Below are 112060 nucleotides of genomic sequence, written 5' to 3'. Positions count from 1 at the left end.
GGCGACTCGAATGTACCGTGCTTCTGCGGCAAGACGGGCTGCCTGTCGACGATCGCGGGAGGTGTGGCATTGACCGAGATGGCTCGCAGTCACGCGGGCGGCAGCGAATCGGCAATTCTCGGCGAGGTGGTTCGGCGAGCCGGCCGGCTCACCCTCCACGAGGTGGCGGATGCCGTGGCCCTGGGTGATCCGTTCTGCATCGGCATCGTCGCTGAGGCCGGCCGCCAGATCGGGCGCGTCATCTCGTTGATGGTGGGCGTACTGAACCCCTCGCTGGTCATCCTCGCCGGGGAACTGTGCGTCGACAGCGACGTGCTTCTCACCGCAGTTCGCACCTCGGTGATCGCCCATGCGCCGACCATCGCCTCACGAGCGCTCGAGATTCGAAATTCCCGGCTGGGCACGTGGTCCGGGGCCATCGGGGCGGCGCAGATGTGCATCGACGAGCTTCTGACGGCCGACCGCATCCGCTCTTGGGTGGAATCCGGGGGCCGCGCGTTCGCCGAGGCGCCCGCGGTTGTCGCCCCGGCCGTGTCAGCGCGGCCGGTTCACTGAGACGCACATCAGCGGTATTCGGAATGTCGGGGATCGAAATCACCTGAGGTGATATCCTCACGGCATGAATCTGAGGAACCTCGACCTCAATCTGCTGCCCTCGTTGCAAGCTCTTCTCGATGAGAAGAGCGTGTCGCGCGCAGCAGTGCGCATGAGAATGAGCCAGCCCGCGCTGTCTGCAGCGCTCGCTCGGCTGCGCCGGCACTTCAATGACGAATTGCTCGTTCGGCACGGCAACAGCTACGAACTCAGCCCGCTCGCCGTGCACCTGCGCGAAAAGACCTGGGCTGCAGTCTCGTCAGTGGAGCGCGTCTTCTCTTCCCAGCCCGAGTTCGACGCCGCCTCCAGCAATCGCGAGTTCACCATCCGCGGGTTGGACTACTCGTTCGCCGTGTTCGGGTCAGCGCTGTCCATGGTGATCTCCAAGGTCGCGCCCGACGTTCGGCTGCGATTCGAGAATGCCGGTCGCGAGACGGTCGACAACGCGCCGGAGTCGCTTCGGGAGTGTGACGGAATCATCATCCCGCACGGATTCCTGCGCCTCGACACCCATTTGGACCTCTACCAGGATCGGTGGGTCTGCATCGTCGACTCCGAGAACGACCGTATCGGCGACCAACTCACGATGCACGACCTGGCAGAACTGCCCTGGGTGTTCACGCTCATGGAGTCGAGTGCATTCACGCCCGCCGCTCGGCAGATGCAGATGCAGGGCATCGAGCCACGCGTCGAGGCGGTGACGCCGAACTTCATGGCGCTTCCCGAACTCATCGAATTCACGCCTCGCATCGGGCTGATCCAGGAGCGGCTCGCCCGACGGATCACGCAAGGACGCCATCTGCGGCTGGTCGATCCGCCGTTCGAGACGGTGCCGGTCAAAGAGGCCTTCTGGTGGAACGAGATCTACACGAAAGATCCCGAGCACCAGTGGCTGCGCAGCATGATGTCTGAGACCGGACGCCAGCTGGCGGTCGACTCTCCAAGCTGAATCGTCTCTCGCCACTATCGATGCGGCGAATAACCAGGTATCAGCAGAATGGTCTTCCGTGTCATCCCCCGCTTCGTCAGGATGAAGGAGGCTCGGCAAAGACTGCCGAGATCTTGACCACGGCGATGGTGCCTGTGATTCGGCCCCGCCCTCAGTACACCGAAGGAGCGCAGCCATGGATATCGGACTCGTGATGGGGCCGCGGAATCATCCCGCCCACCCCTACCCGCTGGCAGACGTCTACCAGGACTACATCGACGACGTGGTGCGCGCTGAACGGCTTGGGTTCGACAATGCCTGGGTCGGCGAACACCGTATGACGACCGACCAGTGGACGCCGTCGCCGCTCACCGTGCTCGCCAACATGGCCGCTCGCACGTCGGAGATCCGCCTGGGAACGTCGGTCATGTGCCTGCCCTTCCACAACCCGCTGCGTCTGGCCGAAGACGTCGTGGCCGTCGACATCCTCTCCCGCGGCCGATTCAACTTCGGCTTCGGTGTCGGTTCGCAGTTCGAAGAATTCCGGACGTTCGAAATCAACTCGAAAGAGCGTCTCGGTCGCACCTACGAATCTGCCGCCTTCATTCAGAAGGCCCTCGGCACCGACGAAGAATTCGACTGGGAAGGTAAGTACTACACCTTCCCGAAAGTGCGCTTCACCACTCGGCCCGTTCAAGAGGAGATCCCCTTCTACGCGTCGGCCATGGGGCCGCAGAGCGTCGGAATCGCAGCCAGCCGCGGGTACAACCTGATCGCCGAAGCGAAGGATTCCTGGGTCGAGGGGCTGCAGAATGCCGGATTCGACCCCGCCACCAAGAAGGCACAGACCCTTCTTCCGATTGTGGTCGCCAACACGACGGAAGAGGCGTGGGATGTCGGCCTCGAGGGCCTCCTGTTCCACCTGAACTTCTACACTCTGCGAAAGCGACTCGACGGTTCGACACCCGACCCCGCCGAAGCCACTCTCACCAAGCAAGACATCATCGACGGCAGGATGGCAGCCGTCGGCACCCCCGATGAAGTGCTGGAGTGGATCTCGGAATTCTACGCTGGCCTCTCGCCCAATCAGACGGGGGTGGCGTTCCAGATGCGCAGCGCCGGAATGACGACACCTGCGGTCACCACGTCGATGGAGCTCTTCGCCGAACACGTCGTACCGGAGCTCCGTAAACTCTGAGTGCAGCAGCACAACACCCGAAAAGAAGTGGAGTCATCATGACCAGTCCTGTTCGTTTCGGGTACAAAGCCTCGGCCGAGCAGTTCGCTCCGTCGCAGCTGCTCGAATACGGAGTGCTCGCCGAGCAGGCAGGCTTCGACTCGATCTTCGTCTCCGACCACTTTCAACCGTGGAATCACGAGGGCGGCCACGCCCCCGCCGCGATTCCGTGGCTGGGCGCGCTCGGCGCGCGAACGAGCAGCATCGTGATGGGCACCTCTGTGCTCACTCCGACGTTCCGGTATCACCCGGGCGTCGTCGCGCAGGCGTTCGGCACACTGGGCGCGATGTTCCCCGGGCGCGTCGTGCTCGGTGTGGGAACCGGCGAGGCGCTGAACGAGGTCGCCCTCGGCATCCCCTGGCCCGAGGTGAAAGAGCGGTTCGCGCGGCTCAAAGAGGCTCTCATTCTCATCGAGAAACTCTGGAGCGAAGAACGCGTGACGTTCGACGGGCAGTTCTTCAGCACCGAGAACGCCACAATCTACGATCGGCCCGAAACACCGGTGCCGATTTACATCGGCGCATCCGGCCCAGCGGCTACGCGCCTGGCCGGTCGCATGGCGTCGGGATTCATTACGACGTCGGGCAAGGCCCGCGAACTCTACACCGACACCCTGCTGCCCGCCCTCGAGGCAGGCATCACGGCAGCCGAGCGCGCTCCGGGCGATGTCGACACCCTGATGGAGATGAAGGTGTCGTTCGACCACGATCGCGAGCGGGCGCTCCAGGACACGCGCTTCTGGGCTCCTCTCGCGCTGACGCCGGAAGAGAAGATGAGTGTGGAAGACCCGCGGGAGATGCAGCGTCTCGCAGATGCTCTGCCCATCGAGCGCGCGGCGTCGAGGTGGATCGTCTCGTCAGATCCCGACGAACACGTCGAGCGCATCGAGGAGTACCTCGCGCTCGGTTTTCGCCACCTGGTCTTTCACGGCCCGGGCGCCGATCAGGCCCGATTCATCGAGCTGTACGGCTCGGAGATCCTGCCGCGACTGCGCGCTCGGCACGCGTAGGCGCTGCGTCCTGGCGCTGCGCTCACCGAAGAGAGACGCAGCGCCGGATGCTCGCTAGGCCTTCAGTCCGCCTGAGAAGCCCTGGATGAATTTCTTCTGCGCGAACAAGTAGAACGCGAGGATCGGAATCATCGAGACGATCACGACGGCGAAGATGAGGTTCCACTGGGACACCAGCGAACCGACGTAGTTGTACATGATCACCGGCAAGGTGGCATTTCCCGAACCGTTCAGGAAGATCAACGAGGTGAAGAAGTCGTTCCACACGATGAGGCCGATGAAGATCGCGACGGTGCCCGTGGCCGGGCTCATCAGCGGAAACACCACCCGCGTGAAAACCTGGATGCGTGACGCTCCGTCGATGATCGCAGCCTCTTCGTACTCGATCGGAACGGTACGGAAGAACCCGGCGTAGAGGAACACCGACAGCGGGCAGAGCGTGCCCGTGTAGATGATGATCATGCCGATAATCGACCCGGTGAGCCCGAGATTCTTCGCACCGATATAAAGAGGTACGACACCCAGCTGCGCCGGCAGAGTGATCGCGATGAGAAAGATGTAGTAGGCCGTTCGCGACCAGCGCGCAGTTCGCCTGGCGATCACGTACGCGCAGAGTGACCCGACGATGATCAGCAGAACGATCGACCCTGCGGTGATGAGAACGCTGTTCAGCAGTCCGACCAGAATGGTGGCGCCGCCGCTGTTCGCCGTCGGCTGGAGCAGCTGAACGAAATTCGAGAAGGTCGGGGTCGCCGGAAGCGCCAGCGCATTGGAATTGACGGCCTCCGAGCCCGACTTCAACGACGTGGTGATCAGGATGTAGAACGGCAGCAGCATGAACAGGGCCGCGATGATGGTGATGATCTCGCGAAGCAAGGTCCACTTTGTGTAACGGAACATATCGACTACTTCCCAACTTGATCGCGCGAGCGCATAGCGAGCTGCTGCCCGATCGCGAAGATCAGAATGATGACGGTCAGCACGAGCGCCAGCGCCGCCCCGAACCCGTATCGACCGAAAGTGAAGGACTGCTTGTAGATCTGGGTGGCCAGAGTCTCAGTGGCTCCGAACGGACCACCGCCGGTCAGTGCCATGATCTGGTCGAACACTCGAAGGCCCTGAACCAGCATGAGCGTCGACGCAATCGCAATAGAGGGCTGAATCATCGGCAACGTGATGTGCCGAAACCGGCTGAAGACACCGGCGCCATCAAGTGCTGACGCTTCTTCGAGCTCGATGGGAACAGAAGCCAACCCTGCCAGGTACACGACCATGACGAGGCCGATGCTCTGCCACACCATCACGAACAGCACCGACAAGATCGCCGATGTGGGGTTCGCCAACCAGTCCTGCTGCAGGTTGCTGAGGCCGACGCCGGCCAGCAGTGCATTGAGCGGCCCTTTGTAGGCGAAGATGAACGCGAAGATGTACGAGACGGCAATGGGGCTGAGTACCACCGGCATGAAGAGAAGCACGCGCAACAGATAGCGAGTCTTCAGCATGCGGTTCACCGCCAAGGCGAACGACAGCCCGAACACATTAGTGAAGATCACGAATCCCGCAGCGAGAAAGAGCGTGTGCCACAGTGCCCCGCTCAGCGCGGGCGTCGAGAAGATCTTCTGAAAGTTGGCGAGCCCGACGAAGTTGAACTTGCCGATACCCGTCCAGTCAGTGAAGGCGAAGAACGCCCCCGAGGCGGTTGTGACGTAGACGACCACCAGCACCAGCACGATCGCGGGCAGCGCCCACCACCAGTAGCCGTAGTTGACCAGTGCCTTGCGCCGCCGGGGGCCGGAGTGGTCACCGGCCCCCGCGGAGCCACGGCCACGCTGCCCCTTGAGTGCCCGATCAGAACCGAGTGCTTGATCGGTGTTCATGTTCGTCACAACCGCCATTGCTCTATCTCTCGTCGTCGAACTGCCTAGGCGCCCCAGGCGTCATCCATGGACTGCAGGACCTGGTCGATCGTGGCCTGTCCAGTGATGAGGCCGGTGACACCGGTGCCGAGGGCGTCATAGACCTGCCCGTTCGGCCAGCTCTGCGCGGGGAAGGGACCGTACTGCTTGTCCGTGATCATCTGGGTGATGGGCGCGAACACCGGCGACAGCTGTCCGGGGCCACCGACGATGGGGATCTCACCCGCGACGCTCGCGAATTGAGCAGCCTGCTCCGGCTCAGCCATCCAGTTCAGAAAGTCCTGGGCGAGGTTGGGGCTCTTCGTCTTGGCATTGATGGCCAGCGAGTCGTCTGCGCCGTTGATCAGCTTCGTGGTCGTGCCCGCTGGGGCAGGAACCGGAAGACCGACGAGCGTGAGGCCGGGAACCGCGCTCATGATGTCAGACGCGCCACCGAGAGGTGCGAACAGACCGAACGAGGTAGCGCTCGTCGAGCCGACTCCGTTGGTGAGTGCATCGAAGCCAGCACCCGCAGCACCCGGCTGGAAGCAGCCCTTGGTGTTCATGTCGACAACAGTCTGCAGTGTGCTCTTCCAGCCCGGCGTGTTGGCGAAGGTCACCTTTCCGTCTGCGCGCTGCTGGTTCCAGTCGGGAGTTGCTTCATAGACCTGCGATTGGGCGATCAGCTGCGCGAGGATTCCGGTGTTCGGCGACTGCGAGCCGGCGAGCGCGAAAAGCGACTTCCCTGCAGCCGATGCTGTTGCGCATGCCGCGTAGACGTCTTCGAGCGTCGATGTAGCCGTGAGGGTGATGCCTACGCCCTTCGCAGCGGCGTCGTTGTAGATGATTCCGGTGGGCAGCAGTTCTACGGGCATGGCATATTGCTTGCCATCCACCGAGAACTGGGCCGCGCTTCCGTCGGGAATGGTTGCCGGGATGTTCGTTCCGGTCAGCGGCGCGAGCAGGCCGGCGTTCGCGAGCGACACTGCGCCCTGAACCTGGCCCGAACCGCCCTGCACCTGGAACACATCAGGCCCGTTGCCCGCCTGCAGCTGAGTGGTGAGCGTCTGGCCGTACGTCGAGAGGTTGATGGCGTTCGTCGTGATGGTCACGCCGGGGTGCGACGCCATGTACTTCTGGGCGAGAACCGAGTAGGGAGAAGTTGCGGAGTTTGCGATCTGGTAGGAGAGAGTGAGTGTCTGGGGTTCCGCACCTCCGCTGGATTCCGAGGTACCGCCGCCAGAGCATCCTGCGAGTGCAACACTCAGACCAGCCGCAGCGGCTAGCGCGGCGACGAGGTGGCGGGGGAACCGCCTGGCTTGCTGTGTCATGGTTCAGTCAGCCTTTCTTGACTTCTTTGTCATTTCTGCGAAACCCCTTGGGGGTTAGCTTCACAGACCCCGATGCGGGGATTTGGATTACTATCGCACCGTATAAGTCAATAGGCAACATAACGAATGCTGATAGCTGTCGGAGGGCTTTCCGACGTTGTGACGCCTAGCGAGGTGGCACGGTCGAGCGCAGATCCACCCCTAATCTGCGCTGAACATACCAACTGTTGAGCATGGCGAGGTCTGCCGGGTTGCTGCCGTGGTCGCTCTCGACGATCACCGCTCCCGAGTAGTCGAACTGGTCGAGTGCGGCCATGAAGGCCGGCACATCGACGAGGCCACCCTCAACACCCAGTTCGTAGAACCAGCGCTCGATGCCCCGGTCGTCTCCGCCGTTCAGCATCGCCGTCTCGGCCCCGGGTTGCAGGTATTGCGCTCCGCTGTCGGTGAAGAGGGTGTTCTTCAGGTGCACGTGCCGCACCCGGTCATGGTGGGCACGATAGAACTCGACGGGGTCGATGCCCGCGATGGTGAGCTCCGCCGTGTCGACGGCAAGCCCGACCAGCGCCGGATCTGTCGCTGCCAGCAGCGCAGAGATATCGTCGAGCGAGTGGATCGCCGACAGGCAGTCCAGGTGCAGCACCGTTCGTACCCCCGACTCGAGCGATCGTTCTCCGACGCGGTTCCAGAGATCCCCGACAGCAGCGAACGCTTCGCCGTCGAGCGGGCCGGTCATCCAGGCCGACCCCACCGGCCGCACGACGAGGCGGTCTGCCCCCACCTGCGGTAGGAAGTCGAGGAAGGGGGTGGCAGCGGCCAGAATCGCATCATGATCGTCGCGGCGCTGGGTGCCGAGAAAAGCCCAGCCTTCCTCTTCGCCCGGGCGACCCGGATCCCAGAACATGCTGGCGACCCGGTCAATGCCGCAGGAGTTCAGGAAGCGCATGAAGCCCTCGATCGAGCCGTGGCCGAGCTCGATGAGCTCGGGGCGGCCCAGGTTGTCCCACCGGCCACTTCCCGCGGCCAGTTCGATTGTGCGGAAGCCCAGAGCTGAGAGGGTCTTGAAGGCACGTTCGTGAGCTTCGCGGCGCACGAAGACGTTCAGCCGCACGTTCCACTGGTTGATCGCATAGCCCCAGGTGATGGATTCCGTCATCGGTCTGCCTCCACCTTCTCGAGCACATTGTCGATGTACCACTTGGCGACCGAGGTCGCCTCGGCGTAGTTGTTCCCGCCCACTTCGGCCTGGTCGTGTTCGACCGTGAGCCACCCGTCGAAGCCTGAACTGACGATCTCCTTCATCAGGCTCGGAAAGTCGACGAGTCCCTCCGGCGTGCCCATCTCGTGGAACCACCTCGAGACGTTGGGCGCCATCAACTCGGCGTCCGGCGGCGTTCTGTACGCTTCATCCCGATCGATGGTGTGCGTGTCTTTGAAGTGGAACCCACTGCAGCGCTCGCGGTACGTGCGAAACAGCTCAAGAGGGTCTACGCCGGCGATCGTGTGCTGGGCCGTGTCGCAGAAGTAGAACACGTAGCGTGGGTCGGTGTACTCGAAGAACAGAGCGAGTTCCTCGGGCGTGCGGATGCCGCCCCAGAACTCGAAGTGGCAGCTCAGCTTCAGCCCGTGCGAGATCGACATCTCGCCGACGCGATTCCACAGGTCGGCCGTGATTTTGATCTTCTCATCGGTGATCGGTGCCACCTGGAAATACGTGTTCGTCGGCATCACGATGAGATTCTCGACGGCGAGACCATCGACCATCTCCACGATCCGCTCCGAATCCGCGAAGATGCGGTCGTGCGTCGATCGCACGTGTGGGGCGGTGAACTTCGTCGCATTCGGATACGCCGAGAAGATGCCCGTGATCTTGTCGAACCCCTCGTCCTGCAGGAACTCCTCGAACTTCTTCACCGAGCCGAACAGCTGCGCGGCCATCGGGAGGTAGAAGAAGAACGTGTCGAAACCGCGGAAGCCCAGAGCCGCGAGCTGTCGGATGTACTGCTCGAGGTAGCGCCGGTTGAAGTAGGGGTTCTGCCCACCCTGGGGAGTATCGAGCACCCAGTGGTCCATGTACGACCACTTCTGCCACGTCATGATCGGTCAGCCCTGGCCGTGACGGGCGTACGGGTTGATCAGTTCTTCTTCGGTACCGGGAAGCACGCCCTCTTCGGTCGCCGTGGGTGCAGAGTCCGGCGGGAACGACTCCGTCATCGACATCGGCATCGTGCCGTTGCGGTAGAAGTTGTTCGACCCCTGCGACGGCCGCCACGTGTTGGGCTTCCAGTCGGGCACGTAGTTGCGGTATCCGCCGGTGTTGACCTCGACGCGCATGGTGCTCGGGTCACGGAAGTAGAGGAAGTTCTGCTCGCCGATACCGTGGATGGAGGGCCCGTATTCGATGGCCGTACCGTTCTCGATCAGCAGATCAGCAGCCTGCAGCAGGTCTTCGCGAGTATCGACCCAATACGCGAAGTGATTCACACGCCCCGGGCGCGACGATGAATCGAGCACAACGCCGAGGTCGTGCGACTTCTCGTTCGTCGTCAGCACGCTGAACACGTTGATGTCGGCGTGCTCGAGCACGGTGTGCGCCATGATGCGGAATCCGAGCACGTCGGAATACCACTTGGCGAAACCGAGCACATCGCTGGCGGCGACCGTCACGTGGTCGAGCTGGCGGGGTGCCACGGCATGCTTGCTGCGGCGCTCGGGGCGATCGGGGTAGACCGAGGCGAATTCGCCCTCGCCCTTATAGGTCTTGACGTCCCAGAAGAGCTCCATGGTGTGGCCATAGGGGCCGGTGAAGGTGTAGGCCCGCCCATAGCCGAAGTGGTCGTCGCTCCAGCTTCCGGTGACTCCGGCGTCTTCGATGCGGCGAGCTGCCTCGTCGAGGGCCTCGGCGCTCGAGGTGCGCCAACTCATGCTGACCAGCGACGGTTCGTCGCCCTGCTCGATCACCAGGCTGAATTCGTAGTAATCACCCCAGCACCGCAGATAGACGCCCGTGTCGTCGCGGTGGATGACCCGCACTCCCACCTGCTCCTCGTAGAAACGCACCGATGCCTCGACATCGGGAGCTGACAGCCGCACATGTGAAAGGTGCGAAAGCAACTTGATCATCGTTGATCCTCCAACTGCTGGTATTGATTCACGTCTAGTGATTGCCAGAATCAGTGTGATTCCGCTCGAAGGTATTGGGAAGGCTGATCTGGTGATACTCGCAATCATCGACGGCGATACCCCCGGTATGTCCCACGCTGATGTGGGCTATCAGGTAAATCACGTTGTCCGATACGACGAAACTTGCGAGAGTTGACGAGCACTATCGTTTTCAGCCCCACGAACAGGCAAAGGAGCCACCCCTATGAGCGATCCGATCGACTGGGCAGTAGGGTACCTCTCGGGGGCCACCGGCACCTTCGTGGGAATCGTCGTCGCTGACCAGGTTCGCGATCTTCGGGCCGATTCGGCCGACTTCGAGGGCGTCGACCTCGACGCCCCCACGGGTACGCGTGCACTGCTGAACGACTGGGGGACGCATCGGGCAACGCTCGAGCGGCTCGCTCACGCCGCCACGACCGGAGTGTGGCTGCCTCTCTCCGACCTCACACCTCTTGCGCCGCTGGCACCGCGCCAGATTCTGCAGGCGGGCGCGAACTACCGTAAGCACGTCATCGACCTGGCTGTGTCACACGCCGATATCGCCGCAGGCCGCACCGAAGAGCAGGTGCGGGCCGAGACAGCCGAGATGATGGACAAGCGCAAACGCGAAGGCATCCCCTACTTCTTCATCGGCCTGCCGTCCGCGGTGACCGGGCCCGATGCCGACGTCACGCTTCCCGCGTACAGCGACCGGCACGATTGGGAACTCGAGCTGGCGGCGGTCATCGGCACGACCGCCGTCAGAGTCTCACCCGACGAGGCCCTCGACTTCGTCGCCGCGTACACGATCGTCAACGACCTCACGACACGCGACCTGGTCTTTCGCCGAGACATGCCCGAGATCGGAACGGACTGGTTCCGATCGAAGAATGCGCCGGGATTTCTTCCGATCGGCCCTTGGCTGGTGCCCGCTGAAGCGGTGCCCGACCCGCAGAACGTGCAGTTGACGCTGACTCTCAACGGTGATGTCATGCAGAACGAATCGACCGCCGACATGCTCTTCACTGTGGCCGAATTGATCTCGGCCGCCTCGCAGACGGTGCCGCTCGAACCCGGCGACCTGATTCTGACCGGGAGCCCGGCGGGCAATGGCGCGCACTGGGGTCGACTGCTGCGCAACGGAGACCTCATGGTCGCCACGATCGACGGCCTCGGCAGCCAGCACACCCGCACGGTGTCGGAAGTGACCCGATGACCGACGATCAGAGCCGACTCGATCGGTCAGACCCCACCGGGGCGATCGCTGCAGCCGCGGCGGAGTTCGGCAACTGGGGCCGCTGGGGCGACGACGACGTTCTCGGCACCCTCAACTTCATCGACGCCGCCAAGCGACTGGCCGCTGCGGGCTTGGTGACCAGGGGCGCAGCCTTCTCGCTGGCCCAGTCGTTCGACGGAAACGGCCCGCAGAACGGCTGGCGCCGCCGGACCAATCCCGTGCACACCATGCTCGACACGGGCGTCGACGCTGCGCTCGGCAACCAGGGCTTCCCGCACGGTCTCGGCGGTGCCGACGACGTGGTGTTCATGCCTCTGCAGGCGTCGACCCAGTGGGATGGCCTCGGCCACATCTTCGACCACGGGCGCACCTGGAACGGTAGGCCCTCGCAAGATGTCGTCACCAGCGAAGGCGACCTTCGTACGGGCATCCAGACCACCGCCGACCGTTTCGTCTCACGCGGGGTGCTTCTCGATGCGGGCCGCGTGCTCGGCACCGACGGAGAGCTGCCCGACGGGTTCGCGATCACACCCGCACAGCTCGACGAAGTGATCGACGCCCAGGGTGCCAGTGCCGAGGTGGGGCGGGGCGACATCGTTCTCGTCAGAACGGGCCGGCTGACTCGTGCACGCCGGGAGGGCTGGGGCGACTACGCGGGAGGTGCGTCGGCCGGGTTGTCATTCACCAGCGCCGGCTGGTTGCACTCGCACGAGATCGCCGCAGTCGCGACCGACACGTGGGGGTTCGAGGTGCGACCGAATGAGTTCGACGTCGCGTTCCAGCCGTTGCACCAGGTCGTGATCCCGAACATGGGGCTGTTCATCGGCGAGATGTGGGATCTCGATGCGCTCGCCGACGACTGCGCCAGCGACAGTCGCTACGACTTTCTGCTCACAGCTGCACCCATCCCCTTCACCGGCGCCGTCGGTGCCCCCGTCAACCCCATCGCACTGAAATGAGCTCGAAGGAGAGCACACATGCCCGCAGTTGAACGAGTCCTTGTTGTCGGCGCCGGCGTCGCCGGCGAAGCCGTGGCGATCTTCCTCGCCGACGGCGGAGTGCAGGTCGACCTCATCGAACAGAAACAGCAGATCGCGGGCCTCGGCTCCGGCATCACTCTTCAGGGCAACGCGCTGCGCGTTCTCCGCGAGTTGGGCGTCTGGGATGAAGTGTCGGCTCGAGGGTACGGCTTCAATGTGACGGGCATCCGCGCGCCAGACCCTGCCGGCACCCTGGTGGGCGAGGTTAAGGATGCCCGCACCGGCGGGCCCGATCTGCCGGCGGTGCTCGGCATGCCCCGGCCCGATCTCGCCGAGATCCTGTTCGACCGAGCCCTCGCTGCCGGCGTGAACGTGCGGCTCGGAACAGAGTTGAGAGACGCCACCGATGAAGGCGACGGCGTCACAGTCACCTTCGGTGACGGATCGACCGAACGCTACGATCTCGTCATCGGGGCAGACGGTCTGCATTCCCGCGTTCGGCAGATCATGGGCATCACCGAAGAGCCGAAATCGACCGGCATGGCGATCTGGCGGATCTTCACACCGCGCCCCGCAAGCATCACCCGAACCGACCTCACCTACGGCGGCCCGCAGTACATCGCCTCGTACTGCCCGACGGGCGAGAACTCACTGTATGCGTACATCGTGGAAGACGCGTCGGCGGCGAACTTCGAGCTGACGAATGAAGAGCGCGCGACGCTGTTCCGCTCACTGAGCGAGTCGTATCACGGCCCGTGGGACGAGATCCGGCAGTACATCACGCCCGATCGACCGATCAACTACACCTTCTTCGAGACGCACCTCGTCGACGGCCCCTGGAATCGTGGGCGACTCGTGATCATCGGAGATGCGGCGCACTCGTGCCCGCCCACGCTCGCCCAGGGGGCGGCACAGGGGTTGGAGGATGCCACCGTTCTGGCCGAACTGCTGCTCGCGGCAGACCAGGTCGACGACGCGCTCTGGCAGGCGTTCACCGCCAGGCGGTTGGAGCGGGCCAGAGAGGTCGTCGACGCCTCGGTCCAACTCGGCCAGTGGCTGCTCGATCACAATCGTGAGGCCGACGTGCCCGCGCTGATGGGCCGGATCGCCGGGATTGTGAGCCAGCCCGCATGAGCGCCACTCCGACGATCGACGTTCACGCGCACGCGATCTTTCCGCAGCTGGGTGCAGCTGTCGCCCGGCTCGACCCCGAGGGCCTTGCCGCCCACCAGGCACTGGAGGCCCTCCGTAACGGGCCGGAATCCCTTCAGGCGTCGGGTGCGATGGTCGGCGCCCGGATGGAGCAGCTGACGGTGCTGAGTCGCCGGCTCAGCGACATGGATCGTACCGGCATCGACGTTCAGGTCGTGTCTCCTTCGCCCTCGCACTACTACCCGTTCCTGGCTGCAGAAGCCGCGGTCGAAGTCGCACAGCTCGCCAACACGGCTGTTCGGGATCTCGTCGCCGAGGCACCCGACCGTCTCGTCGGCCTGGGCCTCATCGCGCTGCAGCACCCGCACCTCGCGGTCGCGCTGCTGGAACATGCGGTGCTGGAGTGCGGCCTGCGTGGCGTCGAGATCTCCTCCTTCGCACCGGATCCCGCCGGGGGTCACCCGATCGACCTCTCAGACGAACGCCTCGAGCCGTTCTGGGCTCGCGCGGTCGAACTCGACGCGGTGGTCTTCCTTCACCCATTCGGATGCTCTCTCGACGAGCGTCTCGACCGTTTCTACCTCTCGAACACCGTCGGCCAGCCCGCCGAGAACGCCGTCGCCCTCTCGCAGCTCATCTTCTCGGGTGTCTTAGACCGGCATCCCGACCTGGTTCTCATCGCCTCGCACGGCGGTGGCTACCTGCCGACCTACATCGGCCGGAGCGACCACGCCTGGCGAGCCCGGCCAGAGGCGAAGGTTCCGAAGAACGCTCCGTCGACCTACCTCCGGATGCTCTACTTCGACAGCCTCGTGCACAGCGCCGCCGGGCTCGCCGTGCTGGTCGATGCGGTCGGCGCAGACCGTGTGGTGCTCGGATCGGACTACCCCTTCGACATGGGAACCGATGATCCGCTCGCCGACCTACGCGGTGCCGGGCTCGACGAAGCGACCAGCGACGCGATCGCGGGTGCCACGGCACTGATCCTGAGACTGGGGATCGAGTCATGAAGCTCGCGCGCTGGTTCCGAGAAGGAACCCTCGAGACCGGAGTGATCCACGACGGGCGAGTGCACCCCTTCGCCGGGGTGCCCATGCTCCAGGTTCTTCAGTCGGGGCTGACTGCGGCGCTCGACCTGGCGGCGACGGCGATCGCGGATACACCGGGAACACCGATCGACGAGGTCGTTCTGACCACTCCCCTGCAGCCGCCCTCTGTGCGCGACTTCGTAGCATTCGAGGAACACGTCGAAGGCGTCGTCAAGAGTGTCAGTGGCGAGACGGGTGGCGTCGTGGCCGAGTGGTACCAAGCGCCGACCTTCTACTTCACCAATCCCCACACCCTGCGCGCATCCGGGGAGTCGGTTCCGGTTCCCGCAGACAGCGCGGGAATCGACTTCGAACTCGAGGTGGCCGCGGTGGTCGGCGCAGTCGAGGGCAGCTCCGGCAGCGACCTCACACCCGAGCAGGCCCACCAGCACATCTTCGGCTACATGATTCTGAACGATTGGTCGGCACGCGATCTGCAACGCCGAGAGATGAAGGTCAGCCTCGGCCCGTGCAAGGGCAAAGACTTCGCCTCGACGATCGGGCCGTGGATCGTAACCGCCGACGAGTTCGAAGATCTGCACGACGACGAGGGCTTTCTGCCCATCCAGATGTCTGTCTCGATCAACGGCGTCGAATTCGGCCGTGACCTGCTCTCCAACATGGGCTGGCCGTTCGCCGAGCTGGTGGCGTATGCCGCACGCGGCTCACGCATCGTGCCCGGTGACGTTCTGGGCTCGGGAACATCGGGCACCGGATGCCTGGCCGAGCTCTGGGGCAGAGTGGGCAGCCAGACGCCACCCCCGCTCACTGCGGGCGACACCGTGTCGATGGAGGTCGAAGGTATCGGCCGGATCGAGAACACGCTGGTCGCGAGCGAGCCGCTGCCGCCTGTTCTCGCCGCGCGCACGCGTTCGCGATCTCGGGTGCGCGTGCCGTGACCGGCTCGCTACTTCTTCCGGGGCTCGACGCGCAGGTCGTGGTGGTCACCGGCGCGGCGGGCGGGCAGGGTTTCGCCGAGTGCCGCGTGCTCGCTGAGAACGGGGCCCACGTCATCGCGACCGACCTCGCCGCTGAGCCCACCGCCGAACTCGCCGAACTGGGCACGTCGGGCGCGGGCAGCGTTCGGTACGTCGCGCTCGATGTGTCGTCGACCGAGGGGTGGGGCGCTCTTGCAGACGAGCTGGCCGGCGACACCGTTCGCGGGCTGGTCAACAACGCAGGCATTCCCTTCAGAGGTCGGCTCGGCGAGTTGGCGCTCGACGACTGGAATCGGGTTCTGAGCGTCAATCTGACAGGTGCGATGCTCGGCATACAAGCGATGCTGCCCCTGATGACGCGTGGCTCGGCAATTGTGAACGTCGGTTCGTCTGCCGCGGTGACTCCGCACTACACCGCTGCATACACGGCGAGCAAGTGGGCCCTTCGGGGTCTGTCGGCGGTGGCGGCCGTGGAGTTCGGTGATCGCGGCATCCGATCCAACATCGTGCACCCCGGGTACATCGAGACGGCGTTCATGGCGAAGGCCCCCGCCGCCATGACGACGGCACAGCTCGCCCTCACCCCCTTGGAACGGCTCGGTACGCCCTCAGATGTGGCCTCGGCAGTGGCGTTCCTGCTGTCAGACGCATCGAGCTACATCACGGGCGCCGAACTCGCCATCGACGGTGGATTCGCCTCAGGCGGAGCGGTGAAGTTCATGTCCGATTCGATTCGTGCAGCAACCTGAGGAACTCAGTGGGTTGACCGGCACGAGGAGCACACTCACCCCGACATGCCCCGGCTGGCCTACCGTGCACGAGAGCGTGCTGCGTCAGGGTGTCGGGTTCAGGGTGTCGGGTTCAGGGCGTCGTAACGACGGAACGAGGTGACCCTGATCATGACCGTGATGAGCACGACGATGGCAATCCCTCCGACCAACGGCGGCAGCCAGAGAACCGCTCCGAGAGTCAGCACTCCGACGTAGAGATCGCCCAGACGAGGGCCGGCCGTGACGACGACGGTGAAGATACCTTGCAGACGGCCCCGCATGTCGTCTGGGGCCGCCGCCTGCAGAATCGTTCCGCGAAAGATGCCACCGATGTTGTCAGCCGCGCCGGCGCCGGCGAGAAAGACGATCGCCAGAATGAGCGCAGGAAGCTGCACAGGCAGAACAACAGTGCCGTTCGCCTCGCCTACGATCAGCTGCTGTGCCAGCAGCACGACACCGAAGGCGAAGATGCACCAGCCGTAGACCACGATCGCATGCCCGACGATTCGGCCCTGCCACCGTCGGCCGGTCAAGCTGCCGGAGAACAGTCCGCTGAGCAGCGCGCCCACGGCACCCGCGGCGATGAGCAGCCCCACCGTCACCGCGCCGCCTCCGATGAGCACCGCGCCGACGGCGGGTAGCAACGCACGGGGCTGGCCGAAGATCATAGCCACGATGTCGACGCCGAAAGAGACGCGGATGTTCGGGGCCTTGCGAAGAAACGTGACTCCATCGACCAGCGCTCTCAGGCCGGCCCGGCCCGGCCCGCCGTCAGGCATGATCCGAGGCAGGCTGGCGATGCCGACAAACGCGAACACGAACAGAACGGCGTCGATCGTGTACGCCCACGGTATGCCGATACCGGCGACCAGCAGCCCTGCAATGGCCGGACCGACCGTGATCGCGAGTCCCATGCTGATGCCCACCAGGGCAGCGGCTGCCGGCAGGAGGCGCGTCGGCAGGATTCGCGGAGCGATCGCCTGCCTGGTTGCCCCCACGACCGTCGTCGCAACGGCATTGACGGTGACAAGGATGTAGAGCGGCCAGATCAGGCTGAGGTCGACCCAGGCCAGCACCGCGATGACGACCGTCGCCGCCCACGCGACGATCGCCGAGACCAGCGCGACCCTGCGGCGATCGAACGTGTCTGCGAGTACACCACCATAGAGACCGAATACGACCATCGGCACGAGGGCGAACGCCGCCAACAGAGCGACATCGAATGTCGACCGCGTGGCGTTGTAGATCTGCAGGCCGACCGCGACGATGGTCATCTGCGCACCGATCGCAGAGATGGCCTCCCCTACGAAGAGCCGCGCGAAGGCGGGACTCTCTCGAAGCGGGGAGATGTCGACCAAGTGCGAACGAAGCTTTGACCCTCGTGATGCCACGGGCGAACCCTTCTGCGTCAGATCAGCTCGACGCGCAGCCGCTCAGAGTCGGGCCCCAGCACGATCGGCTGAGATCGGGCCGAGCACGTACCGCACCTCCCAGCCATTGAGCATGGTGCTGGTCGGAGGATGCGGGCTCAGGTCGCTCTCAACCACGACCCACCCGTCGTACCTGTGCTCGACCAGCGCGCTGACGAAGCCAGGGGCGTCGACGAGCAGTGGTTCGGTGGCCAGCTCAGTGAACCACCTCGGCACCGCGCGCGAGCCGCCGGCCCGCAGAACGGTGAATTCCGGCGCCGGGAACGTGTACTCGCCGAGGTCGTCGACCGCAGCAGCGTTCTTGAGGTGTACGTGGGTGACACGGTCGGCGTGTGCTTGGTAGAACGCGACGGGATCGAGCCCGGCGACCGTGAACTCCGCCGTATCGAGGGCCAGGCCCACCGACGAATCGGTTGCGGCGAGAAGGCGTTCGAGCCCGTCGTCTGCCCGCAGGGGCGACAGGAAGTCGAAATGAAGGGCAAGGCGGATTCCATCGGCGGCGACAGCCGCGGCCACCGCATTCCACGACTCGGCGAGCGCCGTCATGGCGGTGTCGTCGAGTGTGCGGTCACCCATCGATGGCGCTGGGCGCACCACGAGCACGTCGCCGCCCAGCTCAGCCAGCGCCGAGGAGAACATCCGTGCGTGCGCGACGAGGCCGTCGCGTCCCTCCGGCTGCGTCGGGTCGTCGCCGTGCGTCAGATCCTCCTGCAGGCGCATCGACGGATCCCAGAACCAACTACTGACTCCGTCGAGGGCGGCTTCGCTCACGAATGTGCTGAAGCCGGCAACCGAACCGAAGTTCGCCGCCATCTGCTGCGGGTTGCCGAGCGGCTCCCACCGACCGGATCCGGCATTCAGCTCGACGCCGCTGAACCCGGAGGCCGCAATCACCCGCAGTGCCCGCAGGTGATCCCGTCGACGCGTGAAGTCGTCGAACTGGGGCTTGAACTGGTTGATGGCGTAGCTCCAGCGGATCATCGCGCAACCTCCTCTGCTGCTACACGCTCGAGCACGTTCTTTGCGTACCAGGCAGCGATCGCGGTGCTCTCTGCGTGGTCGCCTCCGAGCTTGTTGGCCTTGTCGTGCTCGACGCTGAGGTAACCCTCGAATCCGTGCCGGGCGACGGCCCGAATGAAGTTCTCGAAGTCGACGAGGCCGTCTTCGTCGCCCATCTCGTAGAACCACCGCTCGGTCGTACGCGCCATGATCTCCGAGTCGGGCCGGCGCTTGTAATCACCGATGAGGTCGTGGTTTCGCGTGTCTTTGAAGTGGAATCCCGAGACGCGGTCGGCGTACGACTCGTAGAACTCGATCGGGTCGACCGAGGCGATGCAGTGCTGCGCCGTGTCGACGAACAGATTCACGAACTGCGGGTCGGTGTGGGCGTAGAACGTGTCGAGTTCCCAGCGCGATTGGATGCCGCAGAAGAACTCGTGGTGACACGTGAGCTTGACTCCGGCGTCGGCAGTGATGGCGCCGACCTTGTTCCACAGTTCGGCGGTGATCTTGAGTTTGTCCTCTGTGACCGGTTCCATGTCGTAGTACAGGGTCGCCGGCATCACGATGATGTTGTCGAGCCGGATGCCCGACCATCTGTCCATCGTCACGCGGAAGTCTTCGAGAATGTTCGCGTGAGTCTCTCGAATGTGCGGGGCGTACGTGCGGGTGTCGTAATCCGCCGCGTGGAAGGTGTTGACGATGCGGTCGAGCCCTCGCTCCTGCACGAACTCCTGGTAGTTCGCCACCGAACCGTACTCGCCCATGATCTGGTACCAGCGAAAGTCGAACGTGTCGATCGCGTCGTAGCCGACAGCCGCGACCTGCTTGAGAAACCGATCCATGGTGGTTCGCGATTCCCACTGATCGATGGGGCCGTGGGGCGATTGGCTGCGCCAGTGGTCCATGTAGCTCCACTTCATCGTGGCTGTCCTCTCTATGGACGAATCGACTTATTACTGAATTCGACTTTAGCAGGTAGATTGTAGGCAGAAGTGAACTGGCCACAAAGATGTGCTGGAAGGAATCTCATGACGTCTCAGGCTCTCATCCGTGTGCTCATCGCGTCGGGCCACATGTCGCGCGAGCACCACAACGAACACCGCAGCTTTCGCCTGCACAACCAATTGGTGACCACCCTTCTGGAGTCGACCGGCCGCTTCAGCGTGCGCGTCATGGAGGACTTCAGGGGGGTCGGCCCAGAGATCATCGACCGTTACGATCTGATCTTCGTGATCTTCGAGGGTCGCGATGACTACTTCGACGTCGCCACCGGATTCGGCGCCAACACCGACACCGCCCTCATCGAGGCGGTGCGCGCAAGCGGAAAGGGCATCGTCTGGTTTCACGGCTCGTCGGTGCAGGAGCCGGAGTGGGGGTATCCCGAGGAATACGAGCAGATGCGCGGGGCACGGTTCGCCGCGGCCTACGGGCTTCGGCCCCGGCCGAACGGCGGCGAGGTGCTGGTGCACACGACGGAGCCGCGACATGCCATCACCGCGGGAATCGCCGAGAGCTGGACGGTGCACAATGATGACATTCTGATGGGTGCCCAGTTGCTGCCAGGCGCACAGACCCTGCTGACGATCTTCGACGACGTCGAAACCTACGTCGAGGCCGGGTGGCCGAAAGCCCACACGCCGGTCACTGTTCCGCCCGGCGGTCTGAAGGATCTGCCTGGAATCGACCAGCATCAGGCCGTCGCCTGGATCAACGAGTGGGGCGCAGGCCGCTCGTTCACGATCACGCTCGGCCACGACCACGACACCTTTCGCAAGAGTGAATTCATGACAGTACTTGTGCGTGGGTCGGAATGGGCGGCCACCGGGTCCGTCACGCTGGGCCCAGCTGACCGGTCGGGTGAGCGACGATGGCGCATCTGGCCCTATTACGGAGACAATGCAGCTCGGCCGCTCGGCAACTGAACCGCCGGAGTAGCCACCGGCTCACGACACCGGCGGCCCCTCTGGCGGGGTTCAGTTCTTGGTCGAGAAGGCTGAGTCGAAGGCGGCGTGCGGCGGGGTGATCTCCGCCAGCTTTCTGACGAACGCGAGAGCCTCGGGCGCTCCGACGAGCCGGTCCATGCCGGCGTCCTCCCATTCGACGCTGGTCGGGCCCTCATAGCCGATGTAGTTGAGGGCCCTGAACAGTGGCTCCCACTCGACAGCCCCGTGTCCGGTCGATACGAACGTCCAACCACGGCGGGGGTTCGACCACGGCAGGTGAGACCCGAGCACGCCGTTCCGTCCGTCGAGATTCGTCACAGACTCCTTGACGTGCACATGGAAGATGTGATCGGCGAAGTCGAGAACGAAAGCGACGCTGTCGAGCTGCTGCCAGACGAAGTGCGAGGGGTCGAAGTTGAAGCCGAAGCTCGGCCGATCGCCGATCGCCTCGAGCGCACGCTTCGCCGTCCAGTAGTCGTAGGCGATCTCTGACGGGTGCACCTCGAGCGCAAATCGCACCCCCACCTCGTCGAACACATCGAGGATGGGATTCCACCGCTCTGCGAAGTCGGCGTAGCCGGCCTCGATCATCTCGTCGGAGGCGGGCGGGAACATCGCCACGTACTTCCAGATGCTCGAGCCGCTGAATCCGTTGACCGTCTTCACACCGAGCTTCGCAGCGAAACGCGCTGTGTTCTTCAGATCTTCGGCTGCACGTCGGCGCACACCCTCCGGGTCTCCATCGCCCCACACCCGGTCTGAGAGGATGTCGCGGTGACGCTGGTCGATCGGGTCGTCGCAGACCGCCTGCCCGGTGAGGTGGTTGGAGATCGCCCAGACTTTCAGCCCGTTCTTCTCGAGAATGTCGAGGCGGCTCTGCACGTACTCCGCGTCATCCCATCTCGCCACATCGATATGGTCGCCCCAACAGGCGATCTCGAGGCCGTCATAGCCCCACTCCCCCGCGAGCCGTGCCACCTCCTCGAAAGGCAGGTCGGCCCACTGGCCCGTGAACAGAGTGATCGGTCGTGCCATTTCGCGTTCTCCTTCGTCAGTTGTCGGCGGGCGTGCCGACGGCGGCCTCGGTCGCGACCCAGCGCGATTGTTCGGCCGAGCTCTTCTCGACGGCAGCAAGCACCTTCTGCACGGTGAGGCCCTCTTCGAAGGTCGGATGCGCTGCCACCCCCTTCGCGATGCCTTCGACGACGTCTTTCGCCTGGTGCACGAAGCCGTGCTCGTAGCCGAGAATGTGACCGGCCGGCCACCACGCCGAGATGTAGGGATGCACTCCCTCGGTGACGAGGATCTTGGTGAAGCCCTGCAGCTGCTCCGGCGCCGTGCGGTCGTAGAAACCGAGGACGTTGAGATCTTCGAGATCGAAGACCAGCGAGCCTTCGTCGCCTGAGACCTCGAGCGTCAACGCGTTCTTCCGGCCCGTCGCGAAGCGCGTCGCTTCGAACGAGACGAGCGCACCGTTCGAGAGCCGGCCGGCGAACAACGCCACGTCGTCGACCGTAACCTCGCCGTACCCCTCGGCCGCCGTGCCGGAGAGTCCAGATCCCTCACCCTGCAGCGGACGCCGTTTCACGATGGTCTCGACGACTCCCGACACGGCATCGACCGTCTGCCCGGTGACGAACTGCGTCATGTCGATGATGTGAGCGCCGATGTCGCCGAGCGCACCCGACCCGGCGTGTTCCTTCTGCAGCCGCCACGCCAACGGCATCTCGGGGTCGACCAGCCAGTCCTGTCGGTAGGCGGCACGCACCTGCTGCACCTTCCCGACCTTTCCCGCCGCGATCAGGTCGCGGAACAGAGTGACGGCCGGCACCCGGCGGTAGGTGAACCCGACGGTGGCGAAGACGCCTCGCTCCGCGGCGACGCGCGCGGCCTCGGCCATGCGCTCCGCTTGCTCCACCGAGTTCGCGAGAGGCTTCTCGCAGAGCACGTGCTTACCGGCCTCCAGGGCGGCGATCGCGATCTCGGCGTGCGAGTCACCCGGCGTGACGATGTCGACGATGTCGATGTCGTCACGGGCGATCACTTCCCGCCAGTCGGTGGCCGACTCGGCCCAGCCCCACTTCGCGGCGGCTTCGGCGACCGCCGGCCCGTTCCGGCCGACGATCACCGCCATCTCCACGTCGTCGGGGAGATCGAACACGGCCGGTGCCTGGCGCCAGCCGACTGAGTGGGCCGCTCCCATAAACCCATAGCCGATGAGGGCAACCCGCAGGCTCATGCCAGCACGACCTCGCGCTCGACAGGAACGCGGTTCGTCACGTAGCGCCCCGGGGCGATCTGCATGTAGAACAGGCGCAACGTGAGTACCACCTCGACCGTAATTCTCTGCCCGGCGGCGGGCACGTCGTCGAGCGAGATCACGATGTCGGGGCGGTCGGCCACGAACCAGAGGGTGTCCCACTGCTCGGGCAGTTCCTCGATGCGGTAGCTCCTGCCGCCGAGCTCAAACCGCAGTCGATCCTTCTCGATCGGCGTTCCGTTCACGATCACGTCGACGTTGTCGACCGCCGAGAGCCAGAGGCTCCGATACCACGGGAGCTGCACCGAGACGGCGATGCCCCCGTCGACCCGGCGCACATCCTTGTCGGCGAAGAGCGTGTTGTGAGTTGCCATCAGTGATCCTTATTTGAAGGTGTCTTCGAAGGTGTCGTGAGCCACGGGCGGTACCGGCTCGAGCTTCTGCACCGTCTCGGGGTTGTAGGGGTAGTTGAGCTCGGGTGCCGGCTCGTCAGCCGGGGGCATGAAGACGGGCTTGCCGTCATCGCCGAAGTACATCAGGTCGAGGTCGAAGGCGCCCTGGTTCTTCACGCCGAAGCTGACCCAGTTCTCCTCGAACGGAGCGCGGGCCAATTCGTAGCAGCGGAACTTCCAGAACTTCCACTCGCCGTCCTGCTTGAGAAAGTCGATGGCGTACTTGCACCACACCCAGTGGGCCCACACCTTCTTGCCCAGCACTTCGTCGGGCGAATACATGTCGGGGAATGCCTTGGCGACCTCGGGGTCGGTCAACCCCGATTCGGTGCCTGCCATCAGCCACACACCCTTGGCGGTCTTGCCGTCGGCCGCGACCTCGATGACGGGGGTGGTGGTCGCGTGCAGAATGAGCTTGCCGACCGGGCTGGGGCGGTCCCGGTGGTAGCGAGTCACGCTCTCCCAGGTGTTGTACTGGCCGGCGTTGGTGTAGCGGGCCCGGATGCCCTCCGTGCCCTCCTTGACCCAGAGCGGGATGATCTGCTCGTCTTGGAACGCGTTGTGCAGGTACATGTACCGGCTGAACAGGTTCTCGACCTGACCGCGATCCTCGGCCCGCTGTGCGAGCCGAGTGGCGCCGGCGAGCTCCTCACGGAGGCGGGCGACCTCCTCGGCCAGTTCGGCGACGGTGACGTCTGTCGTGGTGTCTGTCATGTTCTGTACCTTCGTTTCTCAGGCCGTGACGGCCACGGACTCTTCGATTGCGCGCCTCATGAGCGCGTGCTGCTTCTGAACGAGATCGATCGGGTCGGATTCGCCGAGGTCGGAGAAGGCGTGGCCTTCCCACTCGCTCGAGAGGTACCCCTGGTAGCCGCCCTTGACGAACTGCTGCACGATGAGCGGAATGTCCATGGCGGGCTCGTTGCCCTCGGTGTCGATGTCGTAGAACTTGGCATGCACGTGGAAGATCTGCGGCATGATGTCGAGCCACTCCTCGGCGGGGACCAGTCCGTGCATGTTGAACGCCAGGCGCGTGAACGGACCGAGTCGTGCAAAGTCGAAGTTCTCACTGGTCAGGAAGTCTTCGAACTTCTGGTTGCGCACGTGCATCGGAGTCGGCTCATGCCAGATCTCGTTCATGACAGAGAAATACTCTTCTGGCATTCCCATCTGACGCAGTGTTCGCAGCAGAGTGGGTGAAAGGCTGTGCATCGTCGACGAGAAGTCGGCAGTGAAACCGAGCCGGTCGCTTTCGAGCTCGTCATAGACCTCGCGGATCTCGAGCACCTTGGGGTCGTTCGGCCCCGAAGGAGCGTGAATCTCGTAGCCGAGCTTCTGGTCGTACTTCTCGGCCAGCGGCAGCAGGCTGCGAAGCAACTCCTTTCCGGCCGAACGGATGACGATCTTCTTGAAACCGAGAGTGTGCGCCGACTTCAGCTGACGCGCCAGGAACTCGTACTCTTCATCGGGCGACATGTCGTGGCCCTTGCGGCGCCCCATGTCGAGATTGGTGCCGACCGCGCTGGCCTCGAGGCCGTACTTCTCGAGACTGTCGAACCAGAGCTTGGTGAACGCGTCGTCGACATCGGGGTAGGTACGCAGCATCTGGGCGAAGTTGAACTCGACGCCGGGGCCGAGGTTGTACTCGGCCGCCGCTTTGATGAGCGTCTCGGGGGTGTAGAGTCCCGCAGCGAACTCGCTTGTCAGGGAGTAGAGCGTGATGCCGAGTTTGATGCCGGTACCGGCGATTCCATCTGCCATGGTCTGTCTTTTCTGTCGGCTCAGCGAATGGGCTGAGCGAGATGGGTCGAGAGAATCGATCGCGCCTCGGCGGGGTCGGTGATCATACGAGAACCGGCGTCGATCGCCGCAGATCGCTGCACGGCGTGCTCGCCGCGAACGATGTCGAAGGGGCTCTCCCAGTAGTTCCAGTGCCAGCCCTCGTACTCGCTCGAGATCGCACCGCTGTAGCCGTGCTCGATGAGGAAGCGGATGAGGCCACGCACGGGAACCGACGGTTCCTCTCCGTTCTCGTCGATGCCGAAGAACTTGCCGTGCACGTGGCGGATCCATGGAGCGATACCTTCCCACGTGTCGATCGCGGCAGGGCCGAACATACCGGTGCCATTGATGGCGAAGTCCATACCGAGGTCGGGGCGACCATGCTGATTCGCGAGACCGATGAACGCGCCGAACCGCTCGCCGTGCTGCTCGTTGGTCTCGGGCGGCCCCTCCTGATATGTCTGGTTCCAGAGACTGGTCACGTCGGCCAGGAGTTGTTCGCTGGCGCCACGACGACGGTAGGCCTCGAGGAGCGAAGGAGCGAAGCCCGTGACAGTGGCACCCCAGTCGGCGGTGAAGCCGAGCAGCGGCGAGTTGATGCGCTCGAAGGCATCGCGCAAGCGAATGATGTCTTCGTGCACGCCGTGGTGGTGCGCGTGCACCTCGAGGGCGAGGGTGACACCGGTGCGCTCGGCCACGGGAAGCATCTTCTCGAAGAACTCCGGCGGGAGACCGGTGGGCGTGATGCGCGACACCGGGAAGCCGAGCTTCGCGGCCGCCTCGACCTGAGGCGTCATGTATTCGACCACCTCGTCGATGCTCATCATGCGTCGTGGATCGACCGCCCAGTCACCGTTGGCAGCCAACGAGGTGGGCACCAGGTCGAGCTCAGAGAAGAGGTCTCTCAGCCATCCGATGAAGCGGTCATCGACATGCGGAAAGTCACGGATGCTCGAGAAACCGATGATCTCGACTCCGGGCCCGAGACTGTCCGCGGCAACTTTACGAATCAGCCCTTCGAGGTCGTACTCGCGGGCATGGAAAGCCCGGGTGAAACTGTAGAGCGTGACGCCCTGGACGGGAGTGCCGAGCTCGGTCACGATGCCACCGCCTTCATGGTCTTCTCGTTGTGCTCTTCGATTCGGAGCACGCCGTGTTCGGTGACGATGTAGGGGATGAAGAGCTTCAGGGCGACGCGCACTTCATGATCTGCCTCCGGGTCGGCCAGCGGGATGTCTCCCGTGACGACGACGGAGTCGGTGGGGAACCACCACTCGTCGATCACCCCGACAAGCTCGTCCAGTGTGTAGGTGCGGTCATTCATGGTCCAGCGGATCGATTCGGCCGGGGCGGCGACGCCGTCGACGCTGAACTCGACCTCGGAGACCGAAGCGGCGGGGAGCGATCGGTACCAGGGAAGACGTACCTCGACGGTGGTCTTCTGGCCGTCGGTCTTCAGGGTGTTCTGCTCGATGATGCGATCGGGAATCATCGCGACCTCCTAGTCTGCGCGCCAGAGCCCATCACGGGCGGCGACATCTTTGTCATTATTCAGCCATTCTATTGTTGCTTTTCGACATAAGTCAACGATCCGAGAGGCGATGCACGATATCTCGTGCGCCCTTCACCGCAAGCGCCACCGAGGTGAGCGTGGGATTGCACGCCGTGGCGGTCGGGATGACGTTGTTGCCCGCCAAGTAGAGCCCGTCGACCTCCCACGTCTCGCTGTTGGGCCCGACGACACTCGTTCCGTCGTCGGTCTCACCCATGCGGGTGGTGCCCTGGTAATGCAGCGAGGCTCCGAGGGGAAGCTGGAACGGCGCATCGTCGAGAGGCTCACCCACAGCCCGTGCCAGCGTCATGATCTGGGCCTTCGCCCGTTCGATCGTCTCGCGGTCCCCGTCGGTGAGCGCGTAGTGCACCCGGATGGCAGGAAGGCCATAGCTGTCGGTGGCGTCGTCAGAGAACTCGAGCCGGTCGTCGGCGCTCAGCTCCTTCGCGCAGAAGAGGCCGAGCCCGACGATGGAGCCGGGAACGACGGGGTCGTCGTCTGCCAGGGGAACAGGAGAAGCATCCAGCTGCATGATCTGGCCATGGAACGGAAGGTCGTCGGTGAAGGGCACCCAGCTGACCCCGCTCGACTCCCCGAGCGTGCCGGCCACCTTCTGGCCCTCGGGCACCGGCAGGTCTTCGATTCCTGTGATGCGGGCGGCAAAGACGACCTGCGACTGGTCATTGAGGTAACGGCCAAGTGCTGTCGGCCGTATGCCGGAGGCCCACAGGAGCTGGGGGGTGCGCAGCCCGTCAGCTGCGACGACGACAATGCGCGCGTGCACCTCATGCGTCTCACCCGTACGCCGGTCGTGCACCTCGACGCCGACCGCGACTCCGTCATCGACGAGAACGCGCACAGCAAGCGTCTCGTCGAAAAGGGTGAAATTCGGGTTGTTCCGAGTCTCATCTCCCAGAACCACATCGGAACCCGACCACACCAGCCTGCCGTCTTCGCGGCGATGCACGGCGAGGGGCATCTTCTGTACTCGGGCAGCCGGCGCTCGACCCTCGTCTACCGCGGCCGCAAGACGCTCGCGCAGGAGGTCGCCGAGCGGCGAACCGTCGAAGGCGTCAGTGGTGACGCCGAGCAGCCGGTCGGCCTGACCGATCAGCTCGTCGAGCTCGCCGGTCGCGTCGAGAAACCCGATTCGTTCGCTGGCACCGGGCCGGGGGCACGCCGCCGTCCAGTGCGCGCCCATGCCGCCGACATTGCTCGACATTGCGGCCAGGGGCAGTCCGTCGCCGCTGGCCGCGAAGTCACCGTCAGGCAGCAGGAAGGTGCCGGGGCGCGCGCGCCGCCCACCTGCGGCGACGGCGCGAGGCGAGTTGAGAGTCGCCTCTCCCGGTGCCGAACCTTCTGAACGGCGCTGTGCGTCTGATCGACTGTCATCGTCGACGATGTTCTTCACGTGCGAGCCGGCCGGTTGAGACACCGTCGGGCCCACCTCGAACATGGCGATCGTGAGGCCGGGGCTGTCTTCGCTCAGGATGCGGGCATAGGCCGAGCCGGTCGGCCCGCTGCCGACAATGGCGACGTCGACCTCATCTGGGTACCGCCCGGTCATATGCGGGCTGCCACCTCGCGGATGAGGGCGACAGAGGCATTGCTCTCGGTGGTGGGGTAGTACTCGAGCCCGATCGGACCGTCGTAGCCACCGGCGCGCAGCAGGCCCAGGCGCTCGTCCCAGTCGAGCGAGCCGGTTCCCGGCTCGCCGCGGCCAGGGGTGTCTGCGAGCTGTACATAACGGATGAGCTCGCCGCCATTGGCGAGTTCAGCGGCCATGTCTTCGCCTTCGACGGCTGAGTGATAGATGTCGTACAGCACGCCGAAGAATGGTGAGTCGACGCCGCGAGCGACGTAGACGCCCTCCGAGGTGCGGTCCAGGAGCGATCCGGGGTGGTCGACTCGCACGTTCACCGGCTCGAGCACCAGGGTCACACCCGAGCCGTCGATCTGATCGACCGCCTTCTTGTAGATTTCGACGAGGTCGTCGAGCTGAGTCTGCCGCTTCGACCCACCGAAGCCCGTTCCACTGCCGACAACGATGCGGGGACAGCCGAGCTGCTGAGCTATCGCGACGCCCTCGTCGAGCTTGGAATAGAAGGCTGAGTGGTCGCGCGGCGGAATCATGAACTGCGTACGGGGCTCGGCCAGTTGGGCGACCAGCGACGTGCCTGTCTCCTCGAGCGCCGCCTTCAGCGCGGGAATGTCCTTCGGTTTGGTCGGAGCGTCGACCCCGGTGGGGCCCCACATCTCCACTGCGGTGAAGCCGGCGGCGGCCGCGGCGCGTACACGATCGTGATAGTCGCCGGCCTCGGTGTACAGAAGTTCGATGTTGGGCGCGAGGGTGTACATAGAGCTCTCTTTTCGTGGGGATTGATGCTGATTGAAACGCGCCGCCGTTTAGTGGGCGACGCCGGTCGGGCATGCGGATGTTCGGTGATTCGTCACCGGGAGCGGCGCTGCGCCATGTGCACTCTTTCTGACTTCGCTGTCGGAGGTCGCCGTTGTGAGATCGGGATCCACCATCATCATCTCACTTCTTATGCCTGAAACGCACATATGTATTATCGATATGCGACATAACCCTGGGGCCGTCACGGCAGTCGTTCTCCCCGCCATCGTTGCCGCTAGGTGGTCGGCACCGCGGGTGCTCAGGCGGGCTGCAGCGACCGCATGCTGCGGCGAATCAGATCGTGCTGGCGACGCACGAGTACGAGGGGGTCGACCTCGCCGATCTCGGCGAAGGCGTGGCCCTCCCATTCGCTCGACCAGTACCCCCGATAGCCGCCCTCGACGAAGACGCGAACCAGTTCGGGGTAGTCGATCGCGGGTTCGTCGCCGTTCTCGTCGATGTCGTAGAACTTCGCGTGCACGTGCATGATCTGCGGCATGATGTCTGACCACTCAGAGGGGTCGACGTGGCCGTGCATGTTGAATGCCAGGTGGGCGAACGATCCGAGCCGGCCCGGGTCGAAGTCGCGCCCGCGCAGATAGCCGATGAACTCCTCCTGCCGCTCGCGCATCGACGCATCCGTCGCCCAGATCTGCTGCAGCCGGTCGAGGGCCGCCTCGTCGAGCCCGGCCCGCGCGACCGCTCGCAGCAGCGTCGGCGACATGCTGTGCATCGTCGACGAGAAGTCGGCGACGAACCCGAGCAGCGGCGAATCGAGGTCGTCGTACACCTCGCGCACCCTGACGATCTCGGGGGCGTTCGGGCCCATCGGAGCGTGGATCTCGTAAGCCAGCTTCAGGTCGAGCTTTTCGGCGACCGGCAGCAGACGGCGCAGCAGATCGGGCTTGGCACTCTGGATTCGAACGAGCGGGAAGCCGAGACGGTGAGCGCCCTCGAAGAGCACCTCGCTGAACTCGAACTCCTCATCGGGCGTCATATCGCGGTCGCGCCGGCGCCCCATGTCGAGATTCGCCCCGAACGAGCTCTCGTCGAAACCGTGCTTGTCGAAGGCGGCCCGCCAGGTGCGCACGAACTCGTCGGAGACGACCGGATACGTCGGCAGCACCTGAGACGCCACGATCTCGATGCCCGGCCCGATACCCAGCTCTGCGACGCGGTCGAGCAGTCCTTCGAAGTCGAACCAGCCGGCCCTGAACTCGGCACTCGCGGAGTACAGGGTCAGGCCCAGCTTGAAGGGATCGTGCTCGGTGGCGGGCGGTGGTGCGGCCACGTCGGTGACGAGAACCGGATGCTCGGCATCCGTCTCGCGCACCTCGAGCTCGAGCGTCTGGCGCACGATGTTCGGCACGTAGATGCCGGGGCCACCATCAGCCCCCGGCGCGATCTGCATGTAGGGCAGGCGCAGCTCGCCCGAGATCGCCACCTCGTGCTTCTCGCTGACGGCGAGAGCTCGATCGCGTCGCACGATCAGCAGCGGGTGCTGCTGCAGGTACCAGAGAACCTCGCTCTGCTCAGGAAGCTCGGCGATCGAATACCGGGTGCCGTCGAGCTCGAAGGCGAGATCGTCATCAACGACCGGCGTGCCGTCGATCGTCACGCCGAGGGTGGAGACCGACGAGAGCCACAGGCTGCGGTACCACGGAATGGTGAGTGAAAGCGCGAACCCGTCGGGGTGCGTGCGCAGGCTGGCGTCGTCGATGAGTCCGTTGGGCATGTCTTCTCCAGTGGTGGGTGTTGTTCTCAGGCGAGCGAGTCGGTGGTGGTGCGCATGAGGGAGTGGTGGCGTCGAACCTGTTCGATCGAGCGCCACGGTTCGCGCTCGCCTTCGTACTCGCTCGACAGGTATCCCGTGTAGCCGGCGTCTTTGATCGCCTGCAGAACCGGGCGCCACGGTATCTGCTGGTCGTCGAGGTTCTCGTCGATGTCGTGGAACTTGGCCTGGATGAAGACGACATAGGCGGCCACGTCGGCGAAGTCGGCCGGGTCGACACCGATTCCGTCGAGGAAGGCGGGCCGGGTCTCGCGCGTCTCACCCGGGCGCAGCGGAATGGGTCGGTCTTGAAAGATGCCTGTGTCGATGAGCAGTCCGAAGTTCTTCGTACCGGTGCGCTCGATCAGCCCGATGTAGTCGTCGACCACGGGGTGCCTGATCGGCGTGGGCGAGTGGATCTCGGGGCAGATCACGATGTCGAGTTCGTGCGCGAGGTCGAGCGAGCGTTCGATCGATTCGGTCCAGATCGGGTCGGGAACCAGGTCGCTCGACACCACCCCGATCTTCGGCCGAACGAACCGGAAGCCGAGCGTCTTGGCCAGGCGCAGGTCGCGCTGAACCGTGGCGGCGCCCTCGAGGGCGGTCATCGGGCGCGCGTGGCTGCCGCTGGAGTGCAGGCGGGTGTCGATCCACGACCCGTAGTTGGTCGGCTCGAGGCGGTAGTGATCGAGCAGGGCGAACCAGCGGTCGATCCACGCCGTGCTCGGCTCGGGGTAGTTCTCGACGTGGCCCTCGCCGAGAATCTCGACCCCGGTCGCGCCGACGTCGGCGACTGCGGCCAGAGCCGTCTCGAGGTCGAGAACGGTGCCGAAGTCTGACATGAAGCTGTAGAGCGAGACACCGTACTGGAAGGGGGAGCCCCCGCCATCGGGCGAGAGCGTGACGAACCTGGTCACGCGGTACACCGAGGGCTGGTGCTCCTCCGGCACGTACGACATGCGCAGACGCAGTTCGATCGACACCCGGTGGGTGCCCTGGGGCAGCCCGCCCTCGAAGGGCACCGTCACGGTGGCCGCGTTATCGAGCTGCCAGCGAACGCCGTCGCTCTGCCACAGCTGGTCGAGGGTGTAGGTCTGGCCCTCCAGCGTCCAGAGCGGCACCTCGGCCGGAACGTCGACGAGGTCGCCGACCCGAACCGACACCCCGTCGATGAGCGAGGCGGCCATGCCCCGATACGAGGGCATGCGCAGGCGCAGCTGGAATCCGGTGACGTGCTCACCGTCGCGAACGTTGCGGAAGCCGACGGACTGGATGAGGTCTCTTTCGAGAAGCATCGTTGCTCACTCTCGTGTCAGGGTGGGACACTGATGACGTTAGCATGCTTATGTCGCATTTGCACATAAGTCTGCCCAGAAGGTTCTAAAGGAGCGGCCATGACCGAGACGACCTCGCGAGGCATCGAGTGAACCCCCGCCCGTTCGCCGACCTGACGGGCAAGGTCGCCGTCATCACCGGCACGGGCAGCGGCCAGGGCAGAGCGGCCGCCCTGGCATTCGCCCGCGCCGGTGCCACGATAATCGGCTGCGATCTGAACACAGCGGGCGACGCCGAGACGCTCGAGCTGGTTCGCGCCGCCGGCGGAACGATGGTCAGCACGGCGCCCCTCGACCTCGGCGATGAGACTGCTGTCGCAGCGTGGGCGGCCGGCATCGCGGCCGACCATCAGCGCGTCGACATCGTCTACGCCAACGCCGCGGCCACCCGGTTCTCGCCGTTCGAATCGACCACCGCAGACGAGTGGCATTTCGTGCTGCGCAATGAGCTCGATGTCGTCTTCTTTGCGCTCAAGCACACATGGCCGCTCCTGCGGGCAAGCGGCTCCGGTCGCGTCGTGCTCGTGGGGTCGACCGCCGGAATCTCCGGGTCGACCACCAACAGCCGGGTGGCACACACGGTGACGAAGGGCGGCATCGTCGCCCTCACAAAACAGCTCGCCGCCGAGGGCGCTCCCGACGGCATCCGGGTGAACTGCGTGAGCCCCGGCATGATCGCCACGCCGGCGACGGCCAACGATCTGCTCGCGCACGATCATCCGATGGCCTCGATCGCCGAGGCCATTCCGTTGAAACGCATCGGAACACCCGACGATGTCGTGGGGTGTGCGCTGTTCCTCTGCTCAGACGAGGCAGCCTACGTCACAGGCGCGAACCTCGTCGTCGACGGTGGATGGTCGGCGGTACTACCCGGCTGACTCGGCCGCTCGGCCGGCGACGCGCTCGCTCGCGGGCGGGGCGTCGAGCGCGACCGCGAAGGCGGCCCCCGTCTTCTCCTCGAGGTCACCGACGCTCACGCCGGGGGCGACAGAGCGCAGCACGAGGCCGTCGGGTGTCACGTCGAACACGGCCAGGTCGGTGATGATGCGGTGCACCACACCCGCCCCCGTCAGCGGCAGGTCGCACCGCTCAACGACCTTCGGCGTGCCGTCTTTGGCGGTGTGCTCGGTGATCACGATCACCCGTGGTGTGCCGGCCACGAGATCCATCGCCCCGCCCATGCCCTTCACGAGCTTGCCCGGAATGGTCCAGTTCGCCAGGTCACCGTTCGCAGCCACCTGCAGGGCGCCGAGAATCGCGATCTGCACGTGGCCGCCGCGGATCATCGAGAACGAGGTCGCCGAATCGAAGAAGCTGCCGCCCTCGACGAGGGTGACGGTCTGCTTGCCGGCGTTGACGAGGTCGGCGTCTTCGTCACCCTCGAACGGAAATGGGCCCATGCCCAGCAGCCCGTTCTCGCTCTGCAGCGTCACCGAGACGCCGGGCGGCAGATGGTTCGCGACCATCGTCGGAATGCCGATGCCGAGGTTCACGTATTCGCCGTCGCGAAGCTCCTGAGCAGCGATCGCTGCCATCTCGTCTCGTGACCAGGCCATGGTGCTGCCGCCCTTCAGACGCCGGCCGCGGTGCGCGGCCGAACGGTTCGTTGTTCGATCTCCTTGTCGCGCGCGGTCGCCTGAACGAGCCGCTGCACGAAGATTCCCGGGGTGACGATGATGTTCGGGTCGAGCGCCTCGTCGACGACCTGTTCGGCCTCGACGATGGTCACCCGTCCCGCCGTCGCGACGTTCGGGTTGAAGTTGCGGGCCGAATGGCGGTAGATCAGGTTGCCCGAACGGTCGGCGCGGTAGGCGTGCACCAGCGCGACATCGGCGACGATGCCGCGCTCGAGCAGGTAGGTGTGGCCGTCGAACTCGTGCAGCTCTTTGCCGTCGGCCACCGGGGTGCCGACACCGGTCTTCGTGTAGAAGCCCGCGATTCCTGCGCCCCCGGCACGCAGCCGCTCGGCCAGTGTGCCCTGCGGCACGAACTCGACCTCGAGCTCGCCCGAGAGAAACTGCTGCGCGAACAATCTGTTCTCACCGACGTACGACGCCAGCACCTTCGTCACCTGGTGGTTCTCGAGCAGCAGGCCGAGGCCCTTGCCGTCGATGCCCATGTTGTTCGACACGATGGTCAGATCGGATGCTCCGCTGTCGCGCACCGCCTCGATCAGGTCGAACGGGTTGCCGCTCAACCCGAACCCACCGACCGCGATCGTCATTCCGTCGCCGATCACGTCTCGCAGAGCATCCGCTGCGCTGCTGTAGACCTGGGTCATCTGCCCTCCTTCATTGCACACGGAGCCGCCCACAACGTGGTCGCAGCGCCGCGCTGCCGACGGTACGGGCATCCATTGCCCGGGTCAACGGCCGCCCGTAGAGTGGTTGGAATGTGGGCAACCCAGAACGTCGTGTCTACATTGTGGACATACGGAGGGCTCGGATGACCGAGGTGAAGGGCGCACAGGTCGTCGGCCGCGTCGGCCTCATCGTGCGGGCCGTCAGCGCCGACGCCAAGACCGGCATCACGACCGCCGAGGTGGCCCGCCGCACTGGCATCACCCGGCCGACCACCCACCGGCTGCTCACCTCGCTCGCCGCCGAAGGTTTTCTCGACCACGACAACCGCACGGCGAGGTGGTACCTCGGGCCCGAGCTCTACCTGCTCGGCGCCCTCGCCGCCGAGCGCTACGACATCGCCGACGTCGCTCGGGAGAGCGTCGAACTGCTCGCCCGTGAGACCGGCGAGAGCGCGTTTCTCTCTGCCCGCCGCGGCGACGAGACCGTCTGTCTGCTGCGCGAGGAGGGCAGCTTTCCGGTGCGGTCGTTCGTGCTCTACGAGGGGGTTCGGTTTCCGCTCGGCGTCGCGTCGGCCGGAATCGCCATCCTCGCCTTTCTCAGCGATCCCGAGGTCGACGAGTACCTCACGCGCGAGCCACTCGCCGACCGGTGGGGCGAAGAGCACTCCGCCGACAGCCTGCGCAGGCGCATCGCCGAGACCCGGGCCCTCGGCTACGCCGTGAATCCGGGCCTCATCGTCGAGGGCAGCTGGGGCATGGGCGCCGCCGTCTTCGACACGCACGGCAAGCCGGCCTGGGCGCTCAGTCTCACCGGCATCGAGTCACGGTTCAGCGCCCGCCGCCGGCCCGAACTCGGCCGCCTGCTGCTCGAACAGGCCCACCGCGTCACGAGGCGCCTGCACGACCTGCCCGGATGACGGTCCGCGGTGGCGGGTGGCGGAGTGCGGGGCTGCGCGGCGGGGCTACGCGTGGCGGGCTGCGGGCTGCGGGCTGCGGGCTGCGGGGCATCATCGGATGCCCCCACCCAGCGGGGGCATCCGGTCGCTGGTGTTCTAGCTGTCGAGTGTCGCAGGGTCGCGGTGGGTGAGCCAGCTGTTGATGCGGTGGAAGTCGGGGGTGAAACCATTGGCCACGCCCCAGAGCACAGCCTGGATGCGATTGCTGACGCCGATCTTGCGGTAGATGGTGCGCACATGGGTCTTGAGCGTGTTCGGGCTCAGGTAGGTCAGCGCGGCGACCTCCTCATTCGTCTTGCCCTGGGTGATCAGGGCGAGGATCTCTGACTCGCGGTCGCTCAGTCCTTCACGGCGACCCGGCCAGTCCAGCCCGGATGACACACCCGACCTCTTGGGGATGGCGCTGACCACCCGCTGACCCGCATGCACCGCTTCCAGCGCCGCGACGAGCTCCCGTGCCGGCAGGGCCTTCGAGAGGTAGCCGTGCACGCCCAGGCGCTGGGCGCTCTCGATCAGTTCGGGCTGGAAACTCCAGGTGTAGACGACCACTCGCCTGGCCAGCGGGTTGCTGACGAGCTCGCCGATGTCACGATGGTCTGACTCCGGCTGGGCGAACGTGTCGTACAGAACGATGTCGACGCTCTCGGTCAGCGGCTTGTTGGCGTCGATCTCGGTGACGACGATTCTCTTCCGGTAGTGGTCGAACATGTGCGCCAGGCCCGTGAGCACGATGTCGTAGTCGTCGACGAGCGCGACGGTGATGGGTTTGCTCACAGTCTCAGACATGCCGCCTACCGTAGCCGAATTCAGGGAGGTGAGATTCACGCTCAGGGGTGATTCGGCGCTGAACTGTTTCAGGTTGAGTAATGGTGGTTTGTAGCGCGTCGCAGAATGGGAGCAGAGTGTGGGAACCCTGATTTACGGTTCACCGGGAGCTGAGATCGAGTTCGACGACCGCGCCCTGATGCATCTCCGCAGCGTTGTCATCGCGAAGCTCCGCCGGGAGGAGAAGTTCACCTTCACCTGGGACGACACGCTCACCGGCACGACCAAGACGCTGTGGTGTCACCCGGCGATCCCGATGCAGTTCGTCGTCGCGGCGGGCGAGGACCTCCCGCTGAATCGCGCCTGGCTGCAGGAGCTGACCCTCTCGGCCAACAGCGGACCAGGGCTCCGTTTGGTGCCGGAGCCCGACAGCGCTCCCCCAGAGTCCCGCCACCCCGCGCGGGCTCAGTAGACGGATGCGACTACGCCTAGGCGACGGTCACTGTGGCGGGCGCCGGCGAGCGTTCTTGAGTGCGTAGAGCTGCCGGTCGGCCCGGTCGCGAAGTGAGTGCGGCGTGTCACCGGGTGACGCTTGCGCGAGCCTGAAAGACCACCCGGTGCCGAACTGGTCGCGAAACCGGTCGATCGATGAGGTCGCGTCGTCAGCCGTGGTGTCGGGCATCACGATGAGGAATTCGTCGCCTCCGATGCGGGCGACGGTGTCGAGGCGCCGAGTGGTCTCCTGTAGTCCGCGAGCGAAGTCGATGAGAAGCTGGTCGCCGGCCGCGTGACCCTGCGTGTCATTCGTGTGTTTGAAGTCGTCGAGGTCGAAGATCGCGATCGTCATCGGCAGACCCGATCGTGACGCGCGGTCGAGTTCGAGACCGATGCGTTCGTCGAGTCCTGACCGATTCAGCACCCCGGTCAGCGGGTCTGTCTTGACCTCGCCATCCAGTTTCGACTTCAGGTACGACGCAGCTTCGAGACAGAAGACCGAGGCGAGGGCCAGATTGATCCAGGTGATGAACACGTGCTCGATCGGGTTGACGAACAGCGACGTCGCCGAACAGATGAACGCGCCCGCGATGACGGCCCGGGCCACGCGTCGCCGGTAGAACCAGCCGAGGTACGTGGCGAGCATCGGGTACAACACCACATTGTTGATCGATGCGACAGGCGCTGTCGACACCGCCAGCTGCAGGGACGTGACGAGAAAGAACACGATCGTGCCGGCGAGCCCCACGCCTCGCGTGAACCGTGCGCCGCGAAGAATCGGAGTTCCTGCCAGAATCAGGGTGAGCCCGATCCAGCACCACGTCCAGACGCTGCCGAACGGATTACCCGTCGACGTGAAGACGTCGACCAACCCACTCGCCGCTATCACCAGGCCCGCCGCAGACGTGACCCAGGAGAACGCAGGAATCCCGGCCGGAATCAGCGCGCCTCGCCACCTAGCCATTCGGTATCTCCCCCCACACGTCAATTATCGTGCAGGGCGCCCCACTCGCCGGCCCGACTGTGCCGCATCCACCGTCTGCGCCCGCGAGACAGAGCCTCGCCGGCTCACCGTCAGCGCCGTTGCGGTCGACCGGGTCGCCACTCCTCGCGCCCCTCGGGCGTCAGGTCGAGGGAGCCCCACAGCGTCCACAGCAAGTCGAGATGCCGATCATCCTGACCGGCACTGCTGGGTGGTTTCTGGGCCGTGTAGAAGTGCCGGATGCTCCCCTCCCGTCGGGTGAAGACCGTCATCAACGAGCTCAACTCTCCCGAGCTCGAGATCCCTCCGCTGTCGCGTGAATAACTGCCGTCGGGGTCGGCGAGCAGGCGCACATTCCGCCACCCGCGACTGCGCCCGTACGCGCGGAGCGGCGCCAGGGGCGACGGCGCGACGATCGCAAAACCGACGCGTTCGGCCAGATCGGCGGCGGCACCGTCGAATCCGTCGATAAGAGACGTGCACATTCGACACGGCTGCTGCGTGCTGCCGTCGAACATGAAGTTGTACAGCATGACCGTCGAGTGTTCACCGAAGAGGTCGCTCAGTCGAACGACCGTCGAACGGTCGGAGGCGTCGATATCGCTCGGCCCCTCGAGAAACTCGTAATCGTCGACCACGCTGCCGGGCGGCAGCGCCCGACGCTGCTCGGCCACTGCCTCGATGGCCCTGGTGAGCTCGTGCTCCGCTTCTCTGAGCTGGTCGCGCGCGACCGCGTACCCCTCGTCTGCCTGTGGCCACCGCGGCCCGCTCATCTCCATGAACCCAATCTCGCAGCACAGAGCTGAAGATCCAAGCCTGGATATTGGCACTCTCGGGTGTGGAGTGCTAACATTTTTCCCACGAAGTTGAGTCACACCGACTCATACACACAAGAAAGGGGAATCCTCATTATGGCAATGTCTTTCGATCCTTTCAGCGAGCTCGACCGTCTCACCGGCAACCTGCTCCAGTTCCGGCCGGGCCCGAAGTTCATGCCCGTCGACCTGTATCGCGAAGGTGACCAGTACATTCTGAACGCCGACCTGCCCGGCGTCGACCCGGGATCGGTCGACGTCGATGTCGACGGTCAGCTGCTCACCATCCGCGCGCAGCGCACCGCCGCCGCGCACGAGGGCGCGAAGTGGTTGACGCAGGAGCGGCCCAACGGTACCTACCTCCGCCAGTTCAGCCTCGGCGAGGGCGTCGCGTCAGAGAAGATCTCGGCGACGTACGACAACGGCGTGCTGTCGGTCGTGATCCCGGTCAGCGAGAAGGCGAAGCCACGCAAGATCGAGATCAACGCGGCGCAGACGCCCGACGATCAGAAGACGATCACCGTCTGACAGACCGGTGCGGGGCGGCGCCTGAGCGACCCCTCACCCGCCCCGCACCCAGCATTCATGGTTGGAGGTGTTCTGCTGTGTACAACGCCACTTCCGTCAGGGAAGAGCCGGTCGATGAGCGGTTCCTCGACGTCATTCTCGGCGACCAGGATCTAGCCGACCTCGCCTTCTGGATGATCATCCAGAGCGAGTGGCCCCCAGTAGTGAAAACCGGCTGCACAGACGACTGCCGTCCCGCCGCGTGGAGCGCGCCCGAGACCACTCGCGAGCATCCTCGCGCGGAGCACGTCACCGAGATCGCGCCGTGGATGCGATCGCCTCCGTCAGCGGCGGGAGCCCGGTAGACACGAGGGCGCGGGAGCACTCATCTGAGCGAGTGTTCCCGCGCCAATGTGTGCGTCTGGGTCACCGGCGCACTCGCCGAACGGAACGATGCTCGACCGCCAACACGCTCACGCATCCCACGATCAGCACCAGGAGCGCGAGACTGATGGGGCCGGTGCCCAGACCGAGGCCGCCGCGTGCGGGCGGCACGGCCATCCAGTCGGCGAACGACGCACCCAACGGCCGGGTCACCACGTAGGCGAACCAGAATGCGGCGACAGCATTCATTCGAAAGGCGAGGTACGCCACAGCGGGTACGGCGATGATGACGGCGAACAGGATGCCCGACCCGAGGTAGCCCAGGTCGAAGACCGTCGCGGTGAGGTCGCCCGCGGCCGTGCCCAGGGCGAACGTGGCCAGAACCGCAGCCCAATAGAAGGCCTCGCGGCGCCGCGTCGTGATGCTGTGGATCGACAGGGTGCCCTCGCTGAGACGCCACACCACGAAGACCACCGCGAGCACGACCGCGAAGACCACCGTCGAGACGGCGTACGGGATGCCGAGCCCGACATGGGCGACGTCGGCCGCCATCGTGCCGAAGACGCTGACCAGCACCACGGTCATCCAGTAGATCCAGGGTGAGTACGCCGTCGCGCGAAACTGAACGACGAGCGCGATGACGAGCGCGATGCCGGTGAGGGGAATCACGACGACCGGATCGAACGTCACCGCGAAGAAGTCTGACGTCGTCTCTCCCATGCCCGTCGTCAGCACTTTCGTCACCCAGAACAGTACCGAGACCTCCGGAACCTTCGACGCGCGGGTGGCCGCGACCAGCCTGCTCACCACTCGGCGCCTCTCGTTTGTTGCGGCGCGATGAACACCAGCGCCACGCAGGTGATCAGCGCCAGGGCGAGGTGCATGAGAACGAGAATGAACACCCCTGCGGCCGGCTGACCCGTGTAGAGGATCCAGGCGTCGGGAGCGAAGCCGACGACCGTGACGATGACCGCCAACCAGACGTAGAGACGACGGGCACGGGTGCTCACGAGTGTGACGAGCGGCCAGGCCAGGGATGCGAGCACGACACCGATGATGGTGAGCTTGCCGTAATCGGAGAAGGCGTAGTGCTCATACCCCTTCGTCGCTGGGTAGAGCAGCACGCCCAGACCCACGAGGCCGGCGCACGCCAGCAGTGATGCCGCGACGGCGACGACGGTCGCGACGACGAAACGCAGAAGTCGCGGCTGACTGCGGCCGAGCGGCAGATCGATGCAGAAGGCGTCGAGAAGTCGGCGACCGGGTCGCGGCAGAGGGCGGTCGCGCGAACCTGTCATCTCTGCTCGTCTCTGCCTGCGGCACGTCAAGGATGCCCGAACGGGCGCCTCACGCCACGCTACGGTCAACGCCGCCCGGCGGCATCGGTCGCGCGGGTGATCTTCGCGTCATCACGGAGGATGACACGACACGGATGCCCGGCCGGCAGCCCGCGAGAAGAACGACCCGAACGGCCCGCGCTGCTACCGGAGGGCCCTGCGCTGCGCCTTGACCACGGCGGCCAGGGCGGGCGTGGCGTCTCGGGCGAACCGCGGAAAGTTGAGAAACCCGTGCGGCATCGACGGGTAGCTGATCAGCTGCACCGGCACCCCGGCCGCGCGCAGCGCGTCAGCGTACTGAACACCGTCATCGTGCAGTGGGTCATGCGCTGCGACCTCGATCAGCGCAGGCGGCAGCCCGGCGAACGACTCCGCGAGCAACGGTGACACGCGCCAGTCGTTCCGGTCTCCGGCGTAGATTTCGTCGAACTTCCGCATGTCGGCGGCGGTGAGGATGAACGCGTCAGCGTTCGTGCGGCGAGACTCCGAGTCGTACGCCCCGGTCACCGGGTAGAGCAGCGCCTGGTGCCTGACGGCCGGGCCCGCCTCATCCCGCGCCATCAGCGCGACCACGGCGGCGAGGTTTCCGCCGGCGCTTTCGCCCATCACGCCTATTCTCCGGGCGTCTGCGCCCAGCTCGTCGGCGTGGGCGGCCGCCCACTTCAGGCCGGTGAAGCAGTCGTCGACACCGGCCGGGAAGGGATGCCGCGGTGCGAGCCGGTAGTCGACCGACACCACGATCGCCCCCAACCGGTGGGCCACCGTGCCGCAGATCCAGTCCCCGCCACGAAGATCGCCGAACACGAAACCGCCGCCGTGGAAGTACACGATCAGCGGCAGCCGCGCCCCGCGACGTGACGGTGAGTAGATGCGCACGCCGATCCCGTCGACGGTTCGGTCTTCGGTGGTCACGCTCCGCGGCCGCCGACCCATCAGGATCGACGCGAACAGCTCCGGCGCCCCGGCCCCGCTGTTGCGCGCAATCTCGGCGTCGGTGGCCGACGCAACCGACGCACCAGGCATACGCCGCATGATCTTACCGATTCGCCGCATCCCAGGCGCGAGAGGTTCCATGCACACGACCCTACGTCGTGTACGCACCGGTTCACGAGTCGTGGGAGAGGGCGGCCCGAGTTTCAAGCCCGCGATCGCTACCAGGCATGGTGGGCGAGTATTCGGGCAGCGACACCGGCGTGGGTTAGGGTATCGGCTGGAACGGGGGCGGCATGAGCGCATCAGGGGGCGGGGTGCCGCGCCGGTTCTGGGTCGGGCTGATCGGGCTGATCGTCTATGTTCTCCTCGCCGCCGTCGCGAGCGACGCGCTCGGGGATCTGCTCGGGCCAACGCCTGATGCGACGGCACAGTTCGCCATCACCCATCTGGTCGCGCTGCCCATCCTCATCGCAGCTGGGATCGTTTTCGCGTGGCGGTCGGGCTGGTGGAGTGACGTCTGGCACGAGCCCAGCGTCGCCCGTGGCCGCCCGCGACGCTGGTGGTGGTTCCTCGTTCCGCTGCTCCTGCTCGTGCAGGTCGCCCTGCAGCTGAGCGGCACACAATGGTCACAACTCACGGTCGGGCTCGTTCTGGTCGTCATCGTCGGCACAACCCTGGTGGGTGTCGGTGAGGAGCTCTATTTTCGCGGCATCCTGATCGTCTCGCTGCGTGGCGGGCACTCCGAGATCGTCGTGTTGATGGTGTCTGCGATCGTGTTCGGGTTGGCGCACACGGTCACCCAGCTGTGGCAGGGCCTCCCGTTGCCGGTCATGCTCTTCCAAATCGCGTTTCTCACGATGGACGGGGTTCTGTACTACGCCGTTCGGCGGGCGACCGGGCTGCTCTGGGTTGCGATGCTGGTGCACGGCCTCACCGATTTCTCGCTCTATCTGCAGAGCGGTGGCACCAGGGATACCGGATTCGACGTCGCGCCGGCCGCGGGGTACATCGGTGCCGTGCTCGGTCTTCTTGCCCTGCTCGTGCTGGTCAGCGTCATCCGGGAGACCATCCGCGCCCGGCGGAGCGTCGCAAGGGCCACAGAGAGCTCGGCTCCGGGCTTTCGAGCGGATTGAACGGGCATTCTCCCTCCCGCTGAGCACGAACTGGCCCTTTCGTGTCAGGCTTACGTCATGTCTGACAGGGAGCCTCGGCTCGCCCATCACCCGACTGGAACGCGCCTTCTCCGTGCGTGACGTCGTGATAGTCGGCGGCGGACCGGTCGGGGTCTTCCTCGCGACCCTTCTGGCCGAAAGCGGCCTCGACATCGCAGTGTGGGAGAAGAGACAGGAGGAATACCGTTCATCCCGAGCAATCGGCATCCATCCCCCGTCGCTGGCGGCGTTCTCTGCAGTCGGCGTGACCGACCAGATCCTGCGGCGCGCGGTTCTCATCCGTCGCGGCATCGCCCGCACGGGCGGACGCACACTCGGCACCGTCTCGTTCGCGAGGGTTCACGGCGACTTCCCGTTCGTCGCCGCGCTGCCGCAGTTCGAGACGCAGGCGCTTATCGAGCGGCGTCTCGAGGAGCTCGCTCCCGGTGCGATCCGGCGCGGCATCGAGCTGACGGGTCTCGACGACCACGAGCCCGACAGGGTCGCACTGCGAGGGCACGATGCCCACGGCGACGTCTTCGAGGTCGCCCGTTTCGTCGTCGGGGTCGATGGTGCCCGAAGCGTCGTGCGACATCTTCTCGGTATCCGCGCCCGACAGCGGGTCTACAACGCACCGTTCGTCATGGGCGACTTCCGCGACGACACGGATGCCGGCGACGACGCCGTGGTGCACCTCGAGTCTGACGGGGTCGTCGAGTCCTTCCCCCTACCCGACAGCCGTCGACGCTTCGTCGTACGCACAGCGGCCCCGTGGGCTCACCCCAGTGCCCGCGACGTGGCGGATCTCGTGAAGCGGCGCACCGGAGCGGATGTCGATCCGGCGACCAACTCCATGATCAGTGTGTTCACCCCGCAACGACGCATCGCCGAGAGTCTCGTGCAGGGACGCACGTCGCTCATCGGCGACGCCGCCCACGAGATCAGCCCGATCGGCGGACAAGGCATGAACCTCGGCTGGCTCGACGCGGCCGCGCTGGCGCCCCTCCTCGTCGCCGGCGTCCGAGAGGGCCGCGTCGACACTCCGACGTTCGCCGACTTCGAACGTCAGAGACTCACAGCCGCGTGGGGGGCTGCCAAGCAGGCAGAGGCGAACATGGCGATGGGGGGCCCGATCGGGGGGCTCCGCAAGTGGGCGCGGGATATCGGCTTCGGGCTCGTGCTCGCCAGTCCTGCCAGTCACGTTCTCGCGCGTTCGTACACCATGAGTCGGTAACCCGATGCGTTCGGCGAAGAACCCCGCTCGTCGACCCGCCAGACGGGTTCCGCTGACCACCAGCTCGATCGCGATCACCGGCCAGGCAACCAGGGTTGAATTAGACGACGACATCGGTGCGGTCGTGATCGGTTGCGCTGCTCAGACACCGTCGTATTCGGCGTCGGTGATGTGTTCGAGCCAGGTCGTGGTGGCGGCGGGGTCGTCGCCGTTCTCGAGCATCGCGATGTGCTCCATGAACGTGCCTCCGGATGCTGCGTGAAAGTGCTCCTCGCCCGGCGGAGTGTAGAGCGTCTGGCCGGGGTGCACCTCGATGATGTTCCCGGCGCGGTCGCCGAAGCGTGCAACACCCTGGGTGACGCGCAGGTACTGTCCGCGGGCGTGCGAATGCCAGGCTGTGCGGGCGCCGGGCGCGAACTTCACGATGGCCACGGTCATCCGTTGGTCGCCTGTGTGTGGTGCTGCGACGACATCGAGCCAGACGTCGCCGGCGAACTGCGCGGCGGGGTTCTTCGGTGTGGGGTTCTGCGGTTCGATCTGCATGTATTCCTCTTGTTCTCGTCTTCTGTGGATCAGTCTTTGTCGTCGAAGACCCGACGGGCGACGTTCATGGCGCCCATACCCTTCGGCCAGCCTGCGTACACATCGCTGTCAGTCGTTCGGGTTCCTTCGTACTGGGTGGTGACGGGTACGTTCAGTCTCCGTAGGAGAGGGATGCTGATAGCTCGCGGGTGGCGTTGATCTGGGCCTGGATGGCGGCGAGGTTTGCTTCTTCGCCTTCCATGCCGTCGGCTCCGGCGATGAACCTCTTCGGCAGCTCGTCGGAATCCGCGAGCGTGACGAGTGCCTGGCCGAGCTTTCTCGGGTCGCCGCCCTGCTGGCCGTTCATGCCCTTCCACGCCTCGATAGTGTGGGTGGTGAGGTCAGCGTAGTCTTCGATGTCGAGCTCGGGCCAGATCGTCGATGAGCCTTCGACGAGCAGCTCGGTGCGGAAGAAGCCCGGTTCCACCGACATCGTCGAGATGCCGAAGCGCTCGACGTCGAACCGGAGCGATTCCATCCATCCTTCGAGGGCGAACTTCGACGCGGCGTACGCGGCGCAGAACTCCTGGCCGATGAGCCCGGCCATCGAGGTGACCGTGATGACCTGCCCGGCACGCTGTTCACGCATGATGGGCAGGATGGCGCGGGTGACGTTGAGGGGGCCGAAGAAGTTGGTCTCCATCTGCGCCCGGAACTGCTCCGGGCTGATGTTCTCGAAATAGCCGGCGTAGAAGTTGCCCGCGTTGTTGACGAGTACGTCGATGCGGCCGAATCGCTCGATCGCGGCATCCTTCGCCCTCTCGGCGGCGGCCGGGTCGGTGATGTCGAGTGCGACGGTCAGCAGGTTCTCGTGATGGCCGATCGCGGCGAGTACCTTCTGCGGGTCACGCCCGGTCGCGACGACCTGGTGGCCCGCGGCGAGGGCTGACTGGGCGATGTCGATGCCGAGCCCACGGCCGGCCCCGGTGATGAACCAGACGTTGTTGTTGGTCATGGATGCGCTACTTTCTGTCGATGGAGGCTTCGTGTCTGCGAGGCCCGAGGCGCTTCGATGCCTCAAGTCTTGTGATGCCCTGAAGAATGAGGGAGTCACCAGCTATCGGGGTAACAGCAGTGACCCCCAACCGCGCTGGTTCTGACGTAGCGTCGAGAGATGGACACCCCGAACGACATCCGCGGCACATCACCGCCTCGGTGCAGCAACTGCTGAACGCAATGAAAGACGTGCCAGCACTCGTGCAGAACGGCCGCCTCGACGTGCTCTCAAGCAACCCGCTCGGCCAGGCGCTGTTCTCTGAGATGTTCGAGCAGGTGGCGCAACCGCCGAACTTCGCCCGCTATGTCTTTCTCGACCCGCGGGCCGAGAACTTCTACCGCGACTGGAACTCGGCAGCCGCGCAGACCGTTGCACTCCTCCACGCAGAGGCGGGCCGCTCGCCCGACAGCCGGCAGCTGAGTGCGGGTAGAGCCCACTCGAATGGGCAGCAGATAATGCCCTGACCAGCAACTTATTGAGCGGAGCCGGTGGGATTTGAACCCACGGTGCCCATTAAGGGCACTCCACCTTAGCAGGGTGGTGCACTAGGCCGAACTATGCGACAGCTCCTTGTAACCTCAGCAATCATAGCCGAATGAACGGTGGCACAAGAATCCCTCGTCCATCCGGCCGATCGGCCGCCGAGCGGGCGCCAATCGGTAGGGCAGGTTGCCGGGGGTGGGTGTCCGGACTCCGAGGGCCACGACGGGCGACTGTCGGGACTGCTCAATTTCTGCTCCTCAGTTGTGCGCCGATGCGCTAGATTCGAGCCAGAGGCGGCCCGTGGGGGGTTAAGCCGTTATTGCACGTAAAAAGAGAGGACCGCCTTCATGGATTTCTGGGGCATCGTTTACACATTTTTCTGGACCTTCGCGTTCATCGCCTACCTGTTCGCGCTGTTCGCGATCATCGGCGACCTGTTTCGCGACCACAAGCTCAACGGCTGGTTCAAGGCCATCTGGGTTCTGTTCCTGATCTTCGTGCCGTTCCTGACTGCGCTGGTCTACCTGATCGCGCGCGGCAAGGGCATGGCCGAGCGTTCGCAGAAGGCCGCCAAGCAGGCCGAGACGGCGACGAACGACTACATCCGCCAGGTCGCCGGAACAACTCCGGCCGACGACATCGCGAAGGCGAAGGCGCTGCTCGACTCGGGCGCCATCACCCAGGCCGAGTACGAGAGCCTCAAGGCGCACGCCCTGTCGGTGACACCGAAGGCCTGACCTCCGCAGCCGCGGTGACGTCGTGCCCCTCTGCCCGCGCGGCAGGGGGGCACGACGTCGTTCAGGGGCACGCGATGAGGCGCGTTCCGGCGGCACGGCTCAGAGTCCCGGCGTCGCCTCGAGCCGCCCCGACTGCACGGCGTCGACGAACGCTGCGTAGTCTTTCTCGTTCTGATCGGCGTAGACCGTCGCGAAGTCGGCGAGCGCGCGATCGAAGGTGTCTTTCTTGCCGAGATAGGCGGCGATCGCCACCCTGTCGCCCGCCCGGGCGTGGGCGCGTGCGAGCGTCTCTCCGCACATGCGCGCGTACAGTCTGAGGCCCGACAGCCGGATGGTCTCGACGTCGGCCGATCCCTTCCAGTCGTGCAGCTGGCGCACGTAGAAGTCGCGCGGCACCCCGTCGAGGCCCGTGACGTGCTGCCAGCCGAGAAAGATGTCACTGGCCGACTGCATCATGCGCTGTCCGCGTACGACCCGCTCCCCCTGATCTTCGTAGGCACTCGCGCCGACGAACCGGGCGAGCACCGACTCCTGGGCCTCCTTCGCCTGCAGCAGCAGCGGGTCGCCGTCGTCGCGGCCGCGCAGCAGGATGATCCATGCCCGGGTTCCGACCGAACCGACGCCGACCACCTTGCGCGCCATGTGCAGGTACTCGAACTCGCGAACGGGGTGATGCTCGGCGATCAGGGTGGTCTGGTAGCTCGCGATCAGATCGCGCATGGCCTGCTCGTCGGCCTCACGGGTGAGGCCGGGCGGCACGAGGTCTTCGATGGGCGTGATCAGGGGCGGGTCGGCCGTGATGCGCAGTTCGCCGTCGACCTCGTGCACGAGCTTGCCGAACGCATTCATGCTGTCTTTGGTTCGGGCCTTGGCGACGATGCCCTCGGTGCGCTTGAGCAGCTTCTTCTCGGGGGCGACGGCCAGGGCATCCCGAACCCGCTCGATCAGTTCGTCGGAGTCTGTGTGGCTGTACCAGGCGTCGAGCACCGGCGAGTCGGCGGCGATGCGCATGCGTTCCCGGTATCCGCGGCCCACCTCGAGCGTGATCACGCGGCGGTCGGCCTCGGTGAAGCCGCGATGCCGGCCGGCGATCTCGACGCTGGCGGCGAGCCGCTTGACGTCCCACTCCCAGGGGCCCGGCAGCGTCTCGTCGAAGTCGTTGATGTCGAAGACCAGCGTGCGCTCGGGCGAGCCGAACACCCCGAAGTTCGACAGGTGCGCGTCGCCGCAGAGCTGCACGATGAGCCCTGAGTCGGGCGTCGTCGACAGGTCGGAGGCCATGATGAGCGCGGCCCCGCGGTAGAAGGTGAACGGCGAGACCATCATGCGGCCGTACCGAATCGGAACGAGCTCGGGCACCCGGCTGGCGGCCTGCTGCTCGAGCAGACTCACCGGGTCGGGGCGGTCGGCGGCCGGCTGCCATTCGCCCTGACTTCTGCGCGGCACCCGCTCGCGGGCGGCGCGGCCGAGAGCCGCACGCGTCTCGAAACCGCCCGAAAGCGGGCGGTTCGTGGTGGTGGTCGGTGCTGGGTCGACAACGGTCATGGTGGGTCCGCCTGGTCTGTAGGTCTCCAGTGTGGAACCGGCGCCCACCGGCGTCAACAATCCCGGCGCCGAATCAGCCTGTTCGAATGAGCCCGCCTCTCGGCCGGTCGGCGGGCGGCCCGGATGCTCTACAGTTCTTTGCAGGTGGGTGAGGTCGCACCCAAGAACGAGGGGCCCTTTGTCAGACGCAACCGCACCGGCAGGCGCGCTGCCGCTTCGTCGACTCGCCCTGCTCGCCATTCCCGCCGTCATCATCGGAATCGTCTCGGCCCTCATTCTGTTCGGGCTCGAGTGGGTCGCCGACCAGCTCGAGCATTACCTGTGGTCGACTCTGCCCGCGACCATCGACGTCGACCCGGGCAACGGATGGTGGATCTTCACTCTGCTCACCCTGTCGGGCGTGGCCGTCGGGCTCGTCGTCTGGCTGGTGCCCGGGCACGGCGCGCGCGACTCGGCCACGACCGAGCTGATCGCTCCGCCTCTGAAGCTCGCGGTCATCCCGAGCCTCGTGCTGGTCACGATTCTCGCGCTGGCGGGCGGCGTCAGCCTCGGGCCCGAGAACCCGATCATCGCGATCAACACGGCCGTACTCGTGGCGCTGATCGCCCGGCTGATGCCGAAGGTGCCCACCGAGCTGATTCTGCTGCTCACGGCGGCCGGCACCATCGGCGCCCTGTTCGGCACGCCCGTTGCTGCGGCGCTGGTGTTCACGGGAGTGGTGGCCGCGCTGAAGTCGGGCGGAGCGCTGTGGGACAGGCTGTTTCTGCCGCTGGCCGCCGCGGGGGCCGGCTCGGTGACGATGGGGTTGCTCGGCGGCGCGACGCTGACCGTGAACGTGCCGAGCATGGGCGCGATGCAGCCGATCTACTTCGTCGAGGGGCTCGGCGTGGCGGTGGCGGCGACGCTGCTGGGGCTGGCGATGGTGTTCGTCTTTCCGTTCCTCCACCGGTTCTTCCACGGGCTGAAGTACCCGATCGTCTACATCACGCTCGGCGGCGTGCTGCTCGGCGTGCTCGGGGCGATCGGCGGCCCGATCACGCTCTTCAAGGGCCTGTCGCAAATGGGCACGCTGGTGGATGACCGGGCGAACTACGACGCCGGGCAGCTGGTCGTGGTTACGCTCGTCAAGGTCGCGGCGCTGGTCATCGCCGCCTCGGCGGGGTTTCGGGGCGGCCGCATCTTTCCCGCGGTGTTCATCGGGGTCGCGTTCGGACTGCTCACCGAAGCGGTGTTTCCCGACATTCCGATCTCGCTGGCGATCGCCTGCGGTGTGCTCGGCGTGGTGCTGGTCGTGGCGCGCGACGGCTGGCTGGCGCTCTTCATCGCGGTGGCGGTGGTGGGCGACGTGGCGCTGCTCTCGGTGCTCTGCGTGATCATTCTGCCGGTGTGGCTGATGGTGTCGCGGGCGCCGGAGATGATCATCCACCCGCCGAAGGTGTTGGAGCCGGCGAGATCGTGAGGCCGGCCGGATCGGCCGACGGGTTCCAGGGCACGGGCATGCCGATGGGATTCGGAAACGGGTAGATCGGCTGGCAGGCGTGGGCGAGGGGTGCCAGCAGTTCGGCGACCGCGAGCAGGTGCCGGGCATCCACCGTCGCCCAGGGCTGGGCGGCGAGGCGGTTCGTGAGGGCCTCGGCGCGTTCGAGGGCGGCGATGCCGGCCGCGCTGGCGCGACCGTTCGGGTCGATCAGACCGCGGGTCGTGAGGGCAGTGTGTTCGGCCATCCATTCGTCGTCGCTCCAGCCGCGGGCCCGCTGCAGGGTCGCCGCGTCGAGGTCGAGCGCGGTGCGCAGCACGATGCTCGAGAGACCGCCGAGCTGCTCGGTGACGAGGGCGACGACGTGGCCGTCGCCGCGGTGCTCGCGCAGGGTGGCGGTCGACTGCCAGAGCGAACGGTAGGGGTCATCGTCGATCGGCAGCGCGCGGTTGGCGGCGGCGAGCGGCCGGCCGATGGTGTCGACGGCGGCGGCGATGGGCGCCAGGGCCTCTGCCGCACGGCGGGTGGCCGCTTCGTCGTCGAAGAGGCGGCGCAGGGTGGCGGCGGCCCCGGCGGCGCGGGCGTCGATCACCTGGTTCGGCTCGGCGGTCTGCCACACCGACGGCAGGGCCCGGGTGACGAGTGGCGGGGCGAAGCCGCTGAAGATCGCCACGACCGGTGCGCCCGAGATCGGGCCGAGCGGAGCGCTGCGACCGGCGAAGTAGCCGTCCCAGTACCGGGTCAGGCCGATGTCGGCGAAGGCCTGGCGCGACTCGGGCGAGAAGTAGGTGACCGCGTGGATGGGCTCGAACAGGGTCCAAAGAGCGCGGGCGAGGTGTTCTGGTGTGGGCATGGTTCTCCTTGGGGTCGAGTCTAGGCACCCGGGGGCCGCGGGGTGCGCGGGTGTGAAACAGTGGAGGAGAAACCCCCACCCCACCGAGCGACCGGGAAGTCGACGTATGAGAGTCACCAGCAGCAGCCAGTTCGACGCCACAGCCGAGGGCTCCGTGCCGCCGTTCGAGCAGGTGCGGCCACACATCTGGGCCCTGCCGCTCGCGATGCCCACCCCCGCGCTACCGTATGTGCTCAGCTACTTCGTCATCGACGAGAACGGGCTCGTGCATGTGATCGACGCCGGCTGGGACTCCGACGAGAACTGGCAGCGGGTGCTCGCGGCCCTCGCCGAACTGGGGCTCGACACGGCCAGTGTCGCCTCACTCACCCTCACCCACCTGCATCCCGATCACGTCGGCATGACGCATCGCTACCGTGCGGCCAGCCGGGTGCGGGTGCAGCTCGGCCGGGTGGAGCAGGCCGCGATCACTGCGCTGACCGCAGCGCCGGGGTCGGCGACGGCCCCCACGTCGGTGGGCAGTGGCCCGGATGCCCGGCGGCGCCCCGCGGTTCCGGCCGAGTGGGGCGTTCCGGCCGACCGCGTGGCCGAGCTCGGGAGCGGGTTCGGCAGCGGGGGCTCCGGCGACGCGATCGAGGGTGACGTGCTGCTCGACGACGGCGACGATCTCGGGGTGCCGGGGGTGGGCATCCGGGTCATCACGACGCCCGGGCACACGAACGGTTCGATCTGCCTGGCCTTCGAGGGCGAGAACCTGCTCGTCACCGGAGACCACCTGCTACCGACCATCTTCTCGGGGCTGGGGCTCGGCGGGCCGACCGACACCAACCCGGTCAGCGACTATCTCGCCGCGCTCGAGCGGCTCGCGCCCTTCGACGACCCGGAAGAGCAGGTCGAGGTGCTTCCCGGGCACGGCTACCGGTTCACCGGAGTCGCCGAACGGCGCGCGGAATCGGCCGAGCACCACCAGGGCCGCACCCGCCAGGCCGCGGCGATTCTGGCCGAGAACCCCGACGCCACCGTGTGGCAGGTGGCGTCACAGCTCTACTGGACCTCGGGCTGGGAGAACCTGAACGGCCCCTACCTGCGGTCGGCGCTGGCGCAGACGGCGTGGCACCGCGAGCGGGCGGCCGCCGGGCTGGGTGGCGCGGGCGCGCGCGGCGAGCGGGCCGCATTCGGCGAGCCGGGCGCCGGCGTGCGCTGAGCTCAGGCGAAGAGTTCGGCGAAGAACGCCTTCATGGCGATCCATGAGCGGGCGTTCGCACGCGCGTCGAAAAGGGCTCCGTGGTCGGGCGCGTCTGTTCCCGGCAGGGAGAAGGCGTGCATCGCGCCGCTGTAGCTGACGATCTGCCAGTCGTCGACCTCGGCGTGCCGCAACTCGTTCTCGAAGGCGACGACGGCGTCGTCGGGCACGACGGGGTCGCTAGCGCCGGTCAGCACCAGTACCGAGCCGCGAATCTGGCCGGGGGCGGCCGGAATGCCCGTGGAGAGCCCCCCGTGGAAGACGACGACACCGGCCACATCGGCCCCGCTGCGCGCAAGCTCGAGTGAGGCGCTGCCGCCGAAGCAGTACCCCATCACCGCGATGCGCGCCGGGTCGACACCGGGCAGCGAGCGCAGGTAGTCGAGGTCGGCCTGCACGCGCGAACGGAAGAGGGCCGGGTCGCCGTAGAACGACCCGGCGCGCTGGGGCGCCTCCTGCTGAGACAGCTCGACACCGCCGCCGTAGATGTCACCGGCGAGCGCGATGTAGCCGAGCCGGGCGAGCATGGTGGCGCGCACGCGGGAGTGGTCGTTGAGGCCTGTCCAGTCGGAGAAGACGAGCACGGCGGGGAGCAGGGTGTCGGCGGGCCCGGCGTGCGAGGTGGTGGCGGGCGCGTCAGCGACGGTGGTGGCGGGCGTGGTGTCGGCGGGGCGGGCCAGGAAGCCGCCGAAGTCGACTCCGTCGGCCGAGAACGAGACCGGGGCTGCATCGACCGGGCCCTGTTCGGGCTGCGAGGTGAGCAGGGAGTCGAGGCCGGCGGGGAGGGGGGCGGAGAAGACGGGGTTCATACTCCTATTCAATCCCACGAGATCACTGCACGAGCATCCGTCTTCATGCACGACCATGCATTATCACTGCACGAGCATCCGTCTTCAGTGCACGAGCATGCGTCGCCGGCGTCAGCGCGTCTTGCGTCGCGGCTCGGGCGTCACCTCGAGGGGCCCGGCCGCCTCATCGAGGTCGTGCGCGGCGGCGAGCGCCGCCAGGTCGACCTCACGCAGTTCGCGCATGCGCTGCTCTCGTTCGAGGGCGTAGTCGGGCGACGAGCGCAGGTCGGCGGTGACCTCGAGCCTGCCCTCGATGGCCCTGCTGAGTTCAGACCACGCCCACTTCTGCGAGGCGTCGACCGCCGAAGCGATGAACTCGGGGTCGGAGGTCAGCCGGGCGAGTTCGGAGGAGAGCGCCGAATAGGTCACCCGTCGCTGCGTGAGCCACTGGAAGTCGGCCACCGTGCGCGACTTCTTCGGCATGGGCGGAAACTCGCGCTGCAGGTTCTTCATGTGCTCGGCGAGCCCGGCCTGCTCGAGCGTCAGCTGGTGCAGCTCGGCCTCGACGAACGCCGTGATCTCGTCGGGGTTGTAGTCGACCTTGTCGCGCACAGCTCCGATGATGATGTGGTTCATCGTGGCCATGGTGAGGGCGGTGCGCGACATCAGCACGCCCTCTTCGACGGCTCGGGCGATCGCCGCAGCGTCGACAGGGAAGAACGAGCGCCTGGTGCGCCTGCCCGCCTTCTGTGCCCGCCGCTTCTTGCCGACCATCGCCTGACTCTCGCTCGTTCGTCGCAGCAAGCCTAGCGATCGGCTTCTGTGCTGGGGGTGGGAGGCACCTGCGCTGCAAACCTCGACCACGTGCAAGCGACCCACAATTATGGCGTCTGGGAATGTTCATAAACAATCCCGTGACAATTCTCAAGGAGTGGGATACCTTGACTCTCGATGTCGCCGTCGCAGGGGGCGCTTCCTTCCTTTGTCGCCTACAAACCCAGGAGCCCCCTATGCCAGAGAGAACTCTGTCGAGCCCCAAGAGACTGCTCACCCGCCTCAGCATCGTCGGGGCATCCGCTGCTCTCGCCGTGGTTCCGGCCATCGCGTTCGCGCCGGCCGCCTTCGCCGCCGACTCGTTCACGGTCACGTCGCCGACCGACGGCCAGCTCGACGTGCCGAACGCCGGGGTCGACAACCTCGTCGGCTTCACCGGCACCGGCCTCGCCGACGGTGACACCGTGCAGATTCTGTACACGGCAGCCTCGGGAGACAAGGAACCGGCTGTGTTCGGCGGCGCCGACGTCAACCCCGACGGCAGCTGGACGACGACGGCGAACTTCGGTGACCTGACGCCCGGCCAGACCGTCGTCTCGGTCACCGTGCAAGAGCTGACCGACAACAAGGCTGCCACTGTCATCACCGAGGTTCCGGTCACCTTCACCCTGGCCACGCCCGCCGTACCCGCCAGTCCGTTCGCCGTGACCTCGCCCGAAGTCGGCAGCACCGTCGACACCGCGACGCCCACGTTCGAGGGCACCGGCACCCCCGGCAGCACCGTCGAGATCCAGTACACCGGGCGCTCGGGTCACAACGACACCGCCGGAACCGGAAAGATCGGCGTAGACGGAACGTTCTCGATCGCCACCGACTTCAGCGACTACGAGCCGGGCGGCGGAACCGCCACCTCAGAGGCGCCCTTCGACGGAGTGCGAGTGCTGGTCTACCAGACCGACGCCGACGGAAACGAGCTGCCCGGCGCCACCCGACAGGCCGTGGCCTTCTTCTTCGCGACCCCTCCCGTGCCGCTGATTCCCTTGAGCCTGACACTGGCCCCCACCTCTGAGACGGTGACAGCCAGCTCGACGACAGGAGCCGCCCTCACGTCGACCGGCTTCAGCCCGTCAGAGCAACTTCTGGTGGCCGTGGCAGACCCGTCGGGTACGCCCGTGGTTCTCGCTGGCCTCGGAACTGACGAGTTCTTCGCGGACGAGACTGACGGCAGCTTCGCCACGACCCTGCTTCTGCCGAGCAACTCTCCCGTGGGTGACTACACGGTCGCGGTGGCCGGAGTACGCAGCGGCCGAACCGTGAGCGCGACCGTGACCGTCACGGCCGACCCGGTGCCCACCCCGACGCCCACGCCGACCACTCCCGCCGGCACCGGCGGCAGCAGCTCGGGCAACGGTAGCGCCACCAGCCCGTCACAGCTCGCCTCGACGGGTCTCGACGGCATGGGCATCGGCAGCATCGCCGGAGTTCTGCTGCTGGTCGGCGGCGGCCTGTTCCTCGCGCGTCGCCGTAAGGCCGGCGTCTAGCCCGAACGTTTCGAACACGGTGCGGTCGCTCGGCCGCGCCGTCGTTCGACCCGTTCGTCTGATCATCCGCATCACCACACGTCACGCACCACACTCGCTTCACCCACTGGATGCTCGCGTAGGAGCATCGCGAACCCTTCACAATTTGGAGAAAAAATGTTCGACGACAAATTCATCACCAACGCCATCAACCGCAGCTCGGAGACGAAGCTCGACCGCCGCGCCCTGCTGACCGCGGCGGGCCTCGGCGCCGCCGGCGTCGGCGCGGCCGTGCTGCTGCCCGCCATGGGAGCGGCCGCGGTCACCCAGGCCGCCGCACCCATCAGCGACGGTTCGATTCTGAACTTCGCCCTGAACCTCGAATACCTCGAGGCCGAGTTCTACCTGCACGCCGTCACGGGGTCGGGCCTGCCGTCGAGCCTCATCGCCGGCAAGGGAACCGCGGGTGCTGTCACCGGCGGCAAGCAGGTGAACTTCAAGAACGCGGCCGTGAAGGCCTACGCCACCGAGATCGCTGCCGACGAGAAGGCGCACGTCGCATTTCTGCGCGCCGCTCTCGGCTCGGCTGCGGTCGCGCGCCCCGCGATCAACATCTCTGACGCGTTCACGGCGGCGGCGACCGCGGCAGGGGTCATCAAGCCGGGGCAGACGTTCGACCCGTACGCCGACGACGTCAGCTTCCTCATCGGCGCGTTCATCTTCGAAGACGTCGGAGTCACGGCCTACAAGGGCGCGGCGCCGCTGATCACCAACAAGACCTATCTCGAGGCGGCGGCGGGCATCCTCTCGGTCGAGGCCTACCACGCCGGCATCGTGCGCTCGACGCTGTTCGGGCTGGGCATCGAGACCCCGTCGATCAACGACACGGTCAACAAGATCTCGGATGCCCGCGACAGCCTCGACGGCAGCACCGACCTCGACCAGGGCATCACGGTGAACGGTGTGGCGAACCTGGTTCCGACCGACAAGAACGGCATCACCTTCAGCCGCACGCCGGGCCAGGTGCTGAACATCGCCTACCTGAACCCGAAGGCCGTCACAAAGGGCGGCTTCTTTCCGGGCGGCGTGAACGGCGACCTCAACACGAGCGGTGGCGCTGCGTCGTAGCGCTGTTGGGGAGGGTCGGGGTTCGTGCCGGAGACGGTGCGGGCCCCGATCACCTTTTAACGGCGCGGCGCGGCGCGGCGCGCCGCGGCGCGACGGGCCGATCTAAGGATTTTCTCACGGGCGGCCCCACCGCCTGGGCGCCAGCACACTCGATAGTGAGCAGATGGCGACGAGGGTGATCGGCCCGGCGCTGCGGGCGGGTGGGCGAGCTCGAGAATGTTCTGAGGTACCCGGTGTCGGTGCGGGCGGCGGCCGCCGACGCGCATCCGCCCCGCCGTGCCGGGCATCCGCCCTGCCGTAGGGTGGCGGTGATGAAGATTCTCGCTCCGAAGACCATCGAACTCGACCTCACGGGCGGTGTCGGCGGTGCCGACGGTGCCGACGCGACCAGCGGCCCGGCCGACGAGGTGGTGCTGTACGACCCCGAGCGGCCGTTCGCCGACGCCGACCGCGACGCCGAGGTGCTGGTGGTGTGGGGCAACTCCGCCGAGAACCTGGCCGATGCGGTCGACAGACTCGGGGCGCTTCGGCTCGTGCAGACCCTGGCTGCCGGCCCCGACGCCGTACTGGACGCCGGGTTCGACGACGCGGTCGCCATCACGTCGGGGCGTTCGCTGCACGACGCGACGGTGGCCGAGCATGCGCTGGCGCTCATCCTCGCCGCCGTTCGCCGCCTCGACGACCTCATCGACGCCAGCCACCGGCACGAATGGAACACCGCCTTCAACCGGGCCCAGGCCGACCCTGCGACGGCCCAGAGGTACACGCTCGACGGGGGCCACGTCACCATCTGGGGCTTCGGCTCGATCGCCGGCCGGCTCGCTCCGCTGCTGCGGATGCTCGGCAGCACCGTCACCGGAGTCGCCACCAGCCCGGGCGAGCGCGACGGCTTCACTGTCGTCACGCCCGACGACGCCGGAGCCACCCTCGCCGACACCGACGTGCTCGTCTCGCTGCTGCCCGCCACTGCGGCGACGGCGAACACCTTCGACGCAGCGCTCTTCGCCCGGCTCAAGCCGGGCGCGGTGTTCGTGAACGTGGGGCGCGGCCCGACCGTCGACGAGGATGCCCTGCTGGCCGGCCTCGCCGCGGGCACGCCGCGCGTCGCCGCCCTCGACGTGACGAAGGTCGAGCCGCTGCCCGAAGGCTCCGGGCTGTGGGATGCGCCCGGAGTCATTCTCACACCGCACGTCGCGGGCAACCGGCCGCGCGGAGCCAGCGAGCTCGTGCGCGCGAACCTGGCGGCCCTGCGCGGCGGCGGACAACTCGTCAACCGCGTGCGCTGAGGGGGCTCTGCCCGTAACGCCCGACGGGCTGCGCGCCATCACCGGCGGTTGGCGACTGACGCCTGACGCCTGCTGCCGGACGCCTGCTACTGCGTGAGGGCCTCGCGGATGCCCGCCAGCACGTCGTCGGCGGGAGCAGCCGGGTCGAAGAGGGCGACGACGACGCGGGGCGACGGGGCGACAGCGGGGGCCTCGGTCACCAGGGCGCGAAAGGTGTCGGCGAGGGCGCCCAGGTCGGCCTGGAGGCGGCGCGAGACGGCATCGGACTGCTCGTCGAACCAGGCGCGAAGGGCCTCGTTGTTGAGGGCGACGGCGGCCGCGGCGTAGGCGCTCACGATCCAGGCCGGATGCCCGGGCGGCAGGTTCGCCTGCAGAAAGGTCGTGAACACCCGCTCGTAGCGGTGCGACATGACGAGTTCGCGCTCGCGCAGGGAGAAGGTGCGGCGCAGCAGGTCGCGGCGCCGCAGGGTGGGGCCGGGGCGCGAGACGTGGTGGTCGAACACCATCATGCATCCGCGGTTGACCGCCGCGAAGGGGTCGGCGGGCGCGGCGGTGGTGGCGCGCGCGTGTGCTTCGGCGGTAGTGGCGCGCGCGTGTGGAGCGGCCGAGGCGGCGGCGGCGCGCGCTTCGGCGGTGGCGGCACGCGCGCGTGCTGCGGCCGAGGTGGTGGCCGGGATTCGGCCCGCGGCCGGGGCACCGGCGAGCACCTCGGCCAGACGGGAGAGGAGGTAGGCGTGGTCGATGAACACGATGTCCTCCTTGGTGCGGAACCGGCGGAAGAACGTGCTGCGACTCACCTCGAGGGCGTCGGCCAGATCATCCACACTGGTCGCGTCGTAGCCGCGATCGGCCAGCAGGTCGATCGCCACGACGGCGCTGTCGAGCAGCGCCTCGTCGACGAGGGTGTGATTCGTCATGCGGTATGTCACCTCACCTTCTAGGGTCGAGCCGAGGCAATCTGACACTCAGTTTCTTGACTTGACACTGAGTACCATGTGAAGCTTACTGCGCCCGCAGACACGAGCACGAGCACCAGCACCAGCACCGACGAGAGCACGCGATGAGCACCGAACGCACCCAGCAGGGCACCGACGAGCCCGAGTACGTGCTGACCGAGCCGCTCGACCCCGACGTCGCCGGCGTGTTCGATGACCTGTCGCCCGACGACCTGGCCTTTCGCGACCGGGCCCGCACCTTCGTGCAGAACGAGGTGCTGCCGGTCATCGACGACTACTGGAACAGGGCAGAGTATCCGCTGCACCTGTTGCGCCGCCTCGGCGAACTCGACCTGCTGCGTGACGGCGTCGACGTCGACGGGATGCCGCCCCAGAGCGCCCTCGCCGCCGGACTGGTGATGGCCGAGATCAGCCGCGGCGACGGTTCGGTGGGCACCATCATCGCCGTACAGGGAGCGCTCGCTCTGCGCTCGATCGCCCTGCTCGGCGACGACGCCCAGAAGGCCGAGTGGCTCGGCCCGCTCGCCCGCGGCGAGAAGATCGGGGCGTTCGGACTCACCGAACCCACCCACGGCTCCGACTCGGTGAGCCTCGAGACGCGGGCCGTGAGCGTCGACGACGGCTACGAGATCACCGGCCACAAGAAGTGGATCGGCAGCGGCTCGGTAGGCGACGTCACCGTCGTCTGGGCGCGCGGCGACGACGGCAAGGTGCACGGATACCTCGTGCCGCAGCAGGCACCCGGATACTCGGCGGAGGTCATCACCGGCAAGGCCTCGCTGCGAGCGATCTGGCAGGCGCGCATCACGCTCGACGCCGTGAAGGTGCCCGGCAGCGCGCGGCTCGCCGAGGCGAACAGCTTCGCCGACACCTCGCGCGTGCTGCAGGCCACGCGGCTCGGGGTGGCCTGGGCATCCCTCGGCCACGCCACCGCCTGCTACGAGACGGCTGTGCACTACGCGCTGCAGCGCATCCAGTTCGGCCGGCCACTCGCGGCCTCACAGATCGTTCAGGAGAGACTGGCGCGCATGCTCAGCGAGCTGACCAGCCTGCAGACCCTCATCGTGGCGCTGACCCGGCGCGACGAGGCCGGACGACTGAGCGGGCCGTCGGCGGCCCTCGGCAAGTACACCGCGACCCGGGCCGCACGCAGCATTGCGGCGAACGCTCGCGACCTGCTGGGCGGCAACGGTATTCTGCTCGAGAACCGGGTGGCCCGGCATTTCGCCGACATCGAATCGCTGCACACCTACGAAGGAACCGAGACGATCCAGGCGCTGCTCATCGGCCGCGACATCACCGGATACTCGGCTTTCGCCTGATCGGAGAGAACATCATGACTGTACGAGACCTGACGCCCGTCATCCTCAGCGGGGCGCGCACGCCGTTCGCGAAGATCAACGGGGCGCTGGCGGCGCTGACCGCGCCGGAGTTGGGCGCGCACGCGATCAGGGCGGCGCTCGATCGGTCGGGGGTGCCTGCGTCGGCGGTGAACCAGGTGATCATGGGGCAGGTGATTCAGGCCGGCAGCGGGCAGGGGCCGGCGCGGCAGGCGAGCATCGGCGCGGGCATCGGCTGGGATGTGCCAACGGTCACGATCAACAAGCTGTGCCTGTCGGGGCTGACCGCCGTGATCGACGCGGCGCGGCTGGTCAGGGTCGGGGAGGCCGATGTCGTCGTCGCGGGCGGGCAGGAGTCGATGACGAACGCGCCGCACCTGCTGCTGAAGTCGAGGCAGGCGCACCCCTACGGCAACCAGACCCTCGAGGATTCCCTGAACTACGACGGCCTGATCGACCCGTTCGACAAGAAGATCATGGGCCAGGCCACCGACGACGGCAACAGCACCCGCGGCATCCGCCGGGCGGAGCAGGACGCGTTCGCGGCCGCATCGCACGAGCGCGCCGCCGCGGCTCGCACGTCGGGGCTCTTCGACGAGCAGATCGAACCGATCAGCGTTCCGCAGCGCCGCGGTGAGCCGGTGGTGGTGTCGGCCGATGACGGCATCCGGCCCGACACCACCGTGGAGACGCTCGCGAAACTGAAGCCCGCCTTCCGGCCCGAGGGCACGATCACGGCCGGCAGTGCATCGCAGCTCACCGACGGTGCGGCGGCGCTGGTCGTGACCAGCAAGGCGTGGGCGGCCGAGAACGGCTACGAGTGGCTCGCCGAGATCGGTTCGGCCGGGCAGGTCGCCGGGCCCGACGGATCGCTGCACTCGCAACCCTCGAACGCCATCAAGCAGGCCCTGCAGCGCGAAGGCATCGGCGTCGAGGCGCTCGACGTCATCGAGATCAACGAGGCCTTCGCCTCGGTCGTGCTGCAGTCGTCGGCCGACCTCGGCATCGACCCGGGCCTTGCGAACCAGAACGGCGGCGCGATCGCGCTCGGCCACCCCGTCGGCGCGTCAGGCGCCCGCCTCGCCCTGCACCTCGCCTACGCCCTCAAGCATCGCGGCGGCGGCACCGGGGTCGCCGCGCTCTGCGGTGGCGGCGGCCAGGGCGAAGCCCTCATCCTGCGCGTGCCCTAACCCGCAGAGCCCCGGCGTGCGGTGACCGTGGCTGCGAGCGTCTCGACCTCGGCGGCGATCTCGGCGAGGGCGTCGTGCCGCCGCATGGCCGCCGCGATGCGGCGTGCGGCCGCGCGGTACCCCGGTTCGGCGAGCAGGCGGTCGAGGGCGTCGCCGAGCTGCCGGGCATCCGGAGCGCCCGTCTTGAGGTCGATGCCGACCCCGCTGTAGGTGATGCGGGCGCACACCTCGGGCTTGTCTTCGGTGTCGCCCGCGGCGATGAGCGGCACGCCATGGGCGAGCGCCTGCTGCACCCCGCCCTAGCCCCCGTTCGTAATCATGGCGTCGATTCGCGGCAGCAGAAGCTCGTAGGGCAGGTACGACGCCACGAAGACGTTCGGCGGCACTGCGCCGAACGCCTCGATCAGCTCGGCCTCGCCGTCGTCGCGGCCCGTCGAGACGACGAGCTGCACGTCACGGTCACGAGCGGCACGGATGCTCGGGATGATCAGTCGGCCGATCGTGATTGTCCATCGTGCCCTGCGTGACGTGCACGATCGGCCGCGACTCGTCGAGCTGCGACCACCACTCCGGCAGTGGGGAATCACGGTGAGGCGCCGGACGCACCGCCCCGACGAACGCGACCGACGCGGGCAGCGCTTCGCGGGGGCCGCAGTACGCCGAATTGGCTCGGAATGGTCTCGATGAACATGGTCTGAATGTCGTACTGCGCCTGGGCGATGCCGCGGTAACGGTCACGGTCGGGCAAGTACGAGGCCTGATCGCGGTCGTCGAAGTCTGCCGTGCCCTCGAGGGAGACGGCGGCCAGCCCAGCAGCGACGACGCGTGGCTCGAAGCGCGAGCCGGTGAGCACGGTGACGGTGTTGCCGCGGTCGGCGAGCCGGCGGGCGATCTCGACCATCGGCGCCACGTGACCGTGGTTGGGCGTGGCGCATACCAGGATTGTCGACACTGTTTTCCCCTCCGGATATCCGCGCATTCCGGTGCCAGTCTAGGGCTCTGCCGAAGTGTCGAACCACATGCCTCGCGGTGGCCAGTTCGTGAGGGGAGAGTGATGCGCCGGTGCGTAGCGTGGCCTGAGCCACCCGCCGATCTGCCCCACGCATTGGAGTCGCCACGATGACCAGCCCCACGACCGACGCCGGCACGTCTGACGCCGACCTGCCCGTCGCCGACCGCACTGCCGCCGACCTGCCCGACGCCGACCGTACCGACGCCGACCTGCCGATCGTTCCGCACTGGATCGACGGGCGCGAGCACGTCGGGCCCCAGACGGCGACGGCGCCCGTATACGACCCCGCCCTCGGGCAGGTCTCGAAGCGCGTCGCGCTGGCCGGCCCCAGCGAGATCGCGGCCGCGATAGCCTCGGCCAGGGCCGCCTTTCCGGCCTGGCGCGACCTCTCGTTGACCCGGCGCCAGGCGATTCTGTTCACCTTCCGGCACCTGCTCGAGACCCGTAAGGGCGAACTCGCCGAGATCATCACGGCCGAGCACGGCAAGGTGCTCTCTGATGCCCTCGGCGAGATCACGCGCGGGCAGGAGGTCGTCGAATTCGCGACCGGGCTCGCGCACCACCTGAAGGGCGAGTACTCCGAGCAGGTGTCGACCGGCATCGACGTCTACTCGCTGCGCCAGCCCGTCGGCGTGGTCGGTGTCATCTCGCCCTTCAACTTTCCGGCGATGGTGCCGATGTGGTTCTTTCCGATCGCGATCGCGGCCGGCAACACGGTCATTCTGAAGCCCTCGGAGAAAGACCCGAGCGCCGCACTCTGGATCGCCCGGCTCTGGCAGGAGGCCGGCCTGCCCGACGGCGTCTTCACGGTGCTGAACGGCGACAAGGCCGCGGTCGACGGGCTGCTCGAGCATCCTGATGTCGCCGCCGTGTCGTTCGTCGGCTCGACGCCGATCGCCCGCTACGTGTACGAGACCGGCACCGCGAACGGCAAGCGCGTACAGGCTCTGGGCGGCGCGAAGAACCACATGCTCGTGCTGCCCGACGCCGATCTCGACCTCGTGGCCGACAGCGCGATCAACGCCGGATTCGGCTCGGCGGGCGAGCGCTGCATGGCCGTCAGCGTGGTGGTCGCCGTCGAACCGATCGCCGACGAACTCATCGCGAAGGTCACCGAACGCATGGCGCGCCTGAGGGTCGGCGACGGGCGACGGGCCTGCGACATGGGCCCGCTCATCACCGAGGCGCACCGTGACACGGTGGCCTCGTACATCGACATCGCAGCAGCCGACGGAGCGACGGTCGTCGTCGACGGTCGTGGCACGAGCGTCGACGGCGATGCATCGGGCTTCTGGCTCGGCCCGACCCTGCTCGACCGGGTGCCGACGACGTCGAGGGCCTACACGGAGGAGATCTTCGGCCCGGTGCTGTCGATCGTGCGCGTCGACTCGTGCGAGCAGGGCGTCGACCTCATCAACAGCGGCGCGTTCGGCAACGGCACGGCCATCTTCACCAACGACGGGGGTGCCGCGCGGCGGTTCCAGAACGAGGTGCAGGTCGGCATGATCGGAATCAACGTTCCCATTCCGGTGCCCGCCGCCACGTTCTCGTTCGGTGGCTGGAAAGACTCGCTGTTCGGCGACACGAAGGCGCACGGCGCCGAGGGCGTGCGGTTCTACACCCGCCAGAAGGCGGTCACATCGCGCTGGCTCGACCCGAGCCACGGCGGGGTCGACCTGGGTTTTCCGCAGAACTGAGGTGGCGCGGCCGGGCTCGGCGGCGGCCCGCGCACTGCTCGGCAGACGCCAGACCCCGGCCGGTCATCCGATCGCCTCGCGGCGCAGCTGCAACGCATTGAACAGCTCGGAGCGCGCGGCGAAGTCGTCGAGGTCGAGCCCGAGCAGCTCGGCCGCGGCGTCGACCCGGCTGCGCAGTGTGTGGCGGTGCACGCCGAGTTCGCGCGCGGCCGACTCCCACACGCAGTTGTGGCGGTACCAGGCGTGGAGCGACGCCTCGAAGCGGGTCGACTCGGCCGGCGGCAACCCGTCGAGCGGCTTCAGCAGCCGTTCCGCGATCGCGCGGCCCCCCGAGGCGGCGAGCAACCCGTGCAGGCCGTGCTGGGCGAGGTCGTCGAAGTCGACCACCGATGCCGTGGCCGTGGCGCTGTCGAGAGCGCGGCGGGCCTCACGCAGCGCACGTTCGAGCTCGCGCCAGCCCGCCGGCGTCGACACCCCTGCGCGTAACCCCCACCTCGCCAGCACCGGATGCACGATCGTGCCTTGGTCGGCCGCGGTCACCATCACCACCGACCGCCCCCGTTCGGCGAAGAACACCGAGCCGGCCTCTGCCGTGCTGAGCAGTTCGAGCTCGTCGAGCAGGGCCTGCCCGTCGGCGTCGACGAGCGTGACCCGCACCGGCTCGTCGGGCAGCCGCCCCCAGAGCGGCTGAGCGGTGCGGTCGGCCACTTCGACCACCCCCGCCACCAGCAGCTCGAGCACCCCGCTGCGCAGGTGCCGCCGCGCCAGGTCGAGCGTGCGCTGCTGTTCGAGCGCGATGCTGGCGAGGGCGATGACGCTCGACACGAGGTCGTTCTCGGCCGGGTCGAGCGGCAGGGCCGTGCCCACCGCCAGCACGCCGCGCAGGCTGCCGGTGTGGCCGAGCGTCTGCATCGTCGCACCCCCGCTCACCTCGACGAGCCGCAGGCCGGCGCGCGAACCGCGGGCGAGCAGCCGGGTGGCGTTGGCCGCGAGCTCGGGCAGAGCATCGGCGGGAGCGCTGTCGAGCTGCGGCACGGTGACCACCTCGCCCACCGAGTCGAAGAGCACCACCCACGTGTCGAGCCGGTGCGACAGCTCGGCCAGAATCGCACCGAGTCCGTCGGTGCGCAGCGCGGCTCGGGCGACGGCGCGCTGGGCGTCGAGGGTCCACTGCAGGCGCGCCTGGCGTTCGTCGGCGATCACGTCGGCCACCCGGCGGATGATGCCGATGAACGGCGTCTTCGCCCCCACCTCGAACAGCGGCAGCCCCTGCCTGTCGCAGGCCTGAAGGAGGGCGCTCGGGATGCCCGCGTGCACGATCTCGGTCGCGAACCCGAGGGCGAGCACTCCCCTGGCCCGCAGCCGCGCGACGTAGGCGTCGGCGAACCCGGCTTCTGCAGCGGCGCTGAACTGCACGCCGTCGGTCAGCAGCACCTGGCCGGCTTCGAGCCAGGGCGTCGGATCGGCCAGGTCTGAGCTGTGCACCCACGCCACCGGCCGCTCGAGCACGGCATCGTCTGCGGCCGCGCCGGCGATCATGGTCAGCTGCAGGGCAGAGTCGTCGAGCAGCATTCTCAGCGTCGTGGGCATGGGTACATTCTCGTTCCGCTCTGGCGGTTCGGCGCAATCTGCTGGACATATCGGCACCGCCCGCCGCCCGCAGCCCATCCCCAGTGCGGGCGGCGAGGCGCTACGGCGCCTACTCGCTCTCGTAGACGCTTGCACCGTCGATCCACGTGCTCAGCACGCTGGTGTCGCCGATCGACTCGGGGCCGGTGACGAACGGATTCTGCGACAGAACCGCCAGGTCGGCTGAGTAACCGACCCGCAGACGGCCGCTGTACGCGCCGCGCCCGTTGATGGTCGCCGATCCGGCGGTGTAGGCCGACAGTGCGGTAGGCAGGTCGAGTGCCTGTTCGGGAAACCCGAGGGGTGCGGTGGGTTCGTGCGCGTCGACGCGGTTCACCCCGACGTGGATGGCCGCCAGCGGGTCGGCCGTCGAGACCGGCCAATCGCTGCCGGCGGCCAGCGCCGTGCCGGCCCGAACCAGGTCGCCGAACGGGTAGTGCCGCTCGACCAGGGCCGGTTCGAGGTGCGGAAAGGTCAGGTCGGCGAGCTGGCTGTCGACGGTGGCCCAGAGCATCTGCAGGTTCGCTGTGGCGCCGAGTTCGGCGAAGCGCACCACGTCACGCTCGCCGACGACCTGCAGGTGGGCGAGGTGGTGCCGGCCGGCGCTGACGCCGTTCGCACGCCGCGCCGCCTCGAGCGCGTCGAGCGAGATGGTGACGGCGCGGTCGCCGAGGGCGTGGAAGTGCACGCTGAACCCCACCGCGTCGAGCGCCGTCACATACTCGGCGAGCTGTTCGGCTGCCACAAACGTGAGCCCGCTGTTGCCTGTCGGGTGCCCGCACGCATCGAGGTAGGGCGACGACATCGCGGCGGTGAAGTTCTCGGCCACCCCGTCGACCATGATCTTCACCGTGTCGGCGTCGAGCACGTCGGCCCGTCGCCTGCCCCGCACCAGCTCACGCCGCTCGACGAGTGAGTCGAGCTGGGCGAGGCCGCCCGCGCGTTCCCACCACAGGGCGGCGGTGATACGGGCGGTGAGTGTGCCGCGGTCGAGCGCCGTCAGATAGACGTCGAGAAGGTCGTCGAGGCCGAAAGTCGCGCCGACGTAGGCGTCTTGCCAGCCGACGATGCCCTGCCGAAAGTACTCGTGCTGGGCGCGCAGAAAGCCGCTGTAGGCGAACTCCTGGTCGATCACGGGGCGCACCGCATCGACGAGGGCCATGGCGCCCTCGTGCAGCGTTCCGGACGGGGCGCCGCCCGCGTCACGCTCGATGCGGCCGTCGGCGGGGTCGGGGGTCGACTGGTCGATGCCGGCTCGCCGTAGCGCTTCGGAGTTCACCCAGGCGCCGTGGTGGTCGCGGTTCAGCAGCACCACGGGCCGATCGGCGACCACGGTGTCGAGCGCGGCGCTGGTCGGCGTGCCGCCCTCGAAGTGGGTCATGGCCCAGCCCCCGCCGACGATCCATGGCTCGGCCGGATGCTCGCGCGCATACCCTGCGACGAGGTCGAGGCACTCGGCGGCACTCCGCGCCGGGCTCAGGTCGCACTGCAGCAGCTCCACCCCGCCGCTGACGGGATGCGCGTGGGCGTCGTGGAAGCCCGGAACGAGCATCCGTCCACCGAGGTCGACCACCCGGGTCGATGGGCCGGCGAGCGCGCGCACATCGTCGTCGGAGCCGATTGCGGCCACCGCGCCGTCACGAACGGCGAGCGCTGCCCGCCGCGACGACGACCAGCCGGCCGAGTAGAGGTCGCCGCCGATGAAGACGGTCTGCGGGTAGTGCATCGAGTCTCTCTCCATCATGGGCCGAACCGGCAGTGCTGCGCGGGGCGTCACCGCAGCACGAAGATTCGAATGCAGATCTGGCCGTCTTCGTCGCGGGCCAGCCCGATGAACTGGTTCTCGGCGAGCCAGCGGTGGGCAGGGGCATCCGTCTGGAAGACCGGCGCGGTTCTGAAGTAGTACTCGGTCTCATCGACGTTCTCACCCGACTCGACCCGGCGCGTGACGTCGTCGGATGCCCGGTAGTAACCCCGGTTCAGAATGTCGATCACGGTGCCGTCTGCCGCCTCGAGCAGGTAGCGCGCCTCGAGCTCAGTCGTGCCCGAACGCTCGACCGACCAGTCGCCGCCCCCGGCGAGCACGCGCCCCTGCAGCAGGGGACCGTCGACCGTTCCGCCGGTGATCGGGGTGAAGTGGAGCTTCTCATCGGGCCCGCGGCCGACGTGGTGACCCTCGCCCACGTCGACGCGGATCTCGAAGGCGAACTCGAGGGTGGGGTTCATCATGAGAGGTCTCCGTGCAGAACAGACAGGGTGAGCGAGAAGCCGTCAGGCCCGCCGATGGTGAGCGACTGGGTGTTGGGCGTCGTGTCGACAGCCGACCAGGGATCGGCCCCGGTGCCCGGCTGGGGCAGGAACTCAGGCGAGTCGCTGCTCGACAGGTGTACGCGCAGCCGGTGCCCGGCGTCGAGCCGGTACCCGAGCTGCGTGAGATCTATGGTGACAGAGGTGGGCGTCGTCGCGTGCACCAGATGAACCTGGCCCCGGGCGATGCGCAGGGCACCCCCCTGCTCGTCGACGTCGAGAAGCCGCACGAAGAGGTCCATCGAGGGCCCGGTCGACGAAATCATCGCAGTGGCATGCGCCGGGCCGACGAGTTCGACGTGCGTCGCCAGAGGCGCGGACTCGTAGACGATCACGTCGGCGCGCCGACCCAGGGCGGCCTCATCGGGCTTGTCGAGCAGAAAAGCGAAGGAATTCTCGACACTCGACGGAACGGGGTCGGCCGCGTCGTGCAGCCAGGCGACGACCGTCGCCGGTTCGGCGAGGGCGCCCGGCGCCGCCGGCGTCACCGGCGCCGTGCCTTCTGCCGCCGACTCTGCCGGTGCCGCCGAGACGGCGAGAGTGCCACCGGCCTCGGCCCGCAGCGTCACCGGCCGCACGCCGGTCGGCGGCCACGACGGGCTGGTTCGCATGCCCTCCTCGCCTGCGAGGTTCCACGCCACCCGCGGCACACGGCCGGCGTCGCCGTTGTCACGCACGAACACCTCGAAGAAGTCGAGCGCGGGGTCGAGCATGCCGGGCAGCAGCGCCTCGATCTGCTGCGGGCTGCGCTCGGACACCCTGCTCTCGGGGCGGTCGAGCAGGCCGTAGCTCTCATGGTCGATCGACTCGATGCGCAGGTAGTGGTTCGATGCCCAGGCCGGTCGTCTCTCGATTTCGGCCACGTCTGCCCACGATAGGGGCGCGCAGTTGTCCCACCAGCCGATGGTCTGCAGCACCGGTATCGCGCGGGCTTCGAACGGGCTGCCGAACGGAAAGCGGCGCAGGTGCACGGGGTGCGGGTACCACTGGTCATAGGAGATCGACCGCTGGCCGACCTGTGCCAGAAACGCCTCGATCTGATCGGTGAACGGGCGCTTCGACCAGTCGAGATCCCAGTGGTAGGTGGGGTTGGAGTGAAAGAAAGTCAGCGGGTACATCAGCGTCACGGCCCAGTCGACGCGGCGCGTCACGTCACCCGGATGCGCGACCACGGGCTCGCCGAGCTGAGTGCCCGTGACGCGGGGCGAGATCGCCCGCAGCGCGGGGTGCTGGCTCGACACGGCCGCCCACTGGGTGAACCCGTAGTAACTGTCGCCCCACATGGCGACGCGGCCGTTCGACCACTCCTGCTGGGTGATCCACTCGATGGTGTCGTAGCCGTCGGCGGCCTCGTTCACCATGAGCAGCGTCTCGCCTTCAGAGCGGAACTTGCCCCGAACATCCTGCGCCACCACCCGGTAGCCGCGCCCCATCATGTACGCGGCGATCGGCGGGATGAACGTGTACTCGCCGTTCTTGTCATAGGGCAGGCGAATCAGAATCGTCTCGCCGGGCGTGACGTCGCCGCCCGGCAGGTACACATCCGTGGCCAGGCGCACACCGTCGCGCATGCGCACGAACTTCTGCGTCGCGAGCTCGCTGAGGGGCCCCGGCTCGATGCGGAGGGGTGAGAACACTGCTTTTCCTTTCAGGCGGCCCGGCGGCGCGGCTTCCAGCCACGCCGGGGAACAGAGTCGATGAGGCGCCGGGTGTAGTCGTTCTGCGGATCGTCGAGCACCGCCTGCACACGGCCCGCCTCGACGACAGTGCCGTTGCGCAGAACGACCACGTCGTCACAGAGCGAGCGCACCACCGGCAGGTCGTGCGAGATGAACAGGAACGAGACGCCGGTGTCGGCGCGGATCCCACTCAGCACCGCGAGCACGTCGCGCTGGATCGACACGTCGAGCGCCGACACGGCTTCGTCGAGTATCAGGATGCGCGGCTCGGCCGCGAGCGCACGGGCGATGGCGACGCGCTGGCGCTGCCCGCCCGAGAGGGTCTTCGGATACGCCTGCCCGATGCCCGGGTCGAGCCGCACCTGGCCGAAAAGCTCGGCGACCCGAGCCCGCCGGGCCACCGGCGAGAGGGCCGTGTGCAGGCGCAGTGCCTCGTCGATGCAGTCGCCCGCGCGCTGGCGTGGATCGAGCGACTGGTACGGGTCTTGGAAGACCATCTGAACTACGCCGCCGCGCCGTCGACGCTCGGCCGTCGAGAGGCGCCTGGTCATGTTCCAGTCGCGGCCTTCTACCACAAGTGTGCCGGCGGTGGCCCGCTCGAGCCCCACGATCATGCGGGCGCATGTCGACTTGCCCGAGCCGCTCTCGCCGACGATCGCCAGGGCTCCACCGCGGTGCAGCGTGAACCCGACAGTGTCGACAGCCAGGAACGACTCTCGCCCGCCGGCGCCGAGCCGCTTCACACTGAACGCCTTCACCAGGCCCTCGGCGCTCAGAATCACGTCGCTCATCGAACGCCCTCCCTGTTCGTGTCCGGCAGGTCGAAGCCGGCCCGCGCCTCGACGAGCGACCGGGTATACGCATCGCGCGCCGCGGTATAGATCTCGGCAGCGCCAAGCGTCTCGACCACCCGGCCGGCCTGCATGACGACGAGCCTGTCGCAGACGGCGGTGGCGAGATCGAGGTCGTGCGTGATGAACACCATCGCGAGGCCGCGCTCGGTGCGCAGGTCGTCGAGAATCGCCATCACCTCCTCCTGCGTGGTCACGTCGAGGGCGGTGGTCGGCTCGTCGGCCAGCAGCAGCGTCGGCTCGGCCATCAGGGCGGCCGCGATCATCACCCGCTGCAGCAATCCGCCCGACAGCTCGTGCGGCAGCTGCTGCAGGCGGCGATCGGCGTCGCGAATGCCGACGTCGTGCAGCCGGTCGACGGCGAGCCGCCGGGCATCCGACCTCGACACGCCGCGGGTGCGCACGAGCCCCTCGCAGAGAAAGTCGGCGACGGTGTGGATCGGGTTGATGTAGGCCCGCGGGTCTTGAAAGATCATGGCGATACGGCTCGCCCGAATCGCCCGCAGCTGCGCGGGCGGCACCGACAGCATCGAGACGCCGTCGAAGACCACGTCGCCGCCGAGCCGGGCGGTTGGCGGCAGCAACCGGATGACCGACCGTGCCGAGAGCGACTTGCCCGAGCCCGACTCCCCCACCAGCGCCAGCGCCTCGCCGCGGTCGACCCACCACGAGGTGCCGAGGATGATCGGCTTGTAGTCCCTGCCGACCTTCAGGTCGAGCGTGAGTCCGCTCACATCGAGCAGGTGTTCGCTCATCGTTGCTCCACATCGAAGTGCTCGCCCAGGCGGTCGCCAATCAGGTTCAGGGCCACGACGGTGATGACGATGACGACCGCCGCGCTGATCGACTGCCCAGGATGCCCAGCGATCACCGCGGGCTGGCCCGAGGCCACCATCAGGCCCCAGTCGGTGGCCGGGGGCTGCAGGCCGAGGCCGAGGTACGAGATGGCCGAGATGTCGAGAATCGCGTAGCTGAAGCTCACAACGAGCTGCACCGTGATGATCGGCAGCAGGTTGGGAAGCAGGTGGGTGAGCCACATGCGCGCAGGCGACGCACCCTGCACGGTGAGTGCCGCGATGTAGGGCAGGTTGCGCTGGCGGATGGCCGAGGTGCGCAGGATTCGCGCGATGATCGGGATATAGGCGATCGACAGCGCGATCACCGGTGCGATGAAGCCGGCACCGAAGATCGACACCGCGACGATGGCCACGATGATGCCCGGAAACGCGAACATGATGTCGAGCACACGCGACAGGAAGGCGTCGAACCGGCCGCCGAGCCACGCCATCGAGAGGGCGAGCAGCACACCGACCGCCCCCGCGATCAACACCACGAGCGCGGGCCCCGCCAGCGTCGGCGCAGTGCCGACGAGCAGGCGCGACAGAATATCCCGGCCAGTTTCGTCGGTGCCGAGCAGATGGGCAGAGGATGGGCCCGCGTACACGTTCATCAGGTCGAGGGCGGTGGGGTCGTACGGGGCCACGAGCGGCCCGATGACGGCCACGATGACCAGCACGAGCATCCACACCGTGCTCGCCACCGTGAGCCAGCCGACAGAGGATGCCCGGCGCAGCACACTCGGCGTGCTGCGCCCGGCCGCGAGTTGTGCGACGCTCATGCCGTTCTTCCTCTCGTGGCGGTGCGTGGATCGATGGCGGCGTTCACGATGTCGACGACCGTGTTGACGACGACGAAGGCGAACACCATGGCCAGCGAGATGATCTGCACCGTCGGCAGGTCTTGCCGGGCCGCGCTCTGCACCAACAGCGACCCGATGCCGTTGATGCCGAAGGCCTGCTCGGCCACGACGGTCGCCGCGAACAGGGAGGCGATGGTGAGGCCGGCCACCGAGAAGATCTGCGCCGACGCGTTTCGCAGCACATGATGCGGAATGTACTGGCGAGGAGCAAGCCCCCTGCTCCTCGCCGTCTCGACGTGCTCGGAGAACATCTCGCCCCGCACCGATGATCGGGTGATGCGGGCGACGAACGCGAAGTACGCGAAGCTCATCGCGATCGCCGGCAACGTCAGGTGATACAGCTGGTCGCCGAAGTCGTCGCCGGCACCGAACACCGGAAACCAGCCCAGGCCGAGCGCGAACACGCTGATCAAGAAGATCGCGACCACGAAGGTCGGTGCGCCCATCGCGATGGCCGTGAGAACAGACAGCCCGCGATCTACGACACGGTTGCCGAGGGCCCCGGCGACGCCGACGCCGACACCGACGACCAGGATGATCAGCGCCGAGTAGGCGACCAGCAGCAGGCTGGTGCCGATTCTCGGGCCGATGATGTCGGTGACGTTCGCCCGGTAGACGAACGAGGTGCCGAGGTTACCGGTGAACAGATCGCCGATCCAGCCGAGGTATCGCTGCCAGATCGGGTCGTCGAGCCTGAACTGGCGGCGAATCGCTGCCAGCGTCTCGGGGTTCGGCCTCGTTCCGCCCGCGAGCGCAGCGGCCGGATCGCCGGGCACGAGTGCCACGAGCGAGAAGATGAGCACGCTGGCGACGAACAGCGTCACCACCAGCTCGCCGACCTTGCGCATCGCGAGCGAAACGAGTGGGTAGTGCATCGTGCTACTTGCCGCCGAGCTTGAGCGCCCACGGTGACACGATGTAGCTGAAGCTCGTCGTGACACCCGTGAGCTTCGAGCTCAGGAAGACGCGGGTGTACTGGTTGGCCAGGGTCACCTGCAGCTGGGCGGGAGCGTAGATCGCCTGCGCGGCGACGAAGTCCTGGGCCGCCTTCGTCTGGTCCTGCGTCGTGCGGCCGTCTTGCAGCAGCGCGGTCACCTGGTCGTCGGAGTAGTTGGTCCAGTTGAACAGGCCGCCGGGCAGGGCGAACAGCGAGGCGTAGGCGTAGGCACCGGGGGTGTCGAGGTAGCCGGTGGTGGCCACGAAGTCGATGCCCTCGCGCGCCGAAGGGTCGTAGAACAGGTTGCCGAAGTCGGTGGCCTGCAGCTGCTTGATCGTGATGTTCAGGCCGAGCTGTTTGGCCGCCGCCTGCACGATCGTCGCCGACTGCAGAATCTGCTGGGCGCCCGCCGGAATGGCCATGGTGAGGTCGGTGGTGCTCAGGTGGGCGTCGGCGACCAGCTGCTTCGCCTTGGCGAGGTCGTAACCATCGGTCGGAAGGGCGTCATAGCCCGCTTTGTACACACCGGCGTCGGCAAGACCCTCCCACATGAACGGAGTCGTGAAGGTCTTGGCAACGGTGCCGTAGCCACCCAGAACGGTCGAGACGTACGAGTTCTTGTCGATGGCCAGGTTGAGGGCCTCGCGCACATTCGGGTCGGCGCCGGGGCCGGTGGCGCTGGCCGGGCCGAAGCTCGAGGTCGCGTTGCTCGGGCCGACATAGACACTGCCGGTCGAGCTCGACCTGAGCTGGCTCATCGCGGCGACCGGCACATCGAACGCTCCGTCGATCTCGCCGCTGACGAGGGCATTGGTGAGAGTGGCGTCGCTGTCGGTGAAGACGAAGTCGAGCTGCTTCACCAGGGGCGCACCGCCCCAGTAATCGGGGTTGGCGGTGAGCAGAATGTCTTTACCCGACGTCCAGCTGGTGAACGAGAAAGGGCCGGTGCACATGACGCCACCCGTCGGGGTGCCGAGGCCGGCACCGGCTGCGGTGGAGAACGCCTTCTCGAAGACGAAGCCCGCGGGGCCAGCGATCGCGTTCAAGAACTGCGAGTCGGGGGTCGTGAACGACACCGTGACCTGAAGCGGGCCGGTCGCGGCGATGTTCGCCACCCGCTCGAAGGCAGCGACGGTGATCGAGCCGGACGTGGGATCGGCTGAACGCTGCAGGCTGTAGGCCACGTCATCTGCGGTCATCGGGGTGCCGTCCCAGAAGGTCACGCCCGGGCGGAGGTTGATGACCACGTTGCCCGAGGTGTCGTACGAGGCGTCGGTCGCGAGACCCGGCGCGGTGGAGAAGTCGGGCTGCACCTGCAACAGGGCCTCGCACATGTTGCCGATGATCTGGTACTGCGAGTCAGAACCGATGCGAACCGGGTCGAGCGAGCTGGGCTCACCGGCCTGGATGCCCCAGGTGACCTTGTCGACCGGGTTGGTTCCGGCGGGAGTGGTCGAGACGAGCGTCGAGGGGTCGAACGGTGCCGTCGTGTTCGACCCTCCGTTCGAGCCGGCAGTACAGCCGGCCAGCAGGAGCACGGCGATGCCCGCCGCGGCTACGCGGAATGTCTTCATGTCTGTTGCCTCCACAACGAATGATCAGCTGGATCCACACGACGTCGTGCGCCGCTGTGAGTGACAAGCTACCCATCGACCGAGTTGTTAGTCAAGGATGACAATAAATCCGTAACATGTTCGATACACGATCACTAGAATCACAATCCGGGGGAGGAAGGACGCACTGTGGGCAGACCATCCGTGAGTACTGAGCGGCGGCAGCAGATCATCGAGGCGACCATCCGGTGTATCGGTCTGTACGGCATCGCAGGAGCCACCCTCGACAAGATCGCCGAGGAGTGTGGCATGTCGCGGGGTCACGTGCGCCACTTCATCGGCAACCGTGACGACCTCCTGGTCGAGACCACCCGCCAGTTCTACTTCGGCAACGAGTCGGACGGCTCACTGCTGCCCGAGGGCGTGGAGGGCATCGACCAGATTCTCGACTACCTGTTCGGCGACGAATTCACCCACCCCGACGCCGACAACTCGGTCGTTCTCGGCCTGGTGGAAGCATCGCGCACGAACCACGCCATCGCCGAAGTGATGCTGCGCGCCTACGAGCAGACCCAGACGGTGATCGCCGCCGCGATCGCCGAGCGTCACCCTGCCAGCGACCCGGCGAAGCTCGACGAGGTGTCGTTCGGCGTGATGACCCTGTCGCTCGGCAACGTCTTCATGTCTGACCTCGAGGTGTCGGCAGCCCGGACCACCGTCGCCCGGCGCATCGCTGAGGGCATGATCGCCGAGGCCGTCGTGGCATGAGTCAATGACTTTTGTTAGTCATGGTCGACTATGTATGATGAGCCGGAAGAGGCGGCGACTCCCGTCGCCCTGACCGGCATGGAGGAGACGGCTGTGGCTCACGAAGCACTCTGGCGAATGACCGCGACAGACCTGGCCGCGGCGATTGGCGGCCGGCACGTGACGGCGGTGCAGGTGATCACGGCCCACCTCGACCGCATCGCCCGAGTGAACCCTCTGGTCAACGCCGTGACGGTGGTGTTCAACGATCGATCGCTCGAACTGGCCGAGGCCGTCGACGCAGCCCTGGCCGAGGGGCGTGACCCTGGGCCGCTCGCCGGTGTTCCCTTCACGGTGAAGGAGAACATCGACCTCACCTGGTCTCCGACCACCCACGCCGCACGGTTTCTGGCCCAGGCGGTCTCGCCGACGAACGCCACTCTGGTGCAGCGCCTTCTCGATGCGGGTGCCATTCCGATCGCCCGGGGCAACATGCCCGACTTCGGCCTGCGCTGGGACACCGACAACGACCTCTTCGGCCGCACACTCAACCCCTGGCAGCCCGACCGCACCCCTGGCGGGTCGAGCGCGGGCGACGCCGTGGCTGTCGCCACCGGCATGACGCCCATCGGGCTCGGGAATGACTACGGCGGATCGCTTCGCCTGCCCGGCTTCGCGGCGGGCGTCTGTGCCCTGCGGCCGACGGCGGGCCGGGTGCCCGCTCCGACCACCCAGGCCGCCCCCGTGTCGCTTTCGCTGCAGAACTTCGCCGTGAACGGGGTTCTGGCGCGCTCGGTCGACGATCTCGACACCGTGTTCTCGATCATCCACGGCGCCGACGACTACGATCCACTGTCGGTCACCGTGGCCCACCCCTCCGGCTACGAGGGGCCGAAACGAGCGGCACTCACCCGCGACCCTCTCGGCTGGGGCGTCGACGACGCGGTCGACGAGGGTCTCACCCGCGCCGCCGAGGCCCTGACCGCGGCCGGCTGGCGGGTCACCGAGGTAGAGCCGCCCCTGATCGAACGTGCCGCCGTGCTCTGGCGCAGCATCTCGTCTACCGAGATGAGGGCGAGCTTCGCGCCCGGTGCGCTGCCGATGCCGCTGAGCGACGGATCGGTGACCTACTTCGACAACAACGTCGCCGGTGCCGAGTTGCTCGACACGGTCGATGCCTACGCGGACGCCTGGGCCGAGCGCATGCTCATTGCCGCGGCGTGGCGCTCGTTCCAGGCCGAGTACCCGGTCATCCTCGGCCCGGTGACGACCAGGCGCATGCCCGAGATCGGCTACGACCTCGACGGAGTCGAGGCCGCCGACGAACTCTGGCGCCGGCATCGCCTGCTCGTTACGGTGAACTTTCTAGGCCTTCCGTCGGTCGCGGTGCCCACCGGCCTCGACGACGACGGCGTTCCCTCGGGGGTGCAGCTCATCGCGTCGACCAACAACGAGCACATCGCCCTCGCGGCGGCCCGCGCGGTCGAGAGCGGCAGCGCCGCGATCACCCCGGTCGAACCGGTGCAGACGGCGTCGGCGCGGTGACCGGGTTGCTCGAGCCCCAGCTGGAATACGCCTTCGAGTTGCGCGTCGAGGTCGGCCCGCCGACGCACATCGGCCGCTCGGCGAGCGAAGACCTCAACTTCACCCCCATCACGGGTGGAACCGTCGAGGGCTCACTGCTCAGCGGCCGCATCCTGCCGGGCGGCGGAGACTATTGGGTCACCCGGGGCGACACAACGCAGCTCGATGCGCGGTACCTCATCGAAGCCGCCGATGGCGCGGTCATCGACATTGTGAACCGCGGCTATTTTCGTGCGGCCGACGAGGTGCTGCGACGGGCCGAGGCGGGCGAGCCGATGACCGAGAGCGACATCTACTACCGCACGGCTCCGGTCTTCCAGACGGATGCTCCGGCGCACCGCTGGCTCACCGGCAACCAGTTCATCGGCATGGCCCGCGGCGAACCGGGCTTCGTCTGCATCCGGGTCTACGTTCTGCGCTGACGGTCGCGGCAGCGCAGTCGACGGGTTACGAAGCCTCTTGACAGCACTTCGTCGTCGCCCCACAATGTACTAACCGGTACAAACATAACGCGAAGTGAAGGTCGACGATGACTCAGCCCAACGATGCCCTCAACGCGGCCCCTGACCGCGGCCGCCCCCTGCGGGCGGCGAATGCCGCCTGGATCGGCAGTGCCCTCGAGTACTACGACTTCTTCATCTACGGCACCTCGGCCGCGCTGGTGTTCGGCGTGGTCTTCTTTCCGAGCAGCGACCCCCTGCTCGGCACCCTGCTGGCGATCGCCACCTACGGCGTGGGGTACCTCGCCCGCCCGGTCGGTGCCCTCGTGCTCGGGCACTTCGGCGACCGCTTCGGGCGCAAGCGCATTCTGCTGGCGACGGTGCTGATGATGGGCGCCTCGACCTTTCTCGTCGGGTGCCTGCCGGGCTACGCGCAGATCGGCGCCGTCGCGCCCGTGCTGCTCGTGTTCCTGAGGCTGTTGCAGGGGTTCTCGGCCGGTGCCGAGCAGTCGGGCGCCAACTCGATCTCGCTCGAGAACGCCGCACCCAACCACCGCGCCTTCGTCACCAGCTTCACCCTGGTCGGCACCCAGGCCGGCCAGATCCTCGCCACCGCGGTGTTCATTCCCATCGCCACCCTGCCCAAAGACGACCTGTACTCGTGGGGCTGGCGCATTCCGTTCTGGCTGAGCGCGGTGGTCGTGCTGATCGCCTACTTCATTCGCCGCGGCATCACCGAGACCCCGGTGTTCGAAACTGCTGCCACGACCGGCACACTGACACGGGCGCCCCTGAAGGTGCTGTTCGCCGACCACTGGCACGCGGTCATCCGGGTCATCTGCGCGGCCCTCATCGCCGCGCCGAGCACGGTGTTCACGGTCTACGCCCTGTCGTACGCCGTCAACCAGAAGCACCTCGACGCGACGACGATGCTCGTCGTGGGCGTGCTGGCGAACGTGGCCGCCCTCGTCTCCATTCCGCTGTGGGCACGCCTGTCTGACCGCATCGGCCGCAAGCCGGTGTTCATCGGCGGGTCGATCGGCATTGCCATCACCATGCTCGCCTACCTCTGGGCCATCTCGATCGGCAACTACCCGCTCATCTTCGTGTTCGGCATTCTGATGTTCGGCATCGTCTACACGGCGACCTCGGCGGTCTGGCCCGCGTTCTACGGTGAGATGTTCCCCACCTCGGTGCGGCTGTCGGGCACCGCCTTCGGCACCCAGATCGGTTTCGCCATCTCGGGTTTCGTGCCCACCATCGCGGCGGCGGTCGCCGGCAACAGCGACTACGCCTGGCTGATCGTGGCCGGCATCATCGCAGTGGTCGTGCTGATCAACATCGTGGCGGTCGCCACCGGTCGCGAGACCTACCGCACGCCGATGGCCGAGCTCGGTCTGACCAAGCAGGAGCGGGCGCTGCAACAGGTGGGCCGGCGAGCGTGAGCGTGCACGACGGCGGCGCCTCCGGCCGCCCGGCGAGCAGCCGGAGGGCCCCGTGACGCCGACAGGGCCGGGCATCCTCGACGAGCGGCCGGCGGAGGAGGGCGAGTTCTTCGTCTACGCCCTCGCCTACGGCCGGCGCCGGGGGCTGCACGGCGAGCACTTCCACCGCTTCGACGCGCGCGCCTACGAGTCGCACCACACCGCCTACTACCTGTGGCTCGTCGTGGGCGCGCACAGCGTGTACCTCGTCGACACGGGCATGACCCGCGCACGGGCCGACGCGATCGCCGGCATGCAGTTCTTCGGCGAGGCGCCCGAGCTGCTGGCGGCCGTGGGCGTGGTGCCGGATGATCTCGACGCCGTCATTCTCACGCACCTGCACTACGACCACGCGGGGGGTGCCGCACTGCTGCCGGACGTGCCGCTGGTGGCGCAGCAGATCGAACGCGACTACTGGCGGGGTGCCACCGCCGAGCGCATCACCGAAGAGGCCTGGCTCACCGACGAGACCGACCTCGACCACCTCGACCGCGCCGTCGCCGACGGCCGGGCCACCCTCGTCGACGGCGACGCCGAGATCGCACCCGGGCTCGGCGTTCACCTCGTCGGAGGCCACACCGTCGGAACGCAGGTGGTCAGCGTGAACACCCGCGACGGCGTCGTCGTGATCGCCTCCGACGCCAGCCACTTCTACGAGAACATCGAGTGCGACAAGGCTCCGGCGATCTTCAGCTCGTACCCCGAGGTGTTCTTCGGCTTCGACCGCATTCGCGACCTCGCCGGCGACCCCGGCCTGGTGGTGGCCGGCCACGACCCTCTCGTACTCGAGCGCTTCGCTCCGTTCGAGGCAGCGACACCCACGGCGCGCATCAGCGCCACCCGAAGCCCGCACGCGAGGAGCACATCCGTGACCCGAGATCACTACCAGGTCGGCCTGATCGGCGAGGGCATCGGCGCCTCGCTGAGCCCGGCGATGCACATGCGCGAGGCCGCCCTGCAGGGCCTCGACTACGACTACCGCATTCTCGACCTGCTCGACCTGCACGAGCCCCCCGAGAGCGTCGGCCGCCTGGTGCGCCGCGCGCGAGACGAGGGGTACGCCGCTCTGAACATCACCCACCCCTGCAAGCAGCTGGTGATCGAGGCCCTCGACGAGCTGAGCCCCGCCGCCGCCCAGCTGGGCGCCGTCAACCTGGTGCTGATGCGGGATGGCCGGCTGATCGGGGACAACACCGACTGGCTCGGCTTTCGCAGCGCCATGACCGACGCCCTGCCGAACGCCGAACTCGGCACGGTGCTGCAGTTCGGCGCCGGCGGAGCCGGTGCGGCCACCGCGTACACCGCGCTCACGCTGGGCGCCGAGCGGCTCGTCATCGTCGACGTCGACGTCGAGCGAGCGCGCGAGCTCGCCGAGCGGTACGCCCAGCACTTCTCCGGCAGCGAGGTCATGGCGGCGAGCAGCGCCGACGCGCAGGCGATGCTGGCTGCGGCGAGTGGGGTGATCCACTCCACCCCCACCGGGATGGCCCAGCATCCGGGCCTGCCGTTCGACGTCACTGCGTTGCCTGCCGGCGCCTGGGTGGCCGAGGTGGTCTACCGCCCCATTGAGACCGAGCTGGTGCGAACCGCGCGGGCGGCCGGGTACCAGGTGCTCGACGGCGGCCGCATGGCCGTGGGGCAGGCGGCCGAGAGTCTGAAGCTCATCACGGGCATCGAGCCCGACGCCGCGCGCATGCGGGAGCACTTTCTCGCCCTGCTAACGCTCGAGCCCGAGCCCGAGCCCGAGAAGGGCGCGCGCCGATGAGGTCGTCGATCGCCACGGTGTGCATCAGCGGCTCGCTCGAAGAGAAACTCGACGCCATCGCCCAGGCCGGCTTTGACGGCTACGAACTCTTCGAGAACGACCTGATCACCAGCTCGATGTCGCCCGCAGCCGTGGCGGGGCGCACCCGCGAGCTGGGGCTCACGCTCGAGCTGTACCAGCCGTTCCGCGACTTCGAGGGGGTCGACGCCGGCACCCTCGCCCGCAACCTGCGCCGCGCCGAACGCAAGTTCGAGCTGATGGGCGAGCTCGGCGCCCGCATGATGCTGGTGTGCTCGAACGTCGCCACGGCGCAGTTCGGCGACGACGCCCGCGCCGTCGACCAGCTCGGCGCGCTGGCCGACCTGGCCCAGCGTCACGGCATCAGCCTCGCCTACGAGGCCCTGGCCTGGGGGCGCTTCGTGTCGACCTACGAGCACGCCTGGCGCATCGTCGAGCAGGTGGGGCACGACAGCCTCGGTATCTGTCTCGACAGCTTTCACATTCTGTCGCGGGGGTCGTCGCTCGACACGATCGACAACATTCCGGGCGAGAAGATCTTCTTCTGCCAGCTCGCCGACGCCCCAGCCATGTCGCTCGACGTGCTCAGCTGGAGCCGCCACTACCGGCTGTTTCCGGGTGAGGGCGTGTGGGACCTGGGCGCGTTCGTTGCCACGGCCGTCGACGCCGGATACACCGGCCCTCTCTCGCTCGAGGTGTTCAACGACGTCTTCAGGCAGAGCGACCCGTTCACCACGGCCCGGGATGCCCGGCGATCACTGGTCGCGGTAGAAGACGCCGCGAGCGAGCGCGTCAGCGCGTCGCGGCCGGCGGTGTCGCTGTCGACGCTGCCGCCCGTCAGCGAGACAGCGGGCTTCAGCTTCGTCGAACTCGCACCGGGCGATCTCGCCGCGACCCGGCGGTTTCTCGCCGGACTCGGCCTTCAACGGGTGGGCGACCACCGCCGCAAGAACTCCGAGCTCTGGAGCGCGGGCGACGCGAACATCGTACTGAACCGCGACCGCGACGACGCCGAGCCCACCATCGCGGCGATCGGAGTCGAGGTGTTCAACGTCGACGAAGCCTCACGGCGGGCGGTCGCCCTCGGCTCGCGTGTGCTGCCCCGCGACCGGCAGCAGGGCGAACGCGTGCTGCACGCGGTGAACACACCCGACGGCATCGAACTCTACTTCAGCCCGAGTGAGACCGCCGGGTCGTGGGTCGACGAATTCGGCGGCCGGGCAGACACCGAGAGCAGGGCGGACACCGAGAGCCTGGCAGACACCGAGAGCCTGGCAGACACCGAGGGCGGGGCAGACACCGAGAGCCTGGCGGCCGCAGACGCCGGCACCGGGCTCGGGGGTGGAGGCGAGGCGGGTGCTGCGGGCATCCGGAGCATCGACCACATCGGCCTGCTGCAGCCGTGGCAGCGTGCCGACGAGGCCTCGCTGTTCTACCGCAGCGTGCTGGGTCTCGCCGTGAGCGACAGCGTCGACGTCTCGTCGCAGTCGGGGCTGGTGCGCAGCCGGTCGCTGGCGAGCGCCGACCGGGGTGTGCGCATTGCGCTGAACATCGCCCCGGCCGCCGACGAGCGGCAGCAGCAGTACCTCAACCACATCGCGTTCGCCACCGACGACCTGGCGGCGCTGGCCGACCGGCTCGCAGCGCACGCCGACGTGCTGGCCATTCCGCGCAACTACTACGACGATCTCGATGCACGCACCGATCTCGGCGCCGAACGCATCGCCGGGTTGGCGGCCCGCAACATTCTGTTCGACGATGACGAGCACGGCCGTTTTCTGCACCTGTACGTGCGCCCCATCGGCGACGTGCTCATCGAGATCGTGCAACGGGTCGACCGATATGATGGCTACGGCGCGGCGAATTCGCCGGTTCGTCTCGCCGCGTTGCGCGTCAGCCCCCGCTGAGATGCCGCGCCGAACAGTCTCGCCTGGCGGTCAGGAGTGGGTCGTCGTGTCGAACGCCGGTGAGCCCAACGCGCTGGCCGCTGTGCCCGAATCGGCCGCACCCGAACAGGTGGCGCCCGGGCAGCCCGTGGCCGGCGGGGCCGCGCCGCGCAGCATCCGTCGACGCGACCCCGACGCCACCAAGCAGAACATTCTCGAGGTGGCCACCGCCGAGTTCGCCGACCGCGGCTACTCGGGTGCTGGCGTCGACGACATCGCCGATCGAACGCACACGACGAAACGGATGATCTACTACTACTTCGGCTCGAAGGAGGGCCTCTACCTGGCCGTGCTCGAGCGGGCGTACGAGGTGATCCGCGACCTCGAGCAGACGCTCGACGTCACCGGAATGCCCCCGGTACAGGGCCTGCGCCGACTGGCCGAGTTCACCTACGACCATCACACGAGTCACCGCGACTTCGTTCGGCTGGTGAGCATCGAAAACACGCACCGGGCCGAGCACCTCTCGCGGTCGACGAGCATACCCGCGCTCAACTCACGGGCGATCGAGACGCTCACCGACGTGCTCGAGCGGGGCATCGCCGAGGGCGTGTTCCGGTCAGACCTGAGCGCGCTCGACGTGCACATGCTGATCAGCTCGTACCCGATCTTTCACGTGGCGAACCGGTACACGTTCCGGGCGCTGTTCGACCTCGACATGCTCGACCCCGCCAAGCACGACCACTACCGCCGGCTGGCGGGCGACATGGTCGTCGCCACCCTGACCGCGGGCGCCCCCTCTGCCCGGCCACTCCCGACGGAAGGCTCTCAGCCATGACGACCCAGACCCCGCACATCCTCATTCTGAACGGGCCGAACCTCAATATGCTCGGCCTGCGCGAGCCCGGCCTCTACGGCTCGCAGACCCTCGCCGACGCCGAGCAGGCCGTCACCTCGCGCGCCGTCGAACTGGGCGTCGAGGTCGAGTTCGTGCAGAGCAACTACGAGGGCGCCCTCATCGATGCCCTGCACGCGGGTCGTACGAGCGCCGACGGCGTCGTGATCAACCCCGGCGGGCTCACGCACACCTCCGTCTCGCTGCGCGACGCCGTTCTCGCCTCAGAGCTGCCGATGGTCGAGGTGCACGTGTCGAATGTTCACGCACGCGAGGAGTTCCGCCGACACTCCTACCTGTCAGACATCGCGATCGCCGTGATCGCCGGCGCGGGCATCCGCGGCTACGTCTACGGCCTCGAGACCGTCGTGGCGGCCCTCCGGGCTTGAGCGGCCTTCCGGGCTCGGGCTACTCCGTCGGGCTCGTGCTAATCTTCCGGGCTCGTGCTAATGTTCCGGGCTCCGGCTGCCCTTCCGGCTCAGGCGGCCCTCCGCACCTAGGCGTTCGCGGCGGCCTGGCGCAGGGCGTTCTTGCGCACCTTGCCGCTGGCGGTGCGGGGCAGCTCGGCGACGACCTCGTACGTCTGCGGAATCTTGTACTTGGCGAGCATGCTGCGCAGCTCGGCGATGGTCTGGGCTGGGTCGTGCTGCACCCCCGGCGCCAGCACCACGACCGCGTGGGGTACCTCTCCCCACCGCTCGTCGGGCCGGCCGATCACGGCCACCCCGGTGAACCAGGGCAACCGCATCAGGGCCTCCTCCACCTCGGCCGAGTAGATGTTCTCGCCGCCTGAGATGATCATGTCTTTGATGCGGTCGGAGATGAACAGAAAACCCTCGTCGTCGACGTAGCCGAGGTCGCCGGTCTTCAGCCAGCCGTCGGCGGTGCGCAGGGCCGCAGTGGCGACCGGATCGTTCCAGTACTCAGAGATGGCGTTCGGCCCCAGGGCCTGGATTTCGCCGACCATGCCGTGCGGCAGCTCGACGTCGGTCGGGCCAGCCACGCGCACCTCGGTGAAGAAGTGCGGCAGACCGGCCGAACCAGCCTTGCTGACCGAGTAGCGCGGCTGCAGCGAGGTCACCCCGGGAGCGGTCTCGGTCATGCCGTAACCGCTGGAGAACGACAGACCGCGCCGCTCGTACGCCTCACGAACCCGGGCCGGCACCGCCGAGCCGCCACAGGTGAGGCTGCGCAGCGACGAGATGTCGGTCGAGGCCCAGTGCGGATGCTCGCACAGCAGCTGGAACGTCGTGGGCACTCCGCTGATGAACGTTGCACGGTGTTTCTCGATCAGGGCGAGAGCCTGGCCGGGCTCGAACCGCTCGGCGACGATCACGGTGCCGCCCTTCAGCAGGGTGGGCAGGCAGCCCATGCCGAGCGACGCCACGTGGAACAGCGGCGCGATCATGAGCGACCGCTCGTCGCTCAGCACGTCGTAGTCGGTGAGCACGTTGAGCGCGTTCCAGGTCAGGTTGCCGTGGGTCAGCACCGCACCCTTGGGCCTTCCGGTGGTGCCCGAGGTGTAGATGATCACGGCCGGGTCGTCGAGGCCGACGGGTTCGTCACGGTGGCGGTCGTCGCCCGAGGCGAGCAGCTGCTCGAACGGCTCGGCCACGGGCACGGTGCCGCGAGCGTCGTCGGCCGCGAGCGCGGTGCCGCGGGCATCCGTCGCCGCAGGGCTCGAACCCCGGGCATCCGTCGTCGGGCTCGAACCCCGGGCAGCCGTCGCCCGGGGCTGGCCCTCACCCACGATGGCGAGCCGCCGAACGCCGCCGGCCGAACCGGCGAGGGCGTCGAGCGCCACCGACGAGAGATTCTCTGAGTACACAAAGGTCTCGGCGCCCGAGTCGTCGATCATGTGCGCCAGCTCGGCCGCCACGAGGCGCGTGTTGAGCGGCACGAACACTGCGCCGAGCAGCCCGCAGGCGAACATCGTCTCGATGAACGCCGGATGGTTGTTGCCGAGGTACGCCACCCGGTCGCCCCGCGCCACCCCCCTGTCGGCGAGCGCACCGGCGAGCCGGTCGACCCGCGTCGCGAGCTCGTCGTAGTCGACCTCGCGGTCGTTGTGGATGATGGCGGGCATGCCCGCCGACTTCACGCGTCGGCGGTGCGCCCAGGTACCGATGCCCTGATTCGCCATTGAATCTCTCCTCGTGTCAGCTGCGTGAGACGGATGCGCGAATCAGCTGTAGAACCGGGCGATGAACTCGGCCACCAGCGCGGGGCGTTCGCCGCCCTCGATCTGCATGACCGTTCCCACTTTGATCTGCACGCCGCCCTTCACCTCGGTGACCTCGTCGATGGTCGCGGCCATGCGCAGGCGCGAGCCCACGGTCACCGGCGAGGTGAAACGCACCCGGTCGAGACCGTAGTTCACCTTCGAGGTGACGCCTTCGACGTCGAACAGCTCTGTCCAGAACGGGATGACCAGGGCGAGCGTCAGAAACCCGTGGGCGATGGTGGTGCCGAAGGGGCCGTCTTTCGCGCGCTCGGGGTCGGTGTGAATCCACTGGTCGTCGTTGGCGGCCACGGCGAACTGGTCGATGCGCTGCTGGGTGATCTCGAACCACTCGGTGGTTCCGAGGTCGGTGCCGACGAGGCTTGGCAGCTGGTCGAAGGTGACGATGGTCTTGGCGGTGCTGGTGTCGGTCATACGGATGCTCCAATGCTGGTGATGAATCTGCCGGTGATGAGGGCGTCGATGTCGTGGGTTCCTTCGTAGGAGGAGATGGCCTCGGCGTCGGCGTGGAAGCGCGGGGAGAACTCGGTCACGCGAGGCCCAGCAGCGTCACGGCGTTGGCCTTGAGGATCTTCGGCCGCACGGTGTCTTTCAGGCCGAGGTCGGCGAAGTCGGTCATCCAGACGTCTGGCGAGATCAGCGGAAAGTCTGAGCCGAACAGCACGCGGTCTTGCAGAAACGAGTTCGCCGCTCGCACCAGCTGGGGCGGAAAGTACTTCGGGCGCCAGCCCGACAGGTCGATGTACACGTTCGACTTGTGGGTGGCGACCGAGATCGCCTCGTCTTGCCACGGCACAGAGGGATGCGCCATCACGATGGTGAGGCTCGGGAACGCGGCGGCCACCTCGTCGAGCAGAATCGGGTTCGACAGGCCCAGCCGCAGGCCGTGGCCGCCCGGTGTTCCCGCGCCGATGCCGGTCTGGCCGGTGTGGAACAGGGCGGGAACCCCGAGCTCGTCGATCACCTGCCACAGGCCGAACCACTGCTCATCGCTGGGGTCGAAACCCTGCACGGTGGGGTGGAACTTGAACCCGCGGGCGCCGTGCTCGCTGACCAGCACGCGCGCAAGGTCGGCCGCATCGGCCCGGTGCGGGTCGACCGAGGCGAACGGAATCAGCACGTCGCTGTTGCGCGCGGCCCCCTCGACCACTTCGATGCTCGAGATCGGCGGTGTGCCGAGCGCGAACTCGGCGTCGACCGTGAAGACGACCGCCGCCATCTGCCGCTCACGGTAGAAGTCGGCGATGGCGTCGAGCGTCGGCACCGTGCCGCCTGTCTTGAAGTACGTGCTCGCCGCCTCGGCGAGATCGGGCGGCAGCGCCGTGCGACCGTCGTCGCCCACCTCGATGTGCACGTGCGTATCGATCGCCACCACGGCGGCGAGATCGATGCCTGACTCGTACACGCCGGTCAGACGCTCGGAGCGGGCTGGAGCTCGGCCGGCAGCGGCGGAAACTCCTCGCCGATGCTCTGCTGGTTCTCGCGCAGAATGTCGCCGAACTCGTCGGTGAGCGATTCGACGCTCCAGCCGCCGTCGCGGTAGGCGGTGACGGCCGCCTCGGGGTGGGTGTAGATCTGCACACGGTCGCCGCCGATGCCGATCACCTGGCCATTGACGTCGGCTGCGGCATCCGAGGCCAGGTAGCTCACCAGCCCCGCCACGTCGTCGGCCGTTCCGAAGCCGAGGTCTTTGCGGTAGAAGTCGGGCATCGGCTGCCCGGCGTCGTCGGCGTCGATGGCCGGCTTGAAGTACGGCACCGTGCGGGTCATCGCGGTCGCCGCCACGGGTACGACGGCGTTGACGGTGGTGCCCGACTTCTTCATCTCGAGCGCCCAGGTGCGCACCATGCCCACGATGCCCGCCTTCGCGGCAGCGTAGTTGGTCTGGCCGAAGTTGCCGCGCTGCCCGGTGGGCGAGCCGATGGCGATGATGCGCCCGGCCACGCCGTTCTCCTTGAAGTAGCCGTACGCCTCGCGGGCGCAGGTGAACGTGCCGCGCAGGTGCACCGCGATCACGGTGTCGAAGTCGTCGTCGGTCATCTTCAGAATCGACTTGTCGCGCAGCACCCCGGCGTTCGTCACCAGAATGTCGAGCCGGCCGAACTCGGCCACCGCGGTCGCCACGAGCTGCTTCGCCACCTCGCTGGTGCCGACCGGCGCGACGACCGCGACCGCGCTGCCGCCCTCGTCGACGATGGCCGAGACGGCCGCGTCGGCCACCTCGGCGTCGACGTCGTTGATGACGACGGATGCTCCCCGCCGGGCGAGTTCCCTCGCATAGGCGAGCCCGAGGCCGCGCCCGCTGCCGGTGACGATCGCCACCCGACCGGAAAGTTCCTGCACCATCTCAAGCTCCCTTGCTTCGTTCGGCGCCCGCCTCGCTGCCGGCCCGAGGCCGGCCTGCCGAGGTGCGGGCCTAGAATCGCGTTGACCGGAGTGCGGTCGAGAATTAGCCTAATGACAACAATTGATAATTTCAACGATTATCTGGGAAAGCGAGACCGATGCCCGTGCAGCCCGCCCCTGCGCCTGCTTCTGCGCCCGCAAGTGCGCCGGCTCCTGCGCCTGCTTCCGCGCCGCCTGCCACCGCACGCCCGCTGCTCAGCGAGGCCCCGCTGGCTCACGAGATCGAGTTTCTCGCCGTGAAGGCGGCGGCCGACGGCACCCGCCACGCCAATGAGCTGCTCAAACCCCTCAACCTGAAGGTGCGGTCGTACTCGGTGCTGGTGCTCGCCGCGGGCGAGACTGAACCGACCCAGCGCGAACTCGCCTCGTTTCTGTCGCTCGACCCCAGCCAGATCGTGGCCCTGGTCGACGAACTCGAGACGAAGGGCCTGGTCGAGCGGGTTGTCGACCCCGCAGACCGGCGATCGAAGGTCATCACGGCCACCCCCGCGGGGCGACACCTCGTGGCCCGCGCGACCGCCGCGACCCGTGCCGCTGAGGCCGATTCGCTCGCAGCCCTCACCATCGACGAGCGCGAGACGTTGCGCGGCCTGCTGCGCAAAGTGGCGTTCTCCGACTGACCCGCACCGGTGCTCGCCTCCTGCCGTTCGGGCGAGTCGATCGTCGAGAGCCAGCGCAAGAATGCCCCGGCGTGTCTCGGCCCTCAGAGGGCGGCGAGCAGCAGCGGGTAGGCGGCGCTCAACGGATCGATCAGCTCGAAGTGGCCTGCGTCTCCGATCTCGTCGAAGCGGATGCCCGGCTCGCGCCGCGCGTAGGCCCGGCTGAATTCGACCGGTACCTCGGCGTCGCGGGAGCCGTGCAGCAGCACGGTCTGAACCCGGGCCGACGGTGGCACGGGCAGCTGCATCGGATCGACCTCTGCCACGCGCTCGGCGAACCCCGCCCGCCCGGCGTCGAGCAGCTCGGCGACCACGCCACCGCTCAGGCCGAGCCGGTGCGCCGACGCCACGTCGAGCACGCCCGCGAGCGCGACCACCCGGTCGGCGTCGACGGCTGAGGTCGGCGGCGAAGACAGGCGCCCCGCCCCCTCCGGCTGACCGACGGCGCGGATGCACTGGCTCCAGATGGCGAGCTGGCCGCCCGCGGAGTGGCCCACTACCGTCGTGCCAGGAGTCGCACGCGCGTCACGGCCACCAACCCCGACGCCATCGCCGACGCCATCGCCACCGTCTTCGGCGCGGCCACGAGCGCGGCCGCCCCAGCCCCCACGCGCGCCCGCCGCCGCGGTCACGGCGGCCGCGACGAGAGACGGCAAGGCAGCCACCGCCAGCGCTGCGTCGTCGAAGGTGCCCGGGTACCCTCCGCCCGGGTCGCCGATGCGGCGGTACTCGGGCAGCGCCACCGCGAACCCGTCGCTCGCCAGCGCCTCCGCCAACGGACGCAGGTGGGTGCGGTCGTACCGGTTGCGCCAGAACCCGCCGTGCAGCAGTACGACCGTTCGGCCGCCGCCGGCCGCGTGCGTCGACGGCAAATACAGGTCGGCCAGCTGCAGCTCGCCCCCGCCATACCGCACTACGGCGTCGGGCTCCCGCGCCGCCCGCTCGAGCACGTCGCTCATCGCGCGACGCATGCGATCTGTGCGGTGCCTCCCAGCGCCACCACCGCCCGGCCGGCCAGACCCGCCCTCATCGCGCTTCGGGCAGCAGCCGCCCGATAGCCGCCACGGCCAGCTCCACTTCGGCGAAGCTGGTCGAGAGCGGCGACAGCCCGAGCCTGATGCCCGACGGCGCCCGGAAGTCGGGAATGATGCCCTGCTGCCAGAGCCCCGCCATCGACTCCCGGAACACCGGGTGGTCGAGAGTGACGTGCCCGCCGCGCACCTCGTGCTCGCGGGGCGTCGACAGCGTCACGCCGAGCTGCGCGAGACGCTCGTCGAACAGCGCGATGGCGTAGTCGGTGAGCAGCAGCGACTTCCGCCGGATGGCGTCGATGCCCACCTCGGCGATCAGGCCGAGCATCTCGCCCATCGCGAGCATGCCGAGCACGGGTGGGGTGCCGCTCAGAAACCGACGGATGCCGTCGGCCGGCTGGTACCCCGCCGCCATGTCGAACGGGGTCTTGTCGCCCATCCAGCCCCAGATCGGCTGCCGCGACGAGGCGATCAGGTCGCTGCGCACGTACACGAAGGCCGGCGAACCGGGGCCTCCGTTGAGGTATTTGTACGTGCATCCGGTCGCGAAGTCGACCTGCCACTCGTCGAGCTCGATGGGCACGGCGCCGACCGAGTGGCAGAGATCCCACACGACCAGGGCACCGTGGGCGTGCGCCAGCTCGGTGATCTCACGGATGTTCGCGAGGTACCCCGAGCGGTACGCGATGTGGCTCAGCAGCACGACCGCGGTGTTCTGCCCCAGCACCGCGCGCACATCGTCGACGGTCGCGCCCTGGTTCGGGTCGGCGTCGATCCAGCGCAGGGTCGCGCCCGTCTCGGCTGCAATGCCTTCGACGATGAACCGGTCGGTCGGAAAGTTGCCGCTGTCGATGACGATCTCGCTGCGACCCGCGTTGGCGTGCAGCGCCGTGCGCACCAGCTTGTAGAGCGACACGGTGGTCGAGTCGCCGACCACGACCTGCCCGGGCGCGGCACCGAGCGTCTCGCGGCCGATGCGGTCGCCCAGGCGCAGGGGCAGCTCGAGCCACGACTCATCCCACCCCCGAATCAGCCGGCCGCCCCACTGGTCGCCGATGAAGTCGGCGTAGAGGCCGGGCAGGCTCTTCGGCGGCCGGCCGAGCGAGTTGCCGTCGAGGTAGGCGAGGATGCCCGGGTCGTCGGCTCCGATGAACCGATCGCGATACGACCGCAGCGGGTCGGCCGCGTCGAGCTCGGCGGCGCTTGCACCCGAGGCGCGTGGAGTTGCTTCGATGGTCATGGCGTCAGCGTCCTATCTCTGTGCGCACGGCGAACAGTTCGGGAAAGAAGGTGAGGTCAAGCGCCCGTCGCAGGAAGTCGACGCCCGACGATCCGCCGGTGCCGAACTTCATGCCGATGGTGCGCTGAACGGTGCGCAGGTGCCTGAACCGCCAGAGCTGGAAGTTCTCCTCGAGGTCGACGGGTTCTTCGCACGCCTCGTAGATCGCCCAATACGTCTCGGCGTTGTCGTAGATCTCGATGTACACCGGCAGCAGCGACGGAGTCATCACGTGGGCCACCGTGACGTCGCGGTCGAGCACCTCGGCCGGCACGCCGAGGCCCTGGCGCGCGAGGTAGCGCAGAAACTCGTCGTACAGGCTGGGCCGGTGCAGCAGCTCGTCGAGTACGGCCTGTGCACCGGGCTCGCCGTCGAACACCGCCAGCATCCTGGAGTTCTTGTTTCCGAGAATGAACTCGACCGCACGGTACTGGAACGACTGGAAACCCGACGAGTTGCCGAGCGCCCCGCGGAACTGCGCGTACTCGCTGGGCGTCAGCGTGGCCAGCACCGACCACTGCTCGGTCATCGTCTTCTGGATGTGCTTCACCCGGGCGATCTTCTTCAGAGCCGCACCCAGCTCGTCGGCTGCGAGCAGCTCGCACGCCTCACGCAGCTCGTGCAGCACGAGCTTCAGCCACAGTTCGGTGGTCTGGTGCTGGATGATGAACAGCAGCTCGTCGTGATGCTCGGGTTCGCTCAGCGGGTGCTGTGCGCTCAGCAGGGTGTCGAGCGACAGGTACGAGCCGTAGGTCATGCGGTCGCGCAGGTCGGTGACGATGCCCGGTTCGAGATCGCGGGTGTTCTTCTCGGCTGTCGTGTCGTCGGGCATGGTTCCAGTCTCGACTAAACCGCGTCCGCGCGCCGAACCGGTTCGTAGAGCTCCAGGGGGAGGCCGTCGGGGTCGCGGAAGAAGAACAGCGCCAGACCGGTGTGCGGCTCGGTGCGCAGCGGCTCGACGGGTACGCCCGACTCGAGAAGCGTCTGCCGAGCGCCGGCCACGTCGGCCACCGCAAAGGCGAGATGACGAAGGCCCAGCGCCTCGGGCGAGCTGACCCGTTCGGGCGCGGCGGGAAAGCTGAAGAGTTCGAGCAGATAGCTGCCGTTCAGCGACAGCTTGCCCATCCACGAGTCTCGCTCTGCGCGGAAGTACTCGGCCTCGAGCGTGAAGCCGAGCACGTCGACGTAGAAGGCCTTGGAGCGCTGGTAGTCGCTCGCGATGACGGCGACGTGGTGCAGCGCGGTCAGGCTGAGAGCGGACATCGTCAGCTCTCCCGGGGTGCAGCCGGAGGCGTGGCGGTGCTGTCGCGCGACAGCAGGGTCGGAACGATCAGCGGGATGGGCCGGGACTCTTCACGGCGCATGAGCGTGAGAATCTGTTCGACCGCACGGCGGCCGACCTCCTCGAAGTCGAGGTACACGGTCGTCAACGCCGGTCGGAAGTACGCCGACTCGGCGAGGTTGTCGAAGCCGACGACGCTGATCTGGCCCGGAACCGAGAGCCCCTTCTCGTCGAAGGCCTTGATGGCACCGAGCGCGAATGGATCGTTGGCGGCGAAGACAGCGGTGACCTCTGCAAGCTCGGCGAGCTGCAGGGCAGCGCGGTACCCCGACCGTGCGCTCCAGTCTTCGGTCGTCACGACGGGCGGAAGGGCCTTGCCGCGCGATGACAGTTCTTCGGCCCACCCGCGCCGCCGGGCATCCGTCGCCAGCCAGCCCCGTGGACCCTCGATGTGCCACACCGTCTCGTGGCCGAGGTCGAGCAGGTGGCCGACCGCCATCCGCGCGCCGCTCACCTCGTCGACCGAGACGCTCGTCGGGCCGGCGGGCGAGCCCTGCTCGAAGGTGACGATGGGAACGTCGCTCTCCAGGCCGCGCAACACCTCCAGTGCCGCATGGAGTGGTGCGAGCACGATGACGCCGTCGACCTCGTCGGCGCTGAGCTCATTCAACGCCGAACGGATGCTGGCGTGGTCGAGTTCACCCAGGGTGACGAGTCGTGTCGAGTAGCCGTTGAGCCTCGCCTGCTCAGAGATACCGAACAGCGCCACAGAGGGGCCGTGCACAGAGAGAGCGTAACTCACCACGCCGAGGTTCATCGTTCGATTGCTGGCGAGCGCGGCGGCGGCGGTGTTGCGCCGGTAGCGCAGCTGCTCGATCGCCGTCTGAACGCGGTCTCGGATGTCGGGTGAGACGTTGCTGGCGCCGTTCACCACGCGCGAAACGGTCTGTTGCGACACCCCGGCCAGTGCGGCGACATCGACCATGCGGGCGCCCCTCGATTTTGACGCGATTCTGCTCACAGGCCGGCTTCCCTCATGCTTCGACGCTTCACAGTCATCCCCCATTATGCGGTAGCGGGCAGCCTCGAAACCGCCGAGGTGCCCGCTACGCCCAGCCCCTGATCCGCGTCGATCCGCGTCGCGTCAGGGCCGACGGTAACGCAGCACTTCGGGATGCCTCTCGTACGGCCACTCCGCGTCGACGATCATGTACTTCTTCGTGGTGTAGCTGCCGTCCATGGTCGACGCCAGAGTCGGTGGACCGTCGAATCCGATCACCGACCAGCCGATGCGGTTCTCGTTGCCCCCGTAGACCGGGTCGCTGTAGAAGCCCTGGCGCGTGTTCAGAACGAGCAGCGGGAAGAACGACAGAAAGTCTTCGTTCACCGGCTGATTGCCGGCGGGCGCTCCGCCCTGCCCGTCGTCTTCGGGCGTGTCGAAGGTGAATTTCGTCGGCTTCGGCTCACCCGAGACCTGCTCGAGAATGGCGTCTTGCTGTTCGGGCGTCAGGTCGACGAACGGCGAACCGAACCGCTCTGACGAGAGCTCGCGCAACTGGTTCAGACCCGAGCGGTACAGCTCGCGGCGCAGCTCGATGCGCTCGGTCCAGGCTTTCTCCTCCCGGCCCTCCATGCGCAGGAAGCCGACGCCGTCGGCTGCCGCGAAGACGAACTGGGTTCCCGCGAGCATCCGGTCGATGAAGCGCACGACGTGTGCTTCTGTCGCTCCGGGATGGTGGTCTGTCGGAATGATGCGTGCCGCTGCGGCTTCGATGGTGCGCCAGTCTTCTTCGCTGAAGTAGATCGGGCCGTCGACGTCGCGCGTCGAGATGGGTACCGTCACCCATTCTGCTTGTCCCATGAGGTGATTCTCCTTGTCGATTGTGGTTCTTCGAGGGCTGCGTCGGGCCGGGCTAGCGCCGCGCCCAGCCTCGTGAGTCGACCCGGATGATCTGGTCGGCGCAACGCCACGCGTTCGCCATGATCGTCAGGGCCGGGTTGATTCCTGTCGCGGTCGGAAAGAAGCTCGCGTCGAACACGTACAGGTTCGGCACGTCGTGCGTGCGGCACCAACGGTCGACTACCGAGGTGGCCGGGTCGTCACCCATGCGCGTGGTTCCGAGCTCGTGCGACGTGTTGCCCGTGATGCGCTCCATGTTCACGGGCACGACCTTGCGTGCTCCAGCCGCCTCGAGGATCTCGCCGTTCTTGGCGACCTGCCATTTCTCCTGGGCGAAGTCGTTGGCGTGGGGAGTGTGCGTGATGCGGGCGACGGGCAGGCCCCAGGCGTCGGTGACGGTCGGGTCGAGATCGACGCGGTTGCTCTCGACGGGCAGATCGTGCAGCAGGATGCCGATCTTCATCGTGTGGTTGAACAGCTCACGGTCGGCGTCTTTGGCCGCCGAGCCCCAGGTGGGCCGCCCCGGAAAACTCCAGTTCACGGGGTGACCGAGGTTCGACGGGAAGATCAGCGAACCGAGGATGTGCCCTCGACTCTCGTCGGTCTCGTAGAAGTCGAACGAGCATCCGCTCATGTAGTGGCCCGACCAGCCGTAGAGCGGGTCTGTCAGGTCACGGTCGAACAGGCCCACCGAGAACGAGTACTGGTGGAAGGTGGCGTTGCGCCCCACCTGCCCGCTGCTGTTCGCGAGACCGTCGGGGAACAGCGCCGATTTCGACATGAGCAACAGGCGCGGCGTTTCGATGCCGCCGCCGCAGACGATGACGGCGTTCGCCTGCTGCACCCACTCGTCACCGTCTTCGTCTTGGTAGCGCACGCCCGTCGCCTTACCGTCGGGGCCGACGAGGATCTCGCTGACGTAGCAGTCTGAGCGCAGGTCGTAGAGCCCCGTGTTGATGGCGTCGGGAATGAAGCTGATGAGCGTCGACGACTTACCGGTGCCCGGGTCGGGGTACTGCTGCCAGAAGCCGTTCTCACTGAACGGCTGGCGCCCCCGGTACGGCTCGGTCACCATTCCCTGCGGCATGGGGAACGTGCTGTGCCCGAGCTTGTCCATGGCGGTGGCGAAGGTGCGCCCGATCTGGCTGAGCGGTGACGGCTTCGTGGGGTAGCCACGACTGCGGCGCCCCTCCCAGCGGTTCGCACCGCCGAGCCCCGAGGTGCCGAACTCCCACTCGACGCGGGTGTAGTACGGCTCCAGTTCGTCGTAGGTGATCGGCCAGTCGACCAGGCTCGCGCCCTCGATGTCGCCGTGGATCGAGCGCAGCTTGAAGTCGTTCTCGGTCATTCGCGGCACCATTCCGCCCCAGTGGGTGGTTCCGCCGCCGACGACCTGCGGCGTGGCCGAGAAGTTCGTGACCACCGCCTCCTGCTGGTCGTTCTGGCGGTAGGTGCGCGGCTTCAGCTTCGGGTCTTGCCAGATGAAGTTGCGGTTCAGGTACTTCAGTTCGTCACCCGACGCGTGTTCCGGCTTCAGCCAGGGCCCGCGCTCGAGGCCGACGACGCGCATCCCTGCCTCGGTCAGCACCTTCGCCGCCGTCGCTCCGCCCGCTCCTGCCCCGACGATGACGACGTCGACCGGCTCGGGGTTCTTCTTGGTCTTCATGATGGTTCCTTCCGTGTGGTTCGGTGAAGCGCTGTTCGGTCGTGCGTCGGGGGCCGCATCCGTGGCCATCGGCTCATCGGGCGACGGTTTCGATGCCGTGCCGACCGACGTGCGCCAACGGCAGCAGGGCGTTCCAGAGCTCGTCGGGGATGACGGTCTGAGCCAGCTCGACGGTCTGGTCGACGCGCCCGGGCTCCGACATGCCGACGATCGTCGAGGTGACGCGCTCGTCGCGCAGCGAGAACTGCAGCGCGGCCGCGGCAAGGGGGACGCCGGCGTCGAGGCAGAGTCGCTCCATCTCGCGCACGCGCGCAAGTGTGGCCTCCCCGACGGGTGCGTAGCAGTAGCGCGGTACTGCGTCGGGCCCCTTCACGAGCATCCCGCCACCGAAGGGCGCGGCATTGATGAAGGCGACCCCGCGACGCTGGGCGTCGTCGAGGAGGGGTTCAGCGGTCTGTTCGACCAGGGTGTAGCGATTGTGGCTGATCACCGCGTCGAAGACCTCGGTGGCGAGGTACTGCAGCTCGAGGTCGATGGGGCCGCCGGCCACACCGAGGTGCTGGATGATCCCCTCTTCTTTCAGCGCGACGAGGGCCTCGAGGGGGCCGCCCTTCGCCGTCGCCTCCGCGAATTCGATCTTCTCGGGGTCGTGCAGGTAGACGAGGGGAAGCGTGTCGAGGCCCAGGCGCTCGAGGCTCTCGGCGACCGACCGCTTGACCCGGTCTCCCGAGAAGTCCGACGACCCAGGCAGCGGATCGACCTTCGTCGCGACCAGTACGCCGGCTGGAACGCCACCGCGCTCGCGGATGGCGTGACCGATGCGACGCTCGCTGTCGCCGCCGCCGTATTCGTTGGAGGTGTCGATGAAGGTGAACGGGCCGTCGAAGACACGCTCGATGGTCGCCACAGCGGTCTCGGCGCTCACCTCATAGCCGTATTGGGCGGGAAAGCTGCCGAGCGCGCTGGTTCCGACGCAGATCGACGACACGAACAGGGGCGTGCTGCCGAGTCTCCGAGTGGAGAGCAGAGGGCGTGATGTGGTTTCGGTCATGGTGTGCTCCTTGGGGTTTCGTCGATGACGGGTGGTGGTTCTGAGGGTGTTCCCGGGTCTCCGGTGACGGCGGTCGCGGCGGTGCCGGTGGTGTCGCGCGTGCCGGCGGTGCCGGTGGTGCCGCGCTGGCCGCGCTGGCCGCTGGGCGGTCCGGTGCTCTGCCGTTCGACCAGCACCGGCAGAACGCCGCGGTCGACGCGATCGGAGTGCCCCGTGATCAGCGAGACCAGGCCGGTCACGGCGTACCGCCCGACCTGGTCGAAGTCGATGTGCATCGTCGAGAGGGCGGGCCGGAAGAACGACGACTCGGGAACGTCGTCGAACCCGAGAACGCTGACGTCGCCCGGCACGTCGATGCCACGGTCGGCGAGCGCCTTGATCACTCCGAGCGCCATCTGGTCGTTCGCCACGAACACCGCCGTGACCTCGGGATCGTCGGCGATGACGAGACCGGCCCGGTAGCCCGAGGCGGTCGTCCAGTCGCCGGCGATCGCCGGGCTGGCCGCGACACCGGCCTGCTCGAGCGAGCGGGTCCACCCGGCGATGCGTGCCGCCGTGCCGAGCCAGCCCGCCGGGCCCGCGATGTGGTGCACCGTCTGGTGCCCGAGGTCGAGCAGGTACTGGGTCGCCGCCGCCGAACCGCTGACTTCGTCGGTCACGACATTGCCGGAGGTGTGGTCGGCACCGGGCTCGAAGACGACGATCGGCACCTCGACGTGCAGCGTGCGCGCTGAACGCAGGGCCGCCTCGATGGGCGCGACAATGACGATGCCGTCGACGGGAACGGCGAGCAGGTGATCGACCGCCGCCGTCATGTCGCGGTCGGGGTCGGCCACCGTCACCAGGCTGGTCGAGTATCCGGCGCGTTTGGCCTCGTCGACCACGCCGGTGAGGATGACCGAGGGCCCGTACTGCGCCAGACCGAAGCTGACCACGCCGATGGTGAGGCTGCGATTGGAAGCCAGGGCCCGCGCCGACGAGTGCCGACGGTAGCGAAGCCGGCGGATGGCCGTCTCCACTCTCTCGCGCACCTCGGGTGACACGCTCGGGTGGTTGTTGACCACTCGGGAGACGGTCTGGTGCGACACACCCGCCAGCCGGGCGACGTCGATCATCCGAACGCTGCGTTCGTCACTGCCGTTCTCCTTCACGAGACCTTCTCCTCTCAGCTGGCGCGAGCATGCTCGTCTTCGGGTAGGGGGCGGCAGGGGTCGGCGGATGCTCGGCGGCTGCTACGCCGGAGCAGTCACCCGTGACCGGCCGAAGTGCGAACTGAAGAAGCCGCTGATGCGCTGCACTCCCCCGGCGCTCGAGAGGAAGACGGCGATGATGATGACCGCACCCTTGATGACGAGCTGTGGTTCGGAGGAGATGCCGACCAGGTTCATGATGTTGATGATGGTGGCCAGCACGAATACGCCGATGACGGCGCTGATGGGGTCGCCTTTGCCGCCCATCAGGGAGGCTCCGCCGACCACGACCGCCGCGATGGCATCCAGTTCGTATCCCACGCCGATCAGCGAGCTGCCCTGCTGCAGCTGTGCTGCGGCGATCAGGCCGGCCAGGCCGGCGAGGAATCCCGAGAGGGTGTAGGTGATCAGCAGATTGCGCGCGACGGGGAGCCCCGAGAGACGTGCCGCCTCGGGGTTGCCTCCGATGGCGTAGAGCGAGCGGCCGAAGGTGGTGAATTTCGCCACCAGAGCGGCGATCACGGCCACGATGATGAAGATCGCGACGGGGTTGCGCACCCACAGCCAGGAGCCGCTGCTGAATGCATTGATGAACGCCTGGTTGGTGATCTGGATGAGGCTCGTCGACTGGATGATGTAACTGAAGCCCTTGATCGCGCTCATCATCGCCAGGGTGGCGATGAACGGCGGTATTCGCAGCCACACGATCAGCACGCCGTTGATGAGGCCCGCGAAGGCGCAGGCGGCCAGCGTGACCCCGGTGGCCAGCCCGGCGTCCATGCCCGACTGCAGCGTCAGAGCGATGATGACCGTCGACATGGCGAGCGTCGATCCGACCGACAGGTCGATGCCCCCGGTCAGGATGACGAAGAACTGGCCGATCGCGAGCACGGCGGTGATCGACGCTGCTGCGATGACGTTCTGGGCGTTGCGGGCAGTGAGGAAGTCGGCCGAGACGTAGTAGCCGACGATGATGATGGCCAGAAGCACCAGCAGCAGGTAGCTCTTCGGCAGCAGCCGCTTCACGATGCCGAGTGTGGTGCCGGTCGGGCGGGCATCCGGAGACTGCGGCGCCTGCGACCGGGGTGGTGGGGTCAGGGTGGTGTTCGTCATGATGGTTTCCCTCGTGTGAAGTGGGGTGAGAAGTGGGGTGCCGCGCTCAGGCGAATTCGGAGATCAGGGCGTGCCCCTGAGGGTCGATGTCGTCGTGCTCGAACTCGGCGACGACCTTGCCGCGTGCCATGACCAGCACGCGATCGCACATCATCGCTTCGGTGATTTCTGAACTGGAGATGATCACGGTGCCGCCCGACCGGGCGAAGTCGCGAATCAACTCGTACATGTCTTCTTTCGCGCCGACATCGACGCCACGGGTGGGTTCGTCACAGATGAGCAGACGGGATGACCGTGCGAGCCAGCGGGCGAGAATCGCCTTCTGCTGCGTGCCGCCGCTGAGGGTCTTCATCGGCTGGTTCACGCTCGAGACCTTCATGCCGAGGCGTTCGACCATCTGGCTCGCCACCTTCTTCTCAGCGTGGGAGTCGATCACGCTGAGCCGGCTGAACATGGGCAGACTGGCCAGGGTGATGTTGCCCGCAACGCCCATCTCGGGAATGAAGCCTTCAGCCTTGCGGTCTTGCGGCAGCAGCCCGATTCCACGGCGGATGGCATCGCGGGGGTTCTTGAAGACCACGGCTTTGTCGTCGAGCGTGATGGTGCCCTGCGTCTTGCGCCGGGCCCCGGCCAGCAGGCCCGCGAGTTCGGACTGCCCGCTGCCGATGAGCCCGGAGATGCCGAGCACCTCGCCTCTGCGCAGTTCGAAGTTCACGTTTTCGACGCGCTCGTCTTCGCTGAGGTTCGCGACAGACATCAGCACCTCACCCGTGTGCCCGGAGCCGAGCCGCGGACTGCGCTCGCCCCGAAGGGCCGCGTCGGCGATCGAACCCTCGAGGCTCTTGCCGATCATCGCGGTGACGACGTCGCTCGCCGTCGACGATGCCGTGCTGTACTCGGCGGCGTTGCGGCCGTCGCGCAGCACCGTGACCTCGTTGCACAGCGAGTAGAGCTCGTCCATACGATGCGAGATGTAGAGCAGGGTGACTCCCTGCTCGGCGACCGAGCGCAAGACGGTGAAGAGGCGGTCGACATCGGGCAGCGGCAGCGTCGAGGTCGGCTCGTCGAGCAGCAGCAGCCGTGCATCCTTGTGCAGGGCTTTCGCCAACTCGACCGCCTGCTGCTCGGCGACAGAGAAGCTGGCCACCGGGCGCCGAACGTCGAGGTCGAATCCGACCCGGTCGAGGGCGGCGCGGGCACCGGCCTTCATGCGGCTCCAGTCGACGGCAGTGCGACCACGCTTCGGCAGTTGGCCGAGAAAGATGTTCTCAGCCACAGAGAGCGACGGTACGAGACTGAGCTCCTGGTAGATGGTGTGGATGCCCGCATTCTGGGCATCGATCGGCTCGCGGAACTTCATCTGCCTGCCACCCAGCTCGATGCTGCCGCGGTCAGGCGTCTCGGCCCCCGAGATGATCTTGATCAGCGTGGACTTGCCTGCGCCGTTCTGACCGGCGAGCGCGTGGATCGAGCCTCGCTTGACCGTCAGGTCGACTCCCTTCAGCGCCTGCACGCCGAGGTAGCCCTTCGTGATGCCGGTCAGGCGCAGTTCGTCTGGAGCATCCGGGCTGACAACCGCATCGCTCATGGTTCTGCCTCGTTCTTTCGTCGAGTCGGGTGGTGAACGGGCCGGCAGGCTGTCGAGAGCGCTGCCGGTCCGCACAGGTGGGTGAGACCGAGGTCTACTGGCCGTCTTGAGCGCGCACGTAGGTGTCGCTCGGCTTGTAGTAGCTGGCCGCGTTGTCGGGCGTCACGACGGTCGTCTTGATGTAGAGCGTCTTGTCGGGGCACTGTGTCTGGTCTTTGTTGTAGGCCGCGAGCGCGATCTTGACTGCGGTCGTACCCTGGTCCCAGGGCTGGTTCGATGCGTCGGCCTGCAGCGGGCCCGTCGGGTCGTCCTGCATCGTCTTCACCGACACCATGCCGCCGTCGTAACTCGCCATGATGATGCCGTCGCCGTAGATTCCGGCCTGCTGCAGGCCCTGCACGACGCCGCCGTTCATGACGTCGCTCATGCTGTAGACGACCTTCAGGTCGGGGTTGGCCGTGGCCACGTCACGAATGGGTGCAAGCGCCTGATCGGGCTTCCACGAGCCGTACTTGATGGGCAGCTGGTTGACCGTTATCCCGGGGTCGGCCGCGATCACATCGTTGAAGCCCTTCATGAAACCGTTGAAACGCAGGTCGGTGAGAACGTCGCCGGGAAAGCCGCCGATGCCGACGATCTTGATCTCGCCGGTGTCGCCGAACTTCTCGACGGCCTTCTTCGCCGCCACCTCGCCGGCGAGCGCTCCGGTCGCCCCCTGGTCTTCAGCCACGTAGCAGAAGGTGTCGGGCACGATGCTCGGGTCGAGGTTCGAGTTGACGGTGACGACCGGAATGCCGGCCGCCTTCGCAGCAGCGATCGACGGGGCGATGCCGATCGGGTCGTTGGCGTTGATGACGAGAACGTCGACGCCCTTCGTGATGAGGGTCTGGATGTCGGCGTTCTGGCGCACGGTGTCGCCGTTCGCGTCGAGTACGTCGACGGTGGCGCCGATCGATGAGGCCTGCGCCTGGCCGCCCTCGACGAGGGTCTTCCACCAGTCGCTTCCACTGATTCCGCGCTGGCTCCAACCGATGACGAGCCCCTTGCCGGTGGCCTTGTCTTCTGAGCTGGCGGTGGTTCCACCGCCACGGCAGCCCGTGAGCAAGAGGGCGGTGGTGGCGATTGCGGCGACGCCGACGATGACTCGTCGGGCGCGCCTGTTTCGGGCGATGCTGATCATGGTGCACTCCTTTGTGTCTGACCTGTGGTGCTGGGTGTGGCGTTGGGGGTGTTGCGAATGGGTGTTGCGTTGGGGGTGTTGCGAATGGGTGTTGCGGCACCGGGGGTCGGAGACGACCGACCCCCGGTGGATGAGCGCTAGTCGATCTGGGTGAACACGCCGCGCTCGATGAGCAGGTCGATGTTCGCCTGGCGGGTCTTGCGCTCGCGAGCCAGCCAGCCTTCGGTCGGCGGCTCGGTCAGGTACTGGTTCTTCGGGTAGATGGGCTTGGCGTAGATGGCCGCGTACTGCTCGGTGCGCAGGTCTTTGAACCCGTTGAAGACGCCGTTCGCCTGACGCTCGCGGCGCAGGTGATCGATGTCGATGACCGTGCTGACGAAGCTGTCGCCGGGAACGATGCCGTTCTGCTTGATCACCACGTGGCCCTTGTGGTCTACGATCATCGACTCGCCGCCGAAGAGGTCGTTGATGACTCCGTCGGGGCCGAGCTCCGGGCCGAGGTTGGGCGCGACGACGATGGCGTTGTTGAACAGCGCGTGGGCACGGTTCTGCACCTCCCACATCCCGTTCATCGTCTGCGGCTGGAACAGGGTGGCCCGAATGATGATCTCGGCCCCGTTCATGGCCAGGCCACGCGCGATCTCGGGGTAGGAACCCTCGTGACAGATCACGTAGCCGATGTTGCCGATGTCGGGGGTCTTGGCCACCGGGTAGATCGCCTGCAGCGCGTCGCCGCCGCCCTTCTTCTCGACCCACTCGTCCCACAGGTCGTGCGGGTTCGTGGTGCCGAGCGTGCCGCCCTCGAAGCCGTCACTCGTCGCCTTGGCGCGGCGGTAGACGAGCTCGCCCTTCGGGTCGATCATGAAGGCCACGTTGAAGTAGCGGTCGGGAAAGTCGTCATCGGCGACCAGGTAGAGTTCGGCGGCGATGTAGGTGTTCAGCTCGCGGGCGGCCTTCGCCAGTTCGTCGGTCTCGGGGCCGGGAATCGTGCGGGCGAACTTCTTCTCCTGCTCCCGGTCGCCGGCCTTGAACGCCATGTGCATGCCCTGGATCGCCATCTCGGGGATGACCACCAGTTTCACGGGGTGCCCCTCGGTGGCTGCCACGCCGACTGCTGTGCGCATGAAGCCGATGATGCGCTTCGTGTTGGTCAGTGCGTCTTCGGGCTCCACGATCGGGATCTGCAGCGGCGAGAGGGCCACAACGGTATACGGCTCGGTCACGTCAACTCCTTCGTTGTTGGTTTCGTAATTCCGATGTTAGCGCACTATCACAAACATGCAAGTCTTGGATCGTTGCAATTTCAACGCTCACTGCTGTTCCCTAGGGTGCGTCGAGGCAAAAGAGTTAGCGCACCACTCCGATGTTCGTCAGGCGGCTGGAGATCGGGCGGGGGGCATGGCACACTCGGGAGCGTCGTCTGCACCGCGAAAGGAGGCCCACGATGGCCGGTCGCGGTGAGTCTGCCGGGTTCGTCGAGGCGCTGGCCCGCGGGCTCGACGTCATCGAGGCGTTCTCCGACAGCCACACCAGCATGTCGCTCGCCGAGCTGTCGACTGCGACGGGGCTGGCGCGCCCCACGACCCACCGTCTGCTCGCCACCCTCATCGAGCTGGGCTTCGTGCGACAGAGCGGTTCGGTGTTCGAGCTCACGCCGCGGGTGCTCGACCTCGGGTACGCGTTCGTCAGCTCGCAGGGGCTCTGGCAGATCGCCCGGTCCCACCTCGAAGAGCTGGTGCACCGCACCGGGGAGTCGTCGTCGATGGCCCAGCTGAGCGGCTCCGACATCGTCTACACGGCTCGCGTGGCGGTGCCGAAGATCATCGCGCTGCGGGTCGAGATCGGCACCCGCTTTCCGGCCGTCGTCACGTCTCAAGGCAAGGTGCTGCTCGCTGCCCTGGCTCCGAATGACCTGCAGCGCACCCTCGCCGTGCCGAGCACCTCGCGGGTCGTGGTCGCCCCGCGCGATCCCGCCGACCTGCTTCGAGAACTCGAGACGGTGCGGGCGCGGGGGTGGGCCCTCGCCGACGAAGAACTGGCGCCGGGCATCCGGTCGATCGCCGCACCGGTGTTCGACGGCAGCGGAACCGTGCGCGCCACCGTCAACGTGACCGTGCACGCGGCCGAGACGAGCACCGACGAGCTCATCGAACGCCATCTCTCTGACCTGGTCGCGACCGCGGCCGCCATCTCGGCAGACTGGCGACGGATGGCCGACCGACCGTACGTCGAGGTCACCGAGGCCTGACGGCACGGCGACCTCCGCTCGCCTCTTGACGCCGGATGCAGGCGGGCACATACTGATGACGTCCGCTTGACGGACACCTGTCCGCAAAACTGATCCGGTGACGATGACGACTCCAGCCCACTCCGGCCCCCTGACCGGCCTCGTGGTCGCCGATCTCTCGCGGGTGCTCGCCGGCCCGTATGCGACCCAGATCATGGCCGACCTCGGCGCGACGGTCGTGAAGGTCGAGAGTCCGAAGGGCGACGAGACGCGCGACTGGGCACCGCCCGAGCGCGACGGCGTCTCGACCTACTTTCTCGGCATCAACCGCAACAAGCGCGACGTCGTGCTCGACTTCGGCAGCGAGACCGACCGCGCGCTCGCGCACGAGCTGGCCGCCCGCGCCGACATCGTGATCGAGAACTTCAAGCCCGGTGGCCTGCGAAAGTTCGGCCTCGACTACGAGTCGGTGCGCTCGCTCAATCCCGCCGTGATCTACGCCTCGATCAGCGGTTTCGGCTCACACGAGGGCGCCGCGCTGCCCGGCTACGACCTGATCGTGCAGGCGGCCTCTGGCCTGATGAGCCTCACCGGCGACGCCGACGGCCCCGCCTACCGCAGTGGTGTCTCGGTGTTCGACATCATGACGGGCATGCAGGCGACCATCGGCATTCTGGCTGCCCTGAACCACCGGCACCTCACGGGTCAGGGCCAGCACGTCGAAGTGAACCTGCTGTCGACCGCCCTGTCTGCCATGGCCAACCACAGCTCGACGTACGTCGCCGGCGGTCAGGTGCCGTTTCGCATGGGCAACGCGCATCCGAGCCTCTTTCCCTACGAGCCGCTGGCCGCGAGCGACGGCGAGATCGTCATCGTCGCCGCCAACGACGGGCAGTTCGCCAAGCTGGCCGCGGCCCTCGGCCGGCCTGAGCTCGCCGCCGACCCGCTGTTCGCGAAGACCGAGCTGCGCAACCGCAACCGCGAGCAGCTGCGCCCGCTGCTGCTCGAGGCGCTCGCCACGAAGACGGTGGCCGAATGGTTCGACGTGCTGACCGCGGCTGGCGTCGCCTGTGGCCCGATCAACACCATCGACGGCGGGGTGGCGCTGGCCGAGCGGCTCGGTCTTCGCCCAGTCGTCGTGGTCGGCGAGGGGGATGCCGCGATTCCGATGATCCGCAACGCCATCGACTTCTCGCTGACCCCACCCGCCTATGTGAGTGCCGCGCCCGCGCTCGGCGCCGATGACGACGAGATCAGGGCCTGGCTGCAGAGCCCGCGAGGAGAAGCGAAATGACCGAGTATTCCACCGGAATCGGCACCAGCGACCTGACCAGCATCTCGCTGCTCGGGCACGACATCACGAGCCTGCTGGGCACCGTGACGTTCGGCGAGCTCGCTTTCTGGCTGGTCGCCAAACGTCGGCCGACGAAGGGCGAGGGCCGGGTCTTCGAGGCGGTGCTGGTGTCGCTGGCCGACCACGGCTTCACACCCACGGCCATCGCCGCCCGACTCACCTACTACAGCGCTCCCGACTCGATTCAGGGCGCCGTGGCCGCGGGGCTGCTCGGCGGCGGGTCACGATTCCTCGGAGTCACCGAGAACACCGGGCTCTACCTCGACGCGATCGTTCTGGGCCTCGGCGACACGAGCGGCTACACCGACGAACAGTGGGATGACGTGGCCCGGGCCGCGCTGTTGCAGGCCAAGAGCGAGGGTGCGCGCGTGCCCGGTCTCGGGCATCCGGTGCACAAGACCGGCGACCCCCGCACACCCGTCATCATGCGTATCGCCGAAGAAGAAGGCACCCTCGGCCCGCACCTGCGCCTGTTCGCCGCGATCGGCCGGATGCAGCAGGAGGTGCTCGGCAAGAACCTTCCGCTGAACGGCGCGGGGGTCGCGGGCGCGGCCCTCGCCGACCTCGGCCTGCCCGTCGCGATGCTGCGCGGGTTCGCACTGCTCGCCCGAACCGCCGGACTGCTCGGCCACATCGCCGAAGAGCAGGTCACCCCCATCGGCCCCGACGTGTACTACTCGGTCGACCGCAACGCCGTGTACGTGCCCCCGCAAGGAGAGTGACAATGGCTGATCTGAGCGCCGTGCTCGCCACGACCCATCACCCGTTCTACCTGAAGGCGACCACCGCACCACCCGAAGAGCGCATGCCCCAGGCCGATGAGTGGAAGCGCAAGGTCGAGGCCTACCGCGAGACCCTGACGGCCGCGAAGCCCGACATTCTCGTGATGGTCGGCGCCGACCACTTCCACCAGTTCTTCAGCGACAACTACCCCGCGTTCCTGATCGGCAAACAGCCGAAGTACGACGCGATCTTCTACAACGAGGAACGTGAGTTCGGCATCCCGACGTACCTGCTCGACGGGCACGAAGACCTCTCGGGCTTCATGCTGCAGGGCCTGCTCGACCGCGGCTTCGACTTCTCGGTCAGCCATGAGCTGAAGCTCGACCACTCGATCATCTGCCCCATCATCACGACCCGGCCCGACGCCGACCTGCCCGTCGTGCCGATCTACACGAACATCTTCGCGCCGCCCCTGCCGAGCCCGCGGCGCTTCTACGACCTCGGCCGAGCCATTCGCAGCATCATCGACGAGTACCCCTCCGACCAGCGCATCGCCGCCGTCGGCAGTGGGCATCTCTCGCTCGAGCTCGGCGGCCCGCGGCAGTTCGGCGAGACGGGGCCAGACCCGGTGTTCGATCGCAAGGCGATCGACTGGCTCGCGAGCGGCGACATCGAGGCGATTCTGCAGAACGTGACCCACGAGAGCATGGCCGGGGCGGGCAATGCGACCCACGGCTTCATGGACCTCATTCTGATGCTCGGCATCGCCGGCCCCATCGAGGCGTCGTACGTCGACGAGCTCGACCTGTTTCACACCCGGGAGATGTACATGACCTGGTACCCGGGAGGCGACCCCCGGTGAGCAAGTACTACGTGAACAAGTTTCTCTACCAGGTCGACCGCGACCCCGAGCTGCTGGCCGCCTACAAGGCCGACCCGGCCGGGTTGGTCGAGCGCTGGGAAGACGAGTACGGCCGCTGGCTCGGCGCCGGCAACCGGGTCGAGCAGACCACGTGGCTGTCGTTCACCGACGACGAGCGCACCGCCCTCGTCGAGCACGACTACACGACTCTCTTCGAACTGGGCGCGCACTTCTTTCTGACGCTCACCATCTTCATCGCCATCTACAACGACGACTACGAGGCTCAGTCGGGCCCGCTCGCCTTTCAGCGGGAGTACGCCCAGAAGCTCTCGCACTGGGTCGGCCGAGACTACCCGACGGTCGCCCTCTGACCGGCCCGACCCGGTCTGCCGAACACCACCACCCGCATCGCCGAAGGAGTCGAACCATGTCGAACACCACCGCTGAACCACCGACGGATGACCGCCCTGTCGTCTTTCGCAACGCCATCGTCGTGACGGTCGACGACCAGCGCCGCATCCTGCCGAAGGGAGACGTGCTCGTCATCGGCCAGAACATCGCCGCGATCGGTGAGAACCTCGCCGTTCCGGACGGCACCTTCGAGATCGACGCCGAAGGGGGCATCGTGATGCCCGGCATGATCGACACCCACCGGCACATGTGGCAGACGGCCATGCGCGGCTACGGCGCCGACTGGACCCTCACCCAGTACTTCGTCTGGTACTACCTCGAGCACGGCAAGAGCTTTCGCCCCGAAGACGTCTACGCGGGCAACCGCCTCTCGGCGCTCGACGCCATCGATGCGGGAGTGACCACGACGGTCGACTGGTCGCACGGGCTCCGCACGATCGAACACGGCGAAGCCGCGCTCGAGGCGCTCCGGGCATCCGTCGGCCGTTTCGTACTCGCGTACGGCAACATCTTTGCGGGCCCGTGGGAGTGGTCGGCCGACCCCGAGGTGCTGGCCTTTCTGAAGAAGAACAACACGGGCTCCGACGACCTGCGTTTTCAGCTGGCGTTCGACGTCACCGGCGACCCCGCCTTTCCCGAGCGGGCCGCCTTCGAGGCAGCGCGCGAGCTGGGCCTGCCGGTCACGACCCACGCCGGCGTGTGGGGCGCGACGAACGACGACGGCATCAGGCTGATGCACGAGAACGGCTTCATGACTCCCGAGACGGTGTACGTGCACGCGGCGACGCTCAGCAACGACTCGTACCAGCGCATCGCGGCCACCGGGGGCTCGGTGTCGCTGTCGACCGAGAGCGAATTGAGCTGCGGCCAGGGTTACCCGCCGTCGTGGATTCTGCGCCAGCACGGCATTCCGGTGTCGCTGTCGGTCGACACCAGCGTGTGGTTCTCGAGCGACCTGTTCTCGGCAATGCGCTCGACCCTCGGGGCCGACCGCGGCTGGGAGCACATGCGCGCGCACGAAAAGGGCGACACCGTGACCCACTCGCACCTGCGCGCCGAGCACGTGGTCGACTGGGCCACGAGGGGCGGTGCCGAGAGTCTCGGCATGCAGAACCTCGTCGGGTCGCTCGAGGTGGGCAAGCGCGCCGACATCGTGCTGATCAAGAACGACGCCTCGCCGACGATGCTGCCGATTCTGAACCCGAGCGGTCACATCGCCCTGCAGGCCGGCCGCGGCGACGTGCACACGGTGATGGTCGATGGCACGATCGCGAAGTTCGACGGCCGTCTGCTGGGCGACGAACTGGCCTCGGTGAAGAGGCAGGTCGAGTCGACGGTCGAATACCTGCAGGGCGAGCTCGGCGAGCCGTCGTGGCAGCGGGGCATGAACCCGGATGCCCCGGCCGCCGAGATGCTCGACAACCCGTACACCTACACCGAGTACAAAGACTCGTCGACGCATCAGGCGGAGTCCGACCGCGCAGACGCGCCCGTTTGAGGCGCCCGCTCTTTCTCGGCGTTCAACAGTTTGCAGACAGAATTGTTGCCAATGTGAGGTGGGCGCCGGTATCTTGGGTGAATGACCGACCCGGGGCGCCCGGCGCGGGGCGCTGGCTCCCGTGCGAAGCCAGAACTGCTCGAAGAGGTCAAGAGCGCTATCCTGCGAGGTGAATTCGTTCCCCTGCAGCGTCTCATCGAGAGCGACCTGAGCGAGCGTTTCGGCGCATCCCGTTCGGCCGTGCGCATCGCCCTGCAGGAGCTGGTGTCGCAGGGGCTCGTCGAGTTCCAGCCCAACAAGGGCGCCCGGGTGCGCAGCATCTCGGTCGACGAGGCCATCGAGATCACCGAGGTGCGCGTCGTGCTCGAGGGAATGGAGGCGTCGCTCGCCGCCGAACGTGTCACCGACGCCGAGGCCGCCGAACTCTCTGACATCGCCGTGCGCATGCGCGAGGCCGTCGAGGCCGGGGAGCTGCTGACGTACAGCGATCTGAACGTACGGCTGCACGCGAGCATCCGGGAGGCCGCCCGGCACGAGACCTCTGCACGACTGCTGCGCGAGCTGCGCAACCAGACGGCACGGCACCAGTTCTCGCTGGCCCTGGTGCCGGGGCGGCCGTCGCAGTCGCTGCCGCAGCACGAGGCGATCGTCGCGGCCATCGTCGCCCGCGACGTGCCCGGCGCCGAAGACGCCATGAAGGCGCATCTGCGCAGCGTGATCGACGCCCTGCGCGCCCTGCCCTCCCTCGATTCGGCCCGGCGTTGAACGCGCGCGCGTCGCAGGCCGCCGTCGCCACGAGTAGAAGGGCGCTCGGATGACCGCCGTCACGATCGCCGTGCTCGGGCTCGGCGAGGCGGGCTCGGCCATCGCCGCCGACCTGCACGCCGCGGGGGCCACCGTTCGCGGGTTCGACCCGCTCGTCAGCCCACCTGCCGGCGTTCTCGCCTGCCGCGACGATGGTGACGCCGCCACGGGCGCCACCATCACGTTCGCCCTCACCAGCGGGCACGAGGCCGAAGAGACCCTGCGTCTCGCCCTGGCCGGGCTGCGACCCGGCGACCACTACGCCGACCTGAACACCGCGGCACCGGCCGTGAAGCAGCGGCTCGCCGTGATCGCGGCCGAGGCGGGCATCGTCTTCACCGACGTCGCGCTCATGTCGCCGGTGCCCGGCAAAGGGCTGCACACCCCTATGCTCGTCAGCGGTACCGGCGCCACCCACTACGCCGAGGTGCTGCGGATGCTCGGCGCGACCGTCGACGTCGTCGAAGGTGAGGCGGGCACGGCCGCGGCGCGAAAGCTCGTGCGCAGCGTGTTCTACAAGGGCTGGGCCGCCGCGGTGACGGAGTCGCTTCGCGCGGGCGAGGCCGCCGGCTGCGGCGAGTGGTTGCGCGAGAACATCCGCGACGAGATCGCTTCGGCCACCGGGCAGACGCTCGACCGGCTCGAGCAGGGCAGCATCACCCACGCCCGTCGCCGCACCGACGAGATGGCCGCGGCCACCGACCTGCTCACCGACCTGGGCATCCCACCCCGCGTCGCCGCCGCGAGCCGCGACTGGCTGGCGCAGCTCGACGCCGAGAACGCCGCCCGCAAGGCCGCTGCACTCGAGGAGACCAGCCCGGAGACCACAGCGGAGACCGCTGCGCCCCAGTAGACCGCCGGCCCCGGCCGGCGCACCATCCACGCACCACCAGAACGAAGGAGTTCTCATGCAGGAATCGCTGGCAGAGGCCATCGAAAGAGTGGGCAGCGCCGTCGACCTGCTGCGCAACGCGCAGGCCAGGCCCACGATCTTTCCGGTCACACCCGAGTTCAGCAACTGGCGGTCTGAGCAGCTGTCGTGGAGCCGAACGGTCGCGCTGCTCGACCAGTCGCACCACATGACCGATCTGTTCATCAGCGGCCCCGACGCCCTGCGACTGCTCTCTGACGTCGGCGTGAACAGCTTCGCGAAGTTCGAGGTCGACAACGCCAAGCAGTTCATCGCGGTGAACCACGAGGGCTACCTGATCGGCGACGCGATTCTGTTCTACCTCGGCGAGAACGAGTTCGACCTCGTGGGGCACCAGATGGTCATCGACTGGACGCAGTTCCACGGCGAGACGGGTGGCTACGACGTGACGTTCGAGCGCGACGGCAACTCGATCGTGCGGCAGGGCGACCCGGCGCTGTACCGGTTCGAGCTGCAGGGGCCGAACGCTCTCGCGCTGATGGAGGCCGTGACCGGGCATCCGGTGCCCGCCACCAAGTTCTTCCACATGGCCACGTTCGACATCGGCGGCATCAGCGTGAGATCGCTGCGGCACGGCATGGCGGGACAGCCCGGGTTCGAGCTGTTCGGCCCGTGGTCGGAGGGCGCCCGGGTGCGCGCCGCGCTCATCGAGGCGGGCGCGCAGTTCGACCTGGTGCTCGTCGGGTCGAAGGCGTACTCGTCGGCCAACCTCGAGTCGGCGTGGGTTCCGTCGCCACTGCCTGCGATCTTCAGCGGCGAGGGCACTGAGGAGTACCGGCGATGGCTGCCCGCCACCAGTGCGGGTTCGCTGGCCGGCAGCTTCACCTCTGAACGCATCGAAGACTACTACCTGACCCCATACGACATCGGGTACGGCCGCAGTGTCGCCTTCGACCACGACTTCATCGGCCGCGAGGCGCTCGAGCGGCACGCGCAGAACCAGGGGCGCCAGAAGGTCACGCTGGTGTGGAACGACGACGACGTCGCCGATGCCCTGGGTTCACTCATGCGACCGGGCCTGCCGGCCAAGTACATCGATCTGCCCAAAGCGCGGTACGGCCTCTACCAGGTCGACCGCGTGCTGGCCGACGGCAGCGATGTGGGAATCTCGCACGACGCCGGCTACATCACGAACGAGCAGGTGTTCGTCTCGCTCGCCAGCATCGCCAACGAGTTCGCCGAACCGGGCACCGCGGTCACGGTGGTGTGGGGCGAAGACCCGAACACCCGCAAGCCCTCAGTCGAGCCGCACCGCCAGATCGAGGTGCGCGCCACCGTGCAGCCGGCCCCGTACTCCTCCTACGCCCGCGAGAACTACCGCACGAACTGACCGGCCACCCGCGCGTGGACGGCGTCGCACGCGGCGCGGCGCATGACCGACCGACGTGAGGCGGTTCGGGTCAGGCGTGCGGCGCCGGCGCGGTGTCCACGGTGGGGGTGCCGTGTGTGTGGAAGGTGGAGATGGTCTGCATGCCCCAGGCCTGGCCCTTCT

General features: G+C 67.3%; 111 protein-coding genes and 1 tRNA gene (1 of these 112 cut by a window edge). 46 read left to right on the top strand and 66 right to left on the bottom strand.

The genetic code is table 11. The annotated features are described in order from the left end of the window. The 4 genes from V3W46_RS14590 to fgd form a co-directional block, all read left to right on the top strand. Positions 1-555, top strand: the end of a protein-coding gene (locus tag V3W46_RS14590) for an ROK family protein (RefSeq protein WP_331783858.1). 750 nt of this gene lie to the left of the window's left edge; only the last 555 of its 1305 coding nucleotides appear in the window; its start codon lies beyond the left edge, outside the window; its stop codon occupies positions 553-555. Between the two features lie 64 nt (positions 556-619). Further along, entirely contained in the window at positions 620-1543 is a 924-nt protein-coding gene (locus V3W46_RS14585; RefSeq protein ID WP_331783857.1) for a LysR family transcriptional regulator, read from the top strand. 175 nt (positions 1544-1718) lie between these two features. Then, the gene (locus tag V3W46_RS14580) at positions 1719-2720 is read left to right on the top strand and encodes an LLM class flavin-dependent oxidoreductase (protein WP_331783856.1); all 1002 of its coding nucleotides are present in this window, start codon (positions 1719-1721) and stop codon (positions 2718-2720) included. Positions 2721-2758: 38 nt separating this feature from the next. Beyond that, positions 2759-3769, top strand: a complete 1011-nt coding sequence (gene fgd, locus V3W46_RS14575) for a glucose-6-phosphate dehydrogenase (coenzyme-F420) (RefSeq protein WP_331783855.1) — start codon at positions 2759-2761, stop codon at positions 3767-3769. A gap of 54 nt (positions 3770-3823) precedes the next feature. On the opposite strand, the gene V3W46_RS14570 is transcribed toward fgd, so the two are convergent. The 6 genes from V3W46_RS14570 to V3W46_RS14545 all read right to left on the bottom strand — a co-directional run bounded on the left by V3W46_RS14570 (position 3824) and on the right by V3W46_RS14545 (position 10118). Continuing rightward, positions 3824-4669: a carbohydrate ABC transporter permease gene (locus V3W46_RS14570; protein ID WP_331783854.1), complete on the bottom strand. Its 846-nt coding sequence runs from the start codon at positions 4667-4669 to the stop codon at positions 3824-3826. Between the two features lie 5 nt (positions 4670-4674). After that, the gene (locus V3W46_RS14565) at positions 4675-5664 is read right to left on the bottom strand and encodes a carbohydrate ABC transporter permease (RefSeq protein ID WP_331783853.1); all 990 of its coding nucleotides are present in this window, start codon (positions 5662-5664) and stop codon (positions 4675-4677) included. Positions 5665-5690: 26 nt separating this feature from the next. Further along, the gene (locus tag V3W46_RS14560; RefSeq protein WP_331783852.1) at positions 5691-6995 is read right to left on the bottom strand and encodes an extracellular solute-binding protein; all 1305 of its coding nucleotides are present in this window, start codon (positions 6993-6995) and stop codon (positions 5691-5693) included. 166 nt (positions 6996-7161) lie between these two features. Then, positions 7162-8151, bottom strand: coding sequence for a sugar phosphate isomerase/epimerase family protein (locus tag V3W46_RS14555; RefSeq protein ID WP_331783851.1), 990 nt, complete (start codon positions 8149-8151; stop codon positions 7162-7164). Then, entirely contained in the window at positions 8148-9092 is a 945-nt protein-coding gene (locus tag V3W46_RS14550; RefSeq protein ID WP_331783850.1) for a sugar phosphate isomerase/epimerase family protein, read from the bottom strand. The genes V3W46_RS14555 and V3W46_RS14550 overlap by 4 nt, the downstream gene beginning before the upstream one ends. Positions 9093-9098: 6 nt before the next feature. Continuing rightward, positions 9099-10118 carry a VOC family protein gene (locus V3W46_RS14545; protein ID WP_331783849.1) on the bottom strand — a complete coding sequence of 340 codons (1020 nt, stop codon included), beginning with the start codon at positions 10116-10118 and terminating at the stop codon, positions 9099-9101. Between the two features lie 244 nt (positions 10119-10362). Between V3W46_RS14545 and V3W46_RS14540 the strand changes: the two genes are divergently transcribed. From V3W46_RS14540 to V3W46_RS14515, 6 genes are read left to right on the top strand one after another with little or no spacing between them, the layout of a single operon-like run. Next, positions 10363-11355, top strand: coding sequence for a fumarylacetoacetate hydrolase family protein (locus tag V3W46_RS14540; RefSeq protein ID WP_331783848.1), 993 nt, complete (start codon positions 10363-10365; stop codon positions 11353-11355). Further along, positions 11352-12335: a cyclase family protein gene (locus tag V3W46_RS14535; RefSeq protein ID WP_331783847.1), complete on the top strand. Its 984-nt coding sequence runs from the start codon at positions 11352-11354 to the stop codon at positions 12333-12335. The genes V3W46_RS14540 and V3W46_RS14535 overlap by 4 nt, the downstream gene beginning before the upstream one ends. 18 nt (positions 12336-12353) lie before the next feature. Continuing rightward, positions 12354-13490, top strand: a complete 1137-nt coding sequence (locus tag V3W46_RS14530) for an FAD-dependent monooxygenase (protein ID WP_331783846.1) — start codon at positions 12354-12356, stop codon at positions 13488-13490. Then, the gene (locus V3W46_RS14525; RefSeq protein WP_331783845.1) at positions 13487-14518 is read left to right on the top strand and encodes an amidohydrolase family protein; all 1032 of its coding nucleotides are present in this window, start codon (positions 13487-13489) and stop codon (positions 14516-14518) included. Before V3W46_RS14530 ends, V3W46_RS14525 begins: the two co-directional genes overlap by 4 nt. Further along, positions 14515-15495 carry a fumarylacetoacetate hydrolase family protein gene (locus tag V3W46_RS14520; RefSeq protein WP_331783844.1) on the top strand — a complete coding sequence of 327 codons (981 nt, stop codon included), beginning with the start codon at positions 14515-14517 and terminating at the stop codon, positions 15493-15495. The genes V3W46_RS14525 and V3W46_RS14520 overlap by 4 nt, the downstream gene beginning before the upstream one ends. Then, positions 15492-16283, top strand: coding sequence for an SDR family NAD(P)-dependent oxidoreductase (locus tag V3W46_RS14515; protein ID WP_331783843.1), 792 nt, complete (start codon positions 15492-15494; stop codon positions 16281-16283). Before V3W46_RS14520 ends, V3W46_RS14515 begins: the two co-directional genes overlap by 4 nt. Positions 16284-16381: 98 nt before the next feature. On the opposite strand, the gene V3W46_RS14510 is transcribed toward V3W46_RS14515, so the two are convergent. Genes V3W46_RS14510 through V3W46_RS14500 form a run of 3 tightly spaced genes read right to left on the bottom strand, consistent with a single transcriptional unit; the run spans position 16382 to position 19578 of the window. Then, entirely contained in the window at positions 16382-17695 is a 1314-nt protein-coding gene (locus tag V3W46_RS14510; protein ID WP_331783842.1) for an MFS transporter, read from the bottom strand. 42 nt (positions 17696-17737) lie between these two features. Next, positions 17738-18715: a sugar phosphate isomerase/epimerase family protein gene (locus tag V3W46_RS14505; RefSeq protein ID WP_331783841.1), complete on the bottom strand. Its 978-nt coding sequence runs from the start codon at positions 18713-18715 to the stop codon at positions 17738-17740. Beyond that, positions 18712-19578, bottom strand: coding sequence for a sugar phosphate isomerase/epimerase family protein (locus V3W46_RS14500; protein WP_331783840.1), 867 nt, complete (start codon positions 19576-19578; stop codon positions 18712-18714). The genes V3W46_RS14505 and V3W46_RS14500 overlap by 4 nt, the downstream gene beginning before the upstream one ends. Before the next feature lie 186 nt (positions 19579-19764). Here V3W46_RS14500 and V3W46_RS14495 point away from each other — a divergent pair, with 186 nt between their 5' ends. After that, positions 19765-20658, top strand: a complete 894-nt coding sequence (locus V3W46_RS14495; RefSeq protein ID WP_331783839.1) for a ThuA domain-containing protein — start codon at positions 19765-19767, stop codon at positions 20656-20658. A gap of 51 nt (positions 20659-20709) precedes the next feature. Here V3W46_RS14495 and V3W46_RS14490 read toward each other — a convergent pair whose 3' ends face one another. From V3W46_RS14490 to V3W46_RS14440, 11 genes are all read right to left on the bottom strand, one after another. Further along, entirely contained in the window at positions 20710-21714 is a 1005-nt protein-coding gene (locus tag V3W46_RS14490; protein WP_331783838.1) for a sugar phosphate isomerase/epimerase family protein, read from the bottom strand. A 16-nt stretch (positions 21715-21730) separates the two neighbouring features. Further along, complete coding sequence (locus tag V3W46_RS14485; RefSeq protein ID WP_331783837.1) at positions 21731-22918, bottom strand: Gfo/Idh/MocA family protein; 1188 nt, start codon at positions 22916-22918, stop codon at positions 21731-21733. Then, positions 22915-23313: a C-glycoside deglycosidase beta subunit domain-containing protein gene (locus V3W46_RS14480; RefSeq protein ID WP_331783836.1), complete on the bottom strand. Its 399-nt coding sequence runs from the start codon at positions 23311-23313 to the stop codon at positions 22915-22917. Before V3W46_RS14480 ends, V3W46_RS14485 begins: the two co-directional genes overlap by 4 nt. A 9-nt stretch (positions 23314-23322) precedes the next feature. Beyond that, a complete protein-coding gene (locus tag V3W46_RS14475) occupies positions 23323-24105 on the bottom strand; it encodes a nuclear transport factor 2 family protein (protein WP_331783835.1) in 783 nt (260 codons plus the stop codon). Between the two features lie 18 nt (positions 24106-24123). Then, entirely contained in the window at positions 24124-25152 is a 1029-nt protein-coding gene (locus V3W46_RS14470; protein WP_331783834.1) for a sugar phosphate isomerase/epimerase family protein, read from the bottom strand. Positions 25153-25172: 20 nt separating this feature from the next. Continuing rightward, a complete protein-coding gene (locus V3W46_RS14465) occupies positions 25173-26273 on the bottom strand; it encodes a sugar phosphate isomerase/epimerase family protein (RefSeq protein WP_331783833.1) in 1101 nt (366 codons plus the stop codon). After that, positions 26270-26665, bottom strand: a complete 396-nt coding sequence (locus V3W46_RS14460; RefSeq protein WP_331783832.1) for a C-glycoside deglycosidase beta subunit domain-containing protein — start codon at positions 26663-26665, stop codon at positions 26270-26272. The genes V3W46_RS14465 and V3W46_RS14460 overlap by 4 nt, the downstream gene beginning before the upstream one ends. Positions 26666-26756: 91 nt before the next feature. After that, the gene (locus V3W46_RS14455) at positions 26757-28292 is read right to left on the bottom strand and encodes a GMC oxidoreductase (protein ID WP_331783831.1); all 1536 of its coding nucleotides are present in this window, start codon (positions 28290-28292) and stop codon (positions 26757-26759) included. Beyond that, positions 28289-29083 (bottom strand): TIM barrel protein, encoded by a 795-nt coding sequence (locus tag V3W46_RS14450; RefSeq protein WP_331783830.1) that lies wholly within the window; start codon positions 29081-29083, stop codon positions 28289-28291. The genes V3W46_RS14455 and V3W46_RS14450 overlap by 4 nt, the downstream gene beginning before the upstream one ends. Positions 29084-29382: 299 nt before the next feature. Next, positions 29383-30858: a C-glycoside deglycosidase beta subunit domain-containing protein gene (locus V3W46_RS14445; protein WP_331783829.1), complete on the bottom strand. Its 1476-nt coding sequence runs from the start codon at positions 30856-30858 to the stop codon at positions 29383-29385. A 26-nt stretch (positions 30859-30884) separates the two neighbouring features. Beyond that, positions 30885-32189, bottom strand: coding sequence for a C-glycoside deglycosidase beta subunit domain-containing protein (locus tag V3W46_RS14440; RefSeq protein ID WP_331783828.1), 1305 nt, complete (start codon positions 32187-32189; stop codon positions 30885-30887). 128 nt (positions 32190-32317) lie between these two features. Between V3W46_RS14440 and V3W46_RS14435 the strand changes: the two genes are divergently transcribed. Continuing rightward, positions 32318-33106 (top strand): SDR family NAD(P)-dependent oxidoreductase, encoded by a 789-nt coding sequence (locus V3W46_RS14435; RefSeq protein ID WP_331783827.1) that lies wholly within the window; start codon positions 32318-32320, stop codon positions 33104-33106. Here V3W46_RS14435 and V3W46_RS14430 read toward each other — a convergent pair. Both V3W46_RS14430 and V3W46_RS14425 read right to left on the bottom strand, forming a co-directional pair. Beyond that, positions 33095-33784 carry a CoA transferase subunit B gene (locus tag V3W46_RS14430; RefSeq protein ID WP_331783826.1) on the bottom strand — a complete coding sequence of 230 codons (690 nt, stop codon included), beginning with the start codon at positions 33782-33784 and terminating at the stop codon, positions 33095-33097. The genes V3W46_RS14435 and V3W46_RS14430 overlap by 12 nt on opposite strands. Before the next feature lie 14 nt (positions 33785-33798). Beyond that, positions 33799-34509: a CoA transferase subunit A gene (locus V3W46_RS14425; RefSeq protein WP_331783825.1), complete on the bottom strand. Its 711-nt coding sequence runs from the start codon at positions 34507-34509 to the stop codon at positions 33799-33801. A 164-nt stretch (positions 34510-34673) separates the two neighbouring features. Between V3W46_RS14425 and V3W46_RS14420 the strand changes: the two genes are divergently transcribed. Continuing rightward, the gene (locus V3W46_RS14420) at positions 34674-35447 is read left to right on the top strand and encodes an IclR family transcriptional regulator (RefSeq protein ID WP_331783824.1); all 774 of its coding nucleotides are present in this window, start codon (positions 34674-34676) and stop codon (positions 35445-35447) included. Positions 35448-35582: 135 nt separating this feature from the next. Here V3W46_RS14420 and V3W46_RS14415 read toward each other — a convergent pair whose 3' ends face one another. Beyond that, on the bottom strand, positions 35583-36272 hold the full coding sequence (locus V3W46_RS14415) for a response regulator transcription factor (protein ID WP_331783823.1): 690 nt from the start codon (positions 36270-36272) through the stop codon (positions 35583-35585). A gap of 118 nt (positions 36273-36390) precedes the next feature. On the opposite strand from V3W46_RS14415, the gene V3W46_RS14410 reads away from it, so the two are divergent. Beyond that, a complete protein-coding gene (locus V3W46_RS14410; RefSeq protein ID WP_331783822.1) occupies positions 36391-36723 on the top strand; it encodes a DUF7882 family protein in 333 nt (110 codons plus the stop codon). Between the two features lie 27 nt (positions 36724-36750). Here V3W46_RS14410 and V3W46_RS14405 read toward each other — a convergent pair whose 3' ends face one another. After that, complete coding sequence (locus tag V3W46_RS14405) at positions 36751-37710, bottom strand: GGDEF domain-containing protein (RefSeq protein WP_331783821.1); 960 nt, start codon at positions 37708-37710, stop codon at positions 36751-36753. A 110-nt stretch (positions 37711-37820) separates the two neighbouring features. Beyond that, entirely contained in the window at positions 37821-38507 is a 687-nt protein-coding gene (locus V3W46_RS14400; protein ID WP_331783820.1) for a DUF899 family protein, read from the bottom strand. A gap of 132 nt (positions 38508-38639) precedes the next feature. Between V3W46_RS14400 and V3W46_RS14395 the strand changes: the two genes are divergently transcribed. Both V3W46_RS14395 and V3W46_RS14390 read left to right on the top strand, forming a co-directional pair. After that, positions 38640-39071 (top strand): Hsp20/alpha crystallin family protein, encoded by a 432-nt coding sequence (locus tag V3W46_RS14395; RefSeq protein ID WP_331783819.1) that lies wholly within the window; start codon positions 38640-38642, stop codon positions 39069-39071. 77 nt (positions 39072-39148) lie between these two features. Beyond that, a complete protein-coding gene (locus V3W46_RS14390) occupies positions 39149-39415 on the top strand; it encodes a hypothetical protein (protein WP_331783818.1) in 267 nt (88 codons plus the stop codon). A 61-nt stretch (positions 39416-39476) separates the two neighbouring features. Here V3W46_RS14390 and V3W46_RS14385 read toward each other — a convergent pair whose 3' ends face one another. From V3W46_RS14385 to V3W46_RS14375, 3 genes are all read right to left on the bottom strand, one after another. Further along, positions 39477-40241, bottom strand: a complete 765-nt coding sequence (locus V3W46_RS14385; protein ID WP_331783817.1) for a COG4705 family protein — start codon at positions 40239-40241, stop codon at positions 39477-39479. Then, positions 40238-40732 (bottom strand): DUF6069 family protein, encoded by a 495-nt coding sequence (locus tag V3W46_RS14380; RefSeq protein ID WP_331783816.1) that lies wholly within the window; start codon positions 40730-40732, stop codon positions 40238-40240. The genes V3W46_RS14385 and V3W46_RS14380 overlap by 4 nt, the downstream gene beginning before the upstream one ends. A gap of 183 nt (positions 40733-40915) precedes the next feature. Next, positions 40916-41794 carry an alpha/beta hydrolase gene (locus V3W46_RS14375; RefSeq protein WP_331783815.1) on the bottom strand — a complete coding sequence of 293 codons (879 nt, stop codon included), beginning with the start codon at positions 41792-41794 and terminating at the stop codon, positions 40916-40918. A gap of 203 nt (positions 41795-41997) precedes the next feature. Here V3W46_RS14375 and V3W46_RS14370 point away from each other — a divergent pair, with 203 nt between their 5' ends. Both V3W46_RS14370 and V3W46_RS14365 read left to right on the top strand, forming a co-directional pair. Further along, a complete protein-coding gene (locus V3W46_RS14370; protein ID WP_331783814.1) occupies positions 41998-42837 on the top strand; it encodes a CPBP family intramembrane glutamic endopeptidase in 840 nt (279 codons plus the stop codon). Between the two features lie 112 nt (positions 42838-42949). After that, entirely contained in the window at positions 42950-44089 is a 1140-nt protein-coding gene (locus V3W46_RS14365) for an FAD-dependent oxidoreductase (RefSeq protein ID WP_331783813.1), read from the top strand. 141 nt (positions 44090-44230) lie between these two features. Here the strand turns inward: V3W46_RS14365 and V3W46_RS14360 are convergent, their stop codons facing one another. Together V3W46_RS14360 and V3W46_RS14355 are read right to left on the bottom strand one after the other, a co-directional pair. Beyond that, positions 44231-44632, bottom strand: a complete 402-nt coding sequence (locus V3W46_RS14360) for a cupin domain-containing protein (protein WP_331783812.1) — start codon at positions 44630-44632, stop codon at positions 44231-44233. 151 nt (positions 44633-44783) lie between these two features. Further along, positions 44784-45626, bottom strand: coding sequence for an SDR family oxidoreductase (locus V3W46_RS14355; RefSeq protein WP_331783811.1), 843 nt, complete (start codon positions 45624-45626; stop codon positions 44784-44786). A gap of 86 nt (positions 45627-45712) precedes the next feature. Here V3W46_RS14355 and V3W46_RS14350 point away from each other — a divergent pair, with 86 nt between their 5' ends. Beyond that, on the top strand, positions 45713-46132 hold the full coding sequence (locus V3W46_RS14350) for an MmyB family transcriptional regulator (RefSeq protein WP_331783810.1): 420 nt from the start codon (positions 45713-45715) through the stop codon (positions 46130-46132). A gap of 16 nt (positions 46133-46148) precedes the next feature. Here the strand turns inward: V3W46_RS14350 and V3W46_RS14345 are convergent. Beyond that, positions 46149-46238: transfer RNA gene (locus tag V3W46_RS14345), tRNA-Ser, on the bottom strand. Between the two features lie 260 nt (positions 46239-46498). Between V3W46_RS14345 and V3W46_RS14340 the strand changes: the two genes are divergently transcribed. Next, complete coding sequence (locus V3W46_RS14340; protein WP_331783809.1) at positions 46499-46888, top strand: SHOCT domain-containing protein; 390 nt, start codon at positions 46499-46501, stop codon at positions 46886-46888. A gap of 99 nt (positions 46889-46987) precedes the next feature. On the opposite strand, the gene V3W46_RS14335 is transcribed toward V3W46_RS14340, so the two are convergent. After that, complete coding sequence (locus V3W46_RS14335; protein WP_331783808.1) at positions 46988-48433, bottom strand: DUF2252 domain-containing protein; 1446 nt, start codon at positions 48431-48433, stop codon at positions 46988-46990. 178 nt (positions 48434-48611) lie between these two features. Between V3W46_RS14335 and V3W46_RS14330 the strand changes: the two genes are divergently transcribed. Then, positions 48612-49892: an ion channel protein gene (locus V3W46_RS14330; protein ID WP_331783807.1), complete on the top strand. Its 1281-nt coding sequence runs from the start codon at positions 48612-48614 to the stop codon at positions 49890-49892. Here V3W46_RS14330 and V3W46_RS14325 read toward each other — a convergent pair. After that, positions 49852-50763 (bottom strand): SCO6745 family protein, encoded by a 912-nt coding sequence (locus V3W46_RS14325; protein ID WP_331783806.1) that lies wholly within the window; start codon positions 50761-50763, stop codon positions 49852-49854. The two genes, V3W46_RS14330 and V3W46_RS14325, sit on opposite strands and share 41 nt — an antisense overlap. 106 nt (positions 50764-50869) lie before the next feature. Between V3W46_RS14325 and V3W46_RS14320 the strand changes: the two genes are divergently transcribed. Continuing rightward, positions 50870-51967 carry an MBL fold metallo-hydrolase gene (locus V3W46_RS14320; protein ID WP_331783805.1) on the top strand — a complete coding sequence of 366 codons (1098 nt, stop codon included), beginning with the start codon at positions 50870-50872 and terminating at the stop codon, positions 51965-51967. Positions 51968-51969: 2 nt separating this feature from the next. On the opposite strand, the gene V3W46_RS14315 is transcribed toward V3W46_RS14320, so the two are convergent. Both V3W46_RS14315 and V3W46_RS14310 read right to left on the bottom strand, forming a co-directional pair. Next, positions 51970-52815 carry a dienelactone hydrolase family protein gene (locus tag V3W46_RS14315; protein ID WP_331783804.1) on the bottom strand — a complete coding sequence of 282 codons (846 nt, stop codon included), beginning with the start codon at positions 52813-52815 and terminating at the stop codon, positions 51970-51972. Positions 52816-52926: 111 nt separating this feature from the next. Beyond that, positions 52927-53568 (bottom strand): hypothetical protein, encoded by a 642-nt coding sequence (locus V3W46_RS14310; protein ID WP_331783803.1) that lies wholly within the window; start codon positions 53566-53568, stop codon positions 52927-52929. Between the two features lie 236 nt (positions 53569-53804). Here V3W46_RS14310 and V3W46_RS14305 point away from each other — a divergent pair, with 236 nt between their 5' ends. From V3W46_RS14305 to V3W46_RS14295, 3 genes are all read left to right on the top strand, one after another. Then, positions 53805-55109 (top strand): LPXTG cell wall anchor domain-containing protein, encoded by a 1305-nt coding sequence (locus tag V3W46_RS14305; RefSeq protein WP_331783802.1) that lies wholly within the window; start codon positions 53805-53807, stop codon positions 55107-55109. A gap of 156 nt (positions 55110-55265) precedes the next feature. Then, complete coding sequence (locus V3W46_RS14300; RefSeq protein ID WP_331783801.1) at positions 55266-56216, top strand: ferritin-like domain-containing protein; 951 nt, start codon at positions 55266-55268, stop codon at positions 56214-56216. Between the two features lie 311 nt (positions 56217-56527). Continuing rightward, the gene (locus V3W46_RS14295) at positions 56528-57502 is read left to right on the top strand and encodes an NAD(P)-dependent oxidoreductase (RefSeq protein WP_331783800.1); all 975 of its coding nucleotides are present in this window, start codon (positions 56528-56530) and stop codon (positions 57500-57502) included. Positions 57503-57588: 86 nt separating this feature from the next. Here V3W46_RS14295 and V3W46_RS14290 read toward each other — a convergent pair whose 3' ends face one another. Continuing rightward, entirely contained in the window at positions 57589-58419 is an 831-nt protein-coding gene (locus V3W46_RS14290; protein ID WP_331783799.1) for a helix-turn-helix domain-containing protein, read from the bottom strand. Positions 58420-58562: 143 nt separating this feature from the next. Between V3W46_RS14290 and V3W46_RS14285 the strand changes: the two genes are divergently transcribed. Continuing rightward, positions 58563-59780, top strand: a complete 1218-nt coding sequence (locus tag V3W46_RS14285; RefSeq protein WP_331783798.1) for an acyl-CoA dehydrogenase family protein — start codon at positions 58563-58565, stop codon at positions 59778-59780. A gap of 14 nt (positions 59781-59794) precedes the next feature. Beyond that, entirely contained in the window at positions 59795-60988 is a 1194-nt protein-coding gene (locus tag V3W46_RS14280) for an acetyl-CoA C-acetyltransferase (protein ID WP_331783797.1), read from the top strand. Here V3W46_RS14280 and V3W46_RS14275 read toward each other — a convergent pair. The 3 genes from V3W46_RS14275 to V3W46_RS14265 all read right to left on the bottom strand — a co-directional run bounded on the left by V3W46_RS14275 (position 60985) and on the right by V3W46_RS14265 (position 61940). Next, on the bottom strand, positions 60985-61281 hold the full coding sequence (locus V3W46_RS14275; RefSeq protein WP_331783796.1) for a glycosyltransferase: 297 nt from the start codon (positions 61279-61281) through the stop codon (positions 60985-60987). The two genes, V3W46_RS14280 and V3W46_RS14275, sit on opposite strands and share 4 nt — an antisense overlap. 6 nt (positions 61282-61287) lie before the next feature. Beyond that, the gene (locus V3W46_RS14270; protein WP_331783795.1) at positions 61288-61440 is read right to left on the bottom strand and encodes a hypothetical protein; all 153 of its coding nucleotides are present in this window, start codon (positions 61438-61440) and stop codon (positions 61288-61290) included. Positions 61441-61571: 131 nt separating this feature from the next. Continuing rightward, positions 61572-61940, bottom strand: coding sequence for a hypothetical protein (locus tag V3W46_RS14265; protein WP_331783794.1), 369 nt, complete (start codon positions 61938-61940; stop codon positions 61572-61574). 167 nt (positions 61941-62107) lie between these two features. On the opposite strand from V3W46_RS14265, the gene V3W46_RS14260 reads away from it, so the two are divergent. Then, on the top strand, positions 62108-63697 hold the full coding sequence (locus V3W46_RS14260) for a CoA-acylating methylmalonate-semialdehyde dehydrogenase (RefSeq protein WP_331783793.1): 1590 nt from the start codon (positions 62108-62110) through the stop codon (positions 63695-63697). A 63-nt stretch (positions 63698-63760) separates the two neighbouring features. Here the strand turns inward: V3W46_RS14260 and V3W46_RS14255 are convergent, their stop codons facing one another. From V3W46_RS14255 to V3W46_RS14215, 9 genes are all read right to left on the bottom strand, one after another. After that, a complete protein-coding gene (locus V3W46_RS14255) occupies positions 63761-65287 on the bottom strand; it encodes a PucR family transcriptional regulator (protein WP_331783792.1) in 1527 nt (508 codons plus the stop codon). Between the two features lie 109 nt (positions 65288-65396). Next, positions 65397-67052, bottom strand: a complete 1656-nt coding sequence (locus V3W46_RS14250; protein ID WP_331783791.1) for an amidohydrolase — start codon at positions 67050-67052, stop codon at positions 65397-65399. Positions 67053-67099: 47 nt separating this feature from the next. Next, on the bottom strand, positions 67100-67555 hold the full coding sequence (locus V3W46_RS14245) for a DUF3237 domain-containing protein (RefSeq protein ID WP_331783790.1): 456 nt from the start codon (positions 67553-67555) through the stop codon (positions 67100-67102). Next, positions 67552-69270, bottom strand: coding sequence for a CocE/NonD family hydrolase (locus tag V3W46_RS14240; RefSeq protein WP_331783789.1), 1719 nt, complete (start codon positions 69268-69270; stop codon positions 67552-67554). Before V3W46_RS14240 ends, V3W46_RS14245 begins: the two co-directional genes overlap by 4 nt. A gap of 11 nt (positions 69271-69281) precedes the next feature. Continuing rightward, positions 69282-70103, bottom strand: coding sequence for an ABC transporter ATP-binding protein (locus tag V3W46_RS14235; RefSeq protein ID WP_331783788.1), 822 nt, complete (start codon positions 70101-70103; stop codon positions 69282-69284). Continuing rightward, positions 70100-70918, bottom strand: coding sequence for an ABC transporter ATP-binding protein (locus V3W46_RS14230; RefSeq protein ID WP_331783787.1), 819 nt, complete (start codon positions 70916-70918; stop codon positions 70100-70102). The genes V3W46_RS14235 and V3W46_RS14230 overlap by 4 nt, the downstream gene beginning before the upstream one ends. Continuing rightward, positions 70915-71781, bottom strand: a complete 867-nt coding sequence (locus tag V3W46_RS14225; RefSeq protein WP_331783786.1) for an ABC transporter permease — start codon at positions 71779-71781, stop codon at positions 70915-70917. Before V3W46_RS14225 ends, V3W46_RS14230 begins: the two co-directional genes overlap by 4 nt. Then, the gene (locus V3W46_RS14220) at positions 71778-72737 is read right to left on the bottom strand and encodes an ABC transporter permease (protein ID WP_331783785.1); all 960 of its coding nucleotides are present in this window, start codon (positions 72735-72737) and stop codon (positions 71778-71780) included. The genes V3W46_RS14225 and V3W46_RS14220 overlap by 4 nt, the downstream gene beginning before the upstream one ends. A gap of 4 nt (positions 72738-72741) precedes the next feature. Next, positions 72742-74373 (bottom strand): ABC transporter substrate-binding protein, encoded by a 1632-nt coding sequence (locus V3W46_RS14215; RefSeq protein WP_331783784.1) that lies wholly within the window; start codon positions 74371-74373, stop codon positions 72742-72744. Positions 74374-74556: 183 nt separating this feature from the next. On the opposite strand from V3W46_RS14215, the gene V3W46_RS14210 reads away from it, so the two are divergent. The 8 genes from V3W46_RS14210 to aroQ all read left to right on the top strand — a co-directional run bounded on the left by V3W46_RS14210 (position 74557) and on the right by aroQ (position 83560). After that, positions 74557-75120, top strand: coding sequence for a TetR/AcrR family transcriptional regulator (locus V3W46_RS14210; RefSeq protein ID WP_331783783.1), 564 nt, complete (start codon positions 74557-74559; stop codon positions 75118-75120). A gap of 30 nt (positions 75121-75150) precedes the next feature. Then, positions 75151-76644: an amidase family protein gene (locus V3W46_RS14205; protein ID WP_331783782.1), complete on the top strand. Its 1494-nt coding sequence runs from the start codon at positions 75151-75153 to the stop codon at positions 76642-76644. Next, positions 76641-77105, top strand: coding sequence for a DUF3237 domain-containing protein (locus V3W46_RS14200; protein WP_331783781.1), 465 nt, complete (start codon positions 76641-76643; stop codon positions 77103-77105). Before V3W46_RS14205 ends, V3W46_RS14200 begins: the two co-directional genes overlap by 4 nt. A gap of 107 nt (positions 77106-77212) precedes the next feature. Next, positions 77213-78568: an MFS transporter gene (locus V3W46_RS14195; protein ID WP_331783780.1), complete on the top strand. Its 1356-nt coding sequence runs from the start codon at positions 77213-77215 to the stop codon at positions 78566-78568. Between the two features lie 52 nt (positions 78569-78620). Beyond that, positions 78621-80372: a shikimate dehydrogenase gene (locus V3W46_RS14190; RefSeq protein WP_331783779.1), complete on the top strand. Its 1752-nt coding sequence runs from the start codon at positions 78621-78623 to the stop codon at positions 80370-80372. Continuing rightward, positions 80369-82297 (top strand): sugar phosphate isomerase/epimerase and 4-hydroxyphenylpyruvate domain-containing protein, encoded by a 1929-nt coding sequence (locus tag V3W46_RS14185; RefSeq protein WP_331783778.1) that lies wholly within the window; start codon positions 80369-80371, stop codon positions 82295-82297. The genes V3W46_RS14190 and V3W46_RS14185 overlap by 4 nt, the downstream gene beginning before the upstream one ends. Positions 82298-82343: 46 nt before the next feature. Then, positions 82344-83114: a TetR/AcrR family transcriptional regulator gene (locus V3W46_RS14180; RefSeq protein ID WP_331783777.1), complete on the top strand. Its 771-nt coding sequence runs from the start codon at positions 82344-82346 to the stop codon at positions 83112-83114. Beyond that, positions 83111-83560, top strand: a complete 450-nt coding sequence (gene aroQ / locus V3W46_RS14175; RefSeq protein ID WP_331783776.1) for a type II 3-dehydroquinate dehydratase — start codon at positions 83111-83113, stop codon at positions 83558-83560. Before V3W46_RS14180 ends, aroQ begins: the two co-directional genes overlap by 4 nt. Before the next feature lie 107 nt (positions 83561-83667). Here the strand turns inward: aroQ and V3W46_RS14170 are convergent, their stop codons facing one another. The 5 genes from V3W46_RS14170 to V3W46_RS14150 are packed head-to-tail and all read right to left on the bottom strand — an operon-like array spanning position 83668 to position 87759. Further along, on the bottom strand, positions 83668-85314 hold the full coding sequence (locus tag V3W46_RS14170) for an acyl-CoA synthetase (protein WP_331783775.1): 1647 nt from the start codon (positions 85312-85314) through the stop codon (positions 83668-83670). A 42-nt stretch (positions 85315-85356) separates the two neighbouring features. Next, entirely contained in the window at positions 85357-85827 is a 471-nt protein-coding gene (locus V3W46_RS14165; protein WP_331783774.1) for a MaoC family dehydratase, read from the bottom strand. Next, entirely contained in the window at positions 85824-85946 is a 123-nt protein-coding gene (locus V3W46_RS14160) for a hypothetical protein (protein WP_331783773.1), read from the bottom strand. The genes V3W46_RS14165 and V3W46_RS14160 overlap by 4 nt, the downstream gene beginning before the upstream one ends. Then, complete coding sequence (locus tag V3W46_RS14155; RefSeq protein ID WP_331784100.1) at positions 85943-86827, bottom strand: amidohydrolase family protein; 885 nt, start codon at positions 86825-86827, stop codon at positions 85943-85945. Before V3W46_RS14155 ends, V3W46_RS14160 begins: the two co-directional genes overlap by 4 nt. Continuing rightward, entirely contained in the window at positions 86824-87759 is a 936-nt protein-coding gene (locus V3W46_RS14150) for an SDR family NAD(P)-dependent oxidoreductase (RefSeq protein ID WP_331783772.1), read from the bottom strand. The genes V3W46_RS14155 and V3W46_RS14150 overlap by 4 nt, the downstream gene beginning before the upstream one ends. Positions 87760-87917: 158 nt before the next feature. Between V3W46_RS14150 and V3W46_RS14145 the strand changes: the two genes are divergently transcribed. Next, positions 87918-88439: a MarR family winged helix-turn-helix transcriptional regulator gene (locus V3W46_RS14145; protein WP_331783771.1), complete on the top strand. Its 522-nt coding sequence runs from the start codon at positions 87918-87920 to the stop codon at positions 88437-88439. Positions 88440-88522: 83 nt separating this feature from the next. Here the strand turns inward: V3W46_RS14145 and V3W46_RS14140 are convergent, their stop codons facing one another. The 13 genes from V3W46_RS14140 to V3W46_RS14080 all read right to left on the bottom strand — a co-directional run bounded on the left by V3W46_RS14140 (position 88523) and on the right by V3W46_RS14080 (position 102981). Next, a complete protein-coding gene (locus V3W46_RS14140; protein WP_331783770.1) occupies positions 88523-89437 on the bottom strand; it encodes an alpha/beta hydrolase in 915 nt (304 codons plus the stop codon). A gap of 67 nt (positions 89438-89504) precedes the next feature. Then, positions 89505-90749, bottom strand: coding sequence for a kynureninase (gene kynU, locus V3W46_RS14135; protein ID WP_331783769.1), 1245 nt, complete (start codon positions 90747-90749; stop codon positions 89505-89507). A gap of 4 nt (positions 90750-90753) precedes the next feature. Then, a complete protein-coding gene (locus V3W46_RS14130) occupies positions 90754-91620 on the bottom strand; it encodes a tryptophan 2,3-dioxygenase (protein ID WP_331783768.1) in 867 nt (288 codons plus the stop codon). 14 nt (positions 91621-91634) lie between these two features. Next, positions 91635-92051 carry a VOC family protein gene (locus V3W46_RS14125; RefSeq protein WP_331783767.1) on the bottom strand — a complete coding sequence of 139 codons (417 nt, stop codon included), beginning with the start codon at positions 92049-92051 and terminating at the stop codon, positions 91635-91637. 2 nt (positions 92052-92053) lie between these two features. Beyond that, positions 92054-93055, bottom strand: a complete 1002-nt coding sequence (locus V3W46_RS14120) for a LacI family DNA-binding transcriptional regulator (RefSeq protein WP_331783766.1) — start codon at positions 93053-93055, stop codon at positions 92054-92056. Positions 93056-93214: 159 nt separating this feature from the next. After that, positions 93215-93931, bottom strand: a complete 717-nt coding sequence (locus tag V3W46_RS14115) for a gluconate 2-dehydrogenase subunit 3 family protein (protein ID WP_331783765.1) — start codon at positions 93929-93931, stop codon at positions 93215-93217. A 52-nt stretch (positions 93932-93983) separates the two neighbouring features. Further along, positions 93984-95636 carry a GMC family oxidoreductase gene (locus tag V3W46_RS14110; protein ID WP_331783764.1) on the bottom strand — a complete coding sequence of 551 codons (1653 nt, stop codon included), beginning with the start codon at positions 95634-95636 and terminating at the stop codon, positions 93984-93986. Positions 95637-95709: 73 nt separating this feature from the next. Continuing rightward, the gene (locus tag V3W46_RS14105) at positions 95710-96687 is read right to left on the bottom strand and encodes an aldo/keto reductase (RefSeq protein WP_331783763.1); all 978 of its coding nucleotides are present in this window, start codon (positions 96685-96687) and stop codon (positions 95710-95712) included. Next, positions 96684-97838, bottom strand: coding sequence for a LacI family DNA-binding transcriptional regulator (locus V3W46_RS14100; protein ID WP_331783762.1), 1155 nt, complete (start codon positions 97836-97838; stop codon positions 96684-96686). The genes V3W46_RS14105 and V3W46_RS14100 overlap by 4 nt, the downstream gene beginning before the upstream one ends. A gap of 81 nt (positions 97839-97919) precedes the next feature. Beyond that, entirely contained in the window at positions 97920-98990 is a 1071-nt protein-coding gene (locus V3W46_RS14095; RefSeq protein WP_331783761.1) for an ABC transporter permease, read from the bottom strand. 46 nt (positions 98991-99036) lie between these two features. Continuing rightward, complete coding sequence (locus V3W46_RS14090; RefSeq protein ID WP_331783760.1) at positions 99037-100578, bottom strand: sugar ABC transporter ATP-binding protein; 1542 nt, start codon at positions 100576-100578, stop codon at positions 99037-99039. A gap of 94 nt (positions 100579-100672) precedes the next feature. Further along, a complete protein-coding gene (locus V3W46_RS14085; protein WP_331783759.1) occupies positions 100673-101758 on the bottom strand; it encodes a sugar ABC transporter substrate-binding protein in 1086 nt (361 codons plus the stop codon). Positions 101759-101895: 137 nt separating this feature from the next. Then, entirely contained in the window at positions 101896-102981 is a 1086-nt protein-coding gene (locus V3W46_RS14080) for a nitrilase-related carbon-nitrogen hydrolase (RefSeq protein WP_331783758.1), read from the bottom strand. A gap of 221 nt (positions 102982-103202) precedes the next feature. Between V3W46_RS14080 and V3W46_RS14075 the strand changes: the two genes are divergently transcribed. From V3W46_RS14075 to V3W46_RS14035, 9 genes are all read left to right on the top strand, one after another. Next, positions 103203-104006 carry an IclR family transcriptional regulator domain-containing protein gene (locus tag V3W46_RS14075; protein WP_331783757.1) on the top strand — a complete coding sequence of 268 codons (804 nt, stop codon included), beginning with the start codon at positions 103203-103205 and terminating at the stop codon, positions 104004-104006. Positions 104007-104109: 103 nt separating this feature from the next. Then, positions 104110-105279, top strand: coding sequence for a CaiB/BaiF CoA transferase family protein (locus V3W46_RS14070; RefSeq protein ID WP_331783756.1), 1170 nt, complete (start codon positions 104110-104112; stop codon positions 105277-105279). Then, positions 105276-106061 carry a citryl-CoA lyase gene (locus V3W46_RS14065; RefSeq protein WP_331783755.1) on the top strand — a complete coding sequence of 262 codons (786 nt, stop codon included), beginning with the start codon at positions 105276-105278 and terminating at the stop codon, positions 106059-106061. The genes V3W46_RS14070 and V3W46_RS14065 overlap by 4 nt, the downstream gene beginning before the upstream one ends. Positions 106062-106063: 2 nt before the next feature. Continuing rightward, positions 106064-106924 (top strand): hypothetical protein, encoded by an 861-nt coding sequence (locus V3W46_RS14060; RefSeq protein WP_331783754.1) that lies wholly within the window; start codon positions 106064-106066, stop codon positions 106922-106924. After that, the gene (locus V3W46_RS14055) at positions 106921-107295 is read left to right on the top strand and encodes a hypothetical protein (RefSeq protein ID WP_331783753.1); all 375 of its coding nucleotides are present in this window, start codon (positions 106921-106923) and stop codon (positions 107293-107295) included. Before V3W46_RS14060 ends, V3W46_RS14055 begins: the two co-directional genes overlap by 4 nt. A gap of 56 nt (positions 107296-107351) precedes the next feature. Continuing rightward, on the top strand, positions 107352-108833 hold the full coding sequence (locus tag V3W46_RS14050) for an amidohydrolase family protein (RefSeq protein ID WP_331783752.1): 1482 nt from the start codon (positions 107352-107354) through the stop codon (positions 108831-108833). An 81-nt stretch (positions 108834-108914) separates the two neighbouring features. Beyond that, positions 108915-109598, top strand: coding sequence for a GntR family transcriptional regulator (locus V3W46_RS14045; RefSeq protein ID WP_331783751.1), 684 nt, complete (start codon positions 108915-108917; stop codon positions 109596-109598). A gap of 49 nt (positions 109599-109647) precedes the next feature. Then, the gene (locus tag V3W46_RS14040; protein WP_331783750.1) at positions 109648-110490 is read left to right on the top strand and encodes an NAD(P)-dependent oxidoreductase; all 843 of its coding nucleotides are present in this window, start codon (positions 109648-109650) and stop codon (positions 110488-110490) included. 55 nt (positions 110491-110545) lie between these two features. After that, positions 110546-111898, top strand: coding sequence for an aminomethyl transferase family protein (locus V3W46_RS14035; protein ID WP_331783749.1), 1353 nt, complete (start codon positions 110546-110548; stop codon positions 111896-111898). Positions 111899-112060 lie beyond the last annotated feature (162 nt).

The sequence above is a fragment of the Subtercola sp. YIM 133946 genome (genome assembly GCF_036553535.1).
Classification (GTDB): Bacteria; Actinomycetota; Actinomycetes; order Actinomycetales; family Microbacteriaceae; genus Subtercola.
This window is presented reverse-complemented; position numbering and strand designations above follow the sequence as displayed.

What these genes read in the sequence shown, in the direction of transcription:
- V3W46_RS14450 (WP_331783830.1), bottom strand. Translation starts at nt 29,083, where the DNA reads ATGTACACCCTCGCGCCCAACATCGAACTTCTGTACACCGAGGCCGGC.
- V3W46_RS14255 (WP_331783792.1), bottom strand. Translation starts at nt 65,287, where the DNA reads ATGCCCACGACGCTGAGAATGCTGCTCGACGACTCTGCCCTGCAGCTG.
- V3W46_RS14150 (WP_331783772.1), bottom strand. Translation starts at nt 87,759, where the DNA reads ATGGTGCAGGAACTTTCCGGTCGGGTGGCGATCGTCACCGGCAGCGGG.
- V3W46_RS14195 (WP_331783780.1), top strand. Translation starts at nt 77,213, where the DNA reads ATGACTCAGCCCAACGATGCCCTCAACGCGGCCCCTGACCGCGGCCGC.
- V3W46_RS14245 (WP_331783790.1), bottom strand. Translation starts at nt 67,555, where the DNA reads ATGATGAACCCCACCCTCGAGTTCGCCTTCGAGATCCGCGTCGACGTG.
- V3W46_RS14230 (WP_331783787.1), bottom strand. Translation starts at nt 70,918, where the DNA reads ATGAGCGAACACCTGCTCGATGTGAGCGGACTCACGCTCGACCTGAAG.
- V3W46_RS14565 (WP_331783853.1), bottom strand. Translation starts at nt 5,664, where the DNA reads ATGGCGGTTGTGACGAACATGAACACCGATCAAGCACTCGGTTCTGAT.
- V3W46_RS14315 (WP_331783804.1), bottom strand. Translation starts at nt 52,815, where the DNA reads ATGAACCCCGTCTTCTCCGCCCCCCTCCCCGCCGGCCTCGACTCCCTG.
- V3W46_RS14325 (WP_331783806.1), bottom strand. Translation starts at nt 50,763, where the DNA reads ATGCCCACACCAGAACACCTCGCCCGCGCTCTTTGGACCCTGTTCGAG.
- V3W46_RS14095 (WP_331783761.1), bottom strand. Translation starts at nt 98,990, where the DNA reads ATGACGAACACCACCCTGACCCCACCACCCCGGTCGCAGGCGCCGCAG.
- V3W46_RS14225 (WP_331783786.1), bottom strand. Translation starts at nt 71,781, where the DNA reads ATGAGCGTCGCACAACTCGCGGCCGGGCGCAGCACGCCGAGTGTGCTG.
- V3W46_RS14495 (WP_331783839.1), top strand. Translation starts at nt 19,765, where the DNA reads ATGACGTCTCAGGCTCTCATCCGTGTGCTCATCGCGTCGGGCCACATG.
- V3W46_RS14550 (WP_331783850.1), bottom strand. Translation starts at nt 9,092, where the DNA reads ATGACGTGGCAGAAGTGGTCGTACATGGACCACTGGGTGCTCGATACT.
- V3W46_RS14500 (WP_331783840.1), bottom strand. Translation starts at nt 19,578, where the DNA reads ATGGATCGGTTTCTCAAGCAGGTCGCGGCTGTCGGCTACGACGCGATC.
- V3W46_RS14075 (WP_331783757.1), top strand. Translation starts at nt 103,203, where the DNA reads ATGGCCGGTCGCGGTGAGTCTGCCGGGTTCGTCGAGGCGCTGGCCCGC.
- V3W46_RS14285 (WP_331783798.1), top strand. Translation starts at nt 58,563, where the DNA reads ATGAGCACCGAACGCACCCAGCAGGGCACCGACGAGCCCGAGTACGTG.
- V3W46_RS14040 (WP_331783750.1), top strand. Translation starts at nt 109,648, where the DNA reads ATGACCGCCGTCACGATCGCCGTGCTCGGGCTCGGCGAGGCGGGCTCG.
- V3W46_RS14360 (WP_331783812.1), bottom strand. Translation starts at nt 44,632, where the DNA reads ATGCAGATCGAACCGCAGAACCCCACACCGAAGAACCCCGCCGCGCAG.
- fgd (WP_331783855.1), top strand. Translation starts at nt 2,759, where the DNA reads ATGACCAGTCCTGTTCGTTTCGGGTACAAAGCCTCGGCCGAGCAGTTC.
- V3W46_RS14520 (WP_331783844.1), top strand. Translation starts at nt 14,515, where the DNA reads ATGAAGCTCGCGCGCTGGTTCCGAGAAGGAACCCTCGAGACCGGAGTG.
- V3W46_RS14585 (WP_331783857.1), top strand. Translation starts at nt 620, where the DNA reads ATGAATCTGAGGAACCTCGACCTCAATCTGCTGCCCTCGTTGCAAGCT.
- V3W46_RS14570 (WP_331783854.1), bottom strand. Translation starts at nt 4,669, where the DNA reads ATGTTCCGTTACACAAAGTGGACCTTGCTTCGCGAGATCATCACCATC.
- V3W46_RS14105 (WP_331783763.1), bottom strand. Translation starts at nt 96,687, where the DNA reads ATGACCGAAACCACATCACGCCCTCTGCTCTCCACTCGGAGACTCGGC.
- V3W46_RS14425 (WP_331783825.1), bottom strand. Translation starts at nt 34,509, where the DNA reads ATGACCCAGGTCTACAGCAGCGCAGCGGATGCTCTGCGAGACGTGATC.
- V3W46_RS14400 (WP_331783820.1), bottom strand. Translation starts at nt 38,507, where the DNA reads ATGGAGATGAGCGGGCCGCGGTGGCCACAGGCAGACGAGGGGTACGCG.
- V3W46_RS14125 (WP_331783767.1), bottom strand. Translation starts at nt 92,051, where the DNA reads ATGTCCGCTCTCAGCCTGACCGCGCTGCACCACGTCGCCGTCATCGCG.
- V3W46_RS14455 (WP_331783831.1), bottom strand. Translation starts at nt 28,292, where the DNA reads ATGACCGGGCGGTACCCAGATGAGGTCGACGTCGCCATTGTCGGCAGC.
- V3W46_RS14305 (WP_331783802.1), top strand. Translation starts at nt 53,805, where the DNA reads ATGCCAGAGAGAACTCTGTCGAGCCCCAAGAGACTGCTCACCCGCCTC.
- V3W46_RS14145 (WP_331783771.1), top strand. Translation starts at nt 87,918, where the DNA reads ATGCCCGTGCAGCCCGCCCCTGCGCCTGCTTCTGCGCCCGCAAGTGCG.
- V3W46_RS14540 (WP_331783848.1), top strand. Translation starts at nt 10,363, where the DNA reads ATGAGCGATCCGATCGACTGGGCAGTAGGGTACCTCTCGGGGGCCACC.
- V3W46_RS14035 (WP_331783749.1), top strand. Translation starts at nt 110,546, where the DNA reads ATGCAGGAATCGCTGGCAGAGGCCATCGAAAGAGTGGGCAGCGCCGTC.
- V3W46_RS14460 (WP_331783832.1), bottom strand. Translation starts at nt 26,665, where the DNA reads ATGATTCCCGATCGCATCATCGAGCAGAACACCCTGAAGACCGACGGC.
- V3W46_RS14320 (WP_331783805.1), top strand. Translation starts at nt 50,870, where the DNA reads ATGAGAGTCACCAGCAGCAGCCAGTTCGACGCCACAGCCGAGGGCTCC.
- V3W46_RS14090 (WP_331783760.1), bottom strand. Translation starts at nt 100,578, where the DNA reads ATGAGCGATGCGGTTGTCAGCCCGGATGCTCCAGACGAACTGCGCCTG.
- V3W46_RS14115 (WP_331783765.1), bottom strand. Translation starts at nt 93,931, where the DNA reads ATGGGACAAGCAGAATGGGTGACGGTACCCATCTCGACGCGCGACGTC.
- V3W46_RS14485 (WP_331783837.1), bottom strand. Translation starts at nt 22,918, where the DNA reads ATGAGCCTGCGGGTTGCCCTCATCGGCTATGGGTTTATGGGAGCGGCC.
- V3W46_RS14490 (WP_331783838.1), bottom strand. Translation starts at nt 21,714, where the DNA reads ATGGCACGACCGATCACTCTGTTCACGGGCCAGTGGGCCGACCTGCCT.
- V3W46_RS14130 (WP_331783768.1), bottom strand. Translation starts at nt 91,620, where the DNA reads ATGCCCGACGACACGACAGCCGAGAAGAACACCCGCGATCTCGAACCG.
- V3W46_RS14555 (WP_331783851.1), bottom strand. Translation starts at nt 8,151, where the DNA reads ATGACGGAATCCATCACCTGGGGCTATGCGATCAACCAGTGGAACGTG.
- V3W46_RS14045 (WP_331783751.1), top strand. Translation starts at nt 108,915, where the DNA reads ATGACCGACCCGGGGCGCCCGGCGCGGGGCGCTGGCTCCCGTGCGAAG.
- V3W46_RS14505 (WP_331783841.1), bottom strand. Translation starts at nt 18,715, where the DNA reads ATGATCCGCTGGAGCTACGCCATCAACCAGTTCAAGCCCCAGTTCGAC.
- V3W46_RS14060 (WP_331783754.1), top strand. Translation starts at nt 106,064, where the DNA reads ATGGCTGATCTGAGCGCCGTGCTCGCCACGACCCATCACCCGTTCTAC.
- V3W46_RS14050 (WP_331783752.1), top strand. Translation starts at nt 107,352, where the DNA reads ATGTCGAACACCACCGCTGAACCACCGACGGATGACCGCCCTGTCGTC.
- V3W46_RS14380 (WP_331783816.1), bottom strand. Translation starts at nt 40,732, where the DNA reads ATGACAGGTTCGCGCGACCGCCCTCTGCCGCGACCCGGTCGCCGACTT.
- V3W46_RS14480 (WP_331783836.1), bottom strand. Translation starts at nt 23,313, where the DNA reads ATGGCAACTCACAACACGCTCTTCGCCGACAAGGATGTGCGCCGGGTC.
- V3W46_RS14340 (WP_331783809.1), top strand. Translation starts at nt 46,499, where the DNA reads ATGGATTTCTGGGGCATCGTTTACACATTTTTCTGGACCTTCGCGTTC.
- V3W46_RS14355 (WP_331783811.1), bottom strand. Translation starts at nt 45,626, where the DNA reads ATGACCAACAACAACGTCTGGTTCATCACCGGGGCCGGCCGTGGGCTC.
- V3W46_RS14110 (WP_331783764.1), bottom strand. Translation starts at nt 95,636, where the DNA reads ATGAAGACCAAGAAGAACCCCGAGCCGGTCGACGTCGTCATCGTCGGG.
- V3W46_RS14205 (WP_331783782.1), top strand. Translation starts at nt 75,151, where the DNA reads ATGTATGATGAGCCGGAAGAGGCGGCGACTCCCGTCGCCCTGACCGGC.
- V3W46_RS14300 (WP_331783801.1), top strand. Translation starts at nt 55,266, where the DNA reads ATGTTCGACGACAAATTCATCACCAACGCCATCAACCGCAGCTCGGAG.
- V3W46_RS14250 (WP_331783791.1), bottom strand. Translation starts at nt 67,052, where the DNA reads ATGCACTACCCGCAGACCGTCTTCATCGGCGGCGACCTCTACTCGGCC.
- V3W46_RS14535 (WP_331783847.1), top strand. Translation starts at nt 11,352, where the DNA reads ATGACCGACGATCAGAGCCGACTCGATCGGTCAGACCCCACCGGGGCG.
- V3W46_RS14375 (WP_331783815.1), bottom strand. Translation starts at nt 41,794, where the DNA reads ATGCCTGGTGCGTCGGTTGCGTCGGCCACCGACGCCGAGATTGCGCGC.
- V3W46_RS14280 (WP_331783797.1), top strand. Translation starts at nt 59,795, where the DNA reads ATGACTGTACGAGACCTGACGCCCGTCATCCTCAGCGGGGCGCGCACG.
- V3W46_RS14525 (WP_331783845.1), top strand. Translation starts at nt 13,487, where the DNA reads ATGAGCGCCACTCCGACGATCGACGTTCACGCGCACGCGATCTTTCCG.
- V3W46_RS14335 (WP_331783808.1), bottom strand. Translation starts at nt 48,433, where the DNA reads ATGACCGTTGTCGACCCAGCACCGACCACCACCACGAACCGCCCGCTT.
- V3W46_RS14070 (WP_331783756.1), top strand. Translation starts at nt 104,110, where the DNA reads ATGACGACTCCAGCCCACTCCGGCCCCCTGACCGGCCTCGTGGTCGCC.
- V3W46_RS14290 (WP_331783799.1), bottom strand. Translation starts at nt 58,419, where the DNA reads ATGACGAATCACACCCTCGTCGACGAGGCGCTGCTCGACAGCGCCGTC.
- V3W46_RS14445 (WP_331783829.1), bottom strand. Translation starts at nt 30,858, where the DNA reads ATGCCCAACGGACTCATCGACGACGCCAGCCTGCGCACGCACCCCGAC.
- V3W46_RS14310 (WP_331783803.1), bottom strand. Translation starts at nt 53,568, where the DNA reads ATGGTCGGCAAGAAGCGGCGGGCACAGAAGGCGGGCAGGCGCACCAGG.
- V3W46_RS14185 (WP_331783778.1), top strand. Translation starts at nt 80,369, where the DNA reads ATGAGGTCGTCGATCGCCACGGTGTGCATCAGCGGCTCGCTCGAAGAG.
- V3W46_RS14440 (WP_331783828.1), bottom strand. Translation starts at nt 32,189, where the DNA reads ATGCTTCTCGAAAGAGACCTCATCCAGTCCGTCGGCTTCCGCAACGTT.
- V3W46_RS14430 (WP_331783826.1), bottom strand. Translation starts at nt 33,784, where the DNA reads ATGGCCTGGTCACGAGACGAGATGGCAGCGATCGCTGCTCAGGAGCTT.
- V3W46_RS14220 (WP_331783785.1), bottom strand. Translation starts at nt 72,737, where the DNA reads ATGCACTACCCACTCGTTTCGCTCGCGATGCGCAAGGTCGGCGAGCTG.
- V3W46_RS14065 (WP_331783755.1), top strand. Translation starts at nt 105,276, where the DNA reads ATGACCGAGTATTCCACCGGAATCGGCACCAGCGACCTGACCAGCATC.
- V3W46_RS14170 (WP_331783775.1), bottom strand. Translation starts at nt 85,314, where the DNA reads ATGGCGAATCAGGGCATCGGTACCTGGGCGCACCGCCGACGCGTGAAG.
- aroQ (WP_331783776.1), top strand. Translation starts at nt 83,111, where the DNA reads ATGACGACCCAGACCCCGCACATCCTCATTCTGAACGGGCCGAACCTC.
- V3W46_RS14235 (WP_331783788.1), bottom strand. Translation starts at nt 70,103, where the DNA reads ATGAGCGACGTGATTCTGAGCGCCGAGGGCCTGGTGAAGGCGTTCAGT.
- V3W46_RS14475 (WP_331783835.1), bottom strand. Translation starts at nt 24,105, where the DNA reads ATGACAGACACCACGACAGACGTCACCGTCGCCGAACTGGCCGAGGAG.
- kynU (WP_331783769.1), bottom strand. Translation starts at nt 90,749, where the DNA reads ATGACCATCGAAGCAACTCCACGCGCCTCGGGTGCAAGCGCCGCCGAG.
- V3W46_RS14545 (WP_331783849.1), bottom strand. Translation starts at nt 10,118, where the DNA reads ATGATCAAGTTGCTTTCGCACCTTTCACATGTGCGGCTGTCAGCTCCC.
- V3W46_RS14085 (WP_331783759.1), bottom strand. Translation starts at nt 101,758, where the DNA reads ATGATCAGCATCGCCCGAAACAGGCGCGCCCGACGAGTCATCGTCGGC.
- V3W46_RS14120 (WP_331783766.1), bottom strand. Translation starts at nt 93,055, where the DNA reads ATGGTCGATGTCGCCGCACTGGCCGGGGTGTCGCAACAGACCGTTTCG.
- V3W46_RS14260 (WP_331783793.1), top strand. Translation starts at nt 62,108, where the DNA reads ATGACCAGCCCCACGACCGACGCCGGCACGTCTGACGCCGACCTGCCC.
- V3W46_RS14165 (WP_331783774.1), bottom strand. Translation starts at nt 85,827, where the DNA reads ATGACCGACACCAGCACCGCCAAGACCATCGTCACCTTCGACCAGCTG.
- V3W46_RS14420 (WP_331783824.1), top strand. Translation starts at nt 34,674, where the DNA reads ATGACCGAGGTGAAGGGCGCACAGGTCGTCGGCCGCGTCGGCCTCATC.
- V3W46_RS14415 (WP_331783823.1), bottom strand. Translation starts at nt 36,272, where the DNA reads ATGTCTGAGACTGTGAGCAAACCCATCACCGTCGCGCTCGTCGACGAC.
- V3W46_RS14295 (WP_331783800.1), top strand. Translation starts at nt 56,528, where the DNA reads ATGAAGATTCTCGCTCCGAAGACCATCGAACTCGACCTCACGGGCGGT.
- V3W46_RS14215 (WP_331783784.1), bottom strand. Translation starts at nt 74,373, where the DNA reads ATGAAGACATTCCGCGTAGCCGCGGCGGGCATCGCCGTGCTCCTGCTG.
- V3W46_RS14470 (WP_331783834.1), bottom strand. Translation starts at nt 25,152, where the DNA reads ATGGCAGATGGAATCGCCGGTACCGGCATCAAACTCGGCATCACGCTC.
- V3W46_RS14395 (WP_331783819.1), top strand. Translation starts at nt 38,640, where the DNA reads ATGGCAATGTCTTTCGATCCTTTCAGCGAGCTCGACCGTCTCACCGGC.
- V3W46_RS14560 (WP_331783852.1), bottom strand. Translation starts at nt 6,995, where the DNA reads ATGACACAGCAAGCCAGGCGGTTCCCCCGCCACCTCGTCGCCGCGCTA.
- V3W46_RS14580 (WP_331783856.1), top strand. Translation starts at nt 1,719, where the DNA reads ATGGATATCGGACTCGTGATGGGGCCGCGGAATCATCCCGCCCACCCC.
- V3W46_RS14350 (WP_331783810.1), top strand. Translation starts at nt 45,713, where the DNA reads ATGAGGGAGTCACCAGCTATCGGGGTAACAGCAGTGACCCCCAACCGC.
- V3W46_RS14405 (WP_331783821.1), bottom strand. Translation starts at nt 37,710, where the DNA reads ATGGCTAGGTGGCGAGGCGCGCTGATTCCGGCCGGGATTCCTGCGTTC.
- V3W46_RS14370 (WP_331783814.1), top strand. Translation starts at nt 41,998, where the DNA reads ATGAGCGCATCAGGGGGCGGGGTGCCGCGCCGGTTCTGGGTCGGGCTG.
- V3W46_RS14530 (WP_331783846.1), top strand. Translation starts at nt 12,354, where the DNA reads ATGCCCGCAGTTGAACGAGTCCTTGTTGTCGGCGCCGGCGTCGCCGGC.
- V3W46_RS14140 (WP_331783770.1), bottom strand. Translation starts at nt 89,437, where the DNA reads ATGAGCGACGTGCTCGAGCGGGCGGCGCGGGAGCCCGACGCCGTAGTG.